The sequence below is a fragment of the Microbispora rosea genome (genome assembly GCF_900156315.1).
In the GTDB taxonomy this organism is placed as follows: domain Bacteria; phylum Actinomycetota; class Actinomycetes; order Streptosporangiales; family Streptosporangiaceae; genus Microbispora; species Microbispora rosea.
The window spans coordinates 400376-514458 of sequence record NZ_FTNI01000002.1 but is presented as its reverse complement, the minus strand read 5'-3'; the positions used below and the strand labels follow the sequence as shown (position 1 = coordinate 514458).

Below are 114083 nucleotides of genomic sequence, written 5' to 3'. Positions count from 1 at the left end.
ATCCGGTACGGCCGGGTCGTCAACAGCCATCGGGCGGCCCTCGGCGTACGGGTCGGCACGGCGGTCGACGCGGAAGGCGACCCGGTCGGCGTGGCCGTCGGCTCGGTGTCCCCCGGCGGCGGCGCGGACAACGCCGGCATCCGCCCCGGCGACGTGATCGTCAAGGTCAACGGCACGCCCACGCCCACGGCCACCGCCCTGTCGCAGGTCCTGGTGACGCTCAAGCCGGGTGACGCGGCCAAGGTCGAGCTGATGCAGCCGGACGGCACCAAGAGGACGGTGACCGTCGTGCTCAGCGAACTGCCGGCCGGAGGGTGACCCCGATCCTGACGAAATGGTGTGAGATAGCGCGGAAACGCTTGGAGGTGGCTCCTCCCTGCTTGTTACGTTCGATCCCGTGATCTCCCCAGAACTCACCCGCTTCATCGCCGGGCTGCCCAAGGCGGAACTGCACGTGCACCACGTCGGTGCGGCGTCCCCGCGGATCGTCGCCGAGCTCGCCGCACGGCACGAAGGACTCACGCCCGTGCCCGCCGACCCCGCGCTGGTCGAGGCGTTCTACGACTTCCGCGACTTCGCCCATTTCCTGCAGGTCTACCTGCAGGTGGTGGACCTGGTGAGGACGCCCGACGACCTGTGGACGCTGATCCACGGCGTGGGCGGCGACATGGCCGCCCAGCAGGTGCGGTACGCCGAGCTCACCATCACGCCGCAGCTCCATCTGGTGCGGGGCTTCGCCCCGCAGGAGTTCTGCGAGGTGATCGAGGACGCCCGTCACAGGGTCGAGGCGGACTACGGCACCATCCTGCGCTGGTGCTTCGACATCCCCGGCGACTTCGGGGTCCCAGCCGCCGATCAGACGCTCTCCCTCGCGCTCGACCAGCGACCGGACGGGCTCGTCAGCCTCGGGCTCGGCGGCGGAGAGCACGGGGTGCCGCGATCGCTGTTCGCCCCGCACTTCGCCGCGGCCCGCGCCGCCGGGCTCCACTCGGTGCCGCACGCCGGCGAGGTGACCGGTGCGCAGTGCGTCTGGGACGCCGTACGCGAGCTCGGCGCGGAGCGGATCGCGCACGGCATCCACAGCGTGGAGGACCCGGCGCTGCTGGAGCACCTGGCCGAGCACAAGATCACGCTTGAGGTCTGCCCCACCTCCAACGTGTGCACGCGGGCCGTGCCCAGCCTGGCCGAGCATCCGCTGCCCGCGCTGGTCGCGGCCGGGGTGCCGGTCACGGTGAACACCGACGACCCGCCGATGTTCGGCACCGACCTCAACCGGGAGTACGCCGTGGCGGCCGGGCTGCTCTCCCTCGACGAGAAGGGCGTCGCCGACCTGGCCCGCGCCGCGGTGGATGCGTCCTTCCTCGGCGCCGAGGGCAAGTCGGCGCTGCTCGCGGAGATCGACGCCTACACCGCTCAGAACTCGTCGGCGCCGCTCACCTGAACGATGTCGAAGACGTGCCGGGAGGCGGCGCAGACCGTCTCCAGCACGTGGATCGGCAGGTCGTCGGCCGAGTAGGCGGCCCGCACGATCTGGACCACCCACTCTCCGGGGTCCAGGCGCAGCGTGGCCGCCTCGTCACCCCGGGGCGGCCGGGCCACCAACTGTTCCTCCGCCCGCCCGAACCGGTGGCCCAGCTCCTCGATGCGCGCCTGCAGGCTCGGGGAGAGGAAGCCCGGCTCGCACAGCGGCGTGTCCGCGAAGAGGTCGAGCCGCAGGAAGCTCGTGGCGACCCGCACCGGCACGTCCCCGGCGAGCAGCAGCTTGCGCCGGGCCAGCACCGGCGTGCCCGGCTCGACCCGCAGCCCGGCGGCCACGTGCTCCGACGCGGGCTCCGGGCCGACGTACAGCATCCGGCGCCCGGCCTGCACGCCCTGCCGCCGCGCCTCGGTCAGGAACAACGAGGCCGATCCCCGTACGGCAGGCTCCGACGGCAACGACCGCCGCACCAGCACTCCCGGCTCCCCCAGGACTTTCGGCTCCCCCACGGCAGATCCCCTCCCACGTACCGGACCCGACAGTACTCGCCATGCCGGGGAGCCGCTTCCCAAGGGCATCCGGTCGCGCCAGGGGCGGAACAGCAGAAGGGCGGGGAGGAAGCGAATGCTTCCTCCCCGCCCTTCTGCGGAGATGTGCCCGCAAATGTCAGGTAAGACGTGTCTCCTCAGTCCCGAGTATCCCAGGTGCCCTCTTCCAAGGGATGAAGACGAACCGACTGGAAGACACTTTCTACGGAGTGTGAGCGTTTACCCTCGGGTTCTCCATTGTCCTGGTGCTCGAAACAGCAGCTAAGAGACCGGGCTGTCAATTCCGAGACCTTGCACCCCATCCAATGAAACCCGCGGCAGGGCGGCCCCACGAGTACGGCGGAAATGCCATCTTTAGCACCCAATGCCCGGCAAGAAACGGGTCGCCGGTATGTCGGTGGACAGGGGTAGTCTTTGCCAAACGCGAAGAACCCGGTGCGCATCACGCGGGGGGACAAGCGCCGGGGTCCGGTCGGTGAGTGTGTTGGGCCACGACCGCGTACAGGTCGGCTGACCTGTCGTTACGGAGCGTGTCACCTGGTACACGCGGGCCCGTGAGATCAGGTCAGAGACGCGATCAAGAGCCGTTGGGGACCGGGCCGGGGCAGCCAAGCGGCGAGCAAGGGTGTCGGCGGTCCGTCGCGGACACTGCCGTCCTGCCAGCCAGGGCTCCCGGCCCGGAACGCTGCGCTCTGGTGGCGGCTGTAGGCTCCCCGCGGTATCCGCGCAACACGCCGGGGGCAACAGATGGCCGACGACTACCAGTTCCCGGACGAGCTGGTCGGAATGCAGCGCGCGTTCTACGCAGCCGAAGCCCACCTGCAGCAGGTCCTCAATGAGCACCCGCGAGGTCCGACATCGCAGAAGGCGGGGCTGCGATCACCCCAGAGCAGCGGGCCGTGTCTGATGCCGCCTGGGAGGAACTCCGACGGCTGGCCGAGCAGCTGATCGACCACGAGTTCTGGGCCACGTCGATGACCCGGTCACCGCCAAGATGGCGCTGCAGGGGAAGGCCCGCAGCACAGGCTGACCGCTCCCGCATCGTCGGCTGTTAGCCCGGCAGCCGGCCGGCGTCGTAGGCCGACACCGACCGCTCCGTTTGACGGAATGTGTCATGGTTCGGGACTGAATTCAGTAAAGTCAGCTGGTATGTCCCAAGAGATGGCGGACGCCGGGACACGCGTTACTAACGCCTGATCGCGGCCCCGCGAGTGGCTCGCCGGTCGATGTCCATGACCATCACGCAAGAGGTCTGACGCGGAAGGCTCTTCGCCTCTCAGCCGCGGATGCCCTCTCCCTGGGGAACGCGCTCTGTGGATTCCTCGCCGTGTCTCTACTCGCCAGGTCAATGATCACCGATCTGGACACAGGAGGCGGGCTCGAGCTTGATCCTCGACTCTTTGGCACCGCTGTCGTTCTGCTCCTCATCGGCGCCATATGCGACCTGTTCGACGGCCTTGTAGCTCGGCGATTCAGGGCATCCGCGATGGGCGCCGAACTGGACCGGATGCACGCCACCAACTATCTCGGCGTGATCGCCGTCATCCGGGCCGCGTCCCGAGTGCTGCGCGCGGACGGCCGCATCATCACGGTGAGTTCCGGACTGGGCTCCCGGGTCGGCGTCCCCGGCCTTGCCGACTATTCGGCGACCAAGTCGGGGATCGAGAGGTACACCATGGGCGTCGCGCGGGACCTCGGGCCCCGGGGCATCACGGCCAATGTCGTGGTGGCCGGACTGATGGAGAGCGGAATGGAACCGCCGGACCCCGCAAGGCCTTGGTCAGCTCGCTGTCCCTGCAGCGCATGGGTCACCCCGACGAAATCGCCCTGGCGATCACCTTCCTGGCGAGCCCCGCCGCGTCGTACGTCACCGGCGCGGTGCTGGACGCCCACGGCGGCTACAACGCCTGAAGCGGAAGCACGCCGAAGCGCCTGACTTGACTCTATGGAAGGCAGCGTCTAGGTTCTAACTACTAAATAGTCTAGTCAGGGAGGATCATGAGGGTATTTCTTGCCGGTGCGTCCGGCGTGATCGGGCAGCGGCTGATTCCCCGGTTGGTTCAGGCAGGGCACGTCGTCGGTGGCATGACGCGCTCGTCCAGCAAGACGGAGTTGCTGGCTCAGCTCGGTGCCGAGCCGATTCTGTGTGATGTCTTCGACAGGGATGCATTGATCCAGGCGGTTCGTGACTTCAATCCGGACGTCGTTCTGAACGAGCTGACCGATCTGCCGGATGACGTGGAGAAGATCGGTGACCACGCGGAGCTGAACGCTCGCATCCGGACCGAGGGTAATCAGAATCTGATCGAGGCGGCGCGGCAGAGCGGATCGCCGAAGATCCTGGCCCAGACCGTCGCCTGGCAGTTGCCTGACGGGCCCGATGCCCTGGCCGTCGCCGAGCTGGAACGTTCCGTTCTCGCCGAGGGCGGCGTCGTACTGAGCTATGGGCAGTTCTATGGGCCTGGCACCTACAACGAACAGCAGATCCCCGCGGAGCCTCGCGTCCAGATCGACCGTGCCGCCGACCGTACGGTGGAACTGCTGGGCGAGCCATCGGGCGTCGTCGTCATCACCGACTAGGCGACCGCGATCCGGCCGTCGAGCCGCGCTGAATTCAGGGACGCAAGAGATCCCGGCTGACGACGGCCCGGCTCGGCGGGGGAGACGTGCGGTGGTTCATCACCGTGATGAGCCCTGCCGCGATCGCATGCGTGTAGTCGGAAACTACTGATTCACATGGTCAGGGGAAGTCATGTCGCTCACGTTTGAAGGTGTTCTGGCCGATCGGAGTACGTGGCGGCTGGAGAACTGCTCGATCGGGAAGTCGATGGATGTCATCGGCACGCGGTCTTCGATGCTGATCCTTCGTGAGGCCTTTTACGGCACGACCCGGTTCGACGACTTCGTCCGGCGGACGAAGATCACCGACGCGATCGTTGCGACGCGGCTCAGGGAATTGACCGATATCGGCTTGTTCGTCAAACAGCCCTATCGGGAGCCGGGCAAGCGGAGCCGCTACGAATACCTCTTGACCGAGAAGGGCAGAGACCTCGTCCCTGCCGTATTCGCGCTCATGCAGTGGGGCAACAAATATCTGCAGGGCGAGGACGGCGGGCCGCTGCGCCTGGTGGCACGAGGCACCGGTGAGCCGGTTGTGATCGGCCCGCGCACCGTGTCCGGGAGGGATCTCGACCTTGAGGACCTCGCGATAGTGGCACACGGCGATTGGGCCGACCCGCAGAGCGGCTGACCATTCATCCGGCGTGGTTCACGCCGGGCACCACCGATTCTTCGACCTCCGCACCCTTGCGCGTGGTCTCTTCAGGGAACTGTTTTGTCCTTACCTCAGCTAACCACCAAGGCGCCCGCGACCCGCCGCCGGCGCACTCTCCCCGCCGGCCTGGCGTTGACGGGCGCGGCGCTCGCGTTCACAAGTCTGTATCTCGCGGCAGGCGCGCTGACACCGTTGCTGGTGGTCTACAAACAGCAGTGGGAGTTCCCGCCGTCGCTTCTCACGCTGGCGTTCGCTGTCTACGCGATCGGCTTCCTCGCCGCCGTCCTCACCCTGGGGTCGCTGTCTGACCATGTCGGCCGGAGACCGGTTCTGATCGGAGCTCTGGTCATCCAGCTCGCGTCGAACGCCCTGTTCCTGGTCGCCCCCGATGTCGGGTGGGCGATCGCCGGTCGCATCGTGCAAGGTGTCGCCAGCGGCGCGGCGACGGCTGCCTTCACCGCGGCGCTCGTCGAACTCGCCCCGCCGAACAAGAAGAGACTGGGCACGATCCTCGGCAGCGTCGGCCTGACAGGTGGTCTGAGTGCCGGCTCCCTGCTGGCCGGCCTCGCGATCCAGCTCACGCCGGCGGCGAATGCCATCAGCTTCACCGTCCTCATGATTCTCACGGTTCTCGGGGCCGTCGTCGTCGTCCTGTCTCCGGAGACCGTGACCAGCACACCCGGTGCGCTCCGCTCGATGGTTCCGCGCGTCGCGATCCCGCCCGCTGCCCGAATGGAGTTCGCCGCCGCGGCGCCCGTGGTCGCCGCGGTCTGGATGCTCGCAGGCCTCTCAGGGGGGCTGGCCCCGAGCATGGTTCGCAGCGTCTTCCATCTGGACAGCGGCCTGCTCAACGGCCTCGCCGGGTTCATCGCGCCGGCAGTATCGACCGTCATCGGACTATCGTTCGCACGCGTCGACCCCCGGCGAGCGATGACCATCGGTATCCACGCGTCCATCGTCGGGGCCATCGGCATCATCGGTGGCGTGTTCGCCGGAAGCCTGGCCATAATGATCATCGGGCAGGCCGTCGCCGGTGTCGGCTTCGGTGCGTCGTTCTCCGCAGCCCTGCGCCTCATCTTCCCGCTCGCGGCAGCGCACCAGCGCGCGGGGATCGTAGCCGGAATCTACGTCGTCTCCTATGTCGCTTTTGGAGTACCCATCGTCATCGAGGGCCAACTCGCCGGCCCGCTCGGCGAGGTGCCGGCAGTCGTCTGCTACACCGCATTGACCGTCCTCCTCGCGCTCATCAGCCTCATCGCCCAGACCCGCATCAAACGCCGAGCCTGAGCTGAGGACGCGGGCAACCGAAGAAGGAATTGTGAAATGAACCAGACGGACCTGGCAGTGTTCGATTTCGATGTGAACGGGACCGGCCCGCTGCTCGTTGCCATCCAGGAGCTCAACGAAGTGACCGCGCCCGTGGAAACCGACGCCGCCTCCTGGCTCGTCGCCCTGGACATCGACGGAACCACGCTCCACGAAGACGGGTCTGTCAGCGACGCGGTGATCGAGCAGATCCGCCGGCTCGACGCGGCCGGTCACCACGTGGTGCTCACCACTGGCCGCTCTTCCGCGACCACTATCCCGGTGCTTGATCACCTCGGCATCGCGCCGCGGTTCCTGGTCTGTTCCAATGGCGCGATCACCCTGCACCGTGACCCGGGTGCGCCAAGCGGCTACCGGCGCGAATGGGTGGAGTCCTTCGACCCGGCCGATGTGCTCCTGTCGATCCGCGCGCACCTGGTGAACGCCCGCTTCGCGGTTGAGGACGAACAGGGTCACTACCGGTGCACCGAACCCTTCCCCGCCGCCACGACCGGTCTCGACAGCGAGCAGGTGAAAGTGGCATTCGAGGAGTTGCTGGACCGGCCGGCCACTCGTGTCGTAGCGATTTCGCCCGGCCATGACATGGACGACTTCCTCGCCGTGGTCGAGAAGATGGGCCTTCGCCAGGTGAGCTACGCCATTGGCTGGACGGCCTGGCTCGACATCGCGGCTGAGGGAGTGAACAAGGCCACAGCGATCGAACGGGTACGCGGCGAGCTCGGCGTCCCGCGGGAACGGGTGATGGCCGTGGGCGACGGCCACAATGACATCGAACTGCTCAGTTGGGCCTCCGAGAGCGGCCGCGGTGTGGCGATGGGTCATTCGCCCGCCGAACTGATCGAAGCCGCCGGCGAACTCACGGGAACCGTCCACGAAGACGGCCTCGCACTGATCTTGGCCACGCTGTAGTGGCCCATCGTTCCTCATGCAAGACCCGTCTGTGCCCCTGGCATCCCATCACCGGGGAACGGCGACCTTGTCCACTGATGAGGCCGGCCTCTTAAGATCGCTGGATGCTTGACACCCGAAAGACAGCGCTCGTCGTGATCGACCTGATGCCCCGGATCGTCGCTCTGGACGCCGCGCCGTATTCCGGCCCAGAGGTCGTACGGCAGAGCCTGCGCCTGGTCGGCGCCTTCCACGGGGCCGGCTCACTCGTCGTACAGGTGCGCGTCGAACGGCCCGGCGTGGCCGAGCAACCGCCGGGCAGCAGCTTCGTCGCCGAGATGGAACCCCAGGACGGCGACCTTGAGATCGTCAAGCGGGCAATCAACGCCTTCCACGAGACCGGCCTGCAGGAGGAACTGCGCGACCGCGGCATCGCGACCCTCGTACTCGCGGGCATAGCGACGAACTGGGGTGTCGAGGGGACCGGGCGGGCGGCGTCCGACTACGACTACGAGCTGCTGTTCGCCGAGGACGCCATGACGTCGTTCACCGAGGAGCAGCACACCTTCGCAGTCACGCAGATCTTCCCCCGTCTGGGCACGGTCACCACCGTCGAGAAGATCCTGGGGTCGCTGGCCTAACGGGGAGGGCGGCCGCCGACGCTGTGCCCGGGCTGTCCGGACACCTAGATCGCAATCCGGTTAACGACCGGCGTCATCGGTGCCCACCACGATCCAATACTGCGGTGAAACGCAGTCAATTCATGGTGGGCCTGATCCTCATCTTCATCATCGTCGCCGGCTTTCTCGGCACGGTAGCCAGCTTCGCCTGGGCATGGGCTGACAGCCTGGACGTGCCTCCGGCCATCGTCATCGGCGCTGCCCTGGCCATCGTGATCGGCGCCTTCATCGCCTGGGCAGTCGCTGACAGCCGGCGGCTCAATCGTCGGGTTCAGCAGGCGGACGAGGACCCGGGCGAACGGCTACGAGAGCGCATCCACAACGTCAATCAGGCGTTCGGCGACGCGGCTGCGCTCATGGACGAACTGCGGCGCGATCTCGAAGCCCAGCAAGCCGCTCGCGAGTCGCTTCTCGAAGAAGCAGAACGTCAGCAGCGACTCCTCAACCTCAACAAAGACGAGGCCGAGAACATTCGGAGAATCCTCGTCGGCGAAACGAAGGCGACGATTCTTGCCGAGCGCCGCCGCGAATGGATGTTCTTCGGCTTGGGCTTCGTCGCGTCCGCCGTGGCGTCCATTCCGATCGGCATCTGGGTCAACCACATCAGCTGACCCGCTCCCGGACACTCCTTATCCCTTGTTAGGGGTCCAACAGAAGAAGAACGACGAAGCGCGCACCCTGATCACTGTCCTGGCAGCCGGGTGAACCGCTGGAATACCGTTTCTCGCTGGTCGGCGGCGATTCCGGCGCCGTCGTCGAGGACTTCGAGTTCCGCGACGCCCGCGGGGAATCTCGCATCGGCGAGCGTGGAGCCGTCCCCACGCCGTACGGTGACCGTGACCGTGGACGACGCGTCGACAACCTGGCTGACGTCATCAGCTTCGGTTTCGCCCCGGCCTTCATAGTGACGGTGTGGGGTGGGTCCGCTGATCGACTCCCGGACTGGGTCGTACTCTCGGCAGCGGCCTCGGTCCTCCTCGCCGGCGTCGTACGGCTGGCGCGCTTCACCGTCGCCAAGACCACCAGCGGCTCCTTCATGGGCCTGCCCATCCCCATGGGAGCCATGACCGTGATCTCGGTTGTGCTGCTCGGCCAGCCTGGATACCTGGCGGTCGGCGGAATCATCGCTGTGGCCTGGCTCATGGTGAGCCGAATCGAATACCACAAGCTGGGAGGGCACGTCGCTGGATACGGACACTCACTCTCCAGCGGTCCTAGGGGGCAGGTAGACCAATGCGGCCGACAAGTCGAACGTCGGCGGCCCGCCGGCATTACTAAGCCGTCTGCCCGCCGGCCTGCTCACCGTCTGCAGTGCTGCCCTCGGGCTGTGATCGGCGAACTGTCCGAAACTAGTACGTCGGGCAGATGTACTTTCGCACCGCCGCCAGGATCTTCGTCGCCTTGGCCTTGCCGAACCCGTCAAGGTGGCCTGGAGCTCGGAACCGCTGGTTCGTAAGGTCTACCAGCTTGGCCTGGTCGTTCGGCCGATCCTTGACCATGCTGCACGAGCTGCGCGCCCAATCCACGGCCATCTCCTTCCCGGTGACAATCTCCCCATCGATGCTGTTAAGCGCCGTGATGAACCGCGCCTGGGTCTCACTGTCTGGCTTGGGCGGGAATCCGGACTCAGCCTCGATTCTCGCGATCGCGTTCGGTGAGAGCGTGCTGGACGTGTCGTCCGTCGAGCCGCACCCGGCCAGAGCAGCGAGCAGTACAGCGGAGGCGATCAGAGCGGGGGGTCTCATGCCCCGCGACGGTACGCGACATCACGTCTAATGCCAGAACAGGGGTCAGGGCCGACGACCGCCGAACTCACCACCTAAGCCCACCGCAAGCTGCGCGTCCGAGAGCAACGGAGCAATGTCTCGGGCTCCGGCGGCTGGCGCGGCATCCCCGGCCCATGGCCATTGCTTGCCGTGCTCCTACGTTGCGGTGGCGCTATCGAAGGAGGTCTGGTGGCGGAGGATTTCGGCATGGTGGTCGGCGGACCAGGCCGCCAGGGCCAGGACGGTGGCGAGTAGCGAGGCGCCGAGTTCGGTGAGGGCGTACTCGACGCGCGGCGGTACTTCGGGGTAGGTGGTGCGCGTCACGATCCCGTTGCGCCGCAGTTGTTTCAGCGTCAGCGTCAGCATGCGCTGAGAGATGCCGGGGATCGCGTCCGCGAGGTCGGAGTAGCGGATGGGACCGCTTTCGAGGGTGCCGATGATCAGCACGCTCCACTTGTCGCCGACGAGGTCGAGGATCTCGCGGATGAAGTCGGCGTCCTGGTCGTTCCAGTGTGCGCATGGGCCCGGAACGGTCCGCACGTTCGCGCGGACGTTGGTCCGCACCGTCCGGACATCGTGTGCGCTCATCCCCGCCACCTCTCCATCGCCGCGCCTTTCACACACATGTATGTACCTTTTGTACGCCTTTCGATTCTAATGCACTATGAGGTCACGAACAGAAAGTAAGAGTTGGAGGAGGCAGCCGCGATGAAGATCGACTTCTGGTCGGACATTGTCTGCCCGTACTGCGGGCTGATGGACCACCGGCTCCGTCTGGCGCTGGACCGGTTCGCGCACGGCGACCAGGTGCAGGTGACCCACCGATCATTCCAACTGCATCCCGACCTGCCGCGCGCGGGCGTCAGCCAGCGGAAGCTGATCGAGATGGCCGGTGCACCGAGGTCGACCCTGGACCGGATCCTGCGGCCGATCGAGCGGGCAGCCGAAGCTGAGGGCCTGACGCCGTATCGCGCGATCGACCGCACGCTTGGTCCGACCGACCTGGCGCACGAATTGCTCGCCTACGCCGCCGATCAGGGCCGGAGCAACGAGATCTGGGCCGCGATGTTCCGCGCACATTTCGGGAAGGCCCGCAAGCTGTGGACCGCTGAGGAGGTCCTCGACTTCGCCGAAGAGGTGGGCCTGGACCGCGACGGGGCCGCCGAGGCCCTGCGCAGCCGCCGCTACCGGGCGCGCGTGGCGGCCGACCAGACCGAGGCCCAGCGCCTCGGCGCCAGCGGCACGCCGTTCCTCGTGCTCGACGACCGTGTCGCCATCCCCGGTGCCATCGGCACCGATGACCTGCTCGCGGTCATCACCGAGGCGTGGGCGGAAAGCCACCCCATGCCCCAGCCGCTGCCGATCGTCGCCGGCGGCGACGGTCTGTGCGCCCCGGACGGCTGCGCGGCGCCCGCCACCACCTGACACCCCTCTCAGGCTCCCGGCCGACGGAGTCCTACCCGAAATAGCTTCCCCCCGAGCAGAGCGCTCGGTGGGAGCAGACGCGAACCCACCCGGGTTCGCCATACCGAATTGGAGTTACAAACCATGTCAAACCTAAAGGCACAGGACAGTGCTCTGATCCTGATCGACCACCAGATCATCTCGATGGGGTTCATCAAGACCCAGCCGCCCGACGTCGCCAAGATGAACAGCATCACGCTGGTGAAGGCGGCGAAGGTCCTCGGCATCCCCAACGTCTGGACCAGCAGCACGGAGGACGACAACCAGGACTGGTGCGCCGGACCCTGCTCATGGCCGGTACCACCAACGACGGCTGCCTGATCTACACCGCCCTCAGCGCCAAGCGGGCCGGGTACGAGGTCTACGCAGTGCTCGACGCCGGAGGGTCCGTGTTCCAGATCTCCGACAACGCGGCGCAACTCCGCATGATGCAGGCCGGCGTCCTCCTGACCACCACCGCCGCGATCCTCGGCGAACTCGCCAAGGACTGGGCCACTCCGCATGGCGCGCAGATTCGCCAGCTACTGGCCGAGAACCTCACGACCGCAATCGGTGGGTTCGGGTTGTCGAAGTAGGCTCAGCACCGCGGCGGGCCCGGTGAGGCATAGATCTGCCTTCACCTCGTCGGCGAACCGGCGCACGTTCATGCCGGGCCGGGGTAGGACTCACTGCCCGGCATGAACGGTGCCCCGGGAAGCGGATGGTGATCAACATGGCGTTTCTCACTGCCTGGGCCATCAACCTCCCGGGCAGTGACATCTTGTCCGCGTGGGCGCGGCCATGCAGATTGCCCTCGTGTCGGCCATCCCGCTTCGAGCGCTGGTGCTCAAGCGCCAGCAACGCAGGCACCAGCGAGGCCTGCGCATCCTCGAGCGGTAGCGGGTTATCTAGGATGGTCATCGTGGCCGGCTACATCGAGGTCGAACCTGTCAGCTCAGCTAGCGCCGCCTTCGCCGAAACCGTGGCCCGCATGGGGGAGAAGGGCTTGGAGGCGAAGCCGGTGGTTGTCGGGCGCCGAGGTACTCCAGAGGCCGCGATCATCCCGTGGGCGCTTTACCAAGCTCTCCTCGATGAGATCGACACTGTGTTGTCCGGCGCTGAAATCCGTGACCGCCTGGACGCCACCGCCGAGGCGGGCGGCCCGACCTACACGTCCCTGGAGGAACTGGCCAACGCGGCCGGCGTCGACGTGAACGAGCTCCCCGACGATCCCGACCCTCGTTGAGGTAACCCCGATGGACCGGGAAGATCGTCAACTGCCTGTGGCGTACAGCCCCGGGGTGATGGACGACTTACGGGCTCTGCCCCTCGATCTCCGTCGCGTGGCCATCTTGATGATCGGCGACCTGGTCACTGGGCGGGAACGGGGTGTAGAGACGGCCGGCGACAGATTCGGGCTGGACCTGCGAGGTTGCCGAAAGGCGTACTTCGGTACGAGCGAGGAGCGCCGCCAACTGGGGCGCGCACCGTGGCGAATCGTGTACCAGGAACTGCTGCACGGGGACAACCGCCAGCCGGTGATTCACATCATCGCCATCAGGCCGAAAAGGGGCATGCTGGCCTACGAAGTCGCCGCACAGCGGCTCGGACGTCATACTGATCCCCAGCTCGCCCAGGCTAACGACCACGTTCAAGCGGCTGGACTGCAGTCGACCACCGGCCCGTCGCAAGGGCCGGCGCCGGCGACGTCAAGCGGGCTCGCCTCCGCGCGCGTACGGCGCCGCTTCACCTGGACGACGCCGTGGGCGCTAGATCCGCTTGGGGGCAGCGTAGATCCGCGTGCCGGCGTGAGCAGTCAGCAATGCCGGTGCTAGGGCATCGCCTCCGGTGCGATCGCCGCGTGACTCGATGGTCGGTGGTTCGGCTTGTTCGGGGCGGTCATGCAACCGGTCAGAGGTCCATCGGGATCACGAAGAGCGGGCAAGCGGCGCGGGCGCGGCGTTCATCGTCCAACAGTTCGAGAGGAATCGCGTGCCCAGAGACGCTTAGATAGCGCGAGTCCCTGTCAGCCACCACCTTGTCCACCATGGACAACTCGTCGTTGCGACGCATGCGGCGCAGACGGCGTTGGGCGGCGCGGATGATGGCTTCTCGTTCGGTGCTGCGATGGATATCAATGGCATGAACCAGCTCGATGGTGGCGTAGATAGTTCGAGGACGGCCACCCTTGCCGTAACGGGTGAGCGGATGAACACCGCCAGGCGGCATGTTCTCGGGCGTGGGAATCTCAGCGTCGAGAAGGAGGGCGCCTTCCTCACGGCGTAGACCAGTGGCCAAGAGGAGCAACCCGAAGGAGTAGTCCCGCTCCGGATAGGCCGGACGGCTTCTGGGATCGGCGGGCGCATCGCCGCGCAGGCCAACGTTCAGGAACAGCCCCAGCTGTGGCTCGGTCAGGAATCTGATCGTTCGGTTGACTGAGCCGCGACCGCTGAAAGTGTTGCGGTTACCCCAGCGTGACACCGGGTCGATCTTCATCCAGCTCATCTGTGTGGCATAGCGGTAAAAGCCACTCAGGCAGCCGGCTTCGGTTTTCCAGGACTGTTTCTGAACGAAGAGGTCCCGACTGGCCTTGTAGGCGTTGAGGTCGGCGCGGGTGGCGTCGGTGAGGTCGAGGCGTGCCTCGCCGTGTTCACCCAGCCAGTCCTCGAGGGGAATGGCAGCGTGCGCAGCCGCCTGAGCGGCGCGGTGCTAGCGGATGAAGCGAAGCAGCCGGGCAAGGTGGTAGACGTAAAAATTGCGCATGCCGCCCAAGTCGAACGCGTTCTGTTCCAGAGCGTCGAGCAGGTACTGATTGAGCATCCGACACCCGGTCATGGTGCCGTCATCATCGAAAACGAAGGGAAACCCATCTGGGACGCTGTGCCGGTCAAGCACCTGTCCGGTCCAAGCTGAGTTGACCGTCGTCGCACCGGGTACGGCTAGATCTCCGCGCATGAGTTTGCGGCGATCTACTACGACGACACGCATCAGAAGCTCCCCGACGCCTGCAGCCGAGGGGAAACGCACAGAGGCCCGCACGGCAGTACTCTCCGAGAGGGAGAGACTACCGTGCGTGCCTCATGTGGGGGTGTAGGAAGAGTCAGAAGACACTTCCTACACCTGACAAGTGGAGGTGGCGGGAATCGAACCCGCGTCCTTCAACACCAAGACAGGGCTTCTCCGGGTGCAGCCTGTTGCGATTTTCTCGGCCCCGGCAATCTCACAGGCGAGTCGCCGACGGGCCCAGTCACTGTTTGGTTTCCCGTACGGCCCCGTGACCGGGCCGGACGGTTGAGCCTTCTAGCGATGTCAGTTCCGGGCCGAAGGCACTCCCGGGCTGACAGAGGTTTCTCGCTGCTTAGGCGGCGAGAGCCAGGGAAGCCTGGCTGACCTCAGTGCTCTTGTTATTGGCACTTATTGTTTTGCGGTCACAGTGTTGACGGGGTTATGTCCGCAGTCCCCGACCCGCTTCCCCTGACTTGCAATGTCGAAGTCGAAACCGGTCACCCCCTGTGCAGTTGTCAATCCAGACCCGAGGACCTGGCTTCACAAGCTTACTCTTCACAACACCGGCGGCGCGACTCGAATTCCGTCCCCCCGGGTAGACCGGCGCACCGGCGGTCCGGTGGGACGCCGAAGCCCCCGGGATCGCGGCCTCTGGCGCGCGCTCCCGGGGGCCGACCGGCAGGGTCGAGCCGGTCGAGACGGGCAGGGCTCCCCCCGAGATGGAGCCCTGTCCTCATCACGGTGACTGGGCCCGCAACCCCCCAAGCGGGTCCCAGTCACCTAGAAAGACGCCGGTCGCCGCCCTGATGGTTGCTCGCCTTCGAGCATTTTTCAGGTCTGGGGCTGGGCGTCCCGGAAGAAGCTCCCGGCCATCGCCGATGCGGCCGCCGTATCGCCGCTCTCCGCCAGCGCGGCGACCGCGACGTCCCCCTGCCAGCCCACGAACCACGAGAGCTTGGTTCGCTCCTTCTTCTCCGTCTGGGTGACCTCGGCGGCCACGCCGTACACGGGGTCGCCGGGGGCGGAGGCGGCGGACGCTGCGCCGGACGTCACGCCGGCCCGCATGAGCGTGCGCAGCTTCGCGATGATCGCGGGATCGAGCGTCACGGGCTTGGCGGTGGCCTGTGGGGCGCCGTCGCCGACCACCGGGTCGGGAGCGGCGGGCGAGGTCACCAGCACCGGCGGCCGCCACGTGCCGGACTTGACGGCCGCGGCGACGAGGGCCATCGCCAGCGGGCTCACGCGGGCGCCCTGCCCCGCCATGATCTTCGCGATGGCGGCGTCGCCGTTGGGGGCCGTCATCGACCCGCTGAACGTCTTGAGCGGCAACCTCCAGTCGCCGCCGATGCCGAACTGGGTCGCGCTGTCCGACAGCCGCTGCCCGCTGATCCGCCGGGCCAGCGACGCCAGGGCGGTCACGCAGCCCTGCGCGAAGTCGGTCTGGAAGGTGGGCGTCGTCACCCCGATGACGCCGGGCTGCTGGAAGCGGGCTCCGCCCACGGTGCGGTCGGCGCTGCACGGCACCTTCTGCTTCGGGTCGAGGCCCGACTGGAGCAGTCCTTCCGCGGCGATGACCGAGAAGGCCGTGCCGGCCGCGAACTTGCCGGCCAGCGCGTCGTTCTCCTGGTGCAACTGGGTCGTGGAGACGGCCAGCACCTCGCCGGTGGAGGCCTGCACCGCGACGAGCGCGGCCGGGCGGGGTCCCGCCACCGCGGCGTCGCCCACGCTCTGCAGGCGGCTGTCGATCGTGGTCTGGACCGACGAGTTCTCCCGCCCCGGCCACGCCTTGAGCTCTTTGACCTGCCGGCCGGTGGCGTCGTCGAGGATGACGACCCGGGTCTCGGTCGAGCCGGTGAGCTGGTCCTGGTAGGCCTTCTGCAGGCCGTCCCGGCCGAGCGTGTCGCCGGCCCGCTGCGGTCCGCCGAGCTTCTGCTCCGCCTCCGGGGTGATGGCCGTGACGACCCCGACGATCTGGGTGGGCGACTTGGGGGCGACCGGCGGGTTGTCGATCTGGAACTCCAGACCTCGGATGGCCTCCAGCTTGGACCTGATCTGGGCGAACTTCGTCCGCCCGAACGTCGCGAGGGGGACGAAGTCCTGCGGGGGCGACGACAGGATGCGGCTCAGCAGGCGGTCCTGGGCGAAGCCGGTGATCTTCGACAGCTGGTCGCAGAGCCGGCCGGGGTCCTTGACCTTGGCCGGGATGACCCCGGCGACGTGCAGCACGGTCTCGTCCTGCAACGGATTGCCGTTCCGGTCGAGGATCGGCTTGCGGCCCTTGGGGACGGTGGCGACCGCGAGCCGCTGCCCGGGGTGCAGGTCGGGGTGGATGACGCTCGGCGACCACCGCACCTTCCACTGGCCGCCGACCAGATGCAGGGGCAGGTTCCCGTCGTACTGCCAGAGGGGGTTGTTCTCACCGAGGTCCACCTCGGCGTGGTAGCCGGCCTGCGCCGCGTCGCCGTCCTGGCTGATCCCCCGCAGGGAGAAGCGGATCGAGGCGGCGTCCAGCTGCAGCCTGGCGTCCTCCAGTGCCTTGCGCACCGCCGCCTGGTCTCCGTCGGCGCGCCGCGCGGCGGCGGCGTAGTCACCCGTCTGCCAGCCGACGAGGAAGTCGCGCACCGCGTCGTGCGGCGACGACTCCTCGAAGCAGCCGGTCAGCAGGGGCGCGGCCAGCCCCAGTGCGAGCGCGGCCCGTACGGCTCTCGCCCGGACGACCCCGAATGATCGGAAGGACACGGCCTAACGGCCCCCCCGGCGGCGGACCGCGTTCGACATGGCCCGCGCCATCTCCCGGTTGGCCTGCTTCTCCATGAGCGTCTGCCGCTTGTCGTAGTCCTTCTTACCCCTGGCGATGCCGATTTCGATCTTCGCCCGGCCGTCCTTGAAGTACATCGACAGCGGGATCAGCGTGAGGCCCTTCTCCTTCAGCGTCGCGTCGAGCTTGCCGATCTCCTTGCGGTTCAGCAACAGCTTGCGCGTCCGCCTGGCGGCATGGTTGGTCCAGGTGCCCTGGCTGTACTCCGGGATGTATACGTTGATCAGCCAGACCTCGCCGCCCTCGACCGAGGCGTAGCCGTCGGTCAGGTTGGCCTTTCCCGCCCGCAGGGACTTGACCTCGGTGCCGGTCAGGACGAGCCCGGCCTCGTAGGTGTCCTCGATGAAGAAGTCGTGCCTGGCACGCTTGTTCTGGGCGATCAGCTTGCGCCCGGTCTCACGTGGCATAAGGGGAGCCTACCGTCGCCCCGAGGGGCGGAAACGAGCTGCGCGACGGTGCGGGATCACACCCGCAGGTAGCGGCGCAGGGTGACGAAAGAGGCGAGCACACAGATGAGCACGCCGATGGCCATGGTGCCGGTGATGACGCCCGCGACCGTGTCCCAGCCGAGGGGCGCGGCCATGTAGGTCTGGATCGACTCGAAGATGAAGACCTTGACGATGATCAGGATCACACCGGACAGGACGCCGCCGATGAGGCCGGCGATCAGACCCTCCAGCACGAACGGCAGCTGGATGTAGATGTTGGAGGCGCCGACCAGCCGCATGATGCCGGTCTCTCTCCGGCGGTTGTACGCCGACAGCCGGACCGTGTTGCCGATCAGCAGGGTCGCCGCGATCACCATGAGGATCGCGATGCCGAGCGCCACGTTGCGCAGCGTGTCCATGAAGCCGAAGACCGACTGGAGCAGGTCGCGCTCGTTGACGACGTTGGAGACGCCGGGCTGCCCCTTGAGGCTGCTCGCGACGGCCGTCGCCTTCTCCGGGTCCTTCAGCTTGACCCGGAACGACTCGGGCATGTCCTCGGGCTTGGTCACAGAAAGCAGCAGCGTGTTGCTCTCGGTGCTCTGGAAGTTCTTGAACGCCTGGGCCTGGTTCTCGAACTGCACCCGCTCGACGTCCGGAAGCCCCTTGATCGTCTGCTCCAGGGTCCCCTTCTCGTCCTGGGTGACGGCGCCCCTGTTCTTACAGGGTTCGAAGGGCGAGCCCTTCGTGCACAGGTAGACCGACAGCTCGACCTTGTCGCTCCAGAATCCGGTCAGCTTCGAGACCTGGGAGTTGATCATCAGTCCGACGCCGAGCAGCGCCATGCCGACCGCCACTGTCACGATCACCGCGATGGTCATCGTGAGGTTGCGCCGAAGGCCGATCCAGACCTCGGAGAAGATGAAGTTGGCCCGCATGGTCCCAGTTACTCCTAATACGCCTGGCCGTACACGCCGCGCGACTGGTCGCGGACGATCTTGCCGTCCTCGAGCTCGACCACGCGCTTGCGCATGGAGTCGACGATCGCGGCGTCGTGTGTCGCCATGAGGACGGTCGTGCCGGTCCTGTTGATTCGGTCGAGCACCTTCATGATGCCGATGCTCGTGGCGGGGTCGATGTTTCCCGTGGGCTCGTCGGCGAGCAGGATCATCGGCCGGTTGACGAACGCGCGGGCCATGGCGACCCGCTGCTGCTCGCCACCGGACAGCTCCTCCGGCATGCGGTGCGCCTTGCCCTCCAGGCCGACGAGCTCGATGACCTCGGGCACGACCTTGCGGATGAAGCGGCGCGGCTTGCCGATGACCTCCAGGGCGAACGCCACGTTCTCGTAGACGTTCTTGTTCGGCAGCAGCCGGAAGTCCTGGAACACGCAGCCGATGCGGCGGCGCAGGTGCGGCACCTTGAAGTTGGACAGCTTCGACAGGTCCTTGCCGGCCACGTGGATGGAGCCGCTGTTGGGCCGCTCCTCCTTCAGCACCAGCCGGAGGAAGGTGGACTTCCCCGACCCTGAGGGACCGACCAGGAACACGAACTCGCCCTTGTCGACGTCCACACTCACGTGGTCGAGGGCGGGCCGGTTTTGGTTCGCGTAGACCTTGGTGACATTATCGAGATGGATCACGGGCGCATCACGGCTAGCCAGTCTAGGGGGTTGGACGGCCGGTCTGGGGGTCGCCGGTCACTTTGCTCTGGATCGACGTTCCGTTTGGCCAGAGGCCAGTCTAGGGGTAACACTGGCATGGAACGTCCATAACGGAAACAAAACGATTAGCCCTTGGGCGATGGGGCGGTAAAGCTGCTATGAGCTGCGAACACTTGATCTGCGCCGCGTGCGCGGGCCCCGTGGTGGAGGGGCGCTGCCCCGTCTGCCGGGAGGGCCGCGCCAAGGTTCACCACCACGGGTTCATGGGGCTGTCGCCCCTGGTCATCGCGCTGATCGTGCTACTGGTCGTGGCGCTCGTCGCGCTCACGCACGTCAGCGGTTACTGACCGTCACCCGCCTCCTGGCGCCGCGACCAGCGGATCTCGCCCTCGATGAACTCGTCGAGGTCGCCGTCCAGCACGGCGGAGGGGTTGCCCGCCTCCACACCCGTACGCAGGTCCTTGACGATCTGGTAGGGGTGCAGCACGTAGTTGCGGATCTGCGTGCCCCACGACGTCGTCGTCTCACCGCGCAGCTCGTTCATCGCCGCGGCCTCCTCCTGGCGCTTGCGCTCCAGCAGCTTGGCGGACAGGACGGCCATCGCCGTCGCCCGGTTCTGCAGCTGCGACCGCTCGTTCTGGCAGGAGACCACGATCCCGGTCGGGAGGTGGGTGATCCGCACGGCCGAGTCGGTCGTGTTCACGCCCTGTCCGCCCGGGCCGGACGACCGGTAGACGTCGATGCGCAGGTCGTCCTCGTTGATGTCGATGTGGTCGGTCTGCTCGACCACGGGCACCACGTCGACGCCCGCGAACGAGGTCTGCCGGCGGCCCTGGTTGTCGAACGGGCTGATCCGCACCAGCCGGTGGGTGCCGTGCTCGCCCCTGAGCGTGCCGTACGCGTAGGGGGCCTTGACCGCGAACGTGGCCGACTTGATGCCGGCCTCCTCGGCGTAGGAGGTCTCGTAGACCTCCGCCGGGTAGCCCTTGCGCTCGGCCCACCGCAGGTACATGCGCAGCAGCATCTGGGCCCAGTCGGCCGCGTCGACGCCGCCCGCCTGCGCGTTGATGGTCACCAGGGCCTCACGGGCGTCGTACTCGCCCGACAGGAGCGTGCGGACCTCGAGCGCGCCGACCTCGGACCTGAGCGCGGAAAGCTCCCTTTCCGCCTCGGCCAGCGCGTCCTCGTCGCCCTCTTCGGACGCCAGCTCGAACAGGATCGGCAGGTCCTCCAGACGGCGGCCCAGACCGTCCACCCGGTTAACCTCGGCCTGCAGATGGGAGAGCCGGCTGGTGACGCGCTGCGCCTGCTCGGGGTCGTTCCACAGATCGGGCGCGGCAGCCTGGTCCTCCAACTCGGCGATCTGCTTGCGCAGGGCGTCGAGGTCGAGCACGTCCTGAATGCCCTTCAGCGTGCCGCTAAGCTCGTTGATTTCTTCGGCTGGATCGATGACTGCCACGTCTGTAAAGGGTACGCGAATCGGAGACCCGGTCAGGCAGCACGCCTCGGTAGCATGTGAATCGATTGCATGGGGAGGCTGGGGTGAACGGGGTCGTTCGAAGTGCGCTGGCCCTTGCCCTCCTCACCTGTACGGTCGCCGCCTGCTCGGGCGGGGAACCGGCCAGGCCGACGGCCAGCCCCGCGGCCGCCACCTCCACCCTGCCGAGCGCCGGCGGCAGCCCGTCGCCGTCGCCCAGTCCCCCGGCGGTGACCCTGGAGGAGGCGTCCGAGGCGCTCGACGCGTTCCTGGACACCGACGACGTGCTGCGGCAGGCCGGGGCCGACCGGTGGGCGCTCCTGCTCACCCAGGACGGCCAGCGGCCCATCACGATCGCCGGCATCCACTCCCGGGAGGGCAAGCCCGCCCACTACACGTGGGATCGCCGTACGGTGCTCGTGCCCCGGCAGAGCGGCCGCTCGACCGTCTGGTTCGCGGCCACCGCCCGGCGGCGCGACGCGTCAGGCGAGGTCCGCACGGGCGTGTTCACGTTCGTACGGCAGGGCAGGGAAGGGCGGTGGCTCAACAGCTTCGCGTCCCTCCTCTACCCCGGGCAGACGCCGCCCACGGTCGCCCTCGACGAGGACGGGTACGCCACGGCGCTGGAGCCGCGCGACACCTCGGTGGCCATCAGCCCCAACCTGATGGGCCCGCTGCACGCGACGGTCGCCGAGGAGGGCCCCAAGGGCTACGCCTCCGGGCTGATCGCCCCCGGTCCGCAGACGACGGGCTTCTACGACGAGATCAGCGAGACCAAGGAGACGGCGAAGGCCGACGACTGCATGAACTACGAGTCGATCTTCGCCTCGGCCCCCAACTATCCGATCTTCGCGCTGCGCACGCGCGACGGCGGCGCGATGATGCTGTACACGCTGGTCCGCACGTCCTCCTGGACCCCCACCCCACAGGGGCTCAAGTGCGGCGAGGGGCGTCCGGTGGCGGTGCCCGCGGAGGCCCGCTGGCTGCTGAGCCCCACCAAGAGCCTGTTCATCCGGCAGAAGCGGCAGATCGTCGAGACCCAGCAGTACGTGAGCGCGGTGCCGCCCAAGGCGTCCACCGCGCCCGCGCACGTCGTCGGCTACGAGGGCATCGTCACCGGCGGCTCCAACCACTGACCACCCGGCACGGTCACGCCTCCGCGTGGGGGAGGTTGCTGGTGGAGACCAGCGTCCGCACCGCCCGCAGCGCCACCGACAGCGTCGCAAGGTCGAAGGTGTCGCTCTCCCAGATCTCCGACAGCGTCTGCCGCGCGCGCGTCACGGCGGCCTCGTTGGCCTCCGTCCAGCTCGCCAGCCGCTCCTCCGGCGACAGGCCCGGCCGGCTGTGGATCAGCACGTCCCTGGTCAGCGTCGCGTGGGCGGCGTACAGGTCGTCGCGCAGCGCCGACCTGGCCATCGAGTTCCACCGGCTGTCGCGCGGCAGCGCGATCACCCGCTCGCGCAGCCGGGCGAGCTGGAGCCGGTCGGCCAGGTCGAAGTAGACCTCGGCCACCTCGCTCACGGGCCGGCCGGTGTACGCCGCGATCTCCACGAGGTCGAACGTGGAGTAGGCCGGCACCATCGCCGCGACCCGCTCGGCCAGCTCCCCGGGCACGCCCCTGGCCGCGAAGGAGTCCCTGCGCTCCTCGTACGCCGACAGGTCGGGGCCGGTCAGCAGCTTGGGCAGGTGGGGCAGCAGCCCGGCGGCGCCCTCGATGAAGTAGCGGGCCGTCGAGGCGAGGTCGAGCGGGGGTCGGCGGTTGCCGAGCAGCCAGCGGGTGCCGCGCTCGGACAGCTTGCGGCCCTCCATCAGCATGGCGAGCTGGGTCGAGGTGTCCACCTCGTTGTCCAGCTCCTCGACCTGGCGCATGAACGACGGCAGGTCGAAGACCTCCCGCGTCACGAGGTAGGCCCGCACGATGTCGGCCGTCGAGGCGCCGGTCTCCTCGCCGAACCGGTAGGCGAAGCTCGTCCCGCCGAAGTTCACCACGTCGTTGACGATCCGGGTGGTGATGATCTCCCGGCGCAGCGGGTGGGAGTCCATGTACGGCCGGAAGCGGTCGCGCAGGGCCGAGGGGAAGTACGACACTAGCCAGGACGCCAGCGACGGGTCGTCGGGGATGTCCGACTGCAGCAGCTCCGCGTCCACCACGAGCTTGGTGTAGGCGAGCAGCACCGCGAACTCGGGGTTGGTGAGCCCGAGCCCGGCCTGGCGCCGCTCGGCGAGCACCTTGTCCGACGGCAGGAACTCCAGCTCCCGGTTGACCAGCCCCTCGCGCTCCAGCCTCCGCAGGTAGCGGGCGTGGATGTGGAGCATCTCCGGCGCCTGCGCCCGGGCCGCCGCGAGCACGACGTTCTGGGCGTAGTTGTCCTCCAGCACCAGCCTGCCCACCTCGTCGGTCATGTCGAGGAAAAGCTGGTTGCGCTGCTTGTCGGTCATGTCGCCGTCGCGGACGACCTGGTCGAGCAGGATCTTGATGTTCACCTCGTGGTCGGAGGTGTCCACACCGGCCGAGTTGTCGATGAAGTCCGTGTTGATCAGCCCGCCGTTCAGCGCGAACTCGATCCGGGCGCGCTGGGTGAAGCCGAGGTTGCCGCCCTCGCCCACGACCTTGCAGCGCAGGTCGGCCGCGTTGATCCGCAGCGCGTCGTTGGCCTTGTCCCCCGCGTCGGCGTGGGTCTCCGACGACGCCTTGACGTACGTGCCGATGCCGCCGTTCCACAGCAGGTCGACGGGGGCCCGCAGGATCGCGCTGATCAGGTCGTTCGGCGCGAGCGCGGTGACGTTGTGCGGCAGGCCGAGCGCGGCGCGCGTCTGGGGCGAGACCGGGATCGACTTCGCGGTGCGCGGCCACACGCCGCCGCCCGCCGAGATGAGCTTCCTGTCGTAGTCGTCCCAGGAGCTTCTGGGCAGCTCGAACAGCCGTCGCCGCTCGGCGAAGCTCCGCGCGGCGTCCGGGTCGGGGTCGACGAAGACGTGCCGGTGGTCGAAGGCCGCCACGAGCCGGATGTGCTCCGACAGGAGCATCCCGTTGCCGAAAACGTCGCCGGACATGTCGCCGACGCCGGCCACGGTGAAGTCGGTGCTCTGCACGTCCACGCCGAGCGTGCGGAAGTGGTACTTGACCGACTCCCAGGCGCCCCTGGCGGTGATGCCCATGGCCTTGTGGTCGTAGCCGACCGACCCGCCGGAGGCGAAGGCGTCGCCGAGCCAGTAGCCGTACTCCTTGGCCACCTCGTTGGCGATGTCGGAAAACGTCGCGGTGCCCTTGTCGGCGGCGACCACGAGGTAGGTGTCGTCGCCGTCGTGCCGCACGACGTCGGGCGGCGGCACGACCTGCCCCGCGACCAGGTTGTCGGTGAGGTCGAGCAGGCCGGAGATGAAGTGGCGGTAGCAGGCCACGCCCTCGGCGAGGAACTCGTCGCGCCCGCCCGCGGGGGGCTGCTTGACGACGAATCCGCCCTTGGAGCCGGTCGGCACGATGACGGTGTTCTTGACCATCTGCGCCTTGACCAGGCCGAGGATCTCCGTGCGGAAGTCCTCCATGCGGTCCGACCAGCGCAGGCCGCCGCGGGCGACCTTGCCGAAGCGCAGGTGCACGCCCTCGACCCGCGGCGAGTACACGAAGATCTCGTACTTCGGCCGGGGCAGCGGCAGCACGCTGATCGCCTGCGGATCGACCTTCAGCGAGATGTACGGCTTGCGCCTGCCGGTGACGAACTGGCTGCCCGCGTCCCCGGCGTCGCGCCCCTCGGCGTCCTTTCCTGAGGGCGCGGCCTGGAAGACGTTGGTGCGCAGCGTCGCCTGGATCATCTCCAGGTAGGCCCGCAGGATGCGGTCCTCGTCGAGCGAGGCCACCTCGTCCAGCGAGGCGAGGATCTCCTCGGTCAGCGCGTCGCAGACCTCCGCCCTGCCGTCGTCCGGCCGCCGCGGGTCGAGCCTGGCCTCGAACAGCCGCACCAGGAGCCGGGCCAGCCGCACGTTGCCGTGCAGCACCTTCTCTATGTACGACTGGCTGAAGGTGGTGCCGGCCTGCCGCAGATACTTGGCGTACGCCCGGAGGATCTCGGCCTGCTCCCACGTGAGCCCGCCGGCCAGCACGAGCGCGTTGAAGCCGTCGTTCTCCACCTCGCCGCGCCACAGCACGGCGAACGCGTCCTGGAACAGCCGCTTGAACTCGTCGCGGTGCACCTCCTCGGAGGGGGTGTACCGCAGGCCGAAGTCGTAGATCCAGGCGTCCCGGGTGTCGGGGTCGTGGTCGCGGTCCACCTCGTACGGCCGCTCGTCCACCACCTCGACGCCCATCCGCTGCAGCAGCGGGAGCACCCGCGACAGCGAGATCGGCGCGCCCAGCCGGTAGAGCTTGAAGCGCCGCTCCCCCTCCGCCGCGCCGTACGGCTCGTAGAGGTTCATGCCAATGGCGTTCGGATCCTCGCCGAGCGCCTCCAGCCGCTTGAGGTCGGCGACGGCCGTACGCGCGGGGAAGTCGGCCTTGTAGCCCTCGGGGAAGGCGGTGCCGTAGCGGCGCAGCAGCCGGGGCGCGTCCTCCTCCGGGCACAGCTCGGCGATCGCGGCGGCGAGGTCGTCCTCCCACGTGCGGGTGGTGGCGGCCAGCCGCGCCTCCAGCTCATCGAGGTCGACCGGCGTCTCGCCGAGCGGCTTGCCGCGCTCGCCGCGGATCACGATGTGCAGCCGGGCCAGCGCCGACTCGCCGATCATCGTGCTGTAGTCGAGCGAGGTGCCGCCGAGCGCCTTCATCAGGATGCGCTGCATGTGCAGGCGGACCTTGGTGGTGTAGCGGTCACGCGGCAGGAAGATCAGGCAGGAGATGTAGCGGCCGTAGTCGTCGCGGCGCAGGAACAGCTTGACCTGCTTGCGCTCGCGCAGCCGCAGCACGCCGAGCGCGATGGGCAGCAGCTCGGCCACGGGCATCTGGAAGAGCTCGGTGCGCGGGTAGGTCTCCAGGATCTCCATCAGATCCTTGCCGTCGTGGCTGTCGGGCGACAGCCCGGCGTGCTCCAGCACCTCGGCGAGCTTGCGCCGCAGGACCGGGATCCGGGAGATCGACTCGTTGTACGCCACGTGGGTGAACAGGCCGAGGAACCGCCGCTCGCCGATCACCTCGCCCTCGGGCGAGAAGACCTTGATCCCGACGTAGTCGAGGTAGTGGGGCTTGTAGACGGTGGCCCGGCTGTTGGCCTTGGTGACGATCAGCAGCTGTTTCTCGCGCGCCTTCGCCCGCACCTTCGGCGGCAGGGCCGCGAAGCTGGCCGATCCGGCCTTGTCGGCCCGCAGGATGCCGAGCCCGGTGCCGGGCAGGCCGCGCAGCGCGGCGCCGCCGTCGGTGTCCTCCAGCCGGTATTCGCGGTAGCCGAGGAACGTGAAGTGCCCGTCGGCCAGCCAGCGCAGCAGCTCCATGCCGTCCTCGACCTGCGCGGGGTCGAGCGGCGGCGGGTTGACCGCCAGGTCCTCGGCGGTCTGCACGGCGAGCGCCCGCATCTTGGCGAAGTCCTCGACCGCGCAGCGCACGTCGAGCAGCACCCGCTGCAGGTCGTTCTCCAGCTCCTTGAGCACGGCGTGATCGGCCTGCCGGTCGACCTCGATGTGCATCCAGGACTCGCGGATGACCTGCCCGGTCATGTCCTCCCTGTCGGGGCCGAGCAGCTCGCCGGTCATGTCCCTGCGCACCCGCATCTGCGGGTGGACGATCAGGTGGGTGCCGATCTCGTGCCGGTCCAGCTCCGTCGTCACCGAGTCGACGAGGAACGGCATGTCGTCGGTGACGATCTGGACCACCGAGCGGCCCGGGTCCCAGCCGAACTCCTCAAGCGTGGGGGTGTAGACGCGGACCAGCGCGCGTCCCTGCGGCCGGTGCTGAGCCAGGTGGCGGTGGGCCATCGCGGGGCCGTACACGTCCACCGGGTCGCGGTCGGCCAGGTCCTCGACCGGGACGTTGCGGTAGTACCGCCTCAGGAAGGCCAGGGGGTCCTCGCCCTCCACCTGCAGCGCTCCCGGCGCGTGCGCGCACCTCTCGGCGGCGATGCGGAGAAGCTCGTCCAGCGCTTCTTCCGATTCCTGCCGACTTAGCGCCATTTCGAGCGGCATGTCGCTACTCACTCCCTTGTGAGGATTCAAAGCCAGGCCCGGAGTTCCCACAGCAGGGGAAAGAAGTGCAAACGCGTTCTTCCCCTCAAGTACGGTGCCCCGGAGGAGCCTCCCGTACCGGATTTCGTTCCGATCTGGCGCTCCACCATCTGCATGTGCCTCATCCGCCAGAGCGCGGTCGTCTCGTCGTGGGTGAGGAGATCTTCGGCCAGGTCCCACAGATCGTCGTACGACCCCCGGTCACGGGCCACGGCCAGCAGGGATTCCATGATCTCCTCGTCGGAGACCGGCAGGCCGCGCTGGGAGAGGGCGGTGACGAAAGCGTCCCACAGCGTCGGCTCGGCGAGCCGCCGCCGGAGCCTGGCGAGTTCCGCCTCGCTCGCGTCCCTGAGCCGGCCGAGGTACGACGGGTCCTTGGCGCCGGAGAGGAACTCCAGCTCGCGGAACTGCACCGACTGGAAGCCGCTCGCGGGGGCGAGGACCGACCGGAACTGCAGGAAGTCCTGCGGCGTCATGGTCTCCAGCACGTGGACCTGGTCGACCAGGACCTTCTCCACCGCGTGGACCCGGCGGAACAGGTGCCTGGCGCGCCAGAGCGCGCCCTCGATCATCGCGTCCCTGATCCGCTCCAGCTCGTGCAGGAGGAGCTTGAACCACAGCTCGTAGACCTGGTGAACGGTGATGAACAGCAGTTCGTCGCTGGCCCCTGACCGCTGCTCCTGCTGGGCGAGCAGCTCGGGGAGGCGGAGATAGCCGCCATAGGACAGGCGCCCGCCCTCCTCGCCGAAGCTGCGCGGCGGGGGCAGGATGTCCCCCGACCCGGCCCGGCCGTACGGCGTCGCAGGCATGCGCCACTCCTCCACGTGGGCGCGTTCCTTCCGGTCCCCATTGACCGAAAGCCCGGCACCACCGCCCCCGATACCACCCCATAACGGCACAAACGTCAACTTAGTCCATACGCCTGTGACCTGGGGGTTGACCTTGTCTCATTTAACCAGCCCCACCCCCGCCGAGGGGTCTGAAGCGCACGGCACCCCCGCGACGCCGCCCCCCGGCCGAAGGTCCCGGTGCCGGTCATCGGGAAATCCTGCTATGCCTGATCACAAAACGGTCTGAACTTCTCGAAGCTGCTTTCGACTCGCGTACGATCCTGCGTCGTGGAAGATCATCGTCCGGAGCGTACGGCCGTCTTCGTGGACCAGAGCGGACGCCGGGCCAAGATCTTGACAGCCACCGCGGTCGGCGGGGCGATCACCGTCCTCGCGCTGACCCTCACCCTGGTGAGCGGAGCGCTGGCCGGCCCCGAACTGCCCCCGATGGGATGGCCCGGCCCCCAGGGACAGCAGCCACAGGGACAACAGGAGATGGAACGCTCCCCCACGGGCTCCCCCACGCCGTCGCGGTCCGGGCGCAGGCCTGTCCCCTTGGACGAGGCGGGGGCGAGCGGCACGCCGCGCGCGACGGCGGCTCCCGCACGGCGGACTCCCTCCGCTCGCCGGCCCGCGGGCAGAGGGCGCTCCGCCGCGCCTGCCGATCGGGGCAGACGCACGCCGAGCACGACGCCCTCCGCGGTCCCGGAGCCGGATGTGCTGATCTCCGCGTCCGGCGAGTCCACGCCCGCGCCGTCGGCGCCCGAGGTCGCGCAGACCACGGCGCCCGCCGAGGAGGCGACGCGGACCCCCGCACCGGAGCCCGGCACCACCCAGACGCCTCCCCGGCAGCCCGGGCCGACGAAGGGGACCTCCCAGTGACGCGCCGATGAGACGACGGCGCAGACCGGCCGGGCGGCGGCCGGCGGAGCCGCGCGGCCACTGGTTCCTCGTCGCGATCGCCGCGCTGCTCATGACCGGAGCGCTGCTGCTCAACGCGTACGCGCACAACGTCGTCGGCGAGACCCAGCCGCCCCCGGCGGACTACGGCGACTCCGCCGAGCTGGAGCGGATCCGCTCGGGCGGCCCTCTGGTCAACGTCTCGGGGGCCCGGCCGCTCAGCGCGCGGCCCAAGCCCCGCCGGGTGGCGCTCACCTTCGACGACGGTCCCGACCCGCGCTGGACGCCCCGGCTGCTCGACCTGCTCCGCGAGCACCACGCGAAGGCGACCTTCTTCGTCCTCGGGGCCCGCGTCGCCGAGCACCCCGAGCTCGCCCGCCGCCTGGTCGCGGAAGGGCACGAGATCGGCAACCACACCTACACCCACGCCGACCTGGCGGCGGTGCCGGCCTGGCGGGTCCGTGTGGAGATGTCCCTGACCCAGAAGGCGCTGGCCGCGGCGGCCGGGATCCACACCCGCCTCGCCCGCATCCCGTACTCCTCGGGCCCGGGAGCGGTCGGGTACGGGCAGCTCACCGCGATGCGGCTGCTCGGCGACGAGGGATATCTCGTGACGTTCGCCGACGTGGACACCCAGGACTGGAGCCGCCCGCCCGTGGACGAGATGGTCCTGGCGTCCCTCGCGCGCACGGCCGAGGGCGAGGGCGCGGTGATCATATTCCACGACTCGGGAGGCGACCGCGCCCGGACGCTGGCCGCCGTCGACCGGCTGCTCACCCGGCTGGAGAGGAACGGATACACCGCCACCACGCTCACCGAGGCCGTCGGGCTTCCCACGGCGCACACCGCCGCCTCCCCGAACGAGCGCGTCCTCGGCACGGTGCTGGGGTTCGCCCAGCGGGCGTCCTTCGCCTTCGTCGAGGCGCTCGGCTGGTTCCTCGCCGCGGCCGGCGTGCTCACCCTGCTCCGGCTGACCCTTTTCGTCGCGCTGGCGTGGGCGCACGCCCGCAGAACGCGCCGGAGATCCACCGGGACGCCCCAATGGACGGCCCCGCCGCCGGTCTCGGTGATCGTCCCCGCCTACAACGAGGCGGCGGGGATCGAGGCGACGGTGCGGTCCCTGGTCGCGACCGACTACCCGGGCCCGGTCGAGGTCGTCGTCGTGGACGACGGCTCGGCCGACGGGACGGGACGGATCGCCGCCTCGCTCGGCCTGCCCGGGGTCCGGGTGATCCGGCAGCCGAACGCCGGGAAACCCGCGGCGCTCACCACCGGCATCGCCCACGCCGCCCACGACGTCCTTGTCATGGTGGACGGCGACACCGTCTTCGAGCCCCCGACCATCCGCAACCTCGTACGGCCGCTCGCCGATCCGGCCGTCGGCGCGGTCAGCGGCAACACCAAGGTCGGCAACCGGCGGGGGATGATCGGCCGCTGGCAGCACATCGAGTATGTCGTCGGGTTCAACCTGGACCGCCGCGCGTTCGACCTGCTCGGCTGCATGGCGACGGTGCCGGGCGCGATCGGCGCGTTCCGCCGCGAGGCGGTGGCCTCGGCCGGCGGCGTCAGCGCGGACACGCTCGCCGAGGACACCGATCTCACCATGGCGATCTGCCGCGGGGGCTGGCGGGTGGTCTACGAGGAGCGGGCCCGCGCGTGGACCGAGGCGCCCGCCTCACTCGGCCAGTTGTGGCGGCAGCGCTACCGGTGGTGCTACGGCACGCTGCAGGCGATCTGGAAGCATCGCGGGGCGGTCGTGGAGCGCCGTCCGTTCGGCCGCCGGTGCCTCGGATATCTCACGCTGTTCCAGGTGATCCTGCCGCTGCTGGCCCCCGTCGTCGACGTCATGGCCCTCTACGGGCTGTTCGTCGGCGACCCCCTGCCCGTGGTCGCGGTGTGGGCCTGCTTCGTCGCGGTGCAGGCGCTCACCGGCTGGTACGCGTTGCGCCTCGACGGCGAACGGGCCTCGGTGCTGTGGGTGCTGCCGCTGCAGCAGTTCGTCTACCGGCAGCTGATGTATCTGGTCGTCATCCAGTCGGTGGCCACCGCGGTCCTGGGGGCCCGGCTGCGCTGGCACACCGTACGCAGGGAGGGCACGTTCACCCTGCCGGCCGCGTCCGTCCCGGAACCGTCCCTCGCGGGCCGCCGGCGCCGGGCGGTCAGGGGTGGGAACGCTCCGAGGAGGAGACGGAGCCGTCCTTGACGGCGTCGAACATGCCGGGCGGTTCCTGGGTCTCCAGCAGCTCCTGGGTCTCCAGCGGTTCCTCTCGGCACGGGCCGGCCGAGGCCTCGGCGGCGTGCGGTGCCCGCGTGGCTGCTGGGCGAGGGGCAGAAGGCCGTGGGGATGTGCCCCGCGCCAGCCCTGCGCACAGGGGCGAAGTGATGGGCTTGTTACCAACCGGACCGGTTCCATGAGCGTCTCAACGAGGTAGATCACCACCTCGGGAGCACGACCATGATCGACAGACGGAGTTTCCTTCGCGTTTCCGCCCTGGCCGGGGCCGCCGCCGTTTCCGGCACGGCGTTCGCCGCCGCGGGTCCCCGTCCCGCCGACTGGTCCGCACTCGGGCGGGGGCTGGACGGCAGGCTGATTCGCCCCGGCGACGCGTCGTACGACAACGCGCGCCGCGTGTTCAACTCGGCCTTCGACTCCGCCCGCCCCGTTGGGGTCGCCTACTGCAAGACGGCGGCGGACGTGTCGGAGTGCCTGGCGTTCGCCCGGCGATACGGCGTGCCGGTGACCTCCCGGTCGGGCGGCCACAGCTACGCGGGCTGGTCCACGGGCAGCGGGCTGGTCGTCGACGTCTCGCCGATGAGCGGCGTCTCGTACGCGGACGGCCACGCCACGGTCGGCGCCGGGGCGCGCCTGGTCGACGTGTACGCCAAGCTGGCCGCGCACGGCGTCAGCATCCCGGCGGGCTCCTGCCCGACGGTCGGGGTGGCCGGGCTCACGCTGGGCGGCGGCATCGGCGTGGTGTCGCGGCAGTACGGCCTGACCTGCGACACGCTGGAGTCCCTGAAGGTCGTCACGGCGGACGGGAAGCTGCTGACCTGCTCGCCGAGCTCGCACCCGGACCTCTACTGGGCCTCCCGGGGAGGCGGCGGCGGCAACTTCGGCGTGGCGACGTCGTTCACGTTCCGGACTCATCGGACGCGTTCTGTGACCCTGTTCTTCCTGCACTGGCCCTGGGCGAAGGCCGCGGCCGTCCTGAAGGCGTGGCAGGCGTGGGGGCCCGCCGCGCCCGACGCGATGTGGTCGAACTGCCATCTCGACCACGACCCCTCGCTCGACGTGATGGTCGGCGGCCTCTACCTCGGCGGCAGGACGGCGTGCGAGAACCTGCTGCAGAAGCTCGTCGACCGCGTCGGATCGAGTCCTTCGAGCCGCTACGTCGCGACCTCCGCCTACGACCACGCGATGATGGTGGAGGCGGGCTGCGCGTCGATGTCCGTGGCCCAGTGCCACCGTCCCGGCACGCTTCCCGGGCAGAACGCGAGCGGCAAGCTCGTCCGCGACTCGTTCTCGGCCAAGTCGCACTTCGCCTACACGCCGCTGTCGTCCGCCGGGATCAAGGCGCTGCTGGCCCAGGTCGCCGCGCCGGGACGGCACACGGTGATGCTCGACGCGCTCGGCGGCGCCGTCGCCCGGGTCCGCCCCGACGCCACCGCCTTCCCGCACCGCAAGGCGCTGTTCAGCGTGCAGTACTACTCCCACTTCTCCGGCGCGGCCGCCTGGGCCCGGGCCGCCCACGCCGCCATGCGACCGCACTTCGGCGACCACGCGTACGTGAACTACATCGATCCCGAGCTCAAGAACTGGCAGCAGCAGTATTACGGCGCCAACGCCGCCCGGCTGGCCCGGGTCAAGGCGGCGTACGACCCCGGCCGCCTGTTCCGCCTCCCCCAGGGCGTCTAGGAAGCGCTCCCGAGCATCGGGCGCGTGGGCGGACCTTGCCTCCTTCTGTACGCCTACCTGCGCTCGCCGTTCCTCGCGATCACGGTCCTGGGCTTCGTGACGGTCGAGGTCGTCCTGGTGTGCGTATGGCGGCTGGTCACGATGGTGCGGCGCGGCACGGTGTTCACCCACGCCGCCTTCCGATGGGTGGACGTCGTGATCGGCGCCTTCGTGGCCGCCGCCATCCTGATCTTCGCGCTCGGGGCCGTCCTGGCGCCGGGCGAAGCCGTCCCCCCTGGCATGGTCCTCCTGGTGGGCGGGGCCGGCATGGCGGCGCTGGGGGTCGCGCTCATCGTGCTCGTGCTGCGGATGCTGCTCGCCCAGGCCGTTGCGCGCGACATCGAGGCGGCGCGGATGCAGGCCGAGCTGGACGAGGTGATCTGATGCCGATCGTCGTCGAGATCGACGTGCTGCTCGCCAAGCGGAAGATGTCCGTGGGCGAGCTCGCGGACCGCGTCGGGATCACGCCTGCCAATCTGGCGGTGCTCAAGAACGGCCGCGCCAAGGCGGTGCGCTTCTCGACGCTCGCGGCGCTCTGCGAGGCGCTCGATTGGCAGCCGGGAGACCTGCTGCGCTGGGAGGCCGGGGACGACGCGGACGCGTGACCTCCGCCGTTGCCGATCGGGCCGGGTTGCGCGAACCTCACGGTATGACCGAGGAGCGGCGGACGATGACCGGCCCCGGCGGCGTCCCGGTGTTCAGTTATCTGGAAGGCGTCCACGACGGCAACCCCTGGGCGTACGCGATCGAGGACGCCGGCCCGGGAGCCGCCGACGCGATCACGGCGCGGATGCCCGGCTGGGCGGTCTCCGCGCCGGTCGAGCTCGGTCAGGCCCTGCTCGACCGGGGCGCGCGGCTGCTGCGGCACATGCACGTGATGCGGTGCGATCTGCCGGTCGCCTGGCCTGTCGCGGGCACCGCTCCGGACGGCTTCCTGATAGTCCCCTGTGATCGGCCGCCCGCCGAGATCCTCCCCGCGTGGTTGGCCGCCTACCCGCCCGGCCATCCCGACCACCGCCCCCGGGATCGCGATAAGGCCCTGAACGAGGAGCTCGTCCCGCTCCTGAGCGGCGAAGAGATCGGCCCCTTGCTTCCCTGCAGCGTCCTCGCCGTACGGGAGGACTCCCCGGGGCCGGGCGAGGTGGTGGGCGGCGTTTTCGCGCACGACTCGGACCGGGGACCGTGGATCGCGGACGTGTTCCGGCATCCGGACCGGTCGCCGCGAGGTCTCGGCGCGCTCATGCTGTCGGCCACCCTCGCCCGGGCCGGTGCGGACGGGCTGACCGGCCTGGGCCTGGTGGTCACCGAGGGCAACCCTGCCCGCCACGTCTACGAGAGGCTCGGTTTCCACGTCGTCGCGACGGTGATGACAGTAGCGATCTGACATCCGAACCGCCGGGTCGTCACACTCTCATTGCCGTGATCGGGAGCCCCAGAAATGTAACCGACGACCCACGAAATGTAACTGCCCTTGGTTACATTTCCCGCATGCCTGCGGACGTGAGCCACCTCGTCGATGAGCTTCGGGCAGCCGGCGGTGACACGACGGCCCTGGAGGTCAAATCGGCCGCCGGAGGACTTCCCGAGTCGCTGACCCCCACTCTGAGTGCGCTCGCGAATCTGCCCGGCGGCGGAACGATAATTCTCGGGTTGGATGAACGGTTCGGGTTCCGCCCGGTTCCACTGCCGAACGCGCAGTCGCTGAAACAGGGCCTCGCGGCGAAAGCACGCTCGTTCACACCGCCTGTCCGCCTGACTTTGGACGACGGCATCGCGTACGGCGCTCCGGTCATAGTGGCGAGGGTGCACGAGTGCGACAAGTCCGCCAAACCATGCCGAGTCACAGCCACAGGCGCCTCCTACCTCCGAGGATATGACGGCGACTTCCGGCTCTCGGATATCGAAGAACAGGCCTTCATCGCGGCACGACGAGCACCTATGTTCGATCGGACCCTGGTCGAGGGAGCCACCTCGGCGGACCTCCACCCCGAGCTGGTGAAGGCGTTCATCGAAGCGGTCCGCGAGCGCGATCAGCAGGGGCTGGGGCGCTTCGTCCGGGAAGACGAACTGCTTTGCCGCGCCGGAGTTACCGCCGCCGATGGCAGGCCCACAGTCGCCGGGCTGCTGGCTCTGGGGACGCATCCGCAGCAGTGGTTCCCCCGATACGCCATCCAGATATCCGCCGATCCGCTGCCTGGAGATCCGCCCGGTTCCCGGGCACGCAACCAGGCCGTCCTGACCGGACCCATTCCCCGAATGCTGGACGCAGCCATGGAGTGGGCCAGACGAACCTTCGATACGGCCATCGTGGCGGGGCCCGACGGCACCGTACGGGACCTGCCTGTCTATCCGCTTGTCGCCTTCCGTGAACTGGTCGCCAACGCGCTGATACACCGCGATCTCGATCATTGGTCAGCGGGAATGGCCGTGGAAATCAGGCTTCGCCGGGATCGTCTCGTGATCGCGAATCCCGGAGGGCTTTATGGCATAACGGTCGATCGTCTGGGCAAAGAAGCGGTCACGTCTGCGCGCAACGCACGGCTTGTCGCCATTTGCCAGAATGTGCGTTCCCCCTTCAGCGGTGGCCGAGTCATCGAGGCGCTCGCCAGCGGCATTCCCACGGTGGGCGCGGCGCTCGAGGAGGCGTGTCTGCCTCCCGCTCATTACATCGACGCGGGCATCCGGTTTGTCGCCATCCTGCACCGGCCCATCGTCCCCACTGCGGCAGCCGACCCGTTGAACGCTACCGAGTCACGCGTCCTTGACGCCCTCGCACAAGGGGCTCTCACCGTCGCACAGCTCGTTGACATGCTCGATCTCACGGCACCGAACATCCGCAAGGCTCTCCGTGGCCTACGCGAGCACGGCTATGTGCGACAGCATGGCGGCCGAGGAAAGTTCACGTACTACGAGCGCGTCTGATGCCAGATCGCGTCGGGTGACCCGCATCGAGCCATAGACCTTCCCGTTACTGATTGTGATAAGTAGATTACCGACAGCAATCATCTCGGGGGGATGTCCATGAACCTTTCTCGATCGCGCGTCTACCTGGCCTGCGGTGTCGGCGCCGCTGCGGGTGTGGCCGGCCTGGCCCTGACGGTCGTCCCGTCGGTCGCCCAGGGCGCGTCCGGCGGCAGCAGCCAGAGCACCAGGCCGGTCGCCGATCCCTCACCGAAGCAGCCGGGCGGCCACACCGTGCTGACGTGCGCGGTGAGCACCGGCGGCCAGCCGATCACCGCCGACCCCGCGGTGAGCAAGGAGGCCCGCGCGGTGACCGCCAAGGGCACCGTGACGCTCACCGGCTGCGCCTCTCCCGACGGGAGCTTCCCCAACATCCGCTCGGGGACGGCCACCTTCAAGGGCACCGGGCAGGCGTCCTGCACAGGCGTCCAGAACGTCGCCGGCACGGGCACCGTCACCTGGAAGGACGCCCAGGGCCAGGCGCTCGGCACCTCCACGGTCCGCCCCAACCTCGACGGGATCGCCTCGTACAACCCGGGCGACATGATGCTGGTCGGCGAGGTCACCGAAGGGAAGCTCAAGGGCAAGCGGATCGCCGGAAAGGCCGCTCCCACCTCGGACATCAGCCAGTGCTCCAGCAAGGGCGTGAGCAGCGCCCAGGGCAGCGGCACGGTCGCCTTCATCGCCGTCGACACACCGAAGTAGCCGACGCGGGGCCGGGTCGGGAAGGGTGCCGAATGCCGTCGGATGATTCCGTGCTGCGGGTGCGGGACGTGCGGAAGAGCTACCGGGGTGGCCCGGTCCTGCGTGGTGTGGATCTCGATCTGCCGCCCGGCCGGGTGGTGGGGATCGTCGGGGAGAACGGCGCGGGCAAGACCACGCTGCTGCGCGTCCTCGCCGGCGACCTGCGGCCGGACGGCGGGTCGGTGCGCCACGGCGGGCGCATCGGACACTGTCCGCAGGAGACGGTGCTGCACGACGCGTTCACCGTCGAGCAGCACCTGCGGTTCTTCCAAGTCGCCTATGGCCTGGAGAGCCTGCGCAGGGCCGAGGAGCTGATGGAGGCGCTGCGGTTCTCCGGCTCCCGCCGGGCCCGCCCCGGCACGCTGAGCGGCGGCACCCGGCAGAAGCTCAACCTTGTCCTGGCCCTGATGCACGACCCGGACGTGCTCCTGCTCGACGAGCCCTACCAGGGCTTCGACTGGGAGACCTACGTACGGTTCTGGGACCTGGCCGAGGAGCTGCGCGGGCGCGGCCGCTCCGTGCTGGTGGTCTCCCACCTCGCCTATGACGCGGCCCGCCTCGACACGCTCCACCGGCTGGAGGGCGGCGTGCTGCGCGAGCAGGAACGCGTGGGCGTCGCCACCGGCGAAGGGGCCGGGGACAGGGCGGGTGCGCCGTGAGACGCCACTGGGACTGCTACGCCACCGCCGTGCGCATGACGTTCGTGGAGCACCTGCGCAACCGGCTGGCATTGGTGATCATCGTGGTCTTCATCCCGGTGTGGGCGATCCTCATCTACGCCCTGTCGCTGGAGATCCCGCTGCCGTTCTACGTGCGGGCCGCCGACAGAACCGTCACGATGCCGGCCGGCGTGCTCAACCAGCTCGGCGGAGCGCTGCAGATCCTGGCGTTGATCACCGGGTTCATGATGTTCGTGACCACGATGAACTCGGCGTCGTTCGACCGCCGCCTGGTGCGATCCGGGTTCCCCCAGCTGTGCCTGATCGCGGCGAAGCTCACCGCCCTGGTGGCGGTCGCGCTCTGCGTCGCGCTCTACGCGACCGGCCTGATCTGCCTGACCCACCCGACCGAGCAGCCCCTGCTGCTCGCCGCCGCCCTCGCCGGTGGGGCGCTCATCTACGGAGGGATCGGCATCGCGCTCGCCGCGGTGCTCACCAGCGACCTGGCCGGTCTGGTCCTCGTCACCGTGATCTGCTCGATCGACCTGGCCCTGCAGAGCCCGCTCGCCACCCCGGCCGCGGCCGGCGTCCTGGTGCGCTACCTGCCCGACTACGGGCCGATGCAGGCGGCGGTCGCGGCCGTGGCCATGGACACGGTGCCCTGGAACGCCGTCGGCCCGGCCGTGTGCTGGGCGCTGGGCACGATCGTCCTCGGCATCTCCGCCTTCGCCGGCCGTACGCGCGCGCAGGGTCCGGTCGGCGCGCCGGTGACAGCGCCGGCGAATCCATGAGTCCCCCGTCAGGAGCATCCGTGACATCTGAGAGCGTTTCTCGTGCCTTCCCCGCCCTGGAGTCCGACCTGGACCGGGTGCGGGAGATCGTCGGCATGGCGGACGTGCCGAGCCGCTCCGAGCTGACCCCGCTGACCAGGCAGCCGGCGGGTCACCGCCACCTGATCCGGCCCACCCTGGCGCTGTTGTCGTACTACGTGCTCGCCGGAACAGAGCGGGCCGCCGACGTCCGCGCCGTCAAGGCGGCGGCGGCCGTCGAACTGCTGCACATGGCGTCGCTCTACCACGACGACGTCATCGACGACGCGCGCCGGCGCAGAGGCAGGCCGAGCGTCAACATCGTGTGGGGCGCGCGCCTGGCGGTCCTGGCCGGCGATCTGCTGTTCACCAGCGCCAGCCGGATCCTCTCCGAGCTGGGCCGGCGCGAGCCCATGATGGTCGCGGAGACCGCGCAGCGCATCTGCTCGGGAATGATCGCCGAGACCGCCGACCGCTTCCTGCTCTCCCGCACCGAGGCCGCCTATCTGGAGGTGACCGGCGCCAAGACGGCCGAGTTGCTGTCCCTGGCCTGCAGGCTGGGCGCCATGCAGGCCGGGCGGGACCCCGAGGCGGAGGAGGACCTGGCGGCGTTCGGCTGGCATCTCGGCATGGCCTATCAGGTGCGCGACGACATCCTCGACCTGACCGCGACGACCGGGGAGCTCGGAAAACCGGCCAACTCCGACATCGTGGAAGGCGTCTACACACTCCCCGTGATCAGGGCCCTGGGCCGCGAACCCTCGCTCGCCCGGCTGCTGCGCCGCGGCCTGACCGCGGCCGACGCCGAGCGCGCGCGGCAACTGGTCCTGTCCTGCGGAGCCGTGGACGAAGCCCGGCAGGTCGCCGGCACCCATGTGGAGACGGCACTGCGGCGGCTCGATCTCCTGCAGCTCCGGGGCCTCGGCGATCCGCGGTCACGCGAGGGGCTGGCCGGCTACGTGCGGTCGATCACGAGCTCGGGCGGAAAGGGTTCCCCTGCACCCGTCACGGTGCCCGCTCCCTCCCCCGCCTCCCCTGCCGTTCCCTCTCTCGCCCCGGCCTCCGCTCGGCCCGGTGTCCTGACCGGGCGGCAGGAGCACGTGCAGGAGCGGTTGGACGCCTGGCTGCTGGACACCGGGCTGGCCGCCACGCCGGAGGAGGCCCGCCACCCACGCTGGAACGCCATGGCCTCGACCGCCGTGCGGTTCTGGCCGGGCGCCGACGCCGAGCAGGCCGAGACGCTGGCCCGGTGGATGCTGGTGATCGCCGTCGTCGACGACCTCTTCGACGAGCCGGGTCTCGCCGACCCCGGCGAGATCGCCCGGCTGCGGCACCGGCTCGCCCTCCTCGTCCGCGGGCTCGACGACACCCCGGCGACCGGTGGAGCGGTCGCCACGGCCATGGCCCAGGCGTGGGAGCGGGTCCGCCTGATCCAGCCGCCCTCGTGGCGGACGCGCGCCCTCGGTCACTTCGAGGAATGGCTGGAGGCGGCCGAGCGCGAGGCATGCCACCGGCTCAGCGGGTTCATCCCCAGCCTGCGGGACCAGTTCACACTGCGCCTGGGGAGTTCCGGGGCGCCCGTCTTCCTGGACACCTTCGAGATCACGTACGGCGGGGAGCTCGAGCCGGCGGTGCGCGACCATCCGCTCGTCCGGCGGCTGCTGGACGTCGCCGCGGCCGCGGCGCTCGCCGAGAACGACCTGCGGACCCTGGACGAGGACGAGGCCGTGGGCGCTCCCTACAACCTGGTCAGGGTGCTCCGCCACGAGACCGGCTGCACCAGGCAGGAGGCGATCGACGAGGTGACCCGCCAGGTCGAGGACGGCTTCGCCCAGGTGGACGCCATACTCACCGCCGCCCCCGCCATCCTGCGGCCCGCCGACGGCAGCGCCGCCTCCGTGACCGGGACGGGTCTCCTGCGCCTTGCCCGAGAGCGACTGCCGAGCTGGCGCACCCTGCACAGCATCGACCGCTACAGCCGCTCGTCCGCCGGCAGCGAGACGTACCTGGCCCGGCTGCGCCGGGAACTCCTGGTCGAGTACGCCGAGACCGGCGCGGCCCGCTGACCCCGGTCCCCTGCGTACCGAAACCTCAGCGCGCCGAGACCTCAGCCGGGTCCGTCCGCGGCGAGGCGGTCGAGCCATTCGCCGAGCACGTGGCGTTCGCCGTCGGTGAGAGCAGTGGCGTCGGGCAGCGCGGCGCGCAGCGCCATCGCCGCCGTGGCCGGTCCGGGAGTCTCGACCACGGCGGCGTCGGCGGTGATGGCGGCGATCGACGCGTCGCGGGCCACCTCCGACAGGCGGGGGTCACGCCGCTCCACCGGCAGGGCGAGCAGCGTGAAGACGGTGCCGCAGCCCGCGGCGTGCACGAGGTCCGCCGCCAGGCGCTCACCGACCTTCAGCCGGCCGGCGGCGGCGATGGCGCGGATGCGCTCCCCCAGCATGCGGAAGGCGGCGACGGCGGCGGGCGACTGCCGTCCCGGCGTGGGGTCGCCGTACATGAGCGAGAACAGGGCGGGGTTGGCCAGCCCGAAGCCGACGTGCAGGTCCCATCCGGCGCGCAACGCTTCGACCGGGTCGTCGACCGGCGGGCTCGCCTTCTTGTCCGCCAGATAAGAGCTGAAGCCATACTCGGCGACCGCGTCGAGCAGGCCCTCCTTGTCGCCGAACAGGCGGTAGATCGTCGGCGCCTGCGTCCCCGCCGCGGCGGCCACCGCTCTGGTCGAGACGGCCTCGCGCCCGCCGCTCGCGAGCAGCCCGGCCGCGACCGACACGATGTGCGCCCGCGTCCTGTCTCGGCCGCTCGCCGTCTCGCTCTCGGAATCGCTCACGCTTCCAACGATAGCAGTATGTTGCTATCGATGAATTTCCAGTGTTAGCGTTCTGGCGATATCAGCGATAGCAAGGAGTGAATCGTGATCATCATCACCGGGGCGACCGGTCAGCTCGGCAGCGGCGTCGTCGAGCACCTGCTCGCGCGAATCCCCGCCGACCGGATCGGCGTCAGCGTCCGCGACATTGCGAAAGCCGGCGACCTCGCGCAGCGCGGCGTCCGCGTGCGGCAGGGCGACTTCGACGACCCCGCGAGCCTGACGTACGCGTTCGAGGGCGCGTCACAGGTGCTCGTCGTCTCCGGGCCGGCCGACGCGCGCCCGCACCGTACGGCGATCGAGGCCGCCACGGCCGCGGGCGCCGAGCGGATCCTCTACACCAGCCACATGGGCGCGAATCCGGCCTCCCCCTTCGTCCCGATGCCGTCCCACGCCGAGACCGAGCAGGACCTGCGCGCGTCGGGGGTCGCGTTCACCGCGCTGCGCAACGGCTTCTACGCGACCACCGCGGTCCGGTTCGTGAGTCAGGCTCTCGAGACCGGCACGCTCGTCGCGCCCGAGGACGGCCCGGTCTCCTGGACGGCTCACGCCGACCTCGCCGAGATCGCCGCCGTCGCCCTGAGCGAGGAGGGCCGGCTCGACGGCATCACCGCGCCGCTGACCGGTCCCGAGGCGCTCGACCTCGCGGACGTCGCCGCGATCGCCTCCGAGCTGACGGGACGCGAGATCACCCGCGTCACCGTCCCGGACGAGGAGTGGGTGGCGGGCATGGTGTCACACGGCGTCCCCGAGCAGCAGGCCCGCTTCCTGCTGGGCATGTTCGAGGCCAGCCGTCGGGGCGAGTTCGCCGAGGTCGGCCTCACCCTCGGGGAGCTGCTCGGCCGCAAGCCGACCGCGTTGCGCGAACTGCTCGCGGACACGCTCACGAGCTGACGCCCCTTCCGGTCGATTTCCCCTTTTCGGGATATCCGGCGGCTCCGTCAAGGCCAGATATACAGTGTCATTGGATCTTGTAAGGGGGCCGGGAATGCTCGAATGGGTGGCGGCGGCGGTTGCGGCCGGCGGGACCGCGGTGGTGCAGGCCGCGGGCACCGACGCGTGGTCGCTCGTACGGCAGCGGGTGGCGCGAGTGCTCAGCCGCGACGATCCCGAACGCGAGCGGACGGAACTGATGCGGCTGGATCAGACCGCGACGGATCTCGCCTCGCTCGCCCCGGGGGAAGCCGCGCTCATACGGGCCAGGCAGGAGGCGGCCTGGGCGGCCCGGTTCGAAATGCTGCTGGAGAGTCTCGGCGAGGCCGAACGCGAACGGGTCGCCCGCGAACTGAACGACATCGCCGACCAGGCCCGCCAGGCATCGGTGGGAGGAGTGTCGGGGAACGTCTTCCGCGGACCGGCCGCGTTCCAGATCGGCGACCACAACCGTCAGGACAACCACTTCGGGCCAGGCGCATGACGCGCGACTCCGAATCAGGAAAAGACGGCTTAACAGGAAAAGACGGGTTAACGGGCAACGTCTTCCACGGCCCGGCCCCTTTCCAACTCGGGGATCGCAACGTCCAGATCAACCACATCCACCAGGCGGCGCCGCGGCGCCGCCCGCTGGTCCTCACAGGTACGGCGGTTACGACCCGGGAAGAACTGGCCGCCGTCATCCGCGGCGACTGGACCGCCGCGAGACGTCAGTTCTTCGAGGGCGCGGCCGCGACCGGCGCGCCCTCCGACGGCTGGCTCGGCCTTCTCACCTGGCTGCGCGAGCTCGATGGTCTCACTGCCGAGGACCTGACCGCCCAGATCGAACTCATCGACCATCGGCTCCGGGACGAAAGGCTCCCGGCCGATCTGAAACTGCTTCACCTGCTGGGCTGGCTCGATCCGGCGGGAGAAGCCGTCTGGCGAGGGACGCCGGTGACGGTGGAGTCGCTTTCCGAGGCACTCAGGATCGGTCGTCTGGGCGAAAGCGGCCCCGAATGGGAGCTCTATCGCGACCTCTGCGAGGGCGGCCTGCTGGACGCCCTCTCCAGGTTCACGGCGCTGAGCGCGCTGCGCGGAACGCAACGGGCCTGGGACGAGGCCTGGGATTCGTGGCGGCGACTGGCCGCCGAGGTTCCCGGACTGCCGCCCGAGGCCCAGGAATGGGCCGAGAGCGGGGCGCGCGGGCTGCTGCTGGCGGCCCTTCTGCCCTACCCGGAGAGCACGACGTGGTTGCGCGCCGCCCGCGAGCACGTGGCGCCACCCCCCACCGGTGAGATCGAGTGGTACGACTGGCTGCGCGCGCGAGACGGTGGCTCGGATACGCCTATCGGGTGGCTCATGGCCACGGACTTCACTGCTTACGCCGCCGCGCAGGCGGAACAGCGGCGTCGGCAGGCGGCAGTCGACCGGCAGAACCAGCGAATGACGACCGTGCTGGATCACGCCTCCGCGCTGCGGGACCGCCAGTGGGCCGACTACGAGCGCCGGCGGCTCACGCCCACGGCCCGATTGGGAGCGGTCGTCCGCGCGACGCTGTGGCTCGGTGCCTGGGGCGCCACCACGATCCCGGTGGCCTGGATCATGTGGGGCTGGGCTCAGCCGGACATCGCCCTGACGCTGTCCTGGTATCTCGTCGCGCTGACCCTGGCGGCGTACGCGGGCGGGCTGCCAAGAGTCATACGGCTCGGCGCGGCGTACCAGCCTCCGCTGCGGCGCGTGCGGGAGTGGGCCGACGGAGCCAGGGCCGACCCTGGACGCGTCCGGAGGGGCCTGATCAGAGCCGGCGTCGTGGTCGGAGCCGTCCTGATCCTCGGGGTGCTCCTTCACGACGTCGGCGTCATCGCGACAACGGTTCTCGTCGTGCCTTTGCTCGCCGCGGTGTTCCATTTCGCCCGCATCGGGGCGCTTCACGACTGGGCGGACGAGCATCAGGAGCGGCTGCGGGACTACCGGTCCAGGCGTGCCGATTCCGGCGGCATCCCTCAGAACATCGTCCGGGATGTGCGATCGCCGTCGGCCAGGATCCGGGCCGACGCCTACCAGGCGTTCGTACGGCAGTTCATCGGCCTCGACCACGGCGGGCAGGACGAGGACCGGGACAACGGCCGCCGCGACCGCTGATTGGACCGGAGTCGTACACGACTCCGACCGGGAGCCGGCACATCTACGACGTGACGGCGTCCGCGTTCTGCGTGCGATAGCGCGATCACCGGGCGTCGCCCACTCTCGCGTCAGGCCCTGGAGGGACGCTGTCTCTGGGAGCCGTCGGCCGCGATCGGGACGTCGCGCAGCGACAGAGCGCTCGGCGGAGGCAAAGGCCGGTGAGCCGCCTCGGCGCGGAACGACTGCAGCAGGTACGCCACCAGGCGCCGCGACGCGGCACCGTCGTGCGGCAGCGCGGTGACCAGACCGCAGTGGGACAACAGGGCCACGACGAGGTCGGAAGGGTGGAAGTCGGCCCGCAGCGCGCCCGCCGCCTGGGCTCTGCGGACCAGGGTCATGAGGTCCCGTTCGGTCCGTTCCCGAGCCTGCGCGTGTTCCGCCGTGCTGTCCGGAAAGGCCGCGACGAACGCGGCGGGGAAGCCGCGTTCCTCCCGCTGGAGTTCGCAGACCGTCTCGAACAGCCGCTGGAAGCCCCGCCAGGGGTCGGGATCGGCCAGCGCGTCGGTGAGCGCCCGTGCACAGGTCTCCATCTGGTGCGCGAACGCGGCCCGCACCAGTGCGTCGCGGGTCGGGAAACGCCGGTACAGCGTCGCCACGCCGACCCCGGCCCGCCGGGCCACGGTCGCCATGGGCGCGTCGATGCCGTGCTCGGCGAAGACCGCACGGGCGGCGACGAGGATGCGCCCCCGGTTACGCCGGGCGTCGGCCCGCATCCCCGGTCCGGCGATCCGAGAGGGATCCTCCACCACTGTTTCTCACTTCCGATTTAAACGGACGATCCCGTCCACTTAGGAGCCTACGCTCGGGGCCAGATTCCCGCACGGCCACTGGTGGCGAAGGTGAGAACGATGGACGACGACACGATGAGAGCAGTGCTTTTCGACCGATACGGCGGCCCCGAGGTGCTGTATGTGAGCCGGGTGCCCCGCCCGGAGCCGGCGCCCGGCGAGGTGCTCGTGCGGGTCCGCGCCTTCAGCGTCAACGGCGGAGAGACGGCCGCCCGTTCCGGCAGGCTCCGTCTCCTCACCGGACGGAAGTTCCCGAAACGCGTCGGGTTGGACTTCACCGGCGAGGTCGCCGCGCTCGGCGCCGGCGTGACGGGCATCGTGATCGGCGACCGGGTGTGGGGCGTCATGGGCCGTACCGGATTCGGCAGCGCCGCCGAGTATGTGACGCTCCGGGCTGAGCGGCTCGGCCGGGTCCCGGACGGACTCGATCTGGTGGAGGCCGCCGCGCTGCCGGTGGCGACCACGGCCATCACGGCGCTGCGTGACAAGGCCCGGCTGCGCCCCGGCGAACGACTGCTCGTACGCGGCGCCGCGGGCGGCGTCGGCAACGCCGCCGTCCAGCTCGGACGGGCCTACGGCGCCGAGGTCACGGCCCTGGCCCGCGCCGCCAACCTCGACTTCGTCCGTACGCTCGGCGCCCACCACGCCATCGACCACCGGGCCGTCTCGCCGAGCGAACTGGGCCTGTTCGACGTGGTCCTCGACACGGTGGGCACCGACCTGCGGGCCTTCCGGCGCCTGCTGTCGCCCGGCGGCCGCACGGTGACCATCGCCTTCGACCTGACCCGGCTTGCCGCCTCACTCGGTTACATCGCCGCCAGCGCCGTACACGGACGCGGCCGGGTGCGCTTCTTCAGCGGCAACCCCACGCGGGCGCTCTTCGACGACCTCGCCCGCGAGGTGTCGGAGGGGAGACTGCGCCCTGCGGTGGACACCTGCTTCCCGCTGGAGGAGACGGCGGCGGCCCACCGCGCGCTGGAGGCGGGCGGAGTGCGGGGCAAATACGTCGTCAAGGTCGACTGACGGCTCCCAGGGAGGTCCGGGGGAGGCCGACTCCGCTTGGTTCCTCTTCGCGGTTTCCCCGTGCCGGAAGGTGTCCGGTCATGGCCGCGCCCAGCGGTGGTCAATAAGATCCGTAATGACCTGACCTTCCGGACATCCCAGCGGGGGCGATGTGAACGGCGGCAGCGAGGCGGGGGGCTTACGCGGTTTCGGTGAGGAGCACGAGCCCGGCCTGCGGGCGGGCGACCCGGCGCAGGTGGGGCCTTACCGGCTGGTGCGCAGGCTGGGCGAGGGCGGCATGGGCACCGTCTACCTGGGCGAGGCGCCGGACGGCACCCGCGTGGCGGTCAAGCTGCTCCACCACACCGTCGCCGCCGACCCCGACTTCCGCCGCCGCTTCCGTCGCGAGGTCGAAGCCGCCAAACGCGTCGCCCGCTTCTGCACCGCCGCCGTCCTGGACGCCGAAATGGACGGCGAAACCGCCTACCTGGTCACCGAATACGTCCCCGGCCCGACCCTCCGCCAGGCCGTAGAACAGGACGGACCCCTGCGCGGCTCCAGCCTGGACGGACTCGCCGTCAGCATCGCGACCGCCCTGCGCGCCATCCACGCCGCCGGCATCATCCACCGCGACCTCAAACCCGGCAACGTCCTGCTCTCCCCCATCGGCCCCAAAGTCATCGATTTCGGCGTCGCCCACCTGTCCGACACCGCCACGCACAGCAGCGCGGTGGTCGGCACCCCCTCGTTCATGTCCCCGGAACAGTTCGACGGCGGCCCCCTCACCCCCGCCTCCGACGTCTTCGCCTGGGCGGGCACGGTCGCGTACGCGGGCACCGGCCACGCCCCCTTCGGCAACGGCCCGCTGCCGGTCGTCATCAACCGGGTCATCAACGGGGAGCCCGACCTCACCGGCCTCGACGGACCGCTGGGCACGCTGGTCACCCGCGCCCTGGCCAAGAACCCGGCGCAACGGCCGACCGTACGGGACATCCTGGACACCCTCACCGGCTCGTCCGGGCTTGATGAGCCGTGGGCAACGACGCTGCCGGGGGGCGGCAGAAGCCGCCGCGGGCTGCTCGCCGGGGCCGCGGCCGGCGTCGCCGGGCTGGCGATGATCGCGACTGCGGTCGCCGTATGGCCCTCCGACCACGACACGCATGCCGCGGCGTCCGCGACCTCCTCCGTCACCACCACGCGCCCGGCCGTGGTGGTCCCCGGGGGTCCTACGCCTGCCACTCCGGCCGCGTCGAAGGCTCCGGCGGACAGTGGCGGCAACCCGCTGCGCGAGCCCGGCGTACGGTTCGCGTACCTGCCGGATCCCGAGGCACAGCGCCAGGCGGGCGTCTGGAGCGCGCAAGGCAAGAAGGCCGACGCCGCGCTGATGCGCGCCCTGGCCGCGGTGCCGCATCCCGTGAACCTGAACATGCCGGCCGCCGAGGCCGGGCGTACGGTCGCGTCCACCGTGCGGGTGGCCTCCGCCCGTCACGCGGTTCCCGTGTTCGTGACCGATCACGTGCCGATGAAGGACTGCTCCCAGTGGGGAGAGCCGGACGAGCGGTCCTACCGTGACTGGATCGACCGGGTGGCGAAGGGAATCGGCACGGCGCGGGCGGTGGTCGTGCTGGAGCCGAACAGCCTGACCAGGCTCCCCGGCTCGAACAGTTGCTCACAGGGGACCAAGGCGGGCGCGGCCGAGCGCTACCGCGAGCTGTCGTACGCGGTGAACCGCCTGGGGAAGCTCCCGCACACGGCGGTGTATCTCGACGGCGGCATCAAGGGCTGGCCCAGCCTCGTCGAGATCGCCGACCGGCTTGTGAAGACCGGGGTGAAGCGCGCCGACGGCTTCTATCTGAACGTCGCGGACTTCCAGCAGACCGAGGAACTGCTCAGGTATGGGGAAAGCCTCTCCCGCTGCCTCTACCTGAAGGAGGGCGACGGAGCGAGCACCTGCACCGGCGCCGAGCTCGACGCGGTGCCGGCCGGGACGCCGCTGACCCACTTCGTCATCGACACCAGCCGCAACGGCAAGGGCGTGTGGCAACCGCCGGAGGGCAAGTATGCCGACCCGCAGATCTGGTGCAACCCACCGGGCCGGGGCGTCGGCCGCCGCCCGACGACCGACACGGGCAGCGAACTGGCCGACGCGTTCCTTTGGCTCCGCTCCCCCGAGCAGTCCAACGGCCAGTGCACGCGAGGCGGCAAGGGTCCCCAGGACCCCGTCTACCACCAGGTCGACCCCATTGGCGGCACCTGGTGGGCCGCCCTGGCCCTCGACCGCGCCCGCAACGCCGTCCCCCCGCTGCGCTGACTCACTTCTACTTGTAAGCGCAGACCTGAATTGGACGCGACAACCCAGGAGGATTCTGTCTGATGGCGACCTACGTGTTGATCCACGCTGCGGCGGTCGATTCTTGGTATTGGGGGCCTCTCTCGGCCGCCCTGCGAGACCGGGGGCACGACGTGGTGGCACCGGACCTGCCGTGCGACGACGAATCGGCCGGGCTTGCGGAGTACGCGGACACGGTGGTCGAGGCGATCGGCGGGCGCACCGGTCTGGTCGTCGTCGCCCACTCGTTCGGTGGGTTCACCGGCCCACTGGTGTGTGACCGGGTGCCTGCCGACCTGCTCGTGATGCTCCAGGCTCAGATCCCGGCCCCCGGCGAGTCGCCGGGCGAATGGTGGGGCAACACCGGCTACTGGGCGGCCCGGGAGGAAGCCGACCGGCGCCGAGGCGTCCCGGGCGGCATGGAGGAGGACGCGTCCTCCCTCGTGCTGCACGACACTCCGGCCGACCTGGCCGCCGAGTTCGTAGCCGCGCACCAGCGGCACCAGGCGCCCACGCCCTTCGGAAGGCCGTGGCCGCTGGCCTCCTGGCCGGACGTGCCGACCAGGTTCCTGCTGGCCGCAGACGACCGCTTCTTCCCTGCCGAGTTCATGCGCGGGGTCGTCACCGATCGTCTCGGTTTCCAACCGGACGAAATGCCTGGTGATCACTGTCCGATGCTCGGTCACCCGAAGGAACTGGCCGACCGCCTTGAGGCGTACCGCGCGGGGTTCTGAACAGTGCCGGCTCGTCAATCGCCGTTGGCCTTGCGGAGGCGGGCGCGGACCGTACGGCGAACCAGCGGGCCCATGTCCTCCAGGACGGCTACCAGGCCGGCGAGCTGCTCCAGGCTGTCGAAGGCGCGCTCCGCGCCGTCCTTGTCGACGCCCTCGTACAGTTCGAGGCCGACGAAGGCGGCCGCCGTGGCGCGGGCGAGCCCGGCGACGTCCACGAACTCCGCGAGCGGGCTGCCGGCCAGCACGCGGCCGAGGACCTCCTCGATCTCGGTCACCCACATGCCGAGACCGTCAGCGGTGGCGGGGGCGAGTTTGCCGTCCATCTGGCTGCCCGCGAGCATCTGGGCGAGCACGGCGAGGTTCCCCGCCTCGCGCTCGTCGGCGTGCAGCGCACGGCCGAGGTCGAGCAGTTCCTTGAGGCTGTTCACGGCCGCGAACCGGGCCCGATAGACGGCCACCCGCTGCTCGGAGCCGTACCGCAGGGCCGCGGCGAGGAGCTCGTCGACCGTGCCGAAGTGGTAGAAGACGAGCGCCTGGTTCACCCCGGCCGCGGTGGCGATCACCCGTGCCGAGGCCCCCGCGATGCCCTGGGTCCGCAACGTCTCCAGAGCACCTTCGAGCAGCCGCGTACGGGTGTCGCCCATCGTCTCCCCTTCGTTCCTCTTCGCGGCTTCACCGTAGTGGCAGGTGTTCGGCGATGGCCCGGCCCGGCGGTACTCAATAAGATCCGAAGTGACCTGACCTTCCGGACATCCCAGCGGGGGCGATGTGAACGGCGGCAGCGAGGCGGGGGGCTTACCCGGGCAGCATGAGTCCGGCCTGCGTGCCGGTGACCCGCACCAGGTGGGGCCTTACCGGCTGCTGCGCAGGCTGGGCGAGGGCGGGATGGGCACCGTCTACCTGGGCGAGACGCCGGACGGCACCCGCGTGGCGGTCAAACTGCTCCACCACACCATCGCCGCCGACCCCGACTTCCGCCGCCGGTTCCGCCGCGAGGTCGAGGCGGCCAAACGGGTCGCCCGCTTCTGCACCGCCGCCGTCCTGGACGCCGAAGTAGACGGCGAGACCGTCTACCTCGTCACCGAGTACGTCCCCGGGCCGACCCTCAGGGAGGCCGTCGAACGCGACGGACCGCTGCGCGGCTCCAGCCTGGACGGACTCGCCGTCAGCATGGCGACCGCCCTGCGCGCCATCCACGCCGCCGGCATCATTCACCGCGACCTCAAACCCGGCAACGTCCTGCTCTCCCCTATCGGCCCCAAAGTCATCGACTTCGGCGTCGCCCACCTGAACGACATGGCCGGACACATGAGCAGCGCGGTCGTCGGGACACCCTCGTTCATGTCGCCCGAGCAGTTCGACGGCGGCCCCCTCACGCCCGCCTCGGACGTCTTCGCCTGGGCGAGCACGATCACCTACGCGGGCACCGGCCACGCCCCCTTCGGCCACGGATCGCTCCCCGTGGTCCTCAACCGAGTCGTCAACGGGGCGCCCGACCTGACCGGCCTCGACGGACCGCTGGGCACACTGGTCTCCCGCGCCCTGGCCAAGAACCCCGCCCAACGGCCGACCGTGCAGGACATTCTCGACACGCTCACCGGTTCCACGGCACGGTCCGTCGCCACTCTGCCCGGGGATGGTGGGAGACGCCGCCGCAGTCTGATGATCGGGACCGGAGCGGGCGCGCTGGCCGTGGTCGCGGCGGTGGCCGCCACCTGGCTCGGCACCTCGTCGGGCTCGCCCTCGTCCGGCCCGTCCGCCACCTCGTCCGCCACGTCTGCTGCCTCCGTGGCCGCCGTGCTGCCGTCCGCTTCCGCCTCCGGTGGCAATCCGCTGCGCGAGCACGGCGTACGGTTCGCGTACAAGCAGGAGCCCGACCCGCAGCGCCAGGCGGACGCCTGGGATGCGCAGGGCAGGAAGGCCGACGCCGCGCTGATGCGCGCCCTCGCCGCGGTGCCGCACTCGGTGAACCTGAGCCGACCGGCCACCGAGGCCGAGGACACGGTCAGGTCCACGATGCGCCTCGCCGCGGCCCACGACGCCGTGCCGGTGTTCCTCACCGATTACATCCCCCTGACGGACTGCTCCGATCGTGGGGCGTCGAACGAGCAGACGTACCGAGACTGGATCGACCAGGTCGCGGCCGGCATCGGCGCGGGCCGGGCGGTGGTCGTGCTCGAACCGAACAGCCTGACCAAAGTGCCCGGCACCGACAACTGCGAGGCAGGCGGCACGGCGGGGACCGCCGAGCGCTACCGCGAGCTCGGCTACGCCGTGGACCGCCTGGGGGCGCTGCCGCACACGGCCGTGTATCTCGACGGCGGCATCCAGGGCTGGCCCGAGTCCGTCGCCGACATCGCCGGTCGGCTCGTCAAGGCCGCGGTAGGACGGGCCGATGGCTTCTACCTGAACAGCTCGGACTTCCAGCACACCGACAGCCTCCTCCGGTATGGGGAGAGGCTCTCTCGCTGCGTCTATCTCGTCGCCGCCAAGGGCGGCAGTGCATGTGCGGGCGCCGACATCGACGCCGTGCCGGCTGACGCACCGCTGACGCACTTCGTCATCGACACCAGCCGCAACGGCAAGGGCGTGTGGAAGGCTCCCGAGGGCAAGTACGCCGACCCCCAGTTGTGGTGCAACCCCCCGGGCCGCGGCGTCGGTCCCCGCCCGACCACCGACACCGGCAGCGAGCTGGCCGACGCCTTCCTGTGGATCCGGGATCCCGGCCAGTCCAGCGGCCGGTGCCTCCGCGGCGGCTCCGGGCCGGAGGATCCGGTGCATCACCAGGTAGACCCGGTCGGCGGCACCTGGTGGCCCGCCCTCGCTCTCGACCGCGCTCGCAACGCCGTCCCCCCGCTGCGCTGAGCTCACAGGCGTGCCTCTTCGCGTAGCGGCTTAATGGTGACGGGTACGCCGTGCTCGGTGACGTCGACATAGCGGGCCTTGAACGCGCCCCGATAGCCGAACATCGGCCCAAGCCGGTGGTGGGACACCGTGACCCCGACGCGGAACTCCCCCGCCTCGTCGTCGTACGACTCCCTCACGACGGCGGTGCCGGTCATGAGCCTGGGGAGGCGGCAGGAGAGCCGGCCCTCGTGCAGGCGGAACCCACTGGAGCGGATGACGAGGCCCCCGCGCTCGTCCACCTGGAAGTCCAGGTCCACGGCCAGATGCTGGTGCGAGCCCAGGTAGTCGACGATGCCTTTGACGGGGTCGTACACCATCTGGGCGTCGAACCTTCTGCGGCGGCCAGGCAGATCGAAAATGCGGACGAAGCTGACCGTCTCACGTCCATACGAGTCGACGTACGGGTAGTTCTCGATGGTGAACGGCACCTGCCGGCCCTGCTCGGGGACGAGGATGTTGCGGGTCCCGCCGAGTGTGAGGAACGGCCGGGTGAAGCCCGCGTGCCAGATGTGCTCCATCACCCCCGTGCCGACGCAGGCCTGCCCGCCGTCAATGCTCACGCCGAAGCGGCGGCGCAGTTGCGGATGCAGGCGGGCGAAATCGGCGCCGAGGGCACGTTCGAAGATCGAGGTCATGGGGTCTCCATCAGGGTGCGCGGGGCTGTTGCCGTCTGCCGGTCGGGCGGACGGCGCAGGCATCGGCGGGCCGCCGGGGTCGAGGGAAGCGGCGGCAGGAGTACGGCCGCCGCTGCCACCAGGCATGCGACGGCGGCCGGGGTGGTGGTGATGGCGATGGCGGTCGTGAGGGTGCGCAGGCAGACTTCGGCGAGGGCCTGCCACAGGGAACGCTCCGGCGTTTGGCCGGTCTCCAGCCAGAGACGGAGCCGGTCGAAGGACCAGGCCGTCGCCCAGCCGATGAGCGGACGGAAAACGAGGTCAACGGCTTCGCCCCAGCCGGGGCGATAGCCGTACCGGGTAATGAACCGGACGCCGTCGTTGGTGGGGACGTAACGCCAGTAGCCGGAGCCGGAGCGGATCAGCGAGAGCGGATGGCCGGAGGAAAAGCGCAGCGCCGACGTCCTTTGCTCGGGATCGCACCGGTCTCCGGCCGTGACTCCGCTGCCATCGATGACAAGCCCGGGCAGGAGCCGGAAGGCGTACCGGAACCGCTGCGGCTCACCGTCGGCGCGCGGCAGGTAGTCGATCTCCGTGAAGCGCAAATCCCACCGTCGATGCAGCTCAGGCCGCTGCGTGAACTCCCAGACGGCATCCATGTCAGCCCGGACCAAGCACTCCACGTACACGAACCGCGCCACACACGCCTCCCAGTCGTTGAGCGATCGCTCAAAACAGAGGGTAAGCCGATTTAAGCGATCGCTCAAGTTGCGACGGACGCGGCCAATAGGCCCTCAGCGGGAAGGCAGGCACCGCAGAGCCTTCCGCGATCACGCTGACCAACCCGTGAAAGGCCAGGTGAAGCGCGCCGACGGCTTCTATCTGAACGTCGCGGACTTCCAGCAGACCGAGGAACTCCTCAGGTATGAGGAAAGCCTCTCCCGCTGCCTCTACCTGAAGACGAGCGACAGAGCGAGCACCTGCACCGGCGCCGAGCTCGACGCGGTGCCGACCGGGACGCCCCTGACCCACTTCGTCATCGACACCAGCCGCAACGGCAAGGGCGTGTGGCAGCCACCGGAAGGCAAGTACGCCGACCCGCAAATCTGGTGCAAGCCACCGGGCCCGGGCGTCGGCCGCCGCCCGACCACCGACACCAGCAACGAGCTGGCCGACGCGTTCCTATGGCTCCGCCCCCGAGCCTAGGCTCACCCGGCTATGGCAGCCCTCCGGAATAGGTCGGCGGGCATCTCCTCATCCAGCCTCCACGTGATGGCCATAGGACGCTCGCCTCGATGTTCGACGTATCGAGCCGTGCCATGGAAAACGAAAGATTCGGGGTGACCGCTGTCGTTTTCCTTCCGCTCTCGGGTGAACAAAAGAACGTGGCTACCCTCGGTCTCATGGTTCTGGTAGCGCAGGCCAGTAGTCGAGTGGGAACTTGTCCGGTTCTGCGACTCCCAGTGAAATAGATTTGGGGTAAGCGCATAATCCCGGTACATCGTCTGCGGCGAGAACTCCTTTTCGTTCTTGTGCAGGGTGACGAACAGAGCATCGCACTGAGTGACGGGGCTCCACGCAACGCCCTCACGCATCGTGGACGGCACTAGCCCTCCAAGGACTGCCCATCCGATCGCGGCGAGCACTTCCTCCGTGGAGTAACGGGCGTTGACCGCGAGCGGCACCGAATCAAAATTTTGACCGAGCGGTCGAGCCACGTGTCGTGGACGGTCAATACCGTAGGCCAGAACCTCGCGGATCTCCTCACACAGAGCATGCTCGCCTCGCAGCCGTTCCAGCGCCTGATCATAGGAGGAGAAGTCTCCACCGTCGCGCCAAAAGGAGAAAAATAGCATCCGCGCAAACGCCTGATCCGCAGGTGAGCATCCTGCATAGTGCGGGCCATCGGCGCTGAGCAGCCGGACATAGGCTTCAGCACGGCGGCGGTCGTCCACATGCAACAGCGCCCGGACCCGCCGGCCAAGCAGTTCCTCTAGCGGTGAGCCGGAATCGGGCATAAGGCCGGCTCGACGAAGGAGCGATGTCCAGTACCGTCGGTTGCGGTACAGGTCGCCGATCTCGCGCCCGCTCTCCGCGAGGTAACCGATAAGCGACCTTTCCGCACAAGATCTAATCTCCTGCGTCAGCGTATTCACTGTCGCACCGAGATGAAGCTTGAGCTCAGCCAGCAGCCGGTCCTTAGTCACTCGGTCCAGCACAACCTGACTGCCCGGCGGCAGCAGCGGGAAGTCGTCTTTGACCTGCCTGTCCAGCCGCCCCCGGCTGAATCCAGTCAATGCCTGGAACCGATTAGCGAAGCGATACTCTTTGCGGTGCTGGCCGACAAAATCTAACACCGTCAGCACCTCTTTTTCTGGGGTGCGGCGGAGCCCTCGTCCGAGTTGCTGCAGGAAGACGGTGGCGCTTTCAGTCGGCCGTAGAAGCAGCAGAGTGTCCACGTCGGGCACGTCCAAACCCTCATTGAACAGATCAACTGCAAACAGGAATCGGACTTCGCCATCCCGCAGCGCCCGCAGTGCCGCCTTTCGGGAAGCATCATCGGTCGAGCCGTCTACCGCGAGAGAGGGCAAACCTAACCCAGTGAAGAAGTCGGCCATGAAGTGCGCATGCCGTACTGAAACGCAGAAGCCAAGGCCACGGACAGCCGCCAGGTCACTCACCTTGTCGTTCAGAGCGTTGAACACAAGACGAGCACGAGCCTCGTCTCCAGTGAATAAGTCGTCGAGGGCGGTGCTGTCGTAGGACCCACGTGACCATTTCACGCTGGTGAGATCGGTTTCATCATTGATGCCGAAGTAGTGAAACGGGCAGAGCAGGTCCGCGTCCAGCGCATCCCACAGGCGCAACTCGGAGGCGATACGGCCATCAAAGAATTCTTCCTGAACCCAGGTGCCGTCGGCGCGCTCCGGGGTGGCAGTGAGTCCCAGCAGTTCCTTTGGCTTGAGATGATCGATGATTCGTCGATAGGTACGAGCAGCGGCATGGTGAAACTCGTCGATCACCACCACGTCGAAGTGCTCGGGATCAAATGATTCGATTCCCATAGCGGTGAGCGACTGCACGCTGGCGAACACATGCCGCCAGTCTCGCGAGCGATCCTCGCCCACATGCAACTCACCGAAGTCTGGCACGGCCAGCACCTGCCGATATGTGCGTAATGCCTGAGCCAGAATTTCGCGCCGATGCGCGACAAACAGCAGTGACGGCCGACGGCCTAGCCGTTGCTGGAGGTTCCGGTAGTCAAAAGCGGCTACAACCGTCTTACCGGTGCCAGTTGCAGCGACGAGTAGGTTGCGATGCCGACCATGCACGGTGCGCTCGACATCCAGGTCCTCCAACATCTCGCGCTGGTGAGGAAAGGGATGCGGCACCAAGGCAGGAATGTCGAAAAGCTGCTTGCCCACCTTGGACCTGGACAATGCCTCATCTAACCGATCGCCGTCAACCGTAGGGTCGTAAGGTTCAAATTCGGGACGGTTCCAATAGGAATCGAAGGTCGCCTCGAACTTGTCCAGCAGCCGAGCGGTGGTCACGGACGAGAGACGCACGTTCCATTCCAGTCCATCCAACAGCGCCGCCCGAGAAAGGTTGGAACTGCCGACGTAAGCGGTGTCGAAGCCCGTGTTGCGGCGCAGCAGCCATGCCTTGGCGTGCAGGCGAGTGGAGTTCTGCTCGTAACTGACACGCACCTCGGCGCCGAAGTCCCGTACTAGCCGGTCCAGAGCACGTCGCTCTGTCGCGCCCATGTAGGTCGTGGTGATCACTCTCAGCGGGACGCGCCGACGCTGCAGATCAGCGAGTTGGCGTTCCAGGATGCGCAGTCCCGACCACTTGACGAAGGCGCACAGGAGGTCCACCCGGTCGGCGCTGATTAACTCGGCCGCCAACTCATGCGCCAGGTTGGGGTCCTCGCGAGCGTTGGTCAGCAAGGCCGCCTCAGACAGCGATGTCAACGGCCTTACTGGGGCACTCGCACCCGGACTGTGCCTCACGATCGACAGCAGCCTGTTCGGCCCATCTGCCACAGTTGCGGGCTCCGTCAGCTGACTCAGCAACCGATTGACCAACTCAACCTGCTCTTGGGGCTCTTTGAGCATGGCCAACGCCTGCGCTGCCGTTTCGCCGACAAAACGACCCAGTAGGTGGGCGACTTCTTCTTTTTCGACTTCCGACACCTCCACGAGGTGTCCCGTCTGCCGCCACTCAGCGACGCTCTTGGCGAGCTTGTCAGTGAGCAGCGAATCGTACAGACCAGTGATCGGGGCGTCGTCCACTACATGTCCTCGTGACTAGGCCTGCGCTACAGGCGCACTGCAGACGATCATCGTAATTGGAACGCGCCAAAAGTTTCACAACAACATGATCACAAAAGTCTTCGCTCATTCCGATACACCAACTCGCTGATGTCATCCGGCAGGTGCCTCCGGCCAGATGTCGCGGCCGGCTGACCACAGTTCGGTGATGTGGTACGCGAAGCGGTCGTAGAGGCCGTCGTCTTGGTGGCGCTTCAGGTGCAGGAGCGGCGAGTCGTGGCCGACCAGCTTGGCCAGGTGTGGGGTGACGAGCATTTCGTCGTCGAACTGGAATGCCGACAGGGCGATGTGCTCGTCACCGAACCGCGCCTCGATTCCGGGCACGTCCTTGAGTTGGTCGAGTTCGGCCAGCGTGATGCGGATCCGGGTGGACACCGTGAGCGGAACGCCTTCGGTTTCCTCACGTCGGCGGGTTACCTCGCTGTCGGGGTCGCCGATCAGGAAGCGGACGCGGCAACCTTGCTCAGTTTTGCGCTTGAGTACCTTCGCCAGGTTGGGGTGCTCCAACCAAAGGAAGTAGTTCGTGTATCCCGCCAGCGTGATTGTCGCCTTCGCCTCGGTGATGAGCGCCCGCCACACGCTCTTCGGGCAGGCGGATCGGTAGGGGTAAACCGACACCACTTCTCGATCGGGGCCGATCTTGACCGTGTTCCGAATCGCCTCGGGCCATAACACGGACTCATCCACTCCCAACGCTTCGGCAGCGGCCCACCGATGACGCGGGTGCGGCACGCGTGCCTCGTCAGCCAGCCAGCGGGACACCGTCTTGACGTCCACCTCGCATCGCAACGCGAGGTCCCTTTCGGTCAGTCTCGCACTGGACATGGCTTGGCGTAGAGAGTCATTAGCCACTGGCGACCTCGAATCGGGAGGACGTTGAGGACGTCTCCCGACGGTAACGCGAAACGTCCCGCACGTCCCGCGAACGCGGTGTGAATGTGCCAGCACCGTAAGTGACTCTGTCGCCATGTCCCCGACGACGACCTTTCAAGATCTACAGGCCGCGTTCCCCCACTGGACGATCTGGCGGAGCTCAGCCGATCGCCTGTGGGCGACGCGCAATCAGCGGCTCACCGACGCGCAGTTGAGTCACGGGCTGAGCCACACCATCGACGCTGATGACGCCGACCAACTCGTTGCGCAACTCCGTAACCAGGAGAAGCTCGCCACAGGGTTGCTGCCCCAGTGAACGCTCTCCGAGGGTCCGCTGTCCGAGCGCTTGATGCTCTGGATCAAGCCGCCTCCACCTGCCCCGCGCTGCATGTGGCGTCAGAGCAGCCGGAGCGGGTCGCGGTCCGGTGGATGCCTGAGACCAGGCGCGCCGTCCGGGGCCGGGTTGTGGCCCACACCTGCGACTACTGCTCGCCGCTCGCGTACGAACTGTGCGCGTCCGGCGGGCTGCTGTTCGTCCGCCGTACGGACCGGAGCGGCGGCCAGCCGGAGATACGCGAGACCGAACGCCTGCCCGACGTGCGGGCGCGCCGGATGTGGCTGGACCTGCTGCTCGGCCGGGCTCGATAAGCCCCATAAGACGCCCGTCCGGCGATCCCGTCCGAGGCGGTGTCGGATTCACGGCGTGGACATGCTGTGGGGCGCTGGACCACCGGCTGTCACACCCGCGCCTGAGACCAGGCCCACACATCCTCACCGAAGTGCGTGGGCCTGGTCTCCCCGGCACTCAGCGGGTCACGGGTGCTTGCGAAAGGTCTCCGTCAGCGCCCGGCCCTGGGCCTGTGCCGGGGCGGGCATGCCGAGCAGCGCGGAAATGGTCGGCGCGATTCCACCAGCCGCGGGTTGTCCGGGCGGGCGTTCGGCCGGATGTCCTTGCCCGCGATGAGGAACCCGGGGTGGACCACGTCCAGATCATGCCGTGGTATCCGCGGGCGTGGCCGGGTCTCCCACTTGGAACGACCAGCCGGTCTCCGGCTCGGCGACCAGATCGCCGAGCCCGTCACCGCCGTGCAGCGTGGCCAGCTCGGCGCTGTCGTACACGTGAGTCACGTGCGGGACGCCGGCGAGGACGGAGCGGACCTTCTCCACGTCGGCCGGGGTCTGCCGGGCGCCCAGCAGATAGACGTTGGCGACACCCCCGACGACCATGACCAGGTCCGTTCCCGCCGCCGGGGCCTGTCCCCGAGTGCGTCGAGGTCGTCACAGTACAGGGCCAGCACGTCCGGCATCGTGTCGACGGTCACGGTCGTACCGCCGGAGTTCACCGGCCTGTGGGCGATCAGATCCAGCGCGGCGTTGGTCCGGGTATCGCATTTACCTCCCGGCTGCACGTACACAGGTGCTTCGGGTCGCCGTAGACGGTGCCGTGGTTCTGCACCGCGTAGAACTGCACCGCCGCGAACGTGCCGCCCGCCTGGGCGACCGATTCGGCGATGCTCTGCACGTTCATCACCCGCGTCTGGCCGAAGGCGGTGTTCGTCGTGCGGTCGAGGCCGTACGCGACGTTGCCGTGCACCTCGGGCCAGGCGCCGATGGCGACCGTCGTCCAACTGGGGTTGGAGAGGGTCGGAAAGGTTCCGGTCGCCTCGGTCAGCCTGCCCTTCTTGGTCAGGGCCGACAGGTTCGGCGTCTCGGTGGTGGACAGGTATAGGCCACGTCACAGTGCGAGGACGTCGCGGATCGCCTGCGCCACTGCCTCGGGGCGGCGGAACGGCAGCGTGACGTGCCCCGCGTCCTCCACGATGCGGTTCTCACCGCGCGGGACGGAGGCGGCGAACTCGTTGTAGAGGCGCGTTTTGCCGTCGTTTTCCGCCTGGAGCAGACCCTCGGAAGTGCCCGCCGACACTGCCTGCTTGAACGGGTCGATGGCTGGCGCGGTTAGGATGATCATCGGTACGTCGGGCAGCGGGCCCGCGGCGCGGATTTCGTCGTGAACGGCTTGGATGTTCGCGGCCTCCCGGATGCCGGTGAGCAGCCATTCACGGCTCACGTGGCTGTCGACGAGTGGCTCGCGCAGGCCGGCCGGCCAATGGGCCATCTCCTGTTCGAACAGGACGCGGTAGAACTCCAGGATCTCTCTGGGCAGCTCGTCGGAAAGTCCGTTGGCGGGGTCCCATGCGTCCCATCGTTCGACCAGCTCGCGAGGCATGTAGGCGCGGTAGTCCTCGTGGGCCGGTTCCATCAGGACAAGCCCGGCGACCTCGTCGGGGAAGCGGGTCGCGTAGTGGCGGGCGTACAGGCCGCCCAGCGAGTGTCCGGCGAGCACGTAGGGCCCGGGGATTTTCGCGCTGTGCAGGAGCGCGCGGAGTTCGTCGGTGACCTCGCTGGACGCGCGGGGGAGGTCGATGCTCTCGCTCCAGCCAGTCCCCGCCCGGTCGTAGAGGACGCTCGTGGTGAAGGCGGCGGCTTGCCGCTGAGCGTCCCAGTAGTCCATGGCGACCGCACCGGCTCCGGGGATGAACACGACGGCGGGGGCGCCGCTCCCCTCTCGATGCAGCAGCAACTTGCGGCCGTTCACGTCGTAGTACTCGCCTAAGGGTGGCTTCATGATCTTCCTTTTCTCTAATCCCAATTTTGGGAATGGTACCAAATGTGGAATCGTAGCGGTATGGACACGGTGACCCTGCTCTTGCATCCAGTGCGCCTGCGAATCGTGCACGCCATGTCGGGCGGTCGCGCTCGTACGGTCGGTGACCTGTGCGAAGACCTGGCCGACGTGCCGAGGACCACCGTGTACCGGCATGTCGGGCTGCTGGCCGAGGCGGGCGTGCTCGAAGTGGTCGGCGAGCAACGGGTGCACGGCGCGGTCGAGCGCACCTACCGGCTGCAACGAGCCCGGCCGCTGATCGACCGCGAGATGGCCGCGTCGATGTCACTGGAGGACCATCGCAAAGCGTTCACGACGGCGCTGGGGGTGTTGCTCAGCGAGTTCAACGCCTACCTCGACCGGGAGGAAGCAGACCCGTTCGCCGACTCGGTGGGCTACACCCAGTCCACGTACTGGCTGACACCCGACGAGCTTGCGGGCCTGATCAAGCAAGTGCAGGCTGCGATGCTGGCCTACCGGGGCAACGGGCCGGCGGAGGGCCGCCGGCCGTACTTGCTGAGCCCGATCCTGTTCCCCACCGGCGGCCCCACCACCGAAGGCCACGCATGAGCCTCGCGGGAGGTAGGACGCAGCGCTGTCATAGCAGTGACACGGAAACGGGCTGCGGGCGGAGCACGCCGTACCGGAGGGCACCCTTCGGATCAGCTCCCCCGGGTGCCCACGGTCTCGCCTGAGGTGATCGCCGCGTTCTTGATCTGCTGTGCATCGCCGTGGCTAGCCTGGCCGCCATGAGAGCTATTGGCTTCATCGAGTTCGGCGGCCCGGACACGTTACACGTCGTCGACGTCCCCGAGCCCCACGCCGGTCCAGGCGAAGTGCGCATCCGCGTCCACGCGGCGGCGGTGAACCCCAGCGACATCGCGCTGCGGGCAGGCCATTTCGGGCCGCCCAGGGATCAAGCGCCCTACATACCGGGAATGGACGCCGCCGGGGAGATCAGCGAAGTCGGCGAGGGCGCGCCCTGGCAGGTCGGGGACAAGGTGATGGCCCTCGTGGTCCCCACGGGACCGAACGGCGGCGCCTACGCCGACCAGATCGTCGTACCGGCCGAGTCTGTGGTCCGAATGCCGGAGGGGGCGGACTTCTTCGCCGCCTCAACGCTGCCGATGAACGGGCTCACCGCCAAACTGACGCTCGACCATCTCGACCTCTCGCCAGGCCAGACGATCGCGGTGACCGGCGCGGCCGGCGTCTACGGCGGCTACGTCGTCCAGCTCGCGAAAGCCGCCGGGCTGCGCGTCCTCGCCGACGCCTCGGCGGCCGACGAGCAAATGGTGCGCGACCTGGGCGCCGACGTGGTCGTGCGCCGCGGTGACGACGTCGCCGACCGCATTCGTGAGCTGTGCCCCGAAGGCGTCGACGGTGTCGCCGATGGAGCACTCCTCAACGAGCGCATTGCTCCCGCGGTCCGTGACGGTGGCGGCATGGTCGTGCTCCGAGGCTGGGACGGCGACCCCGGACGCGGCATCACGGTGCACAAGGTGCTGGTGGTCCTTTCGGTCAAGGACACCGCCTCGCTGGATTGGCTGCGGCAGCAGGCCGAGGCGAGGGCCGTCACGCCGCGGGTCGCCCGGGTGCTACCGGCTGAGCAGGCCGCCGAGGCGCACCGGCTGCTTGAAGCCGGCGGTATCCGTGGGCGCCTGGTGCTTGGCTTCAGCTCCTGACCGCGCAATATCTCCGCCGAATGATTGCTGCCCTCTCCTGTCATCAGAAGAGGGCAGCAAGGTGATTTCAAATTCCGGGCGAGACCGACGCCTTCGCCCTGCGTGACAGTAAGAACCCGGATGCCGGGACTCTCCGCTTCACCGGTGCCGAGCTTCGCGCGGCCGGCCTGACCACACTGTAGGAGCACGGTGGCCCCTGCCCGGTGATAGCAGGCAGGGGCCACCCCCACTGTACGGAGCGTCATGCACCTGCACTGCTACGTGTGGAGCGGCATCGGGGAAGAGCTGCGCAGCGAGGCCGAGCGGCGGCCGCCGCTGCCGCCCGCCGACCCCGGTCAGTTCACGAGCTCCCCGCTGCCGCCGATGCGTACGTGCGACTGGCTGCTGAAGCCGGCCCGCCGGATCGACGCCTCCCCGGCCACTCCCGACGACGCGCTCGCGTGGCTGACGGAGCGCTACCGGTCGATGAAGAGTTCCTTCCTCCGCCCGCCGGACGAGGCCCGGATCGGGCTCGACGTCCGGCTGCACAACGCCCGCGAGGCACTCGCCAACGGCGTCGACGTGCAGTGGGGCATCTGGCTGACCGGCGGCCGGTTCCTCACCTGCGGCGTGGTGTGCTGCTCCCCCAACCGCCACGCCGCCTACCGCTGCCCCGCCTCCTGACTCTTCTCATTCAGTCCAGGACGAGGAACTGCTTGCCGTCGATCAGCTCACGCACCGCGTCGAGATGGCCGGCGTGGGTCGCCGTCTCGACGAGGACGTGGAGGATCGCCGCACGTAGGTCGCGCGGCGGCCGGTCGTCGCGGTAGTCCGGCCACCAGCGCGGCGTCTGGTCCAGGCCACTCAAGGCGATCACCTCGCCGGCGCGGGCCGTCTCCTCACGGTAGAGGTCGAACACCTCCGAGGCGGGCCGGTCGCCGGGCACCTGCCATGCGTCCGTCGGGGTGGCGAACGAGGCCACCGCTTCGGGGTCGGCGCCGAAGACCGCACGGAACCAGAAGCGCTCGACGTCGAGGGCGAGATGGTTGACGAGGCCGACGGGGGTCCAGCCCGACGGAAGGACGGGGCGCCGGAGGTCGGCTTCGTCCAGGCCGCCGAGGATGTCGAGGACGTGCTGCCGTTTCCAGTTCAGGTAGCCGAGGAGGGATTCAACCTCACTCGACGCCGGTGACGAGCTCACGTGCGATCTCCCTTTCGGTCACTCGGTCGCGAGGGCGTCGAGCAGCCGCTGGAGGGCCGCGCCGTCGCCTGTGGTCTCCAGCCGCTCCCCGATCCGGCCGGGCGGGGTCCCGTCGATCACCAGGGCCTTGAGACCGGCCGGATCGGTCCGCAGGGCCGCGTCCCACCGATCCGGCTCGCCCCTGCGGATCGTGAGTTCGCCGCCGGACACGCGGAGGGTGAAGACGTCCTCGCCCACGTCGACCAGGAACGTGGCGTCGAGGTCGCCCAGCCGGGCGGGGTCGAGGTGGCTCTTCAGCGCGAGCATCAGCGAGTCGATCCCGAGGGACGCCGTCGTCTCCTTCAGCGGGGACCGCCGGCCCCATCGACCCAGGTGCACGAGGATCGGCTCCAGGTCGTGGCCCCACTCGGTGAGCTCGTAGACCCATGCGCGCGCCGGCGGGCCCAGCTTGCGCCGCCGGATCACCCCGCCCTCCTCCAGATCGCGCAGCCGCTGCGAGAGCACGGTCGGACTGGCGTTGGGCAGGCCGCTCTGCAGGTCGCTGTAGCGCTTCGGGCCGAAGAGCAGGTCCCGGACGATCATCAGCGCCCAGCGCTCGCCGACCAGGTCGAGAGCGCGCGCCGCGGCACAGGGGTCGCCGTACGTGCGTGCCGTGGTCACGCGCTCATCCTACTCAACCCGGAGCAGGTGCTTGCTTTCCCGTAGTGCGGCCATGAAGCGTCAGCCGGGCGTCCCGGCCGGGGAGCTGTGATACGCCTCGACGAGCCATTCGCCGTCGCGCCGCACGAGCGTCCAGGTCGCCAGCTCCCACCGGTCGGCCGGCGGCTCCGCCTCCCCCGCGAACACGGTGACGCTCCGCGTGATCACGACGGCCACGTCCGGAGTGGGAAACCGGACGCTCTCCGTCGTGTGGACGCGCCTGGAGTCTTTCAGCGGCCCCGCGAAGGCGGCCCCCATCGCGGAATGGATGCCCTCCCTGCCCCGCAGGTGGACCCCGGGCAGGATCACGGTGGCGTCCCGCGCGTACCGGCCCGCGAACGCGCCGCCGTCGCCGTCCGACCACGCGGCCGACGTCGCCTCGAACAGGGCCCGTACGGCGTGCTCCTCGGCCGGCTCGATGGCCACCTCGTGAAGTTCCGAACTCATACCATCCTCCAGTGATTGCGGCCGTCGTGGGGCGGCCGAAAAGCGGTCTAGAGCACCAAAAGCGGCTTGCCGCCGTGACCGGGCGCCTCGGCCAGGTGGACAGCCTCCAACGCGCGCTCCACGGGGATCGCCTGCCCCTCGGGGACGGTCATCGCCGATTTCTCGACCAGCGCGATCACCTCGCCCAGCTCGCGGCGCGCGACCTGTGGAGGCGTGGTGGCGAACCAGCGCGACAGGAAGAACCCGCGCACGCTCCTGCCACCGAAGATGATCGCGTCGGCGGGCACGGGAATGCCGAGCATGGCCGGGTCGGTCTGGCGGTGCGTGGACAACGCTCCGTAGACCACGAGTTCCCCGCCGGGGGCCAGCGCCCGGAGGACGTCGGCCCCGACCCGCCCGGCCACGCAGTCGATCGCCTTGGACATCGGGTGGGCGGCGGTGAGCTGGGCCAGCCGTTCCGGCAGGTCCTCGTCTTCGGTGCAGACGACCTCCGTGCCGCCGAGAGCCCGGATCCGGTCCACCGCGGCCCGGCGGCGCACGACGTTCACTGTGCGGAAGCCCAGTTGGCGTGACAGGTCGAGGACGAGCTGCCCGACCGTGGAATTGGCGGCCGTCTGCACGAGCCAATCGCCGGGCCCGAGGTCGAACCCGGTGACCAGCAGCCACGCGGTGAGCGGAGAGACGATCAGCTGGGCCGCGGTGGAGACGCTCAGCGAATCGGGCACCGGAAGGACCTGCGCGGCGTCCGCGACCACGAACTCCTGCCAGGTCCCGGTCACACCGACCGTGGTCACCCGCTGCCCGAGCCGCAGCCCGTCCTCACCGTCCTCACCGGCCCCGGCGCCCGGCCCGAGCGCGGCGACGGTGCCGGCGCACTCGAGTCCGGGCACGGCCGGGAACGGCGGCGCATAGCCGTACCGGCCTCGGATGACGTGTAGGTCGCCGGCGTGCACCGGCGCCGCGTCCACGCGCACGAGGACCTGTCCCGGTCCGGGCTCGGGCACCGGCACGCGGCGAACCGTGAGGACGTCGCCCGGCTCGCCGACCTCCTGTGCGACCACGGCCCGCATCGTCACCACCGCCCGTCGCCACCCGCCTGACCGAGGAACGCCGCCGCGTGGCCGCGGGCGAACTCGGCGAAGGTCGTGGGCCGCACTCCGAAGGTCCGGTGGGTCTCCAGCCGCACCTCGGACTCGGGACGCCGCCCGCGCTCGGCGAACAGCTCACGCAGGATCCGGATGGACGGTTCGGGCATCCCCGCCTCCTCGCACTCGCGCAGCTTGTCCTCCAAAGGCAGCTCCACATGGCGGAAGGCGGTTCCCGTCGCCGCCGAGATGTGCTCGACGACCTCCTTCATCGTCAGCGCCTCCGGGCCGGTCATGTCGTACGCCCTGCCCTCGTGGCCGTCGGAGTTGAGCAGCGCGACCGCGACCTTCGCGACGTCCCCGATGGCGACGGGCGCCAGCCTGCTGTCGCCGATGGACATGCGCAGCTCCCGCCGGTGCGGATCCACCCCGGTGAGGGTGCCGGGCAGGTAGAACTCCATGAACTGACTCGGGCGCAGATGGGTCCAGGCCAGGCCGGACGCCTCGAGGTGGCGCTCGATCTGCAGGTGCTCATGCGTCCCGATGAAGCTGTCGGGATCGAACCCGACGCCCGACTCCTTGCCGGAGTACTTCACGATGTGCGGCACGCCCGCGGCCTTCGCCGCGTCGATGAACGTGCACTGCGTCTCCACCATCCGCTCCCTCGGGGAGGAGATCATGAGGACGCGCTCCACGCCGCGCAGGGCGGCCGTCAGGGTCTCGGGACGCAGCATGTCGCCCTCCACCACTTCCACGCCCGGCAGCCCATGGAGCTTCCTGGCCTTGTCCGGGTTCCTGACCAGCGCTCGGACGGGCGCGTTCTGCCGGGCGAACTCCTGGACCACGATCGATCCACTGAGCCCCGTCGCTCCGGTGACAAGAATCATGACTACGACGCTAGTAGCTTCTACTACGGAAAAACAAGTAACTTTTCGGAGTGGTCAGGCCCCGCCGGTCACTTTGATCGCCTGTCCGGTGATGCCGGTGTTGGCGGCCGAGCCCAGGTAGACGACGGCGCCCGCGACCTCGGCGGCGTCGAGCAGACGGCCGATCGGAGCCCGCGCGCTGTAGTGCCCGCCCCACTGCTCGGCCATCGCGACGTTGGTCTCGGTCCTGGTGAACCCGGGCATGACGACGTTGGACAGGATGTCGCCGTCCTTCCCCAGCCCGAACGCGGCGGACCTGCTGAAACCGTGCAGTGCCGCCTTGGCCGCCCCGTAGTACTCCCCCCCGGGCATGCCGTCGACCGCGATGCTCGACGAGATGTGCACCATGCGGCCCCATCCGCGCTCTCGCATCGACGGGACGACCGCCCGGCTGAGCCGCAGCGCCCCCTCGACGTTGGCCCGGATCACCTTCTGCCACCTCTCGTCGGGCACGGCGTCGAAGGAGAGGCCGGCGTCCGGCTCGGCGGCGCCCCAGTGCACGGCGTTGTTGACCAGCACGTCGATCCGGCCGGACCAGGCGAGCACGCTCTCGACCAGGCCGCGGGCCGCTTCGTCGTCGTCCAGCTCGTACGGGGCGACGAGCGAGCGTCCGCCGACCTCCTTGGCAAGCCGCTCCGCGCCCGCCTGCGAGTGGTGATAGGCGAGCACCACGTCGGCCCCTTCGGCGGCGAACCCGCGGGCGATCTCGCGCCCGATGCCGCCGGAGGCCCCCGTCACGACGACCGTACGGCCGGTGAGTCCCAGATCCATTTCAGTGCTCCTCACGAAACGACAGTGGAAAACCTTGAGCAGCGCCAAGGATCCGGTGACAGGGACCGCCGGAGGGAGGCCGGGCCGAGACTGGCCCCCGCAGGGCCACGATCGGAGACGAGACCAGTCGGTAGCCTGCGAATCGTGAGCGACAACACTCTGGGCGAGTTCCTGCGGGCCCGCCGCGAGGCCGTCACCCCCGCCGAGGTCGGGCTGCCCGGCGGCGGCCGCCGCCGCACTCCCGGCCTTCGCCGTTCCGAACTGGCCACGCTCGCCGGGATCAGCGTCGAATACCTCACCCGGCTTGAGCAGGGACGTGATCGTCACCCGTCGGTGCCCGTGCTCGCCGCCCTCGCTGACGCGTTGCGCCTGTCCGCCGGCGACCGCCTCCATCTGCTCCACCATTTCAAGGCGGCCGATGGCGCCGGCCGGCTCGTCGGCCCGTGCCAGGGGCCGCCCGCGCAGTCGGTCCGTCCCACCGTCCGGGCACTGCTCGACCGGCTCGAACCCGCCCCGGCAGTGGTCGTCAACCGGCTCGGTGACGTGCTCGCCCACACGTACGGCTACGAGCGGCTCGCCGGGCCCATCGGATTGCCGGACCGCCGGCCGCCCAACCTGGTGCGGTACGTCTTCGCCGACCCCCGGGCCAGAGCCGCGTATCCCGAGTGGGACCGGGTCGCCGATGAGCGGCTCGCCGGGCTGAAACCAGGGGTCTCCCGGAAGGACCCGCACGTCGAGCACCTCGTCAACGAGCTGACCCTCGCCGTCGGCGCGCCCTTCACCGGCCGGTTGGCGACTGCGTCCGGCCCGTCCAGGCGCACCGGCCTCGAACGGCTGGCGCACCCGGAGGCGGGCGAACTGCGGCTGGCCTACGAGACCCTCGGCCTGTCCGACGACGACAGCCAGCTCCTGATCGCCTACCTCCCCGCGGACGACGCCACCGCCGCCAGGCTCGACCGCCTCACCGGCCGCCACCCCGGCGCCCTTCGCGCCGTCACGGGCTGATGATCTCGGGGCTAGTGTCGAAGAGCATCGAGGGGAGGCGGCACAGTGAGCGCGCTAGAGGTACGGCTGCGGCCGGTGCAGGAGGACGATCTCGACATCTTCCGGCGGTTCGTCACCGAGCCGGGGCTGATCGGCCTCGACTGGGCGGGATTTCGCGACGCTCAGGCCCCGGCGCGGCGCTACGCCAAGGACGGATACCTGGGCGAGGACGACAGCAGGCTCATCGTCGAGGCCGACGGCACGGCCGCGGGCCTGGTGAGCTGGTCGGCGCGGGGGGTCGGGCTCTCCCGATTCTGGGAGATAGGGATCGCCCTGCTTCCTGACCGGCGGGGGCGCGGCGTCGGCTGGCGCGCTCAGGCGATGCTGTGCGACTACCTGTTCACCCACACCCCGGTCGAGCGCATCCAGGCGTTCACCCATCCGGAGAACATCGCGGAGCAGAAGTCGCTGGAGAAGGCCGGATTCACCTTCGAGGGCGTCCTACGCGCGGTGGAGTTCCTCCGCGGTCAGTGGCGCGACGGCTGGATGTACAGCAGGCTGCGAAGCGATCCGTACCCGGCGAATCTCTAACAGATCGTCACTCTGTCGAGCCACTCGCCGATGAGCGCGGCCAGCAGCCCGGTCTGCTCGTGCGGCAGTGCGTGGCCGGCCCGGTCCAGGACGGCGTACGTGGCATGCGGATATCGCTCCACCAGCTCCCACGCACCGGCGTACCCCACCGTGGCGTCCTGGCGGCCGGTGAGGATCAGGGTCGGGCCCGGGTACGCGGAGGTGTCGCTCAGCCGCCATTGTTCGAAGACCCGCCCAAGGCCGTCCCGGTCGACCAGCGGTAGGGCCGGAGCCACGTGCTCACGGAACCGTTCGAGAGTGGCAGGCGTCTGCACCACGAAGTAGTCGCGGAACTGGGCCTGCTCGGCCGGGCTCAGCGCGTCGGCCACGTCGGCCGAGGCGTGCTGCACCTCGTGTGCGGGCACGTCACGCGCGTCCTCGCCGAGGGGGCAGATCAGCGCCAGCCCCGCGACCTGGGCCGGGCGCCGGGCGGCGACCCCCCTGGCCAGATATCCGCCGAACGAGTGGCCGACGACCGCGAACCGCTGATCGCCGGCAACGGCGTCGACCAGACCGAGCACGAGATCGAGGACGTCGTCGGAGCCGCGGAGCCGGTCGGCCACCGGAGTGCGCCCCATGCCCGGCAGGTCCGGATAGACGCGCCGATAACCGGGCCGGTCGCGGAAGACGGGTTCCAAGGCGCCGACCATCTCGCGATGGTCCACCCCCGCTCCGTGCAACGCCAGAACGGGCATCCCGTCGCCGTGCTCGGCGAAATGCACCGGTACGCCGCTGATCTCCACTTCCATTCCGTCAACCTAACCGGATCAGGCGGTGGCCGATCGGGAAACGAGCCACTGCTCCCGGGTGATCGCGTACTCGACCTCACCGAGCTCGCTGCCGGGGAGCGGCTCTTCCCAGTCCATGGGGAACGTACGGACGTACCGCATGCCGATCGCGGTCATCGTCGCGCGGGAGGCGGCGTTGACCGCCATGGTCTCGGCGAAGACACGGTTCAGTCGAAGATCTTCGAATCCGTAGCGAAGGAGCTCACGGGCCCCCTCGCTGCCCAGGCCCTGGCGCCAGCAGCGCCGCAGGAGCCGGTATCCGAGTTCGGCCTGTCCTTCGGCCGGGCCCTGGTCGGCACGCGCGGGCGGCTCAAGAAGCCACCAGCCGACGAACCGGCCGTCCACGAACCCCACCCAGAAGCCGAGCCCGGCGGCGTCGTGCGCGGCGGCGAGCCGCTGCCGATGGAGGACCTCCACTTCCTCACGGCTACGCGCGCGGCCGGTGAGATAGCGCATGACCTCGGGATCGGCGTCGAGTTCGATCTCGTGCTCGAGGTGTTCGTCGGACAGCGGGACAAGCGTGATGCGGTCGGTCTGCAATATCGGCTGGGACACGCGGGCGATTCTCGCGCGTGACCCGCTTTCCGGTCATTCCATTTTCCCGGGGGACGTCGGCGACCGGAGTGCGGCCGTCGTCCGCTCCGGCGGTACTCCGAATGACCCGATCCCGGCTCGATCACAGCATCATCCCGGGTGAGATACGCGCGCGGCCGGGCTCGGAGCTCTGCTGCATGATGACTCGTCGGCCTATTTCGAGGAGTCATCGTGTATCCCGCACCACCGCTCACACCTCTGCGTCCGATACGGGGCCTGGGGACGGCGGCCGTCGTGATGCTGGTCGTCGACGCCGCGGTGCGCGTGCTCGCCTTCGCCGTCGACGTGCAGCGCATCGTGCTCATCGACAGGTTCCTGGCCGACATGAATTCCGTTCCCCTCAGCGATCTCGAAACCAACGACAGGTTCTATGCGATGTCCGGGCCGGTGGAGACCGTCGCCTACTACGCCACCGCCGTCATGTTCCTGATCTGGCTGTTCCGGGCCAGGGCGAATGCCGAGACGCTGAGCCCGTGGCCGCACCGGCGCGCCAGACCCTGGCTGATCTTCGGGTGGTTCGCGCCGATCGTCAGTCTCTGGTTCCCGAAACAGATCGTCGACGACATCTGGACGTCTTCCAGGCCGGGCGCCATCCAGGAGACCGGAAGCCTCGCGGCCGCCCGCCGTTCCGGTCTTGTCTGGGCCTGGTGGCTGGCATGGTGGGTCACCTCGTTCGTGACGAGGGGGCTGAGCGTGTTGTTCGCCAATTCCAAGGAGTTGCCGGCCATTCGGGATGCCGCCCTTTTCGGCATCGCCGGCAACGTCCTGACCATCGGGGCCGCCGCCCTGGCCATCGCGGTCGTCCTGACGATCACTCGTTTCCAGGACGACCACCGCCGGGTCGCCTTCTGGCCGTCCTCGTACGCGATGTGAGGCGTTAGAGCCAGCCGTGCTCGTCGGCTATCAGGGCGGCCTCGGCGCGGGTGCCGGCGCCGGTTTTGCCGATCGCCGCCGACAGGTGGTTGCGTACGGTCCCTGCCGACAGGTGCAGGCTCCGGGCTATCTCCGCCACGGTCCCGCCCTGCCGGGCCGCGCGCAGGACGTCGCGCTCCCGCGCGGTCAGCGGGCTCGACCCGCTGGCGAGCGATTCCGCGGCCAGGGCGGGATCGACCACGCGCAGGCCCGCGTGGACCCGGCGCACCGTGTCGACCAGGTGCTCGGGCGGCGCGTCCTTCACGACGAAGCCCGAGGCGCCGTTCTCCATCGCCCGGGCGAAGTAGCCGGGCCGCCCGAAGGTCGTGCAGATCACCACCCGGCAGGACGGGAGCGCGGCACGCAGGTCGGCCGTGACCTCCAGGCCGTCCCTGCCCGGCATCTGCACGTCGAGCAAGGCCACGTCCGGCCGGCTGCGCCGCGCCGCCTCGACGACCTCCTCGCCCGAGCCGACCTGGGCCACCACCTCGATGTCGGGCTCCAGCGCGAGCATCGCCGCCAGCGCTCCGCGTACGAGCGCCTGGTCGTCGGCGAGCAGCAGCCTGATCATGCGCGGCTCGCCCGCAGCCGGAAGCCGCCCGCGGGCAGCGGGCCGGCCTCGACCCGCCCGCCGACCGCACGCAACCGCTCGGCCAGGCCGGACAGGCCGTTGCCCGGCTTCGCCGGGTGCCGCCCGGGGCCGTCGTCGCGCACCTCCAGCCAGTCGTCTCCGAGCCGCACCTCGCACCGGGTGGCGCCGCTGTGCCGGATCACGTTGGTGACCCCCTCTCTCAGGACGTACGCGAAGGGCTCGGCCAGCTCGGCCGGTACGTGGTCCGCGGACGGCGGGAGGATCGGGCTGATCCCGGCGGCCCGCAGCGCGGCGCGGGCCCCCGCCAGCTCGGCGGCGAGGGACGGCCGGCGGCGGCCCGACACGGTCAGGCGCACCTCGCCGTGCGCCTCCCGGGACAGCCGCTCGACGTCGCGCAGCTCGGCCAGCGCGCGTTCGACGTCGCCGCCGCTCTCCAGTACCCGGCGGGCCAGGCCGGTCTTCACCGTGATCGTGGTCAGGCTGTGCCCGAGCACGTCGTGGAGGTCCCTGGCCAGCCGGTCGCGCTCCGCCGCCGCGGCCAGCGCCGCGATCTCCTCGCGGGCCTGGCCGAGCTGGACGACGAGCCGGATCAGCAGCACCACGGCCACCGGGATCACGACGGCCGGGAAGAGGCCGCCCATGAGATTCCAGTGGATCGGCCCGGGCGTCGCCCACTGCACGAGTGCCTGGGCCGTCCCGATCCCCAGGCCGAGGAGCACGGCCCACAGCGCCGGGAACAGCCACGCCGCCGCCGCGAGCACGAAGCTGAAGAGGCCGGCGTGGCCGAGGTAGAGCGGGCCGCCACGCAGCAGCGCCGCCACGACCGCCAGCGCGAACAGCGTCCCGACGAGCAGGATCCGCCGCCGGGGCGGCAGGCGGGGCCCGGCGGTCATGGCGACGAGCCACCCCGCGCCGTACAGGGGGAGGACGGCCCCGAGCGCCGCATCCGGCCCGCCGGCCTCCGGGCGCAGGATCTCCCAGAGCGGCCACAGGAGGAAAAGCGACAACACGACGACACCGCGTACGCGAGCCGAGCGGGCCCCCGGCCGGGCCGGGTTCCACGCCGGCCAGGCGGAACGCCCCCATACGCCCTGCTCGCCCACGTCAATCACCCTAGGCCCGAGCGGTGTCGCGGCGATACCGGACGGCCACGGCGACGCCCAGCACGAGCGTGTACAGCGCCAGGACCAGCGCGGCCTGCCCGCTGCCCTCCCCGCCGCCAACCCCACCGGCACCGTCCAGTGCGGCGGCGTGCCCGACCTGGGCGAGCCAGTAGCTCGGCAGCACCTTGGCCACCGTCGCGAGCGCGTCGGGGAACGTGCTCACCGGGATGAACAGCCCGCCGACGAAGCTGAGCACCAGCACCACCGCCCCCTGGTACGCCTGCAGGCTCTGGGCGCCGACGAACTGGCCGATCAGCAGGCCGAGCAGGGCGAACGGCACCGTGCCCGCCCACACGCCGAGCACGGCCAGTGCCCATCCGCCGGCAGACAGGTGCACCCCACCGACGAGAGCGGCGACCAGCGACACCCCGGCCACCGGCGGCAGCGCCACGACCATCGCCACCGACGCCTTGGCCAGCAGATAGCCGCCGCCGCTGAGCGGGGTGAGCCGCAACTGGCGCTGCCAGCCGATGCCGCGCTCCACCGCCGTGCGGGCGCCGACGTCGAGCGCCGCCTTCATCGACCCGAACGCCGCGACGCCGCCCATCACGTACGACGCGGGAGCCCCCTGGTCGGCGAAGCGGTCGGCCATCAGCAGATACAGGCCCACCGGCAGCGCGACCGCGAACAGCAGGAACTTGGCGTCCCGCAGGGTCCGCCTGATCTCGAACGCGAGATATCCGGTCATCGCACGGCCTCCGATGCTCCGGTCAGGCGCAGGAACGCGTCCTCCAGACCCAGCGCGGCCACCTCGACGTCCCGGGCCTCGGGATAGCGCGCCAGCAGTTCCCGTACGACGAGGTCGGAGTCGGTGCAGCGCAGTTCTGCCCGGCCGTCGCGGACGTGCGCCGCCGTCACACCCGGCAGCGCGCCCAGGTCCTCGGTGCGGGCGCCGGGCACGGTCGCGGTCACCGTACGGCCGGACACCTCGGCCATGACCGCATGCACGGGGCCGTCGGCCACGATGCGGCCCGCGTGCATCAGCACGACCCGATCGGCGTACGCCTCGGCCTCCTCCAGGTAGTGCGTGGAGAACAGCACGGTGCGGCCGGTCTCGGCGAAGGCGTGCATCGACTGCCAGAACTCCCGCCGCGCCGTCACGTCCATGGCCGCCGTCGGCTCGTCGAGCACCAGCAGGTCGGGGCCGGGCACCAGCGCCATGGCGAACCGCACCCGCTGCTTCTGTCCGCCGGACAGCAGCGCGGCCCGGCGGCCGGCGAGGTCGGCCACCCCGGCGCGGCGCAGCGCCTCCTCCGCCGGCAGCGGCGTCCGGTGCAGTGACGCGATCAGCGCCACCGTCTCCCGGACGGTCACGTCGTCGAGCAGCGCGCCCTCCTGCGGCATCACGCCCACCATGCCGCGCCGCACCGCCTCATGGGGAGACGCGCCGAACACGGCGATCTCCCCGGCGTCCGGACGGCTCAGCCCGACGACCATGTCGATGGTGGTGGATTTGCCCGCGCCGTTGGGGCCGAGGAGTGCCACCACCTCCGCCCGGTCCACCACCAGGTCGATCCCGTCGACCGCACGGGTCTCGCCGTACGTCTTGCGCAGCCCCGCGACGGAGAGGGCGGGTGCGCCGTCATGAATGTTCATACGGCAAGCCTCCGCCGCCGTCCCGAGGCGGACCTGCGCCATCTGTCACGACCTGCCCACGACAGATGTCACGGTTCCTTGCACGGTTCCTGAGACCACGGCGCGTACGAACGAGGTCTTGTCGGATCGCAAGGTTGCGGTGAAACTCCGAAAGATTCGGCGCCTCAGGAGGAGGGACGGACGCTGTGGAAGTCCTCAAGGTCATGGCACAACCCGTGATCCGCCGCATGCTCGTCCTCGGCGCCGTGGCAGCGCTGGCGACGGGCCTGGCGGTGGGTCTCGCGGTGGCCGAGATCCCCGGAGCGAACGCCACCGCCGGCACGCCCGGCACCACATCCGGCACCACGTTGAGCGGTGCGGCGGCGCGCAGCGGACGCTACTTCGGCACGGCCGTCACCGCGAGCAAGCTCGGCGACCCGGCGTACACCACGATCGCGAACCGCGAGTTCGACATGGTGACGCCCGAGAACGAGATGAAGCTCGACGCCACCGAGCCGCGGCAGGGGCAGTTCGTCTTCACCAACGCCGACCGGATCTTCAACTGGGCCGTGGAGAACGGCAAACGGGTCCGCGGCCACACCCTGCTCTGGCACGCCGCGCAGCCGGGCTGGTTGCAGTCCCTCAGCGGCAGCGCGCTGCGCCAGGCGATGATCGATCACATCGACGGCGTGATGACCCACTACAAAGGCAGGATCTACGCCTGGGACGTGGTCAACGAGGCCTTCGCCGACGGCACCGGCGCCCGGCGCAACTCGAACTTCCAGCACACCGGCGACGACTGGATCGAGGTCGCCTTCCGCACCGCGCGGGCCGCCGACCCGGCCGCGAAGCTCTGCTACAACGACTACAACATCGAGAACTGGACCTGGGCCAAGACCCAGAGCGTCTACGCCATGGTCAAGGACTTCACGGACCGCGGCGTGCCGATCGACTGCGTCGGCTTCCAGGCCCACTTCGGCAGCGGCAACCCCTACGACGGCGACTTCCGCACCACGCTCCGGAACTTCGCCGCCCTCGGCGTCGACGTCCAGATCACCGAGCTGGACGTCCAGGGCGCCCCGGCCGCCACGTACGCCGCCGTGGTCGCCGACTGCCTGGCCGTTCCCCGCTGCGCCGGCATCACGGTGTGGGGCGTGCGCGATCCCGACTCCTGGCGCAGCAGCGACACCCCGCTGCTGTTCGACGGGAACGGCGAGAAGAAGGCGGCCTACACCGCCGTGCTCGACGCCCTCAACGCCGCCGTTCCCGGCGCCTCGCCCAGCCCGGCGCGGTCCCCCGGGCGGCACTGCACGCGACCCTCTCCGCGGGCGCGAAACGGCACCCCCTGGGGGGCGACGATCAGGCATCACGGCCACTGCGGGCACCGCTAGATCGGATCTAGCGGCGCCTGCCCCGGATCTGGCGCCTCTTCCGTGAACGGCTAGACGGAACGGAGACGACATATCATGCGGGACCTGGCGATAGAGACATCGGGCCTGGTCAAGACATTCGGCGACAACCGCGCGGTGGACGGGCTCGATCTCACGGTGCCGGCAGGCACGGTGTACGGCGTGCTCGGCCCCAACGGGGCGGGGAAGACCACGGCGGTCAAGATGCTGGCGACCCTGCTGCGCCCGGACGGCGGCGAGGCCAGGGTCTTCGGCCACGACGTGCTGCGCGAGCCCGACGCCGTACGCAGCCGGGTGAGCCTGACGGGCCAGTACGCCTCGGTGGACGAAGAGATGACCGGGTTGGAGAACCTGGTGCTGCTCGGCAGGCTGCTGGGCCACAGGAGGGCCGCCGCCAGAGACAGGGCCATGCGGCTGCTTGAGGCGTTCGGGCTGACCGAGGCCGCCGGCCGGCAGGTCAAGACCTACTCAGGCGGCATGCGCAGAAGGCTGGACATCGCGGCCAGCATCCTCAACACGCCCGACCTGTTGTTCCTGGACGAGCCCACGACCGGCCTCGACCCGCGCAGCCGCAACCAGGTCTGGGACATCGTCAGGATCGTGGTCGCCCACGGCACGACCGTGCTGCTCACCACGCAGTATCTGGACGAGGCCGACCGGCTGGCGGGGCGCATCGCGGTCGTCGACCACGGCAAGGTCATCGCCGAGGGCACGCCGGGCGAGCTCAAGTCGTCGGTCGGCTCGGGGTCGGTGCACGTGCGGCTGCGGGACGCCGTGCAGCGGCCGGAGGCCGAGCGGGTGCTGGCCAAAGAGCTGAACACCCAGGTCCAGTTGGAGGCCGATCCCGTGGCCCTGACCGCCCGCATCGCCGGGGATGACGCCGACGCGGGCGCGGAGCGCGCCTCGCGCGCCCTCGCGGCGCTCGCGGCGTCCGGCATCGTCGTGGACGACTTCTCCCTCGGCCAGCCCAGCCTGGATGAGGCCTTCCTCGCGCTGACAGGCGCGCCTCCTGGGGAACACAGCCTGGCACTTACGGATCACCCGGCCACCGACAAGAACGCTCAGGAGGAGGCGGCATGAGTGCCACGACCACCGAGACCGGCACGTCCTTCGTCCCCGCCGCCGACACGCTGGGCGCGGTCCTGGCCCCCGGGGCACGCCCGCCGCGCCCCAGCGCCCTGTCGGCCTCTCTGACGTTCGGCTGGCGGGCGATGCTGAAGATCAAGCACGTGCCCGAGCAGCTGTTCGACGTCACCGCGTTTCCGATCATGATGACGTTGATGTTCACCTACCTGTTCGGCGGTGCGCTGGCGGGCTCGCCGACGGAGTATCTGCAGTTCCTGCTGCCGGGCATCATGGTGACGAGCGTCGTGATGATCACGATGTACACCGGTGTCGAGGTCAACAAGGACATCGAGAAGGGCGTCTTCGACCGCTTCCGTACGCTGCCGATCTGGCGGCCGTCCACCATGGTCGGCTACCTGCTCGGCGACGCCCTCCGCTACACGATGGCCTCGACGGTCATCCTCGTGGTCGGCCTGGTGCTGGGCTTCCGCCCGCCGGGCGGGGTCGCCGGCGTGCTGGCCGCGATCGCGCTGCTGGTGGCCTTCTCGTTCGCGTTTTCGTGGATCTGGACGATGTTCGGGCTGCTGCTGCGCAGCGAGAAGTCGGTGATGGGCGTCAGCATGCTGGTGCTGTTCCCGCTCACCTTCCTCAGCAACGTCTACGTGGACCCGCAGACCATGCCGGGCTGGCTGCAGGCGTTCGTCGGGGTCAACCCCATCTCCCACCTGGTCACCGCGGCGCGTTCCCTGATGGCGGGCAGCCCGGACACCGGGGAGATCACCTGGGTGCTGGTCTGCGGCGCGCTGTCAATCTTGGTCTTCGGCGCGCTGACCATGCGCCTCTACAACCGCAAATAGGTCACAGGCGCCAGGCGATCTCGTGGCCGGGTTGATAGCGGCAGGTGGCGCCGGTGGAGACGGCCGCGCGCAGATGCGCGGCCATCGCGGGATGAAGGCGGTCGAGCTTGCGCAGCACGTCACGGATACGGGCGGTGACGGCCTTGCGGGCGCGCTCCGCCTCGTCGCCGAGACGGCGGTCACGCCCGCCGAGCCCGGAGGCGGAACGCAGCTCGTCCAGCAGGGCCGCCCGCTCCCTGTCGAACTCCGCCGCCCGGCCGTCGTCTCCCCGCTCGGCCGCCCGGTCGATCTCCTCGTCGAGCAACGCGAGCCGGCGCCGGTATCGCGCCTTGGCCTCCTCGTCGAGGACCGCGTCGCCGCCCATCCCCCGGGCGGCGACGACCAGCTCCCCGCCCTCCGGGGCGAGCAGCCGTACGGCGGGCAGGTCGGCCCCGGGATGGCTCAGCAGGAAGTGCAGGTCGCGCAGGCCCTTGGCGTCGGGCAGGCGAACGGTGTGGCCGCCGAACTCCAGGGTCCAGACCGCGCCGTCCCACCGGAACCCGGCTCCGGCGACGGGCGTACGGCTCCTGCGGACGCGCTCCAGGATGTGCCGCATGCCGAGCCGGCCCGCCTCGCCCTCCACGTCGTCCAGCAGCTTCGCGGCCTCCTCGGCGTCGCCCGGGCGGCCCCGCCGCAGCAACGCCTCGCCGAGATGCGCCCGCGCCTCGACGGACCACGGGCGGGCGAGGAGCAGTTCGGCGGAGTGCCAGGCGGCGGTGAACCCGTCGATCGCCTCGTCCCAGCGTTCCTGCGCCGCGTCGACGAGAGCACGCAGGAGGACCACCGGGCCGCCGATATCCCAGCCGTACAGCGACACCGCCCAGGTGCCGAGGTAAGGATCGAGCTCGGCCCTCGCCTTCTCGCACAGCTCCGGGTCGCGCGACCAGGCGGCCACCATGGCCTGGAACCGCAGCCACAGGGGTTGGACCGAACGTCTCGGCTCGCCTCTGGCCATGGTGTCGCGCAGGTGGCGCAGTGCGGTCGCGCCGTCACCCCTGCGCAGCGCGGTCATCGCCTCCAGCAGGCCCGGGCAGGGGTGCCGGCTCCTGCGCAGCGCACGGTGGACCTCGTCCAGGCCGTCGTCGCGGCCCTGGAGCATACGAACGGCCCAGCGGTGATGGTCCAGCATGTACGCGAAGTGGTCGTGCCCGTGCTCGAACCGGGCGAGCTCGTCGAGCAGGGTCTCCGCCTGGCCGAAGTCGCCCGTGAGCGCGGCGATGATGCTGCGGTCGCTGGCCGTGGCCATATCGATGCGCGGCAGGTCGGCGCGGCCGCCGAGCGTGACGAACTCGCGGAACTGGTCGAAGTAGGAGGGGTCTCCCTGCTCGAGCAGAGCCACCCAGCGCAACGCGGCGGCGATGCTCTCCATCTCCACGTCGCCCGTGCGGCGGGCCAGAGTCAGCAGCTCTCCAGTCAGCGCCGCCCTCTCCGGTGCGGTGCCCAGGCCCCAGATGGCGTCGTGGGAGGCCCACAGGCTGAAGGCCAGCGCCTCGTCGTCCTCGCCGCGCCGGGCGAGCAGAGCCACATGGATGGCCAGCTCTCGTGCGAGGTGGTCGAGGGAGGGCTCCTCGCCGGGGGGCCGGCCGTCCCGGACCAGCTCGCCGTGCGCCTCCCGCAGCAGGTCGGCGGCCAGCGGACCGCCGTCGCCGCCACCGGCCGCGTAGACGGACAGCGCCACCCTGGCGACCAGCTCGGGCTCGCCGGCCTCCCGCGCGACGGCGGCCGCCTCCTCGAACGCGCGCCGGCCGCCGTCGCGGTCGTCCCCGTGATAGACCTCGCGGCCGAATTCGAGTGCGATCACGACGCGCCGGCGCGGCTCGCCGGCGACGGCGGCCAGTTCGAGCGCCCTGCGATAGTGCCCGAGCGCCTCCTCGGTGGCCAGGCGCGCGGCGGCGTCACGGGCGGCGGCGAGCAGCCGGTCCGCCGCGTGGGCCGGCTCCACCTGGTCACCGGCGAGGTAGGCGTGCCGTGCAACGTCGGCGGGGAGCACATGCTCGGCGAGGGTGGGCGACCGGTCCACGGCGTGGACGACCGCGGCATGCCGCCGCGTTGCCGCCTTCTCGTCGAGAGACTCGTAGAGCGTCTGGCGGACCAGGTCGTGGGCGAACGCGAAGGTCTCCCCGCCACTCGCCGCCCCGCCGCTCGCCACCACGAGCCGTGCGGCCACCGCCTGGTCGAGCAGCCGTTCCACCTGGAGAACCGGAGCGGCGGCGACGGCGGCCAGCACCTGGCGATGGAACTGACGCCCGAGCACCGCGGCGGTGACGAGAAGGTCCACGACCTGCGCGGGGAGCAGGGACAGCCGGCGCAGGAGGGTGTCGCGGACGCCGGGAGCGATCGTGGCGACCGAACCGCCGCTGCGCCACAGCCGCGCCGTCTGCTCGACGAAGAAGGGGTTGCCGCCGGTGCGCCGGTGCACCTCGGCGACGAGGTCGGTGGACGGATCCCGGCCGGCGGCACGGGTCATCAACGCGCCGACCTCCTCGCGTTCGAGCCCGGTCAAGGTGACCGTGGTCGCCCGCGCCACGAGCGGCAGCACGAGGGGCCGCAGCGGATGGTCCGCCGACTCCACCTCCACGTCGCGGTAGGTGCCCACCAGCAGCACCCGCTCGAACCAGGTGTGCTGGGCCGCGAACTCCAGCAGCCTGAGCGACGCGACGTCCGCCCAGTGGAGGTCTTCGAGCACGACCACCAGGGGGCGGCTCTGGGACACCGCCACCAGGGCGCTCGTCACCGCGTCGTACAGCCGGAAGCCCTCGGCCGCGTCGGCGCTCGGCGATTCGCCCAGCAGCGCGGCCAGTCCGGCGCCCGCGGCGTCCTCGGCCGCCGCCCACTCCTCGGGCGCGGCGCACCGCCGCATGCCCCGCAGCACCTGCACCCACGGCCAGTAGCCGGGGGCGTTGTCGGACTCCCAGCAGGCTCCGCCGAGGACCAGCGCGCCCAGGCGCCTGGCCTCCTCGGCCGCGCTGGCGACAAGCGTGGTCTTGCCGATGCCGGCCTCACCGGCGACCAGCGTCAGGCCGCCGTGACTGCCGACCGCCCGCGCGATCTCGGCACGCAGCATCGCGGCAGGATGCTCCCTGCCGATGAGCTGAGGGGTCGCGCCGTCGATTCGCATGCCGCTCCGACGGTATCCGCCCGCTCCGACAATTTCCCAGCCTCGGATCCGGGCAGACCGCGTCAGCCGAGGAACTTCGCGAGGAGCTGCGCCAGCGCCGCCGGCCGCTGCAACACTCCGTGGTCCTCTCCGGGCATCACCTGCAGTTCGGCGCCGGGCACGGCCGCCGCGACGGCCTTCGTCCCCTCCGCCAGGTTCGGCGCGGTCTGGTCGCCGTAGACCGCCAGCACCGGCACGCCGACGGCGGCGAGCCGATCGAACGGCATCACCTGCCAGGGCGCGCTGACCAGCACGTCGTACGGCAGGCTGGGCGCCTTGTCGGCCAGGAACGCCCACCCCTCCCCGGCCTTCATCCCGGCGATCGCCTCGGCCGGGACCCCGACCGCCTCGTGGAGGAACAGCTCCACCGCGCCGTCGCGGTCACCGGCGGCCACCAGGGCCGTGAGCCGGTCGTAGATGTCGGCCGCCGGCCTCGGCTGGTTCTCGTCCGCGCAGTACGGCGGCTCGTAGACGGCCACCCGGTCGATCGGCAGCCCGCGCATGGCCCCCTCCAGCACGAGGACCGCGCCCGAGGAGTGGCCGAACGCCGAGGCCCGGCCGCCCACGTGCTCGATGACGGCCGCCAGGTCGTCGACCTCGTTGGCGACCCGGTAGTCGTCGCTCTTGTCGTCGCTGGCCACCCGGCCGCGCCGGTCGTAGGTCACGACGGTGAACGCCGGCGCGAGTTCGGCGCCGAGCCCGGCCACGGTGGAGCGGTCGTTGAACGCGCCGCCGACGAGGATCACCGGCGCGCCCTGGCCGATCGTGTCGACGGCGAGGGTCGTGCCGTCCTTCGAAGTGATGTTCTCGGTCATGTCCGTCAGCCTTTCAGGGTCTACCGTCGCGTGAAGGTCATGTGGGTGATGCCGCTCGGGGTGGTCACGGACTCGATCCCGAAGCGCTCCTCGAGCCCTTCGAGCCCGTCCCACAGGCGTTCGCCGCGGCCCAGGACGATCGGGACGACGGCGACGTGCATGTGGTCGACCAGGTCCGCGGCCAGGAACTGGCGGACGGTGCTCGGCCCGCCGCCGATCCGCACGTCGAGATCGCCCGCGGCCTCGCGCGCCTGCCGCAGCGCCTCCTCGGGACCGCCGTCGACGAAGTGGAACGTGGTGCCCCCCTCCATCTCGATCGAGGGCCGGGGGTGATGGGTCAGGACGAAGACCGGCGTGTGGAACGGCGGGTTCGGACCCCACCATCCGGTCCACTCGTGGTCCTCCCACGGGCCCCGCTGCGGCCCGAACTTGTTGCGGCCCATGATCTCCGCGCCGACGCCCTCGTTCCAGGTGCGGGCCACGGCGTCGTCGACCCCGGCGCTGCCACCGGTCTTCCCCTGCATGGCGAGGAAGACCCGGGTGTCGAAGAACCACTCGTGGAGCCGCCCACCGGCGTGGCCGAACGGCTCGTCGAGGCTCTGCCCCTCGCCCGTGGCGAAGCCGTCCAGAGAGACGGCGAAGTTGTGGACTCTGACGCGAGACATTGCTGGTCTCCTGGCTTCGGTAGCGATTGCGGATTGCAACTACTAGAAATAACCGTAGACTAGGTGGTGGCAAAACGCAATCAGTTGGAGGTCGGTCATGCGACACGAGCCGCGGTCGGGGTGCGCGATCAATGCGGCGGTGGAGGCCCTCGGCGACAGGTGGAGCCTCATCGTCCTGCGCGATGTGATCTTCGGCGGGCGGCGGCACTTCCGTGACCTGCTCGCCAACTCCGACGAGGCGATCGCGTCGAACATCCTCAGCAGCCGCCTCAAGGCGCTCGTCGCCGGTGGCCTGCTGACCCACGAGGACGCGGGGCGGGGACGGCGAGGAACCTACAGCCTCACCGAGGCGGGCATCCAGACGGTTCCGATCATGGTCGCACTCGGCTCGTGGGGCCTGCGGCACCGTCCGACGACACCGGAGCTGACCATCCGCGCGCAGCTGCTGGAGGAGGGCGGCCCACCACTGTGGGAGAACCTGATGGACGAGCTGCGCGAGGCGCACCTCGGCATCCCCCGCCCCGACCCCGGCCGCCCGCGCGCGTCCCAGTTGCTGCAGGAGGCGTACGAACACGTCCTGGCGACGTCCACCACATGAAGTGATTCAACCCCGGGCGTACGTCCTCGTCCCCTGACCGCCTCACCCGTACGCGATGTTCGCGGCCCCCAGGAACGGCAGCAGGCGTTCGGCCTCCTCCGCCACCGCGTCCCTTTCGGCCGCCCGCAACGGCCGGAACGGGACGAGCCGCAGCGTGCCGTCCTTGACCGACCAGCTGCCGTGGACGAACCCGTCCACGAGGAAGGTCGGCAGCACCATCGCCGCGCCCGGCATCACCCGCTTGCGGTCGGCGTCACTGATCACGCGGGTCCGGTCGGCGTGGCCGAGCAGCAGGTTGTCGAAGGCGGGCAGGAACCGCACGGGAACAGGTGTGCCGGGGTCGGGCGGCTCCGGCGCGGTCTCCAGGTCGAACAGCTCCCTGCCTTCGGGGTCGCGACAGCAGCGCAGCTCGCCGCGCATGGTCTGGATCACCTCGCGCAGCCGCGTCAGCCCCGACCACGCCTGCACGTCCATCACGCCGGCCGGGCCGTAGGCCGCCAGATAGCGGCGGACGAGTTCCTGGACCGGGGCCGGTGTCATGGGCGCGCCGAGCCAGTCCTCGGCGCGGGTGACCGAGACGGCGTTCCGGGTGCCCCAGCGGCCCCACGTCGCGGTCTCGGGGGTGTGGACCAGCGGGCTTCTCAGCTCCACCTCCCCGGCCAGGATCTTCCCCTCCCGGCCGGGGTGGCGCAGCGCCAGCAGCCGGGCCAGCTCCCGCCGGGGCAGCGTCCGGCCCGCCAGGATCCGCGCTCCGGCCGCCGTGAGCGCGCCGGTGTCGAGTCCCCCGCTCACCCGCCTGAAGTACGGCGTGCTCGCCGTACGGTCGAGGACCGGTTGCAGCACGGGCCGGAACCGGCGGAAGTCGCCGGACACGGCCAGGTGCTGGGTGCTGCGCAGCAGCGCCGAGCGGACCACCGTCCGCTCCTCCAGCAGGACGCTCAGCTGGGCCTGGGTGAAGCCGTCGACGCGGCTCCACAGCCCGACGTAGGGCCAGTTCGGCTCCTGGGCCTGCATGGCGACCAGGTGTCCGAGCACCTGCAGCGCGGTGCGGCGGGTGCGCTCCATCAGGAACTGCCGGTGCAACAGCGCCCGGTTGAGCGCACGCAGGGAAAGCACGCTCACGCCAGCCGCACCGCGACGTTGCCCCGATAGGAGCCCTTGAGCAGGGACAGGAACGCCTCCGGCACCTGCTCGATGCCGCCCTCGACGACCGTCTGCGGAAAGACGAAACGGCCTTCCGCCAGCCAGCGGGTGAAGTACTCGCGCCAGGCCGCGACCTGTTCCGGCGTGTGGTGACAGGAGAACGGCAGCAGCTCGATGCCCCGGGCCCCGGCCGCCGCGCGGTCCGGCTCGGGGAAGCGGTCGGCATCGCCGCCGAGCTGGTGGGACAGGGAGCCGCACAGCGCGAAGCGGGCGCCGGGACGCGCCGCCCGGACCGCCGCGTCGTACTGCTCCCCGCCCACGACGTCGAAGAAGACCGTGATGCCCTCGGGCGCGAGCTCTCGCAGCCGGTCGGCCACCGGACCGTCGTGGTAGTCGAAGGCGGCGTCATAGCCGAGCTCGTCGACCAGATAGGCGGCCTTCGCCGGGCTGCCCGCGCTGCCGATCACCCTGGCCGCGCCCCGGCACTTGGCGATCTGCCCGGCCAGCGAGCCGACCCCGCCGGCCGCGCCCGAGACGAACACCACATCCCCCTCCCCTACGGCGGCGACGTCGGCCATCCCGTAGTAGGCCGTCACGCCCTGGCCCAGGTGATAGGAGGGGTCGGGGAAGAGCCCCCGGTCGAGCTTGACGTACTGCGCGGCCGGGCCCGCGGAGTATTCGCTCCAGCCGGTCATCGACTGCACCAGATCGCCGACGGCGAGATCCGGGCTGCCGGACCGGACGACGGTCCCCACGACGGCGGCTCCCACGCGGTCACCGGGCTGCCAGGCGGGCACCGGGATCCGGCAGTCGGCCCGCATCAGCTCCAGGTAGGTCGCGGCCAGGCCGACGTAGTCGGTCCTGACGGTCACCTCGCCGTCCACCTCGGTCTCGGCGACGGTGAAGTGGCCGGGGCCCGGCTCGCCGGCGACGGGCGCGGCCAGCCGGATCTCACGAGTGATCATTCCTGTTCCTCCTGATCAGAGCTTCGAGATCCACGCTAGGGAGGCTTCCGGCCACTTTCCGACCGGAAGTCCGGACAGACTGGAACCATGGCGAACACGAGCTCACGCACCCTCCGGCTGCTGTCCCTCCTGCAGACCCACCGCCGCTGGGCTGGCCGACCGGCTCGGCGTCTCCGAGCGGACGCTGCGTCGTGACGTCGACCGACTGCGGGAGCTGGGATACCCGGTGCACACCTCGCGCGGGACCGACGGCGGCTACCAGCTCGCGCCCGGCGCCGTACTGCCGCCGCTGCTGCTCGACGAGGAGGAGGCGGTCGCGCTCGCCGTCGGCATGGGCGAGGCCGCGCGGAGCGCGATCACGGGCATGGAGGCGTCCGCGATCCGCGCCCTCACCAAGGTCGTCCAGGTCATGCCGCCCCGGCTGCGCCGCCGCGTGGACGTCCTGAGCAAGGCGATGGTCTCCGCGACCTCGGCGCAACCGGTCGTCGCCGTGGACGTGCTGACCGTCGTCGCCCAGGCCTGCCGTGACGAGGAGCGGCTGCGCTTCTCCTACGCCGCGCGGGGCCGCGAGCCCTCCTCGCGGGAGGTCGAGCCCTACCGGCTGGTCACCGTCGGCCGCCGCTGGTATCTGGTCGCCTACGACCTGGCGAGGCAGGACTGGCGCAGCTTCCGGCTCGACCGCCTGACAGAGGCGCGGCCGGCGGGATCCCGCTTCCGCCCGCGCGACCTGCCCGCCCGGGACGCGGCGGCGTTCGTCAGAGCGGCCGGCGGCGTGCCCGAGCCGTACGCGGTCGAGGCCCTCGTGCACGCGCCCGCCGCACGGGTGCGTACGGCGGTCGGGCAGTGGGGGACGGTCGAAGAGGCCGGCGAGCGTAGGTGCCTGCTCACGATGACCTCGACCTCACTGGACTGGCCGATTCAGGCGCTGGGCAACGTGGGCGCGGAGTTCGAGGTGCTGGGTCCGCCGGAGTTCGTCGCGTACGTCCGCGAATGGGGCGAACGCTTCGTCCGGGCCACAGCACCCGGACCGGCATCACGCTGACTCGTACAGCATGGGCAGGTCGACCAGGAGGATCCGGGGATCGCGAGCTGCGGCGTCGGTGAGCGCGGCGTCGAAGCCGGCGCCGCTGTAAAGGGCGAGCACGGTGTCGCGGGTGTCGAGCCCGCGCGTGTGCAGTTGGTCTCTGGCCTGTTCCAGGCGCTTCAGGTGACCCACGTGCATGACCTCTGACCACTTCGCCTCGCCGACGGACAGGAGCCGGCGCGTGTGGTTGTCCTGAGGCGCGAGGGCGATCACGTCGACCTCGATGTTCTGCCCCCTGCCGCCCCCGGGCGCGATCCCCGCAGCGACCTCGGCGGCGAACTCGCCGTTCCAGCCGTGGGCGAGTGCGAACTCCCGGCACACATGCTCGAAGTGCGGGCCCACCACCTGGGACGTGAACCTCGGCCTGGCCGACTGCCACACCCGGTCGGCCCATCCCCTTTCCAGCAGGCTCCAGGCCGGCCGCATGATCGCCTCGTAGAACGTGACCAGCGGCTCCGCGACACGGTAGAGCGAGCGCTTGCGTACCGGGTCGATCTCCTTGCGGATGAGCTGACAGTCCTCCAAAACGGCGAGCGGATGCGCGATGTCCGTCGCCTTGCGCTCCATGTGTCCCGCGATGCCGCCCCGCGTGTTGTTCCCGGCCGCGATGGCGCCGAGGACGGCGTGGTAGAGCGCCTCGTCCCGGATCTCCATCTCGTTGGTCAGCAGGTATCGGGCCTCGCGGAAGAGCGGCGTCGCGGAACTGAGCACGCGCCGGACGACCCAGTCGTCGAGATCGTCGCCCGGGCTCTCGTGGTCGACGAAGCCGGTTCTGTACGCCGGTGTCCCGCCCACGATGGCATTCAGCTGGAGCGCGAGCCGCGGATCCTCAATGCCCCAGAACCGCCTCGCCACACGGTGGTCGAACGGCTGTACCACCAGGTCGAGTGACGCCCGCCCGCGTAGCGGCGCCTGTCCGGCGAGGAGTTTCCCCATGACCGACATGGCGGATCCGGCGAGCACCAGACGCACCCGGCTGCCGGTGCCGCGATGCGCGAGCCGGGCGTCGATCTCCCGCTGCAGGATCGAGGGGATCGAGGGATCGGCCTTCATGAGATACGGGAACTCGTCGAGAACGATCAACCGGTCACTGCAGTGGTCCAGGAGATGGGTGATCGCCTCGTCCCAGTTCGCGAACGCCAGCGTGCCCGGCACCCCCAGGTATGCCGCCACGGCCGTACCGAACTGCCGGAGTGCGTCCACCGACGTGGATTCGACGGCCACGAAATAGAAGCCGCCGCACACGTCGGCGAGCGCCTGCAGGAGGAACGTCTTGCCCTGGCGGCGCCGACCACTCACCACCGCCAGCCTCATCTCCGCGGCCGGTGCCTCGGCGAAATCCTTGAGGGCGGCCCACTCGCGATCGCGGTCGAAGACGTGAGCAGGCTTCATGAGACCCCCATATAAGTGCACTTCTAAGAAGCCGACTTCTTAGAAGTGTACTTATAAAGTTCTCGTCCTACTACTGCGGCGCGAAGTGGGTGAGGACCTCGGGGTTGGCCATGGCGTCGGGGTTGGCGGCCTTCTCGACCGGGGTGCCGAGCAGGATCTTCCGTACGGGGACCTCCAGCTTCTTGCCCGACAGCGTGCGCGGGATGCCGGGGACCACGTGGATCTCGTCGGGCACGTGCCGGGGCGACAGCTCGGTGCGCAGGGCCGTACGCAGGCGAGACGTCAGCTCGTCGGACAGGGACGCGCCGTCGGCCAGGGTGACGAACAGCAGCAGCCTGCCCTCCTGGCCGAGCTGCCCGGTGTCGATGACGAGGCTGTCGGCGATCTCCTCGAAGCGCTCCACGACGCGGTAGAACTCGCTGGTGCCCATCCGTACGCCGCCGCGGTTCAGGGTGGAGTCGGAGCGGCCGTAGATGACGCAGCCGCCGTCGGGCAGGATCTTGATCCAGTCGCCGTGCCGCCAGACACCCGGGTAGTCGGCGAAGTACGACTCCCGATAGCGGTCGCCCGAGGGGTCGTTCCAGAACATGACCGGCATGGACGGCATGGGCCGGGTGATGACGAGCTCCCCCACCTCGCCCACCATCGAGGCGCCCGCGGGGTCGAAGGACTCGACGGACGCGCCGAGGCAGCGGCACGGGATCACGCCGGCCCGGATCGGCAGCAGCGGCACCGCACCCACGAACCCGGTGCACACGTCGGTGCCGCCGGAGAACGAGCCGAGCTGCACGTCGGGCCGCACATCCGAGTAGACCCAGGCGAACCCCTCGGGCGGCAGCGGCGAGCCGGTCGAGCCGATCCCCCGCAGCCGGTCGAGCCCCCGCGGCTTCACGCCGGCCTTCATCGACGCCATGATGTACGGCGCGCCGGTACCGAAGTACGTCACGCCCTCCTCGGCGGCGAGCCGCCACAGGGCACCGGTGTCGGGGTGGGCCGCGCTGCCGTCGTACAGCAGGACGGTGGACCCCACGAGAAGGCCGCCGATGAGGTAGTTCCACATCATCCAGCCCGTGGTGGTGTACCAGAAGAACACATCGCCCTCGCCGAGGTCCTGGTGGAAGGACAACGACTTGAGGTGCTCCAGCACGATGCCGCCGTGGCCGTGCACGATGGGCTTGGGCAGGCCGGTGGTGCCGGACGAGTACAGCACCCACAGGGGATGGCCGAAGGGCACCCGCTCGAACTCCAGCGGCGCGGTCTCGGCACGCAGGTCGTCCCAGCTCAACGCGGTATCGGGGGCGTCATCGGGCGCGCCCTCGCGGAGCGCTGGAATCCATACGGTGGCCTCCAGCGTCGGCAGCTTCCCGGCGATCTCGCGCACCACCGCCGACCGGTCGTACGCCTTGCCGCCGTAGCGGTAGCCGTCCACCGCGACCAGCACCTTCGGCTCGATCTGGGCGAACCGGTCGGTCACGCTGGGCGCGCCGAAGTCGGGCGAGCAGGAGGACCAGATCGCCCCAAGCGAGGCGGTGGCCAGGAAGGCGATGAGGGCCTCGGGGATGTTCGGCACATAGGCGGCGACCCGGTCACCACGCCCGACACCCAGCCGCACGAGGCCCGCCCGGACCCGGGCGACCTCCTCGCGGAGCTCACCGAGCGAGTACTGCCAGCGGCTGCCCGATTCGTTGCGGAAAATCACCGCCGACCGGCCAGGGTGGCCGCGCAGCGCGTTCTCGGCGTAATTCAGGGCCGATCCCGCGAACCATTCGGCGTCCGGCATCGTTCCCTGGATGACGGGCCCGTCGCCACGCGTACCTACCACGCCGAAGTAGTCCCATATGGAGGTCCAGAAGTCGGCCGGAGACTCGACCGACCACTTCCAGACGTCCTCGTAGTCCCCCGTACGGCCCAGTCGTTCCATGTAACGGGTGATCCGGGCCGCACGTACGACGTCGGGCGTGGGTTCCCAGAGCAGAGCGCCTTCCTCGACCATGTCCCCATCTTTGCCACGCTTGCGCCGCATGTCACCCTCCCCGCCCACATAGAAAGGGCCTGTCATATGTGGGTTCTGAGCTGGTCGATCGCCATCCGGGCGGCGGCTCCGATCGCGGCGTCGGCCCGCGGCTGATTCTGCGCGGTGCCGAACGACCGGGTGAACACGGCCACGGCGTAGCGCCCGCCGTCGGGATACTCGACCACCCCGACCTCGTTGCGCAGCGTGGGCAGCGTGCCCGTCTTGCCGCTCACCGCGACGTCGTCGAACGGGAAGCCCGAGGCCAGCCGGTGCGGCCACACCTGCAGCGCCATGAGGCGGCGGATCGCCGCGCAGGAGGCCGCTCCCGCCGCCTCGTCCCGCCAGATCATGGCCAGCAGCCGGGTCATCTCGCGTGGCGTGCTCCGGTTGCCCACCGCCGGGTCGAGCGCGCTCAGCCGCGCCACCACCTCGGGGTCGGTGCACGCCTGGGTCACGGCCGACTGATCCGCCACGCCCGCGTCCACCCACAGGCTGGTGAGCATCTCGCGGCAGTTCTGCACCACCCGCGTCGCCGTCAGCCCGAGGCCGTCGAGCAGCGCGTTGACCGCCTCCCTGCCCACCCGGGCGAGCAGCACGTCGGCCGCGGTGTTGTCGCTCACCGCCATCATCAGGTAGGCCAGGTCGCGCAGTGACAGCGTGGCGTCGTCCAGCATCGCCGCCAGTCCGGTGCCCCCACCCGTACGGTCCCCGGCCGGCACGCCGACACGTTCGGTGAGGTCGAACAGCCCGCGCTCGGCCTGGCGCTGCAGTTCCAGCAGCAGGGGCACCTTGAAGACCGACGCGAGCACCACCGGCTCGTCGGCCCGCAGGCCCACCTCGCGCCCGTCGTCGATGTCGACCGCGTGCAGCCACCCCGTGACGCCGGCGGACCGGAAGACGCGCTCCACGGGATTAATGCCGGGGTTAATGCCGGGTTTCATGCGAGGAACCCGGTCGCCGGGCGCGGCGTCACCCGCGGCGCGGGCGGCACGCCTTCGTCCACCATGCCGGCGCTCTCTTTCAGCACCTGTACGGCCACGGTCGTGAAGTCTCGCACGTACGGCCCCGGCTCGGTCCGCCAGGCAGGGGAGCAGCGCCAGGCCAGGGGCGCGCCCGCCAGGGGTCGCCACACGACGCCCGGCACCTCGGCGGGGGCGCCGAACGCGACGGCCGTTCCGGACAGGACCAGGCCGAGGGCGAACTCCAGGCGGTCGGTGCAGACGATCTCAGTGGGGACGAAGCCGCCCCGGCGGCACGAGGCCAGCGTGTCGTCGTACAGGCCGGGCTCGGCGTCCCGGGGAAACAGCACCAGGTCCCGCCCGGCCAGGTCGCCGAGGTGCACGGTCGCCCAGGCGGTCAGCTCGTCGTCCTCCGCCAGCAGGACACCCGGATGCCGGACGAGCACCGGCCCGTACGCGAGCCCGTTCGCGGCGACCGGATGCCGCAGCAGCCCGACGTCGAGCCTGCCCTCCAGCAACGCGCCGACCTGCGCGGCCGTGCCCATCTCGGTCAGCGACAGCCGTACGTCGGGGCGGCGGTCGCGAAACCCCGCGATGAGCGCGGCGAGCACGGCCGCGCCCAGGTCGGCGGGGACGCCCGCCCGCACGACCGCCGCGTCGCCGCGCGCGAGGTCGGACATGAGGTCGCGCATCCGCTCGACCCTGGCGACGATCTCACGGGCCTCGGGCACCAGCAGCCGTCCCGCCTCCGTGAGCGCCACCCGCCGGCTCGACCGCTCGAACAGGCGCACGCCCAGCTCCTCCTCCAGCCGCCTGATGCGCTGGCTCAGCGGCGGCTGCGCCATCCCCAGTCGCGCGGCCGCGTTCCCGAAATGCAGCTCTTCCGTCACAACCAGGAAGTAGCCGAGATGCCGGACCAAGTCCACGAGCTGGGAGCATATCCGAACCGCACATGAAGCACGTTGATATCCATATTGGACATTCTTCCGGCCGATCTGCTGCTCTTGGCGTGCACTCGACTCGAAGGGGGACGCATGCGAGAGCGAAGGCGCTGGCCGTACGTCACGGCGGCGGTGCTCGTGCCGGTGGTGGCCGCGGGGGTCACGGTGTGGGCGCTGCGGACGAAGGGATCACCGGAGGAGACCGCGCGGGACTTCCTCGCGGCCTGGTCACGTTCGGACTACGCGGCGATGCGCACGCTCGCCGCCGACCCGCCGGCCGGCTTCGAAAGCACCTATCGACGCTTCCACGACGACCTGAAGCTCACGGGGCAGCGATTCCAGGTCACGAACGTCCAGGACGACACGGTGCGGTTCCGGGCGCGGCTGACCGGCCCGCTGCCCATCGCGTACGACGGGAGGCTCCGCCTGGTCGAGCGCGACCGCGCCTGGAAGGTGGCATGGACCTCGACGGCCATCCACCCACGGATGGGCGACGGTGTCCGGGCCAAGCTCACCACCGTGCCCGCCGAGCGCGCGCCCATCACCGACGCCGACGGCACCCGTATCGACACGCCGGACGCCCCCGGCTCCGTGCAGCAGATCGTCGAGGGGCTGCGCGAGCAGTACGCCTCCCGCCTGGCCGGCACCGCGTCCGCCCGGGCCGACCTGGTCGACACCCGTACGAACACGAAGGTCGCCACGCTGGCCGAGGGCGGGTCGAAGCCCGGCAAGCCGCTGCGGACCACCCTCGACCTGCGGGTGCACCAGGCGGGAGCGCAGGCCCTGGAGGGCGTGGACAAACCCGCCTCGCTCGTCGCGCTGCGCCCGTCCACGGGCGAGGTCCTCGCGGTGGTCAACAAGCCGGGCGGCTACAACCGCGCCCTGCTCGGCACGTATCCGCCCGGCTCGACTTTCAAGATCGTGACGGCCTCGGCGCTGGTCGCCGGCGGCGTCACGCCCGGCCAGACCGTCGAGTGCCCGGCCGAGAAGACGATCGGCGGCTTCCCGTTCCACAACGCCGAATTCCACGACTACGGCACGCTGCGCTTCGTCGACGCCTTCGCCCACTCGTGCAACACGACGTTCGGCGACATGGCGGTCCGCCGCCTCGGCGCCGATCGCCTGTCCAAGGTGGCCGCCGACTTCGGTTTCGGCGCCAGCATCAAGATCGGGGTGCCCGCCGTGGACGCCGCCTTCCCCGCGCCGCATGACGACACCGACCTCGCGTCCGCGGCCATCGGCCAGGGGCGCGTCCTGGCCAGCCCGCTGAACATGGCCGCCGTCGCCGGCGCCATCGCCGCCGGCACCTGGCGGCAACCCCGGCTGGTCCCGGCCTCACTCGTCCCCGACGGCGGCACGCCGCCGCGCGCGCTGGAGCCCGCGGTCGTGTCCGCGCTGCGCCGCCTCATGCCCGCCGTCGTCAGCGAGGGCACCGCGAGCGGCGTCTCCTTCCCCGCCGGCACGGCCGGCAAGACCGGCACGGCCGAGTACGGCTCGGCCGATGACGGCCAGAACCCTCCGACGCACTCGTGGTTCATCGGCTACAAGGGCGACCTGGCCTTCGCCGTCGTGGTCGAGGGCGGCGGCACCGGAGCGCAGGTGGCGGCCCCCGTCGCGGCCCGCTTCCTCAACGCGCTGTGACAACAAGGCACTGTGACATTAAGGCGCTGTGACGACGCTCAGTACGGCCAGCCGGGGACGTTCAGCCGCACGCGGTAGAGACCGAAGTTGCCGCTGTTCCCGCCGCGGGAGGGCGTTCCCGAGGTGATGTACAGCGTCCGGCCGTCGGGGCCCCCGAAGGCGACGTTGGTGGTGTCGAGCCCGGCGGAGATGGTGCCGAGCTGAACGCCGGACGGCGCGTACACGTGGACCTTGCCGTCGTTGAAGGACGCCTGGTAGAGGTTGCCGGCACAGTCGATGGTCGCGCCGTCCGAGCCGTTCAGGGACGCGAAGTCGGCGCGGGCGCCGACGCTGCCGTCGGGGTTGACGGGCCACTTGTAGATCCGGCCGGTGCCGTTGCCGCCGACGTAGAGCGTCTTGCCGTCGGGAGAGAGCACGACGCCGTTCGGCTCCCGGATGGTGTCGTCGATCAGCGAGACGACGCCGTTCTTGACCCGGAACACGCCGGTGCGGCCGGACATCTGGTCGGGCCGGTTGGCGCGCTGGAAGTCGGGGTCGGTGAAGTAGACGGTGCCGTCGGCGCCGACGGTGAGGTCATTGGGTGAGTTGAAGGCGCGGCCTTGATAGGACGAGGCGACCACGCCGCGGGTCCGGTCGGGCAGGCGGAAGGAGGAGACGCTGCGCTGGTCGTGTGTCGCGGCCAGCAGCGTGCCGCCGTCCCGGCTGAGGGCCAGGCCGTTGCTGCCGGAGCCGGAGATGAAGGTCTCGAAGGTGTTCGGCTCGGTGAACCGCAGTACGTCCGCGGGCTGGACGCCTTCCGATCCCGTGCCGTCGCGCATGAGCGACAGCAGCAGGGTCTGGGTGGTGGCGTCCCAGACCGGGCCTTCGAGGAAGTTGAACCCGTCCCGGATCTTGGTGGCGGTCACCGACGACGACGGCAGCGGGTTGGGGTAGGTCGCGCCCGGCGTACACGGTCCGACGCCGGGGCGCGGCGTGCCCGGCGTGGGCGTGACGGTCGGAGTCGGGCTCGGCGTGGGACTCGGGCTCGGCGTTGGAGTGGGGCTCGGCGAGGGACTCGGGCTCGGCGAGGGACTCGGGCTGGGCGAGGGGCTGAGGGTTGCGGGTCCGCTGCACATGAAGCCGTTGAGCCAGAAGGTGGCAGGCACGGGGTTGGCGCCGGTGAGGCTCGCGGTGAATCCCATGCCACTGACCGTGGCGTTGGTGGCGATGGAGCCGTTGTAGGACACGCTGGTCGCGGTCACGTGCGTGCCGGACTGCGTCCAGGTGGCGTTCCAGCCGGACGCGATCTTCTGACCGGAGTCCGGGAAGTCGAACTCCAGCTTCCAGCCGCCGACAGGGTCGCCGAGATTGGTGATGGCCACGTCGCCCTGGAAGCCGCCGCCCCATTGGTTCACGATCGTGTAGGTCACCTTGCACCCGGCGGCGGCCGTGGCCGGAGTCGTCGTCATCGCGGATCCACCGGCGACCAGCGCGGCGGCCAGTCCGGCGGCCGCGACGGTTGCGAGACTTCGTCTCATCAGGAGTCCTTTCGGAGACAGGAGCCAACCGGCACGCCACGCGGCGCACAGCCGGCCGCGCGTTCCGAAATTAAGCGACCGAGCAGGCGGTAGTGATCGGTCCCCCGGTACGACGATCGCCGGGTAGGACGCGGCCGACGGTGCGGTGAACGATCGCGCGCCGCGCCTACGGCCGCCCCGGCCTGGGCGAACGCGGCCGCCCGCCCGACCGGCGAGCCGATCGGCGGCCGAAAGGAACCACGCCCCGGCGCTGAAACGTTCAGCCCGCGCCCCCGGTGCTCCCCCGAGTCCGGGGTCAGTGGGCCGTACGGTCGGCCGGGGTGGTCAGGCGGGCGACGGCCGCGACGACTTCGGAGGGGTTGGACAGGTCGGAGAGCACGATGTCCGCCCCCGCCTCGCGCAACTCGGCGGCCGTGGACCGGCCCGACGCGACACCGATCATGGCGGCGCCGCCGATCGTCGCCGCCTGGACATCACGCGTGGAGTCGCCGATGAGGACCGTGTTGCCGGCGGTGAAGACGGCGCCGTGCCTGGCCTTGGCCCGCCCCTGCGCGACCTGCAGCAGGGTGGCCTTCGGGTAGACCTCCTCGCCGTAGCCGCCCACCTCGACGTCGATCCACTTGTCCAGCCCGAACGCCTTGAGCTTGTGCACGGCGTTGCTCTTGATGGTGCCGGTGAGCACCGACTGGACGACGCCGTCGAGACGCGACACGGCCTTGAGCGCGTCCTTGGCGCCGGGCAGCGCACGGCCCTCCTTGGCCAGCCGCCCGCGCCGCTCCGCGAAGCAGACGGCCAGCGCGTCGAGGAATCTCGGCAGATGGTGGTCCTCGACGGCGATGCCGTTGACGGCCAGGGTCTCGAAGACGATCTCCGAGTCGGGACGGCCCAGCGCCGGTGCGAGCTTCACCAGCGGTCGCCCTGTCACCATCCGGAACGCGTCCGCGTAGGCGTCGCGGGTGACGATGGCGACGTCGACGAGCGTCAGGTCGATGTTCCAGAGAACGAGGCGGTTGATCGCGGCCTCCGTGGGGGTGCGGTGTGGATCGTGCTCAGCGTACGGCCCACGCGGAGTGCCCGCTGTATCCACAACCGTCTTATAACCCCTCACAGGCGGGACTGCTTGCGAGGTACCGGCCGAAATGCGCCCGGGCGCTCTTCCCGGCGCCCGTTACCCCGAGAGCCGCCGTGGCCGGAACCCGGCCCATGCGGCATGCGGAGAGTCCGCAAATCCGCCGCGGATACAGCCCGAACCCGCTTTCCCTCGCACCCGAGGCGCGGAGATCGTAATCGTCCACCACCTCGCAAACAAGATATTGACAAGACATGTCACCGAAGGTTCTCTTAATGATCAGTAAACGTTTTTTGCACTTTCCGCGCGGTTCTTAGCTCTCGTCCCACCCTGTCCAGAATGAGGCGGACGTCGTGTACCGAAAGCTGGGTTCTACAGTGCTGGCCGCGGTCCTCGCGATCGGCCTGACCGTAACCGCCGAGGGCGAGAGCGCGGCGTACGCCGCTCCCCGCGCCGCTCAGGCCGATCCAGTAGCGCCGGGAGAAGGAGCGCCGGAGGAAGGTGCGCCGACCGACGAGGCCGCCGGGCAGGCCGCCCGCGAGACCGGCCGCCCGGTCGAGGTGCTGGCCAAGCGCGGCGAGGACCGGGAGACCTACGCCAACCCCGACGGCACGTTCACCACGGTCGAGCATCTGCGCCCCGTGCGGGTGCGCGAGGGCGACTCCTGGGTCGCGCCCGACACGACGCTGGTCCGGCGGCCGGACGGCTCGATCGGGCCGCGCGCGAGCACCGTCGGGCTGTCGCTGTCGAGCGGCGGCGACGCACCGCTGGCCCGCGTCGCCAGGGCCGGCCGCGAAATGTCGCTGAAGTGGCCCGGAGGGCTGCCGGAACCCGAACTGCAGGGCGACTCGGCCGTCTACCACGACGTCATGAAGGACGTGGACCTCGTCGTACGGGCCGATGTGGACGGCTTCTCCCACACCCTCGTCGTCAAGACCAGGGAGGCCGCCGCGAACGGCGCGCTGACCCGGCTCACGCTCGGCCTCGGCGGCCCGGGGCTGGGTGTGCGGACGAAGGACGGCGGCGCCGTCGAGGCGGTCGACGCCGCGGGCGGCGGAGCGCTCTTCGAGGCGCCCGCGGCGGTCATGTGGGACTCCGGCGCCCCGGCCCCCGCGCTGAAGGCGGCGACCTCGGCCCCGCTGGAGCGCGGCCCCTCCGACACCTCGAAGGTCGCCGGCCTGAGCGCGGCCGTGGAGGGCGGGAGCCTCACCCTCACCCCCGACCGGGCGCTGCTCGACGCGCCCGACACCCGCTATCCCGTCTACATCGACCCGGTGTGGAAGACGGTCAAGGCGTCGGCCTGGGCCTACGTGTCGCGTACCTACCCCAGCCAGTCGTACTACAAGTTCGGCGGCAAGGCCGACTCGGGCATGGGCCTGTGCTCGGGCGACTCCAAGTGCGCGCCGTCCGACGTCAAGCGCATCTTCTACCGCATGCCGACCAGCGCGTACGCCGGCAAATACATCATCTCGGCCGACTTCGTGGCCAAGGAGACCTGGTCGTACTCGTGCGACGGCCGCACCGTGCAGTTGTGGCGCACCAAGGGGTTCATCGAGAGCTCGACATGGAACTCCACCTCGGACAACTGGCTGGAGCACCTCGACACCCGTGACGTGGCCAAGGGCTGGTCGTCCAGCTGCCCCGCGGGCGACGTCGAGTTCGACGCGACCAAGGCCGTCAAGGACGCCTCGGCGGGCAAGTGGTCGACCACGACGTTCGGCCTGCGCGCGGGCTACGAGACCGACCCCGGGGGCTGGAAGCGCTTCGCCGACGACGCCTACCTGCGGGTCAACTACAACACCCCGCCGCCGCAGCCGAAGATGTCGAACCTGTCGATGAACCCCGGCGGCACCTGCGTCTACTCCCCCGCCCCCGCCGTACGCGTGCCCCCCACCATCTCGGCGGTCCTGCTCGACGCCGACTCCGCGGACGCCAAGAAGGTGTACGCCGAGTTCGGCGCGACCTGGGACGGCGCGCAGAAGTGGTCGTCGGGCAAGATCGGCCCGAAGACCACCGGCTCGACCTTCCAGGTCACGCTGCCGGCGTCGATACCCGAGAAGAAGACGATCAACTGGTACGTCCGCACCTGGGACGGCTACCAGTACAGCCCGTGGAGCTACGCGGGCGACGCCACCGCGTGCTACTTCACCTACGACAAGGGCGTGCCGGCCGCTCCCACGCTGTCGTCCAGTGCCTATCCGCAGTCGGACCCGGAGAACGAGGCCGATCCCTGGTATGACGGCGTCGGCCGCTACGGCCGTTTCACCGCGGCCTCGTCCTCGTCCGACGTGGTCAAGTACTGGTTCGGCGTCAACTCCAACCCGACCTCCGCCAACGAGCGCAAGCCGTCCAGCGCGGGCGGGGCGGTGACCATCGACATCGCACCCGATCACGCCGGGCCGAACTACCTCACCGTGAAGGCGTTCGACGCGGCCGGCAACTCCAGCGAGATCGGGCGCTACGTGTTCCGCGTGAAGACGGGCTCCCCGGCCAAGGCTCAGTGGGCCCTGGACGAGCCGATCGACTCCACCCAGGTGGCCGACGTCTCGGGCGCGTACCCGGCGACCGTGTACGGCGGGGTGACGCTCGGGGTGGACGGCATGTCGAAGACCGCCATGCAGACCAACGGCACCGACGGCTACGCCAGGACCGCCGGGCCGGTGCTCGACACGCGCAACGGCTACGCGGTGTCGGCCTGGGCGCGGCTGCCCGCCACCAAGCCCACGCACGCCGGGATCATCGCCACGCAGATCGGCGCCCAGCGCAGCGGGTTCGAGCTGTACTACTCCTCCGGCTACGACCGGTGGATCTTCAACCGCTACAACAACGACACGACCGACGGCACGATCACCCGGGCGATCGGCACCGCCTCGCCCCAGGGCAGCGAATGGACCCACCTCGTCGGCGTGTACGACCCGGTGGCCAAGAACATCAAGCTGTACGTCAACGGGCAGCTCCAGGCCACGACGGCCTACACGACCCCGTGGAACGCCACCGGCCCGGTGCAGATCGGCGCGGGCTGGTACGGCAAGCTCGACGCCTTCTTCCCCGGCGAGATCGACGACGTGCGGCTGTTCGACCGCATCGTCACGCCCGAGGAGGTCGGCAACCTGTTCACCCAGCATCCCGTGGTGGCCTCGCGCTGGAAGCTGAACGACTCCGCCTCCGCCGTACGGGCCGCCACCGCCTACTGGAAGATGGACGAGGCGGCCGGGGCCCCGCGCGCGGAGGAGTCGGGCGGCGCCTACCCGGCCGGTCCGCAGGGCGGCGTCACGTTCGGCGCGGCGGGGCGGTTCGGCAAGGCCGTGCACCTCGACGGCACGACCGGCTATCTCAAGACCGGCGGCCCGGTCCTGCCCGACACCACCAAGAGCTTCTCGGTGTCGGCCTGGGCCAAGCTCCCGGCGGCCAAACCGACCCACGCCGCGATCATCGCGACACAGGCCGGCTCCCGGCGCAGCGGGTTCGAGCTGTACTACTCCTCCAGCTACGACCGGTGGATCTTCAACCGCTACAACAACGACAACGACGACGACGTGATCACCCGGGCCCAGTCCACGGCCGTGCCCGAGGGCGGCGTCTGGACCCACCTCGCCGGTGTGTACGACGCGGCGAACAAGCAGATCAGGCTCTACGTCAACGGCAAGCTCAACTCCACGACGGCCTTCACCACGCCGTGGAAGGCCACCGGCCCGGTGCAGATCGGGGCCGGCTGGTACGGCACGCTGAAGTCCTACTTCCCCGGCGACATCGACGACGTGCGGCTGTACGACCAGATCATCAGCGACTCGGAGATCGCGACACTGGCCTCCGGCGCCTCGCTGACCATCGCCGCCGACGACGGCCCGTCCGGGCGCCACGTCACGCTGAACGGCAACGCCAGGATCGACCAGGGAGCTGGCTGGGTCGGCACCCCGCCGGGCGGCCTGGTGCTGGACGGCGACGGCGACTACGCCGCCACCTCCGTCCCGGCCGTCCGCACCGACGAGAGCTTCACGATCGCGGGCTGGGTGACGACCGCGGGACGGCCGTCCAGGGCCGCGGCGGTCTTCAGCCAGGAGGGCTCGGTCAACAGCGCGTTCACCCTGCGCTACCGGCCCGACCCGGCCGACCCGGCGAACGCGGGCGGCTACCAGATCGAGATGCCGGACAAGGACGCGACCGGCGCGGCCCGGCCGACCGCCGAGCATTCGGCCTTCCAGTCCGGCTTCGACTGGGATCACGTGGCGATCGTGTACGACGCCTTCCAGGACGAGATGCGGCTCTACGTGAACGGCGAGCTGGAACAGGTCGAGGACACGGTGTCCTGGCGCCACAACGTGATCGGCTTCAACGCGGGCAAGGGGCTCCAGCTCGGCCGTACCAAGGCGGACGGCGCATGGGCCGAGTACTGGCCCGGCGTGATCGACGACGTGTGGGCCATCCAGGGGATCGCGACCGAGGAACAGATCCAGATGCTGGCCGGCGGCACCGAGCTGGCCACGGACACCGGCCTGTAAGCGAACTCGAAGCAGCCCCGGCCGCCGCGCGGCGGCCGGGCGGGAGGTTGCGCATGAACGGGTTCCCCCACCCGAAGAGGTTCAGGCAGCGGTTCAGACAGCGGTTCAAACGCAGGGTCGCCGCGGTCACGGCGCTGGTGACCGTCGCGGCGTCCCTGGTCGCCCAGCCCGCGCAGGCTGCGGCCCCGGACGCGGGACGCCCGGAGGTGAGCAGCTCCGAGCGAGTGGTCCGCGGTGAGACGCCGGGCGTCAAGCCCCGCCGCCCCGACCCGGCGGGCGCCCCCGCAGGCGCCTCCACCACGCGGCGGCCCGCGTCCGGCGAGGTGAAGGTCACCTCCCCTGCCGCCGTGCGGATGCTGGACGGCGCCGCCGCAGCGCGCGTCGGCGCCGACGCCGCCCTGTTCACGGTCAAGGCCGCCGGAGACAGGGCGTCGAGTGTCACCGTCGACTACTCGGCCCTCGCCGGTGAATTCGGCGGCTCGTACGGCAGCCGGCTGCGGCTGGTCCGGCTGCCCGCCTGCGCATTGACGACCCCCGACCAGCCCTCCTGCCGTACGGAGACGCCGGTCCGCGCGCGCAACGACGCGGCGAGCCGCACGCTCACCGCCACGGTCCCGGCGGACGCGACGGTGCTGGCGGCCGTTTCCGGCGACTCCAGCGACAAGGGCGACTACAAGGCCACCAAGCTGTCGCCGTCGGCCACCTGGACCGTGGCCGAGCAGTCGGGCGACTTCTCCTGGTCCTATCCCCTGCGGGTGCCGCCCGTCCCCGGTGAGCTGACGCCCAAGGTGGAGATCGGCTACTCCTCCGGCGCGGTGGACGGCCGCACCTCCAACACCAACAACCAGCCGTCCTGGGTGGGCGAGGGCTTCGACTACTGGCCCGGCTACATCAAGCGCGCCTACAAGCCCTGCGCGGACGACGGGGCGCCGAAAGACCAGTGGGGCACCCCGCCCGGCGACCAGTGCTGGGCGTACGACAACGCCGTGATCAGCTGGAACGGACGCGGCGGCGAGCTGATCCAGGCATCCGACGGCACGTGGCGGATGAAGAACGACGACGGCACCCGCGTCGAACGCCTGAAGGACACGGCCAAGGCCAACGGCGACGACGACGGGGAGTACTGGAAGCTCACCACCCCCGACGGCGTGCAGTTCTTCTTCGGGCTCAACCGGCTGCCCGGGTGGAGCAGCGGCAAGCCGGAGACGAAGTCGGCCTGGACGCACCCCGTGTTCGGCGACGACGCGGACGAGCCGTGTCACGCCTCCACCTTCGCCGCCTCGTGGTGCCAGCAGGCCTACCAGTGGAACCTCGACTACGTCGTGGACCCGCGCGGCAACGCCATCACGTACTACTACCAGCAGGAGGGCAACCACTACGGCCGCAACCTCAAGCCCGAGGACGAGACGCCGTACGTGCGCGGGGGCTGGCTCGACCGCATCGAATACGGACAGCGCTCCGACACGCTGTTCACGGCCAAGGCCCCGGCACGCGTGGTGTTCGGCGTCTCCGAGCGGTGCCTGAAGACCGACGCCTTCGACTGCGACCCTAGCAAGATCGGCTCGAACCCCACCAAGTGGCCGGACGTGCCGTACGACCTGAACTGCGACACCGGCACGGAGTGCAAGGCGACCCATGGAACGCTCGCGCCCACGTTCTGGTCGCGCAAGCGGCTCACCGGCGTGACCACGCAGGTGATCAAGGCCGACGGCACCTACCGCGACGTGGACAACTGGGCCGTCGACCACCTGTGGGGCGACGCGGACATCGACCAGGCCCTGCTGGTGAAGTCGATCACGCACACCGGTCGCGCGGCCGGCAGCCCGGTGGCGCTGCCCTCGGTGACCTTCAACCACGTGCAACTGCCCAACCGGGTGGACAAGCAGGGCGACGACATCCCCCCGTTCGTCAAGTATCGCCTCGGGGCGATCTACGACGAGTCGGGCGGGCAGATCGACGTCAACTACTCCGACGCCGACTGCACGCTCGGCTCGCTGCCCACCCCGGAGACCAACACCCGGCGCTGCTTTCCCGTCAAGTGGACGCCCGCCGGGTACGAGGACCCGATCACCGACTGGTTCCACAAGTACGTCGTCACCCAGGTCGTGCAGACCGACCGCACCGGCGGCTCCCCCGACGCGCTGACGACGTACGAGTACCTCGACGGCGCCGCCTGGCACTATGACGACGACGACGGCATGACCAAGGAGAAGTACAAGACCTGGTCGCAGTGGCGCGGCTACGGCCGCGTACGGGTGCGGACCGGCGGCTGGAACGACCTGCGCTCCCTGGTCGAGACGCGCTACCTGCGCGGCATGAACGGCGACCGGGCCGGCCCGAGCGGCGGGACGAAGAAGGTCACGGTCTCCGACGGCGAGGGCGGCAGCGTCGTCGACGAGGACCCGCTGCAGGGGTTCGAGCTCAAGCGGACCGAATACGAGGGCGTGGACGGCGCCGTCGCGGTCAAGACCGTCAACACGCCCTGGTATCAGGAGACGGCCAAGCGCACCCGGAGCTGGGGCACCGTCACCGCGAACATCGTCAACGTCGCCAAGACGCACACGTGGACCGCGATGGACGGCGGCGGCTGGCGGGAGACCGAGAGCGGGACGAAGTACGAGCCCGTCGCCGGCCTCACCACCGAGGTGGACGACAAGGGCGACCTGTCCACCGCCGCCGACGACCGGTGCACCCGCACCACCTACGCCCAGAACACCAAGGCCTGGATGCTGAGATATCCGGTCAGGGTGGAGACGGTCGCGGTGGCGTGCTCGGCCACCCCCGACCGGTCCAAGCAGGTCGTCGAGGACGACCGCACCTACTACGACAACGGCGCCTTCGGGACCGCGCCCACCAGGGGCGACATCACCCGTGTCGAGACGATCGCCGCGCACGACGGCACCACCGCGACGTACGTCGCCAAGGAGGTCTCGACGTACGACGCCTACGGCCGCGAGCTGACCACGAAGAACGCGGCCGGCCACGTCACGACCACGGCCTACACCGACACCGGGGGGCTGAACACGGGCGTGAAGGTCACCGGGCCGCCGGTGGTCCCCGGCGACGCCTCGACGGCCCACGTCACCAGCCAGGAGAAGGACCCGGCGTACGGGTTCGAGACCGTCAAGATCGACGCCAACGGCAAGCGCACCGACCTGGAGTACGACGCGCTCGGCCGCCTGCTGAAGGTGTGGATGCCCGACCGGTCGAAGGCGGCGGGCCAGACGCCGAACCTGGAGTTCAGCTACCGCATCGTGGACGGCGAGATCGTCGCCATCGGCACGAAGAAGCTGGACGCCGAGGGCGGCCAGACCCCGCCGACGTACGAGCTGTACGACGGGCGGCTGCGGCTGCGCCAGACCCAGGAGCCGGGGCCGGACGGCGGCCGCCTGGTCAGCGACAAGTTCTACGACTCCCGGGGCAACGTGGCCCGCGAGTACGGCCAGTACTACTCGACCACGGCCCCCTCCACCAAGCTGTTCGGCGCGTACGAGGGCGACGTCGAGTCGCAGAAGGTGTTCGACTACGACGGCCGCAACCGGGTCACACTCGAACGGTTCCTCGTCGGCAACGGCGAGACCAAGGAGAAGTGGCGCACGGTCACCAGCTACGGCGGCGGCAGGGTCACCGTCGACCCGCCGACCGGGGACACGCCGGTGACCACGCTGACCGACGCCCGCGACCAGATCGTCGAGCTGCGCCAGTACAAGGGCGACTCCCCCACCGGCGACTACGACAAGACGACCTACACCTACACGCCCGCCGGCAAGCTCTCGACCGTCAAGGACCCCGCGGGCAACGTCTGGACGCACTTCTACGACCTGCGCGGGCGGGAGACCGAGGTGCGCGACCCCGACAAGGGGACGACGAAGACGACGTACGACGACCTCGACCACGTGCTGACCACCACCGACGCGCGCGGCAAGACGATCTTCAACGTCTACGACTCCATGGGCCGTAAGACGGAGACCCGTGAGGGCTCGGCGACCGGCCCGCTGATGGCGTCGTGGGCCTACGACACCGTGCGCAAGGGACAGGCGTCCAGCGCCACGAGGTACGCGAACGGCCAGGCGTACACGACCACGTTCAACGCCTACGACAACCTCTACCGGGCCATCCGCACGACCGTGACGATCCCGTCCGCCGAGGGCGCGCTGGCGGGCAGCTACGTGTTCGACACGCGCTACAAACTGGACGGCACCGTCCAGTCGGCCACCTACCCCGAGGCGGGCGGCCTCCCGGCCGAGACCGTCGTCTACTCCTACGACGACCTGCGCAGGCCCACCACCATGTCGGGCCTGTCGCCGTACGTCACCGACTCGATCCACAGCCTCACCGGCAAGCCCGAGCAGTACGAGCTGTCGACCGGAGGCAAGAAGACCTGGTTCACCTATTCCTACGAGTACGGCACCCAGCGCCTGCGGTCGTCGCGGGTGGACCGCGAGAACGTGCCGGGCGTGGACCGCGACGCCACCTACACCTACGACGCCGTGGGCAACGTCGTCTCGATCTCCGACGTGTCCCGCAGCGGCACCGACACCCAGTGTTTCGCCTACGACTATCTGCGCCGCCTCACCGAGGCCTGGACGCAGGGCACCCAGTCGTGCGCGGGCGCGCCGAGCGCGAGCGTCATCGGCGGCGTCGCGCCCTACTGGCAGTCGTTCGGGTACGACGTGACCGGCAACCGCACGAAGGAGGTCGAGCACGGCGTCGGCGGCGCGGCCGACACGACCCGGACCTACGGCTACCCGGCCCCCGGCTCGCCGCACCCGCACGCCCTGTCCGGGGTGACCCAGACCGGCGGCGCGGGCGCCCGCACGGAGTCCTACGCCTACGACGAGACCGGCAACACCACCGGCCGCACGATCGGCGCCACGGCCCAGACGCTGGAGTGGGACGTCGAGGGTCGCCTGGCCAAGGTGACCGAGGGCACGAAGGTCACCTCCTACGTGTACGACGCCGACGGCAACCGGCTCATCCGGCGCGACCCCGGCGGCACCACGCTCTACCTCCCCGGGTTGGAGCTGCGCCTGGACAAGGCCGCGGCCGATTCCACGGCCAAGGTCCAGGCGACCAGGTACTACACGCACGACACCGTGACGGTCGCGGTGCGCACCACCGCGGGCGTGAAGTTCCTGGCCGCAGACCAGAACGGCACGGCGGAGCTGGCGATCGACGCGGCGAACCAGTCGCTGACCCAGCGCCGGTTCAAGCCCTTCGGCCAGCAGCGGGGAGCGCCGCCGGGCTCCTGGCCGGGCGAGAAGGGCTTCGTCGGCGGCACCGTGGACGAGTCGACCGGGCTCACCCACCTCGGGGCCCGCGAGTACGACCCCGCCACCGGCAGGTTCATCAGCGTCGACCCGATCATCGACCCGCACGACCCGCAGCAGATGAACGGCTACGCCTACGCCGGCAACAACCCCGTCACCTTCACCGACCCCGACGGCAAGTTCTGGGGCAGCTGGCTGGCGATCCTGCTGGCGCTCATGCGGGCCCTGCTGGCCGTCCTCAACCACGGAGGGGGAGGAGGTAACCACGGCGGCGGCGGTGGCCACGGTGGCGGTGGCGGCTCCACCGGCGGTGGCGGCGGCGCGCCGCACCGCTCCGGCCCGAGCTTCGGCTCCACGGTCAAGAGCAACACCCTGGCCAGCGTCGATCCACGCAAGTTCACCGCCCTGGGCTGGCTGGCGTACGGACTGGGCGGCCCCGCGGACATGCTCAACACCTGGGGTGAGAACTTCAAGGAGAGCCGCCGGGTCATGGCCGGCCTCTACAAGCTCAAGTCGGTCAGCTATCCGGAGGGCAACTGGCTGACCAAGTGGCTGTGGAAGGGGCTCGGCAAGTGGTACGACGCCAAGGCCAACCGGATCGAGGCGCGCGGCATCAAGTGGGGCGGCAGGCTCGGCAAGGCGGGCAAGTTCGTCGGCAGGTTCGGGGTCGTCGCCACCTTCGCCGACGGCGCCCTCACCCAATGGGGCAGCGACTCGGACAAGGACATCAACACCGGTGAGAAGGTCGCGCGGGCGACCATCCGCGGGGCGGCGGTCGCGGGCGGCTCCTACGCGGGGGCCACGATCGGCGCGGCGGCGTGCAGCCCGGGCGTCGTGCTCGCCGCGGTCTGCGGCGCCGCGGGCGCGTACGTCGGCGGAATGGTCGGCGGCGTCGTCGGCGACACCGCGATCGCCGCGTACGACCACCTGCGTAAACCGGTGGCGAACACCGTCAAGTCGATCGGGTCGGGTATCAAGAAGGGATGGAAGAGTGTCTTTGGGTAGTGCCGTGACCGACACGGTCGAGGCCGTGGGCTACCCGCACGCGCCGGTATGGGCGGTGCTCGCCGCCGCCCTGCTCGCGGTCCTCGGCATCGTCAACCACGTCAGGTTCGTCCGGGGCGGGCCCGGCAGCACCTGGGCGGCGCGGTACTTCGACGCCGACACCCCGAAGGAGCTGCGCAACCTGGCGTTCGCGCAGCTCCCCGGGGCCGTGATGTTCGCGATGTGGGCCGTGATGCTCGCCTACACCCGGGTCTCCGGCCAGGAGACCTGGGACGCGATCATGGGCCTGTTCCTGTTCGCATCGTTCGTCGTCGGAGGTGTGGCGGTCAAGCGGCTCTACCGGCCGCCGCGCAGGGCCAAACCCCGATGGCTGCTGGAGGAGGAACGCCAGGCCAGCTGATCAGACGAGGTCGAGGGCGTCGGCCAGCGAGTCCACCACCGGGACCCCGACGCCCTCCAGCTCCGACCGCCTGGTCATGCCGCCGGTGTAGAGGATGGCGCGGGCGCCGACGTGCAGGGCCGCGTGGGCGTCGTCCACGCTGTCACCGATGACGACGACCTTGGCCGAGTCGAGGCCGAGCGCACTCAGGTGCTCCACCATGTGCTCGGCCTTGTGGCCGCCGGTCGCCGAGCGCGAGCCGTCGATCCGGGTGAAGTGGCCGTCGATGCCGAACTCGCCGGTCTTGCGGACCAGCCGTTCGTGGCCCCACATGGACAGCAGCGACTGCGTGCGGCCCGACTCCCCCCAGGCGCGCAGACTCGACACCGCCCCCTCCGCGAGGCTGCACGCCTCCATCAGCCGGTGGTAGTGCTCGTGGAAGCCCGCGTCGAGCAGTTCCCATTCGCCCTCCCTGAGCGGCCGGCCGAGCATCCGCTCGTACGCCACCCAGATGGGGCGGGTGTACACCTCGCGGAAGCCGTCCGCGTCGTACGGCCCCAGGCCGTACGGCAGGAAGAGCTCGTTGGTCGCGCCGACGACGGCGTCGATGTCGTGGAAGAGCGTCCCGTTCCAGTCCCAAACAATGTGTGTCATCTTGCTCCCAGCTTAGACGCCAGGTGTGACATATCCATGAACGCCGTGCGTCAGCTGAGCAGATCGGGGATCTCCTGGGTGGCGTACCACAGCAGTTCGTGGTCCTCCGCGCCGTCCACGACGAACTGCGCGTCGTCGTCCCCGCCGTCGGCCGCGGACAGCGCCGCGATGGCCGCCTCCACATCGGGCAGGGCGTCGGCGTCGTCCACGTGGACCGCGGCGACCAGCCGCATCGGGATCGGCTCCAGCACCCGCACCCGGGCGCGCTCCTCCAGCTCGGCCCCGGTCTTCACGGTCTCGTCGGGCACCTCGGCCGCGATCACCACCCGCCGGGCGGCCGCCTGGACGCCGTCCGCGCGGTCGGCGGCCAGCATGCGCAGGGAGCCCCTGGCGGCCTCGGTCAGCGCGACGTACTCCAGCTCCTCGGTGTCACCCGAGGCGTACCACTCGATCAACGCGGGGGTGACCGCGAAGCCGGTCAGCGGGGCCGGGCCCAGCTCCCCCGCGGCGACGACGCGCGCCAGCGCGGGAATCGTGGACGGCAGATAGACGCGCATGCGTTCCTCGACTCGGTCTGTGGTTGAAGCCATTGCGGCTACGGACGGGCGGCGGCGCCGGGCTCGCGGAAGGGCAGGCCGAACAGGCGCTCCATCTCGGCGATGGTCTCCGAGGGGTCGCTGTGGTGGACACCGACCAGGCCGATCGCGCGGGCCGCCACGATGTTCGCCTCGATGTCGTCGACGAACACGCACTGCCCCGCGTCGAGCCCCAGCAGGCCGAGCGCGTGCCGGAAGATCCGCTCCTCGGGCTTGCGCATGCCGACCTCTCCCGAGATGACGACCGCGTCGAAGAGGACCTCCCAGTCCTCACGCGAATAGTGGTCGCCCCAGGAGTTGGACACCAGGCAGGTGCCGAGCCCGGCCGCCCGGGCCTGGCGGAGCATCTCGTTCATCTCCTCGACCGGCCGGAACCCGGCGAACATCCGGGTGAGCAGGCCGTCGGCCTCCGGCGGTCCGCCGTCGAGGGTCACCAGCCGGGCCGCCAGAGCGCGCTCGAACTCCAGGACCGGAATCTCGCCGCGTTCGAGCGCGTGGATCGGGTTCTCCGCGCCCGGCCCGACGCCGGCCCGGTACGCCTGGGTGACCAGCGCGCGCATCACGTCCCGGTAGTGCCGGGGGTCGATCCGGTCCGCCTCGATCCACTCCGCGATCGACTCGGCCAGGCTCGTGGTCAGAACCCCGCCCCAGTCGATCAGCACACCCTTGAGCACCGCGCCTCCCACCCGACGTGCCTACAAATATAGGGAGTGGTCAGTCGGGCCGCTCGAACGGCTTGAGCAACCCGCCGAACCACTCGTCGACGGCGTCCGGGCCGAACGACTCGCCGGGTGCCAGCTCCCGCAGCGCGTCACTCACCATCTGACGGCTCTGCCGTTCCGCGTCCTGCTGCGCCCGGTGCACGGCCAGCAGGACCTCTTCGGCCAGCGTCCGGCTGGGCAGGCGCATGGCGCGGGGCTCGATGTCGACCTCCCGAACCTGGCCGTACGCCGTCGTGACGGCCTGGATCCGGCCGTCCGCCGCCCGGCCGTGGCCGGTGACGGCCTCGATCTCGCGCTGCCCGTCCTCCAGCCACGCCTCGATCCGCGCGGCCCGCTCCGCGTCCTGGTCCAGGTCACCTGAGTGTTGGCCGGCGGAGTGTCGGCCGGCGGAGCGTGGGCCGGAGGCGTCCGCCCCCGCGTCCAGCTCCTGGGCGAGCTGGTCGAACCGATAACGCACGAACGTCTCGTCGAGCGGGGCGGCCAGCCCGGTCGCCCTGGTCTGGGCGGCGGCGACGAGCTCGTCCGTCCTCTCCTTCGCGGCGTCCTGGGCGATCCTGATCGCCCTCGTCACCTCCGCGCTCAAGGCGGCCGCGTCGAGCCGCATGACCCGCGCATCCAGGGTGATCGCGGTCACCTGCCCCCGGCCGTCGGCCCTGGCCCGCACCAGGCCGTCGGCGCCCTCACCTTCACCGGTGACCTGCCGGATCTGGGCCTGGACGTCCGCGAGGCCGCGCATGACGTCCTCGGCCTGGCGAATCATCTGCTCCAGCAGCTCCTGATCGCTGCCCCCCGGAAACGACAAGGACAAGTATTCCTCCACAAAAAGAACAAAAGGCTTTTACTGTGCAATTCACCCGTCCGCAATTCGCGGGTCATGCTAACGTGCCGCGCATGCACGGGGAACTTGGCATCGAGCACAGCGGGGTGGACCGGGCCTCCCTTCGCCTGACGGAGCACGGCGACGAGTTCGTGACCGCTCTGGCTCATCTGCGCGAGCGGGCGGGCTCCGCCTCGTGGGGCGACGACGGCCTGTTCGGCGCCTTCGTCGCCGCCTACAACCGCTGCGCCCTGACCGCCGTCGAAGCGTACGCGCACCTCGGAGGGACGGTGGGCGGCACGGGAGACGCGCTCGCGGTCGCGCGCCGGCGGGTGTCCGACGCCGAGGGCGACGCGGGGCGCCAGATCGCGGGGGCCCACGACGAGACGGGCCGCGCATGGGCTTGATGCCGCCCGACTGGGCGCAGCCGATCGCGAGCCTGGTCAACTTCCCCAAGATCGACGAGGCCGACATCCGCACGGAGATCCGCCCGTGGCAGGTCGTGCAGGCCGGCGCCGCCTCCGGTGGGACCGGCGCGGAGGACGAGGTCCGGCGACTGCCGGGGGTCTATCAGGGCGTGTCCGCCGAGGCGATGCGCACCAACTGGAACAAGACCGGCACCACGGAACACCTCCGTACGGCCGTCGGGGCCGCCGCGTACGCGCCCGCCGTGCTCGAAGGCACCGCCACCGCGGTGACCGCCACGAAGGTGGCCATCATCAGTCAGGCCGTCGCGGGCGCGACCAGGCTGGCCTCGGTCCTCGTCGCGGGCGGCCCGTTCGCCGCGGCCTCGGCCACGGCCGGGCTCCTCGCCACCCGGTACGCCATGCGGAAGATCCTCAGGGAGGCCGAGGAGGGCGGCGCCCGGGTTCTGGCCCCGGCCGTCACGCGGCACATCACCGAACCGCTGGAACGCATTCTCAAGAACACCCGCGGCCCCTTCGGCGGCGGTCCGTCCCTCGCGGGAGCGGGCGGCCCCCACGTGCCCCTCAGGGGAGCGCCGGTGCGGACGGCGGGCGAGGCGGGGCCCCGCGGCGGCCTCAAGCTGGACATGGGCAGGAGCCGCAAGCCCTATTCGAGGCAGAGCGGCCCCGAGCTGTCCGCGACGGAGCAGGCCGCGCTGGACGCGAAGAAGGCCGGTCAGCCGTACGACAGGAAGGCCGCCAGAGCGGCGGAGCAGAAGGTGAAGACGGGTGAGAAGCTCGACGGTGAGCGCAACGCGCAGAAGCGCGGCACCCAGTCTGACCAGTCCGGCCAGAGCAACCAGCAGCAGAACCAGCAGAGCCAGCAGAACCAGAGCAATCAGGGCAAGAAGAAGCGCCGGTGGGGATCTTCGTGACGAAACCGATCACCAATCAGATGCACCACTTCACCCAGAACAATCCGGAAGGGATCGGCCAGGACAGCGTGCCCGCGCTGCTCCGCCGGGTCGCGACCACGATCGAGGAGCTGGGCGCGATCGAGGTGTACGACCTGATCATGCACAACGAGATCACCGACGACGGAACCGACTGGCCGTCGATCACCGTGTACTTCGACTACACTCACGCCGACGAGCCGGCGGAGGACGCGCCCGGAGAGGACGCGCCCGCCGTCACCTGACGGCGGCGAAGACGCGGTCCGCGACCTTGCGGTGCGCGGCGGACTTCAGCGCGCCGGGGTCGGTGCGGATCGGGCCGAAGACGCCGCGCTTCTCCTTCAGCCGCAGGATCCGCAGCACCGACTCGTCGATCCTGCGCTCGGAGATCCGGCCCGACTTCACCGCGTCGAGGACGGCGTCGTACGCCTTGGGCAGGTTCGGCGGCATGAGGAGTATGTCGGCCCCGGCGAGCACGGCCCGCACGGCGACCTCGGCGTCGCCGTACTTCTTCCGCACCCCGGCCATGTCGAGCGCGTCGGTGCTGATCACGCCGTCGAAGCCGAGTTCCTCGCGAAGCAGGCCGGTGAGGATGCGGTGGGACAGCGTGGAGGGGTCGCCCGAGGGGTCGAGCTTCGGCATCACCACGTGCGCCGACATGATCGCGTCCACTCCGTGCGTGATCGCCTCGCGGAACGGCGGCGCGTCCAGCTTCCGCCACTGCGTCTTCGAGTGCGTGATGACCGGCAGGCCCGTGTGGCTGTCGACCGAGGTGTCCCCGTGGCCGGGGAAGTGCTTGGCGACGGCGGCCACGCCCGCCGCGTGGAAGCCGTCGACGGCGGCCCCGACCATCGCGGCCACCTTCCCCGGGTCGGAGCCGTACGCGCGGGGGCCGATCACGGGATTGCGCGGGTTGATGTTGACGTCGGCGACCGGCGCGAAGTCGAGCGAGATGCCGAGGTCGAGCAGCTCCTCACCGGTCGCCCTGGCGACGTCGCGCGCGTTCGCCGTCCTGCCGGTCTTCCCGATCTCCGACGCACCGGGGAACGTGGTGACGATGGACTTGAGCCGGGAGACCAGACCGTTCTCCTGATCCACGCCGATCATGAGCGGCGCCTCGCCCGACCTGGCCGCCGCCTCGCGCAGGCCGGTGGTCAGCGCGGCCACCTGGCTCGCGCCGGAAACGTTGCCCGCCCAGTCGAACAGGATCACCCCGCCGGGGCGGAACTTCTCCACCACCTGCGCCGGCGTCGCCACGCCGTACCGCGCCTGGTTCTCCTTGCTCGCCGCCCCGGCCTTCTGACCCCACACCACGACGGTGAAGAGCTGGGCCACCTTGTCCCGCAGGCTCATCTCCGCGAGCGTCCGCTCGGCCCGGCTTCCCGAGGGCTGGTCGGCCGACGACGAGGGGGGCGGCGGGGACGACGGCAGGGACGACGATGGGACCACGGACACCGGCGCGGACGCGCGCGGCGAGGGCGCCGAGCTGGCGGCGCCGATGCCGGACCCGCATCCGGTCACGAGGAGGGCGGCGAGCATGCCGATACCGTGTCTGATTCGTGGCACGTTCTTTACCGTAGCCGCGTCCGGCCGTGACCGGGCCGTGAACCCGGTCACGGCCCGGTCAGAGCGCGAGCGCGTCCAGCCCCGGCAGCTCGGCGCGCGCGGCGGCCTTGGCGGCCTGCGCCGAGGCGACCGATCGCGCCGCCGCGGCGGCGGCGCGGCACTGCGCGAGCGTGTGCCGCGACAGGGCGGCACGCACCCAGGGCAGCGCGGGGGAGCCCATGGACAGCGAGGTGACCCCCATGCCGACGAGCACGCAGGCGAGCACAGGATCGGCCGCGGCCTCGCCGCAGACCCCGCAGCCCTTGCCCGCCGCGGAGGCGGCGGAGGCCGCCGTCGCGATCAGGTCGAGCACGGCCGGATGCCACGGGTCCTGCAGCCCGGCGACCGCGCTGACCTGGCGGTCGGCGGCGAGCGCATACTGCGTGAGGTCGTTGGTCCCGATGGAGAAGAAGTCGACGGCCCGGATGAGGTCCGCCGCCCGCAGCGCCGCCGACGGCACCTCGATCATGATGCCCGCGCCGGCGAGCCCCGCCGTACGGCAGGCCTCGGCGAACCACTCGGCCTCCTCGGCGGTGGCCACCATCGGCGCCATGACCTGGACCTTGGCCGAGACGCCCGCGGCGGCCCGGGCCAGCGCGCCCAGCTGGGCGGTCATGATCTCCGGATAGCGGCGGAACATGCGCAGGCCGCGCTCCCCGAGCGCCGGGTTCGGCTCCTCCTCCGGCGGCGGCAGGAACGCCAGCGGCTTGTCGGCGCCCGAGTCGAGCGTGCGCACCACCACGCGGCCCTCGGGAAACGCCTCGAACACCGCCCGGTAGGCCTCCTCCTGCTCGCTTCCCGACGGCGCGGTCTCACGGTCGAGGAAGAGGAACTCGGTGCGATAGAGGCCGACGCCCTCGGCGCCGTTCGCCAGAGCGCTCTCCAGGTCGCGGGGGCCGCCGATGTTGGCGAGCAGGGGAACGGGGTGCCCGTCGGCGGTCGCGCCGGGGCCGGTGGCGGCCGTCAGCACCGCCCGCCGCGCCTCCTCGGCGGCGCGCGCCTCGGTGACGCGGGCCGGGTCCGGGGTCAGCAACACCTGCCCGGACGCGCCGTCGACCAGCACGGGGGTGCCGGGGGCGATCGCGGTCGCGCCGGCGCAGCCCACGACGGCGGGCACGCCCATCGAGCGGGCGAGGATCGCCGTGTGGCTGGTCGGCCCGCCCTGCTCGGTGACGAACGCGGCCACCACGTCCTTGGACAGCAGGGCGGTGTCGGCGGGGGCGAGGTCCTTGGCGATGAGCACGAACGGCTCGGCCGCACTGGCCGGCACGCCGGGCATGGGCAGACCGGTGAGCACGGCGATCACCCGGTCGCGGATGTCGTCGAGGTCCGTCACGCGCTCGGCCAGATAGCCGCCGGCCGCCGCGAGCAGGTCCCGATACTTGCCGAAGGCGTCGAAGACGGCGCGCGGGGCGGCCACGCCACGCTCGATGAGCTCGCCGACCTCGATGGCCAGGCTCGGGTCGCGGGCCATCAACGCCTGCGCGCCGAGCACCTCCTGGGCCTCACCGCCCGCCCGGTCGCCGCGCGCCTCCAGATCGGCGGCCACCTCCTCGACGGCCCGCTCCGCGCGGGCCCGCTCGGCGGCGGCGTCACCGTCGTGGCGCGATTCCTTGTCGGGCTCGGGGATCTCACCCGCGAGCACATGGGCCGGGCCGTACCCGGCGCCGGGGCTGACCCCGGTACCGGCAAGCACAGTGCCGGCAAGCACAGTGCCGGTCAGCGACCGCACGGCGCTTTCGTCCCCCGTCGTCATCCCCGTCTTCCGCTGCCCGTCCACCGGCGTCAGGAGGCCGAGGCGATCTGGGCGA

The 114083-nt window shown here is 70.2% G+C and carries 108 protein-coding genes, 1 other RNA gene and 2 pseudogenes (2 of these 111 running past the window's edge); 58 read left to right on the top strand and 53 right to left on the bottom strand.

Annotated features, from left to right (window positions below):
- Both BXA11_RS05055 and BXA11_RS05050 read left to right on the top strand, forming a co-directional pair.
- Nucleotides 1-318 carry the end of a S1C family serine protease gene (locus tag BXA11_RS05055; protein ID WP_076433060.1) on the top strand. It extends 765 nt beyond the left edge of the window, so the window shows 318 of its 1083 coding nt (coding positions 766-1083); the start codon falls outside the window, past its left edge; the stop codon is at nt 316-318.
- A gap of 79 nt (nt 319-397) precedes the next feature.
- Nucleotides 398-1441, top strand: coding sequence for an adenosine deaminase (locus tag BXA11_RS05050; RefSeq protein WP_239104722.1), 1044 nt, complete (start codon nt 398-400; stop codon nt 1439-1441).
- On the opposite strand, the gene BXA11_RS05045 is transcribed toward BXA11_RS05050, so the two are convergent.
- Nucleotides 1414-1986 carry a UTRA domain-containing protein gene (locus tag BXA11_RS05045; protein WP_239104723.1) on the bottom strand — a complete coding sequence of 191 codons (573 nt, stop codon included), beginning with the start codon at nt 1984-1986 and terminating at the stop codon, nt 1414-1416. The genes BXA11_RS05050 and BXA11_RS05045 overlap by 28 nt on opposite strands.
- 1366 nt (nt 1987-3352) lie before the next feature.
- On the opposite strand from BXA11_RS05045, the pseudogene BXA11_RS45715 reads away from it, so the two are divergent.
- From BXA11_RS45715 to BXA11_RS05010, 8 genes and pseudogenes are all read left to right on the top strand, one after another.
- Nucleotides 3353-3721 (top strand): annotated as a pseudogene (locus BXA11_RS45715) (SDR family NAD(P)-dependent oxidoreductase); the annotation flags it as partial.
- An 80-nt stretch (nt 3722-3801) separates the two neighbouring features.
- Nucleotides 3802-3936: an SDR family oxidoreductase gene (locus BXA11_RS45710; protein WP_373320527.1), complete on the top strand. Its 135-nt coding sequence runs from the start codon at nt 3802-3804 to the stop codon at nt 3934-3936.
- A gap of 87 nt (nt 3937-4023) precedes the next feature.
- Nucleotides 4024-4605 (top strand): NAD-dependent epimerase/dehydratase family protein, encoded by a 582-nt coding sequence (locus BXA11_RS05035; RefSeq protein WP_076433058.1) that lies wholly within the window; start codon nt 4024-4026, stop codon nt 4603-4605.
- A gap of 172 nt (nt 4606-4777) precedes the next feature.
- The gene (locus BXA11_RS05030; protein ID WP_076433056.1) at nt 4778-5275 is read left to right on the top strand and encodes a winged helix-turn-helix transcriptional regulator; all 498 of its coding nucleotides are present in this window, start codon (nt 4778-4780) and stop codon (nt 5273-5275) included.
- 84 nt (nt 5276-5359) lie between these two features.
- Nucleotides 5360-6586: an MFS transporter gene (locus tag BXA11_RS05025; RefSeq protein WP_204053438.1), complete on the top strand. Its 1227-nt coding sequence runs from the start codon at nt 5360-5362 to the stop codon at nt 6584-6586.
- Nucleotides 6587-6622: 36 nt separating this feature from the next.
- A complete protein-coding gene (locus tag BXA11_RS05020; RefSeq protein ID WP_083743954.1) occupies nt 6623-7534 on the top strand; it encodes an HAD family hydrolase in 912 nt (303 codons plus the stop codon).
- Between the two features lie 104 nt (nt 7535-7638).
- A complete protein-coding gene (locus BXA11_RS05015) occupies nt 7639-8154 on the top strand; it encodes an isochorismatase family protein (RefSeq protein ID WP_076433054.1) in 516 nt (171 codons plus the stop codon).
- A gap of 104 nt (nt 8155-8258) precedes the next feature.
- Nucleotides 8259-8804 (top strand): hypothetical protein, encoded by a 546-nt coding sequence (locus BXA11_RS05010; protein ID WP_143734080.1) that lies wholly within the window; start codon nt 8259-8261, stop codon nt 8802-8804.
- Nucleotides 8805-8875: 71 nt separating this feature from the next.
- On the opposite strand, the gene BXA11_RS43005 is transcribed toward BXA11_RS05010, so the two are convergent.
- The 3 genes from BXA11_RS43005 to BXA11_RS04995 form a co-directional block, all read right to left on the bottom strand.
- Nucleotides 8876-9391: an ATP-binding protein gene (locus tag BXA11_RS43005; RefSeq protein WP_159454733.1), complete on the bottom strand. Its 516-nt coding sequence runs from the start codon at nt 9389-9391 to the stop codon at nt 8876-8878.
- Between the two features lie 151 nt (nt 9392-9542).
- The gene (locus BXA11_RS05000) at nt 9543-9938 is read right to left on the bottom strand and encodes a hypothetical protein (protein WP_076433050.1); all 396 of its coding nucleotides are present in this window, start codon (nt 9936-9938) and stop codon (nt 9543-9545) included.
- Between the two features lie 177 nt (nt 9939-10115).
- Nucleotides 10116-10547, bottom strand: coding sequence for a winged helix-turn-helix transcriptional regulator (locus tag BXA11_RS04995; RefSeq protein ID WP_083743953.1), 432 nt, complete (start codon nt 10545-10547; stop codon nt 10116-10118).
- A gap of 120 nt (nt 10548-10667) precedes the next feature.
- On the opposite strand from BXA11_RS04995, the gene BXA11_RS04990 reads away from it, so the two are divergent.
- From BXA11_RS04990 to BXA11_RS04970, 5 genes are all read left to right on the top strand, one after another.
- Nucleotides 10668-11384 (top strand): DsbA family oxidoreductase, encoded by a 717-nt coding sequence (locus BXA11_RS04990; protein ID WP_076433048.1) that lies wholly within the window; start codon nt 10668-10670, stop codon nt 11382-11384.
- Between the two features lie 123 nt (nt 11385-11507).
- Nucleotides 11508-11744, top strand: coding sequence for a cysteine hydrolase family protein (locus BXA11_RS04985; protein WP_076433046.1), 237 nt, complete (start codon nt 11508-11510; stop codon nt 11742-11744).
- Nucleotides 11714-11998: a cysteine hydrolase family protein gene (locus BXA11_RS04980; RefSeq protein WP_076433044.1), complete on the top strand. Its 285-nt coding sequence runs from the start codon at nt 11714-11716 to the stop codon at nt 11996-11998. Before BXA11_RS04985 ends, BXA11_RS04980 begins: the two co-directional genes overlap by 31 nt.
- 326 nt (nt 11999-12324) lie before the next feature.
- Nucleotides 12325-12648 carry a type II toxin-antitoxin system Phd/YefM family antitoxin gene (locus BXA11_RS04975; protein ID WP_143734079.1) on the top strand — a complete coding sequence of 108 codons (324 nt, stop codon included), beginning with the start codon at nt 12325-12327 and terminating at the stop codon, nt 12646-12648.
- A 10-nt stretch (nt 12649-12658) separates the two neighbouring features.
- Entirely contained in the window at nt 12659-13237 is a 579-nt protein-coding gene (locus BXA11_RS04970) for a hypothetical protein (protein WP_076433040.1), read from the top strand.
- Between the two features lie 76 nt (nt 13238-13313).
- Here BXA11_RS04970 and BXA11_RS04965 read toward each other — a convergent pair whose 3' ends face one another.
- Nucleotides 13314-13907 (bottom strand): hypothetical protein, encoded by a 594-nt coding sequence (locus BXA11_RS04965; protein ID WP_076433038.1) that lies wholly within the window; start codon nt 13905-13907, stop codon nt 13314-13316.
- 177 nt (nt 13908-14084) lie between these two features.
- On the opposite strand from BXA11_RS04965, the gene BXA11_RS41910 reads away from it, so the two are divergent.
- On the top strand, nt 14085-14315 hold the full coding sequence (locus BXA11_RS41910) for a hypothetical protein (RefSeq protein ID WP_143734078.1): 231 nt from the start codon (nt 14085-14087) through the stop codon (nt 14313-14315).
- Nucleotides 14316-14527: 212 nt separating this feature from the next.
- On the opposite strand, the gene ssrA is transcribed toward BXA11_RS41910, so the two are convergent.
- The 5 genes from ssrA to ftsE form a co-directional block, all read right to left on the bottom strand.
- Nucleotides 14528-14913: a transfer-messenger RNA gene (gene ssrA / locus BXA11_RS04955) on the bottom strand.
- Nucleotides 14914-15239: 326 nt separating this feature from the next.
- Nucleotides 15240-17147 carry a penicillin-binding transpeptidase domain-containing protein gene (locus BXA11_RS04950; protein WP_076433034.1) on the bottom strand — a complete coding sequence of 636 codons (1908 nt, stop codon included), beginning with the start codon at nt 17145-17147 and terminating at the stop codon, nt 15240-15242.
- A 3-nt stretch (nt 17148-17150) separates the two neighbouring features.
- Nucleotides 17151-17633 carry an SsrA-binding protein SmpB gene (gene smpB, locus BXA11_RS04945; RefSeq protein ID WP_030509250.1) on the bottom strand — a complete coding sequence of 161 codons (483 nt, stop codon included), beginning with the start codon at nt 17631-17633 and terminating at the stop codon, nt 17151-17153.
- Between the two features lie 56 nt (nt 17634-17689).
- Nucleotides 17690-18589 (bottom strand): permease-like cell division protein FtsX, encoded by a 900-nt coding sequence (ftsX, locus tag BXA11_RS04940; RefSeq protein ID WP_076433032.1) that lies wholly within the window; start codon nt 18587-18589, stop codon nt 17690-17692.
- A 14-nt stretch (nt 18590-18603) separates the two neighbouring features.
- Nucleotides 18604-19293, bottom strand: coding sequence for a cell division ATP-binding protein FtsE (gene ftsE, locus BXA11_RS04935; RefSeq protein ID WP_030509252.1), 690 nt, complete (start codon nt 19291-19293; stop codon nt 18604-18606).
- Nucleotides 19294-19472: 179 nt separating this feature from the next.
- Here ftsE and BXA11_RS04930 point away from each other — a divergent pair, with 179 nt between their 5' ends.
- On the top strand, nt 19473-19661 hold the full coding sequence (locus BXA11_RS04930; protein WP_030509253.1) for a hypothetical protein: 189 nt from the start codon (nt 19473-19475) through the stop codon (nt 19659-19661).
- On the opposite strand, the gene prfB is transcribed toward BXA11_RS04930, so the two are convergent.
- Complete coding sequence (gene prfB, locus BXA11_RS04925; protein WP_076433030.1) at nt 19655-20773, bottom strand: peptide chain release factor 2; 1119 nt, start codon at nt 20771-20773, stop codon at nt 19655-19657. The genes BXA11_RS04930 and prfB overlap by 7 nt on opposite strands.
- 83 nt (nt 20774-20856) lie before the next feature.
- On the opposite strand from prfB, the gene BXA11_RS04920 reads away from it, so the two are divergent.
- Complete coding sequence (locus BXA11_RS04920; protein WP_076433028.1) at nt 20857-21927, top strand: DUF8094 domain-containing protein; 1071 nt, start codon at nt 20857-20859, stop codon at nt 21925-21927.
- 13 nt (nt 21928-21940) lie between these two features.
- Here the strand turns inward: BXA11_RS04920 and BXA11_RS04915 are convergent, their stop codons facing one another.
- Together BXA11_RS04915 and BXA11_RS04910 are read right to left on the bottom strand one after the other, a co-directional pair.
- Nucleotides 21941-26896 (bottom strand): NAD-glutamate dehydrogenase, encoded by a 4956-nt coding sequence (locus tag BXA11_RS04915; protein WP_076433026.1) that lies wholly within the window; start codon nt 26894-26896, stop codon nt 21941-21943.
- A 26-nt stretch (nt 26897-26922) separates the two neighbouring features.
- Nucleotides 26923-27744, bottom strand: coding sequence for a tryptophan 2,3-dioxygenase (locus BXA11_RS04910; RefSeq protein WP_076433190.1), 822 nt, complete (start codon nt 27742-27744; stop codon nt 26923-26925).
- A gap of 309 nt (nt 27745-28053) precedes the next feature.
- Here BXA11_RS04910 and BXA11_RS41905 point away from each other — a divergent pair, with 309 nt between their 5' ends.
- The 11 genes from BXA11_RS41905 (at nt 28054) to BXA11_RS41900 (ending at nt 39859) form a co-directional block, all read left to right on the top strand.
- Nucleotides 28054-28647 (top strand): hypothetical protein, encoded by a 594-nt coding sequence (locus tag BXA11_RS41905; RefSeq protein WP_143734077.1) that lies wholly within the window; start codon nt 28054-28056, stop codon nt 28645-28647.
- Between the two features lie 7 nt (nt 28648-28654).
- Nucleotides 28655-30868, top strand: coding sequence for a bifunctional polysaccharide deacetylase/glycosyltransferase family 2 protein (locus BXA11_RS04905; RefSeq protein ID WP_076433024.1), 2214 nt, complete (start codon nt 28655-28657; stop codon nt 30866-30868).
- 252 nt (nt 30869-31120) lie between these two features.
- Nucleotides 31121-32581 (top strand): FAD-binding oxidoreductase, encoded by a 1461-nt coding sequence (locus BXA11_RS04900; RefSeq protein WP_076433022.1) that lies wholly within the window; start codon nt 31121-31123, stop codon nt 32579-32581.
- Nucleotides 32582-32605: 24 nt separating this feature from the next.
- Nucleotides 32606-33004 (top strand): DUF2975 domain-containing protein, encoded by a 399-nt coding sequence (locus BXA11_RS04895; RefSeq protein WP_204053439.1) that lies wholly within the window; start codon nt 32606-32608, stop codon nt 33002-33004.
- The gene (locus BXA11_RS04890; RefSeq protein WP_076433020.1) at nt 33004-33225 is read left to right on the top strand and encodes a helix-turn-helix domain-containing protein; all 222 of its coding nucleotides are present in this window, start codon (nt 33004-33006) and stop codon (nt 33223-33225) included. The genes BXA11_RS04895 and BXA11_RS04890 overlap by 1 nt, the downstream gene beginning before the upstream one ends.
- 44 nt (nt 33226-33269) lie before the next feature.
- Entirely contained in the window at nt 33270-34004 is a 735-nt protein-coding gene (locus tag BXA11_RS04885) for a GNAT family N-acetyltransferase (protein ID WP_076433019.1), read from the top strand.
- Between the two features lie 104 nt (nt 34005-34108).
- Nucleotides 34109-35542: an ATP-binding protein gene (locus tag BXA11_RS04880; protein ID WP_143734076.1), complete on the top strand. Its 1434-nt coding sequence runs from the start codon at nt 34109-34111 to the stop codon at nt 35540-35542.
- A 99-nt stretch (nt 35543-35641) separates the two neighbouring features.
- Nucleotides 35642-36286 carry a hypothetical protein gene (locus tag BXA11_RS04875; RefSeq protein WP_076433017.1) on the top strand — a complete coding sequence of 215 codons (645 nt, stop codon included), beginning with the start codon at nt 35642-35644 and terminating at the stop codon, nt 36284-36286.
- Between the two features lie 32 nt (nt 36287-36318).
- Entirely contained in the window at nt 36319-36984 is a 666-nt protein-coding gene (locus tag BXA11_RS04870) for an ABC transporter ATP-binding protein (protein ID WP_204053440.1), read from the top strand.
- Complete coding sequence (locus BXA11_RS04865) at nt 36981-37775, top strand: hypothetical protein (RefSeq protein WP_083743951.1); 795 nt, start codon at nt 36981-36983, stop codon at nt 37773-37775. The genes BXA11_RS04870 and BXA11_RS04865 overlap by 4 nt, the downstream gene beginning before the upstream one ends.
- A 20-nt stretch (nt 37776-37795) precedes the next feature.
- Entirely contained in the window at nt 37796-39859 is a 2064-nt protein-coding gene (locus BXA11_RS41900; protein ID WP_159454732.1) for a polyprenyl synthetase family protein, read from the top strand.
- Nucleotides 39860-39900: 41 nt separating this feature from the next.
- Here the strand turns inward: BXA11_RS41900 and BXA11_RS04855 are convergent, their stop codons facing one another.
- The gene (locus BXA11_RS04855; protein ID WP_076433015.1) at nt 39901-40623 is read right to left on the bottom strand and encodes a TetR/AcrR family transcriptional regulator; all 723 of its coding nucleotides are present in this window, start codon (nt 40621-40623) and stop codon (nt 39901-39903) included.
- Between the two features lie 84 nt (nt 40624-40707).
- Between BXA11_RS04855 and BXA11_RS04850 the strand changes: the two genes are divergently transcribed.
- The 3 genes from BXA11_RS04850 to BXA11_RS04840 all read left to right on the top strand — a co-directional run bounded on the left by BXA11_RS04850 (nt 40708) and on the right by BXA11_RS04840 (nt 43719).
- Entirely contained in the window at nt 40708-41556 is an 849-nt protein-coding gene (locus BXA11_RS04850; protein ID WP_076433013.1) for an SDR family oxidoreductase, read from the top strand.
- Nucleotides 41557-41650: 94 nt separating this feature from the next.
- Nucleotides 41651-42079: a hypothetical protein gene (locus BXA11_RS04845; protein ID WP_076433011.1), complete on the top strand. Its 429-nt coding sequence runs from the start codon at nt 41651-41653 to the stop codon at nt 42077-42079.
- Nucleotides 42076-43719 carry a hypothetical protein gene (locus BXA11_RS04840; protein WP_076433009.1) on the top strand — a complete coding sequence of 548 codons (1644 nt, stop codon included), beginning with the start codon at nt 42076-42078 and terminating at the stop codon, nt 43717-43719. Before BXA11_RS04845 ends, BXA11_RS04840 begins: the two co-directional genes overlap by 4 nt.
- A gap of 110 nt (nt 43720-43829) precedes the next feature.
- On the opposite strand, the gene BXA11_RS04835 is transcribed toward BXA11_RS04840, so the two are convergent.
- A complete protein-coding gene (locus BXA11_RS04835) occupies nt 43830-44507 on the bottom strand; it encodes a TetR/AcrR family transcriptional regulator (protein WP_076433007.1) in 678 nt (225 codons plus the stop codon).
- A 102-nt stretch (nt 44508-44609) separates the two neighbouring features.
- Here BXA11_RS04835 and BXA11_RS04830 point away from each other — a divergent pair, with 102 nt between their 5' ends.
- The 3 genes from BXA11_RS04830 to BXA11_RS04820 all read left to right on the top strand — a co-directional run bounded on the left by BXA11_RS04830 (nt 44610) and on the right by BXA11_RS04820 (nt 48614).
- Nucleotides 44610-45572: an NAD(P)-dependent alcohol dehydrogenase gene (locus tag BXA11_RS04830; protein WP_076433005.1), complete on the top strand. Its 963-nt coding sequence runs from the start codon at nt 44610-44612 to the stop codon at nt 45570-45572.
- A gap of 151 nt (nt 45573-45723) precedes the next feature.
- On the top strand, nt 45724-47862 hold the full coding sequence (locus BXA11_RS04825) for a glycoside hydrolase family 6 protein (RefSeq protein WP_076433003.1): 2139 nt from the start codon (nt 45724-45726) through the stop codon (nt 47860-47862).
- A 62-nt stretch (nt 47863-47924) separates the two neighbouring features.
- On the top strand, nt 47925-48614 hold the full coding sequence (locus BXA11_RS04820; RefSeq protein WP_076433001.1) for an alpha/beta fold hydrolase: 690 nt from the start codon (nt 47925-47927) through the stop codon (nt 48612-48614).
- 14 nt (nt 48615-48628) lie between these two features.
- On the opposite strand, the gene BXA11_RS04815 is transcribed toward BXA11_RS04820, so the two are convergent.
- The gene (locus BXA11_RS04815) at nt 48629-49258 is read right to left on the bottom strand and encodes a TetR/AcrR family transcriptional regulator (protein WP_076432999.1); all 630 of its coding nucleotides are present in this window, start codon (nt 49256-49258) and stop codon (nt 48629-48631) included.
- 124 nt (nt 49259-49382) lie between these two features.
- On the opposite strand from BXA11_RS04815, the gene BXA11_RS04810 reads away from it, so the two are divergent.
- Nucleotides 49383-51479 carry a glycoside hydrolase family 6 protein gene (locus BXA11_RS04810; protein ID WP_143734074.1) on the top strand — a complete coding sequence of 699 codons (2097 nt, stop codon included), beginning with the start codon at nt 49383-49385 and terminating at the stop codon, nt 51477-51479.
- A gap of 2 nt (nt 51480-51481) precedes the next feature.
- Here the strand turns inward: BXA11_RS04810 and BXA11_RS04805 are convergent, their stop codons facing one another.
- Nucleotides 51482-52156, bottom strand: a complete 675-nt coding sequence (locus BXA11_RS04805) for a DUF4166 domain-containing protein (RefSeq protein WP_076432995.1) — start codon at nt 52154-52156, stop codon at nt 51482-51484.
- Nucleotides 52153-52836: a hypothetical protein gene (locus BXA11_RS04800; protein WP_239104724.1), complete on the bottom strand. Its 684-nt coding sequence runs from the start codon at nt 52834-52836 to the stop codon at nt 52153-52155. The genes BXA11_RS04805 and BXA11_RS04800 overlap by 4 nt, the downstream gene beginning before the upstream one ends.
- A gap of 145 nt (nt 52837-52981) precedes the next feature.
- On the opposite strand from BXA11_RS04800, the gene BXA11_RS04795 reads away from it, so the two are divergent.
- Complete coding sequence (locus BXA11_RS04795) at nt 52982-53341, top strand: glycoside hydrolase family 6 protein (protein ID WP_076432991.1); 360 nt, start codon at nt 52982-52984, stop codon at nt 53339-53341.
- A 2-nt stretch (nt 53342-53343) separates the two neighbouring features.
- Here BXA11_RS04795 and BXA11_RS04790 read toward each other — a convergent pair whose 3' ends face one another.
- Together BXA11_RS04790 and BXA11_RS04785 are read right to left on the bottom strand one after the other, a co-directional pair.
- Nucleotides 53344-56430, bottom strand: a complete 3087-nt coding sequence (locus tag BXA11_RS04790) for a DEAD/DEAH box helicase (protein ID WP_076432989.1) — start codon at nt 56428-56430, stop codon at nt 53344-53346.
- A 132-nt stretch (nt 56431-56562) separates the two neighbouring features.
- Entirely contained in the window at nt 56563-57246 is a 684-nt protein-coding gene (locus BXA11_RS04785) for a DUF5919 domain-containing protein (protein WP_239104725.1), read from the bottom strand.
- A gap of 190 nt (nt 57247-57436) precedes the next feature.
- Between BXA11_RS04785 and BXA11_RS04780 the strand changes: the two genes are divergently transcribed.
- A complete protein-coding gene (locus BXA11_RS04780; protein ID WP_076432985.1) occupies nt 57437-57658 on the top strand; it encodes a hypothetical protein in 222 nt (73 codons plus the stop codon).
- Nucleotides 57659-57771: 113 nt separating this feature from the next.
- Nucleotides 57772-57990, top strand: coding sequence for a hypothetical protein (locus BXA11_RS04775; RefSeq protein ID WP_204053441.1), 219 nt, complete (start codon nt 57772-57774; stop codon nt 57988-57990).
- A 342-nt stretch (nt 57991-58332) separates the two neighbouring features.
- Here BXA11_RS04775 and BXA11_RS04770 read toward each other — a convergent pair whose 3' ends face one another.
- The 3 genes from BXA11_RS04770 to BXA11_RS04760 all read right to left on the bottom strand — a co-directional run bounded on the left by BXA11_RS04770 (nt 58333) and on the right by BXA11_RS04760 (nt 59968).
- Nucleotides 58333-58569: a hypothetical protein gene (locus BXA11_RS04770; protein ID WP_076432983.1), complete on the bottom strand. Its 237-nt coding sequence runs from the start codon at nt 58567-58569 to the stop codon at nt 58333-58335.
- Nucleotides 58570-58699: 130 nt separating this feature from the next.
- Nucleotides 58700-59065 carry an alkaline phosphatase family protein gene (locus tag BXA11_RS41895; protein ID WP_143734073.1) on the bottom strand — a complete coding sequence of 122 codons (366 nt, stop codon included), beginning with the start codon at nt 59063-59065 and terminating at the stop codon, nt 58700-58702.
- Between the two features lie 12 nt (nt 59066-59077).
- Nucleotides 59078-59968: an alpha/beta fold hydrolase gene (locus tag BXA11_RS04760; protein WP_076432979.1), complete on the bottom strand. Its 891-nt coding sequence runs from the start codon at nt 59966-59968 to the stop codon at nt 59078-59080.
- A 60-nt stretch (nt 59969-60028) separates the two neighbouring features.
- On the opposite strand from BXA11_RS04760, the gene BXA11_RS04755 reads away from it, so the two are divergent.
- From BXA11_RS04755 to BXA11_RS04740, 4 genes are all read left to right on the top strand, one after another.
- A complete protein-coding gene (locus BXA11_RS04755; protein WP_076432977.1) occupies nt 60029-60577 on the top strand; it encodes a helix-turn-helix domain-containing protein in 549 nt (182 codons plus the stop codon).
- 179 nt (nt 60578-60756) lie between these two features.
- The gene (locus tag BXA11_RS04750) at nt 60757-61692 is read left to right on the top strand and encodes a quinone oxidoreductase family protein (RefSeq protein WP_076432975.1); all 936 of its coding nucleotides are present in this window, start codon (nt 60757-60759) and stop codon (nt 61690-61692) included.
- 71 nt (nt 61693-61763) lie between these two features.
- Nucleotides 61764-61874, top strand: coding sequence for a DUF397 domain-containing protein (locus BXA11_RS45705; protein WP_076433178.1), 111 nt, complete (start codon nt 61764-61766; stop codon nt 61872-61874).
- Nucleotides 61875-61935: 61 nt separating this feature from the next.
- Complete coding sequence (locus tag BXA11_RS04740; RefSeq protein ID WP_076432973.1) at nt 61936-62355, top strand: hypothetical protein; 420 nt, start codon at nt 61936-61938, stop codon at nt 62353-62355.
- Between the two features lie 10 nt (nt 62356-62365).
- Here the strand turns inward: BXA11_RS04740 and BXA11_RS04735 are convergent, their stop codons facing one another.
- The 6 genes from BXA11_RS04735 to BXA11_RS04710 are packed head-to-tail and all read right to left on the bottom strand — an operon-like array spanning nt 62366 to nt 66800.
- Nucleotides 62366-62872 (bottom strand): DinB family protein, encoded by a 507-nt coding sequence (locus tag BXA11_RS04735; RefSeq protein ID WP_076432971.1) that lies wholly within the window; start codon nt 62870-62872, stop codon nt 62366-62368.
- A gap of 18 nt (nt 62873-62890) precedes the next feature.
- Nucleotides 62891-63532 carry a winged helix-turn-helix transcriptional regulator gene (locus BXA11_RS04730; protein ID WP_076432969.1) on the bottom strand — a complete coding sequence of 214 codons (642 nt, stop codon included), beginning with the start codon at nt 63530-63532 and terminating at the stop codon, nt 62891-62893.
- A gap of 60 nt (nt 63533-63592) precedes the next feature.
- Nucleotides 63593-64018, bottom strand: a complete 426-nt coding sequence (locus BXA11_RS04725) for an SgcJ/EcaC family oxidoreductase (protein ID WP_076432967.1) — start codon at nt 64016-64018, stop codon at nt 63593-63595.
- A 47-nt stretch (nt 64019-64065) separates the two neighbouring features.
- Nucleotides 64066-65079 carry a zinc-dependent alcohol dehydrogenase family protein gene (locus tag BXA11_RS04720; protein WP_204053442.1) on the bottom strand — a complete coding sequence of 338 codons (1014 nt, stop codon included), beginning with the start codon at nt 65077-65079 and terminating at the stop codon, nt 64066-64068.
- Nucleotides 65080-65090: 11 nt separating this feature from the next.
- Complete coding sequence (locus tag BXA11_RS04715) at nt 65091-65990, bottom strand: SDR family oxidoreductase (protein WP_076432965.1); 900 nt, start codon at nt 65988-65990, stop codon at nt 65091-65093.
- A 54-nt stretch (nt 65991-66044) separates the two neighbouring features.
- Nucleotides 66045-66800 carry an SDR family NAD(P)-dependent oxidoreductase gene (locus BXA11_RS04710; protein ID WP_076432963.1) on the bottom strand — a complete coding sequence of 252 codons (756 nt, stop codon included), beginning with the start codon at nt 66798-66800 and terminating at the stop codon, nt 66045-66047.
- Between the two features lie 144 nt (nt 66801-66944).
- Between BXA11_RS04710 and BXA11_RS04705 the strand changes: the two genes are divergently transcribed.
- Entirely contained in the window at nt 66945-67805 is an 861-nt protein-coding gene (locus BXA11_RS04705) for a helix-turn-helix domain-containing protein (protein WP_076432961.1), read from the top strand.
- Between the two features lie 45 nt (nt 67806-67850).
- Entirely contained in the window at nt 67851-68375 is a 525-nt protein-coding gene (locus BXA11_RS04700) for a GNAT family N-acetyltransferase (RefSeq protein ID WP_076432959.1), read from the top strand.
- On the opposite strand, the gene BXA11_RS04695 is transcribed toward BXA11_RS04700, so the two are convergent.
- Nucleotides 68372-69163: an alpha/beta fold hydrolase gene (locus BXA11_RS04695; RefSeq protein ID WP_076432957.1), complete on the bottom strand. Its 792-nt coding sequence runs from the start codon at nt 69161-69163 to the stop codon at nt 68372-68374. The genes BXA11_RS04700 and BXA11_RS04695 overlap by 4 nt on opposite strands.
- An 18-nt stretch (nt 69164-69181) precedes the next feature.
- Nucleotides 69182-69757 carry a GNAT family N-acetyltransferase gene (locus BXA11_RS04690; RefSeq protein WP_076432955.1) on the bottom strand — a complete coding sequence of 192 codons (576 nt, stop codon included), beginning with the start codon at nt 69755-69757 and terminating at the stop codon, nt 69182-69184.
- Nucleotides 69758-69967: 210 nt separating this feature from the next.
- On the opposite strand from BXA11_RS04690, the gene BXA11_RS04685 reads away from it, so the two are divergent.
- A complete protein-coding gene (locus BXA11_RS04685) occupies nt 69968-70669 on the top strand; it encodes a DUF4328 domain-containing protein (RefSeq protein WP_076432953.1) in 702 nt (233 codons plus the stop codon).
- Nucleotides 70670-70673: 4 nt separating this feature from the next.
- Here the strand turns inward: BXA11_RS04685 and BXA11_RS04680 are convergent, their stop codons facing one another.
- The 4 genes from BXA11_RS04680 to BXA11_RS04665 are packed head-to-tail and all read right to left on the bottom strand — an operon-like array spanning nt 70674 to nt 74059.
- Complete coding sequence (locus BXA11_RS04680) at nt 70674-71279, bottom strand: response regulator transcription factor (protein WP_076432951.1); 606 nt, start codon at nt 71277-71279, stop codon at nt 70674-70676.
- Entirely contained in the window at nt 71276-72403 is a 1128-nt protein-coding gene (locus BXA11_RS04675) for a sensor histidine kinase (protein WP_076432949.1), read from the bottom strand. The genes BXA11_RS04680 and BXA11_RS04675 overlap by 4 nt, the downstream gene beginning before the upstream one ends.
- Nucleotides 72404-72413: 10 nt before the next feature.
- Nucleotides 72414-73151: an ABC transporter permease gene (locus tag BXA11_RS04670; protein ID WP_076432948.1), complete on the bottom strand. Its 738-nt coding sequence runs from the start codon at nt 73149-73151 to the stop codon at nt 72414-72416.
- Nucleotides 73148-74059 carry an ABC transporter ATP-binding protein gene (locus BXA11_RS04665; protein WP_076432946.1) on the bottom strand — a complete coding sequence of 304 codons (912 nt, stop codon included), beginning with the start codon at nt 74057-74059 and terminating at the stop codon, nt 73148-73150. The genes BXA11_RS04670 and BXA11_RS04665 overlap by 4 nt, the downstream gene beginning before the upstream one ends.
- Nucleotides 74060-74244: 185 nt before the next feature.
- Here BXA11_RS04665 and BXA11_RS04660 point away from each other — a divergent pair, with 185 nt between their 5' ends.
- The 3 genes from BXA11_RS04660 (at nt 74245) to BXA11_RS04650 (ending at nt 77369) form a co-directional block, all read left to right on the top strand.
- On the top strand, nt 74245-75429 hold the full coding sequence (locus BXA11_RS04660) for a glycoside hydrolase family 10 protein (RefSeq protein WP_204053443.1): 1185 nt from the start codon (nt 74245-74247) through the stop codon (nt 75427-75429).
- 75 nt (nt 75430-75504) lie between these two features.
- On the top strand, nt 75505-76527 hold the full coding sequence (locus BXA11_RS04655; RefSeq protein WP_076432944.1) for an ATP-binding cassette domain-containing protein: 1023 nt from the start codon (nt 75505-75507) through the stop codon (nt 76525-76527).
- Nucleotides 76524-77369 (top strand): ABC transporter permease, encoded by an 846-nt coding sequence (locus BXA11_RS04650; RefSeq protein WP_076432942.1) that lies wholly within the window; start codon nt 76524-76526, stop codon nt 77367-77369. The genes BXA11_RS04655 and BXA11_RS04650 overlap by 4 nt, the downstream gene beginning before the upstream one ends.
- A gap of 1 nt (nt 77370) precedes the next feature.
- Here BXA11_RS04650 and BXA11_RS04645 read toward each other — a convergent pair whose 3' ends face one another.
- The 3 genes from BXA11_RS04645 to BXA11_RS04635 form a co-directional block, all read right to left on the bottom strand.
- Complete coding sequence (locus BXA11_RS04645; RefSeq protein WP_076432940.1) at nt 77371-80526, bottom strand: ATP-binding protein; 3156 nt, start codon at nt 80524-80526, stop codon at nt 77371-77373.
- Between the two features lie 62 nt (nt 80527-80588).
- Nucleotides 80589-81380: an alpha/beta fold hydrolase gene (locus tag BXA11_RS04640; RefSeq protein WP_076432938.1), complete on the bottom strand. Its 792-nt coding sequence runs from the start codon at nt 81378-81380 to the stop codon at nt 80589-80591.
- A 20-nt stretch (nt 81381-81400) separates the two neighbouring features.
- On the bottom strand, nt 81401-82045 hold the full coding sequence (locus tag BXA11_RS04635; RefSeq protein ID WP_030509305.1) for a dihydrofolate reductase family protein: 645 nt from the start codon (nt 82043-82045) through the stop codon (nt 81401-81403).
- A 97-nt stretch (nt 82046-82142) separates the two neighbouring features.
- Here BXA11_RS04635 and BXA11_RS04630 point away from each other — a divergent pair, with 97 nt between their 5' ends.
- Entirely contained in the window at nt 82143-82643 is a 501-nt protein-coding gene (locus tag BXA11_RS04630; protein WP_076432935.1) for a winged helix-turn-helix transcriptional regulator, read from the top strand.
- 42 nt (nt 82644-82685) lie between these two features.
- On the opposite strand, the gene BXA11_RS04625 is transcribed toward BXA11_RS04630, so the two are convergent.
- Together BXA11_RS04625 and BXA11_RS04620 are read right to left on the bottom strand one after the other, a co-directional pair.
- Nucleotides 82686-83765, bottom strand: a complete 1080-nt coding sequence (locus tag BXA11_RS04625) for a winged helix DNA-binding domain-containing protein (protein WP_076432933.1) — start codon at nt 83763-83765, stop codon at nt 82686-82688.
- Nucleotides 83762-84751: an MDR family NADP-dependent oxidoreductase gene (locus BXA11_RS04620; RefSeq protein WP_076432931.1), complete on the bottom strand. Its 990-nt coding sequence runs from the start codon at nt 84749-84751 to the stop codon at nt 83762-83764. The genes BXA11_RS04625 and BXA11_RS04620 overlap by 4 nt, the downstream gene beginning before the upstream one ends.
- Before the next feature lie 87 nt (nt 84752-84838).
- On the opposite strand from BXA11_RS04620, the pseudogene BXA11_RS04615 reads away from it, so the two are divergent.
- Nucleotides 84839-85793 (top strand): annotated as a pseudogene (locus BXA11_RS04615) (helix-turn-helix transcriptional regulator).
- Here BXA11_RS04615 and BXA11_RS04610 read toward each other — a convergent pair.
- From BXA11_RS04610 to BXA11_RS04595, 4 genes are all read right to left on the bottom strand, one after another.
- Entirely contained in the window at nt 85785-87227 is a 1443-nt protein-coding gene (locus BXA11_RS04610; RefSeq protein ID WP_076432929.1) for an AAA family ATPase, read from the bottom strand. The pseudogene BXA11_RS04615 and the gene BXA11_RS04610 sit on opposite strands and share 9 nt — an antisense overlap.
- 70 nt (nt 87228-87297) lie before the next feature.
- Entirely contained in the window at nt 87298-89220 is a 1923-nt protein-coding gene (locus tag BXA11_RS04605) for an acetoacetate--CoA ligase (RefSeq protein WP_076432927.1), read from the bottom strand.
- Nucleotides 89221-89282: 62 nt separating this feature from the next.
- Entirely contained in the window at nt 89283-90182 is a 900-nt protein-coding gene (locus BXA11_RS04600) for a serine hydrolase (protein WP_076432925.1), read from the bottom strand.
- A complete protein-coding gene (locus BXA11_RS04595; protein WP_030509313.1) occupies nt 90179-91126 on the bottom strand; it encodes a LysR family transcriptional regulator in 948 nt (315 codons plus the stop codon). Before BXA11_RS04595 ends, BXA11_RS04600 begins: the two co-directional genes overlap by 4 nt.
- A 108-nt stretch (nt 91127-91234) precedes the next feature.
- Here BXA11_RS04595 and BXA11_RS04590 point away from each other — a divergent pair, with 108 nt between their 5' ends.
- On the top strand, nt 91235-92782 hold the full coding sequence (locus BXA11_RS04590) for a penicillin-binding transpeptidase domain-containing protein (RefSeq protein ID WP_076432923.1): 1548 nt from the start codon (nt 91235-91237) through the stop codon (nt 92780-92782).
- Nucleotides 92783-92820: 38 nt separating this feature from the next.
- Here BXA11_RS04590 and BXA11_RS04585 read toward each other — a convergent pair whose 3' ends face one another.
- Both BXA11_RS04585 and BXA11_RS04580 read right to left on the bottom strand, forming a co-directional pair.
- Nucleotides 92821-94299 carry an SMP-30/gluconolactonase/LRE family protein gene (locus BXA11_RS04585; RefSeq protein ID WP_076432921.1) on the bottom strand — a complete coding sequence of 493 codons (1479 nt, stop codon included), beginning with the start codon at nt 94297-94299 and terminating at the stop codon, nt 92821-92823.
- Nucleotides 94300-94594: 295 nt separating this feature from the next.
- The gene (locus tag BXA11_RS04580) at nt 94595-95314 is read right to left on the bottom strand and encodes an HAD family hydrolase (protein WP_076433174.1); all 720 of its coding nucleotides are present in this window, start codon (nt 95312-95314) and stop codon (nt 94595-94597) included.
- A gap of 431 nt (nt 95315-95745) precedes the next feature.
- Between BXA11_RS04580 and BXA11_RS04575 the strand changes: the two genes are divergently transcribed.
- Genes BXA11_RS04575 through BXA11_RS04565 form a run of 3 tightly spaced genes read left to right on the top strand, consistent with a single transcriptional unit; the run spans nt 95746 to nt 106542 of the window.
- Complete coding sequence (locus BXA11_RS04575) at nt 95746-99867, top strand: LamG-like jellyroll fold domain-containing protein (protein WP_083743945.1); 4122 nt, start codon at nt 95746-95748, stop codon at nt 99865-99867.
- Between the two features lie 53 nt (nt 99868-99920).
- A complete protein-coding gene (locus tag BXA11_RS04570; protein WP_076432917.1) occupies nt 99921-106142 on the top strand; it encodes an RHS repeat-associated core domain-containing protein in 6222 nt (2073 codons plus the stop codon).
- 4 nt (nt 106143-106146) lie between these two features.
- Nucleotides 106147-106542 (top strand): hypothetical protein, encoded by a 396-nt coding sequence (locus BXA11_RS04565; protein WP_076432915.1) that lies wholly within the window; start codon nt 106147-106149, stop codon nt 106540-106542.
- Here BXA11_RS04565 and BXA11_RS04560 read toward each other — a convergent pair whose 3' ends face one another.
- The 4 genes from BXA11_RS04560 to BXA11_RS04545 are packed head-to-tail and all read right to left on the bottom strand — an operon-like array spanning nt 106543 to nt 109295.
- Nucleotides 106543-107175: an HAD family hydrolase gene (locus BXA11_RS04560; RefSeq protein WP_030509320.1), complete on the bottom strand. Its 633-nt coding sequence runs from the start codon at nt 107173-107175 to the stop codon at nt 106543-106545.
- Between the two features lie 50 nt (nt 107176-107225).
- Complete coding sequence (locus BXA11_RS04555) at nt 107226-107732, bottom strand: DUF6912 family protein (RefSeq protein ID WP_076432913.1); 507 nt, start codon at nt 107730-107732, stop codon at nt 107226-107228.
- Nucleotides 107733-107770: 38 nt separating this feature from the next.
- Complete coding sequence (locus BXA11_RS04550; protein ID WP_076433172.1) at nt 107771-108445, bottom strand: HAD family hydrolase; 675 nt, start codon at nt 108443-108445, stop codon at nt 107771-107773.
- A 40-nt stretch (nt 108446-108485) separates the two neighbouring features.
- Nucleotides 108486-109295 carry a YbaB/EbfC family nucleoid-associated protein gene (locus tag BXA11_RS04545; RefSeq protein ID WP_076432911.1) on the bottom strand — a complete coding sequence of 270 codons (810 nt, stop codon included), beginning with the start codon at nt 109293-109295 and terminating at the stop codon, nt 108486-108488.
- Nucleotides 109296-109384: 89 nt separating this feature from the next.
- On the opposite strand from BXA11_RS04545, the gene BXA11_RS04540 reads away from it, so the two are divergent.
- The 3 genes from BXA11_RS04540 to BXA11_RS04530 are packed head-to-tail and all read left to right on the top strand — an operon-like array spanning nt 109385 to nt 110912.
- Complete coding sequence (locus BXA11_RS04540) at nt 109385-109717, top strand: hypothetical protein (protein WP_030509324.1); 333 nt, start codon at nt 109385-109387, stop codon at nt 109715-109717.
- Entirely contained in the window at nt 109708-110649 is a 942-nt protein-coding gene (locus BXA11_RS04535; RefSeq protein ID WP_143734072.1) for a hypothetical protein, read from the top strand. Before BXA11_RS04540 ends, BXA11_RS04535 begins: the two co-directional genes overlap by 10 nt.
- The gene (locus tag BXA11_RS04530; RefSeq protein ID WP_159454731.1) at nt 110646-110912 is read left to right on the top strand and encodes a hypothetical protein; all 267 of its coding nucleotides are present in this window, start codon (nt 110646-110648) and stop codon (nt 110910-110912) included. The genes BXA11_RS04535 and BXA11_RS04530 overlap by 4 nt, the downstream gene beginning before the upstream one ends.
- On the opposite strand, the gene BXA11_RS04525 is transcribed toward BXA11_RS04530, so the two are convergent.
- The 3 genes in view from BXA11_RS04525 to BXA11_RS04515 are tightly spaced (at most 58 nt apart) and all read right to left on the bottom strand, a layout consistent with a single transcriptional unit that may run on beyond the window.
- The gene (locus BXA11_RS04525; RefSeq protein ID WP_239104726.1) at nt 110905-112233 is read right to left on the bottom strand and encodes a glycoside hydrolase family 3 protein; all 1329 of its coding nucleotides are present in this window, start codon (nt 112231-112233) and stop codon (nt 110905-110907) included. The two genes, BXA11_RS04530 and BXA11_RS04525, sit on opposite strands and share 8 nt — an antisense overlap.
- Nucleotides 112234-112291: 58 nt before the next feature.
- Nucleotides 112292-114028, bottom strand: a complete 1737-nt coding sequence (ptsP, locus tag BXA11_RS04520; RefSeq protein ID WP_076433168.1) for a phosphoenolpyruvate--protein phosphotransferase — start codon at nt 114026-114028, stop codon at nt 112292-112294.
- A gap of 29 nt (nt 114029-114057) precedes the next feature.
- On the bottom strand, nt 114058-114083 hold the end of the coding sequence (locus tag BXA11_RS04515) for an HPr family phosphocarrier protein (protein ID WP_076432905.1). The gene runs 232 nt beyond the window's last position; the window shows 26 of its 258 coding nt (coding positions 233-258); the start codon falls outside the window, past its right edge; the stop codon is at nt 114058-114060.

Excerpts from the sequence above, each read along its gene's own strand:
- BXA11_RS05035 (WP_076433058.1), top strand. The coding sequence starts at position 4,024 with ATGAGGGTATTTCTTGCCGGTGCGTCCGGCGTGATCGGGCAGCGGCTG.
- BXA11_RS05030 (WP_076433056.1), top strand. The coding sequence starts at position 4,778 with ATGTCGCTCACGTTTGAAGGTGTTCTGGCCGATCGGAGTACGTGGCGG.
- BXA11_RS05020 (WP_083743954.1), top strand. The coding sequence starts at position 6,623 with ATGAACCAGACGGACCTGGCAGTGTTCGATTTCGATGTGAACGGGACC.
- BXA11_RS05015 (WP_076433054.1), top strand. The coding sequence starts at position 7,639 with ATGCTTGACACCCGAAAGACAGCGCTCGTCGTGATCGACCTGATGCCC.
- BXA11_RS05000 (WP_076433050.1), bottom strand. The coding sequence starts at position 9,938 with ATGAGACCCCCCGCTCTGATCGCCTCCGCTGTACTGCTCGCTGCTCTG.
- BXA11_RS04995 (WP_083743953.1), bottom strand. The coding sequence starts at position 10,547 with ATGAGCGCACACGATGTCCGGACGGTGCGGACCAACGTCCGCGCGAAC.
- BXA11_RS04990 (WP_076433048.1), top strand. The coding sequence starts at position 10,668 with ATGAAGATCGACTTCTGGTCGGACATTGTCTGCCCGTACTGCGGGCTG.
- BXA11_RS04985 (WP_076433046.1), top strand. The coding sequence starts at position 11,508 with ATGTCAAACCTAAAGGCACAGGACAGTGCTCTGATCCTGATCGACCAC.
- BXA11_RS04980 (WP_076433044.1), top strand. The coding sequence starts at position 11,714 with ATGGCCGGTACCACCAACGACGGCTGCCTGATCTACACCGCCCTCAGC.
- BXA11_RS04970 (WP_076433040.1), top strand. The coding sequence starts at position 12,659 with ATGGACCGGGAAGATCGTCAACTGCCTGTGGCGTACAGCCCCGGGGTG.
- BXA11_RS04965 (WP_076433038.1), bottom strand. The coding sequence starts at position 13,907 with ATGAGCTGGATGAAGATCGACCCGGTGTCACGCTGGGGTAACCGCAAC.
- smpB (WP_030509250.1), bottom strand. The coding sequence starts at position 17,633 with ATGCCACGTGAGACCGGGCGCAAGCTGATCGCCCAGAACAAGCGTGCC.
- ftsX (WP_076433032.1), bottom strand. The coding sequence starts at position 18,589 with ATGCGGGCCAACTTCATCTTCTCCGAGGTCTGGATCGGCCTTCGGCGC.
- BXA11_RS04930 (WP_030509253.1), top strand. The coding sequence starts at position 19,473 with ATGAGCTGCGAACACTTGATCTGCGCCGCGTGCGCGGGCCCCGTGGTG.
- BXA11_RS04915 (WP_076433026.1), bottom strand. The coding sequence starts at position 26,896 with ATGCCGCTCGAAATGGCGCTAAGTCGGCAGGAATCGGAAGAAGCGCTG.
- BXA11_RS04910 (WP_076433190.1), bottom strand. The coding sequence starts at position 27,744 with ATGCCTGCGACGCCGTACGGCCGGGCCGGGTCGGGGGACATCCTGCCC.
- BXA11_RS04905 (WP_076433024.1), top strand. The coding sequence starts at position 28,655 with ATGAGACGACGGCGCAGACCGGCCGGGCGGCGGCCGGCGGAGCCGCGC.
- BXA11_RS04900 (WP_076433022.1), top strand. The coding sequence starts at position 31,121 with ATGATCGACAGACGGAGTTTCCTTCGCGTTTCCGCCCTGGCCGGGGCC.
- BXA11_RS04890 (WP_076433020.1), top strand. The coding sequence starts at position 33,004 with ATGCCGATCGTCGTCGAGATCGACGTGCTGCTCGCCAAGCGGAAGATG.
- BXA11_RS04885 (WP_076433019.1), top strand. The coding sequence starts at position 33,270 with ATGACCGAGGAGCGGCGGACGATGACCGGCCCCGGCGGCGTCCCGGTG.
- BXA11_RS04880 (WP_143734076.1), top strand. The coding sequence starts at position 34,109 with ATGCCTGCGGACGTGAGCCACCTCGTCGATGAGCTTCGGGCAGCCGGC.
- BXA11_RS04875 (WP_076433017.1), top strand. The coding sequence starts at position 35,642 with ATGAACCTTTCTCGATCGCGCGTCTACCTGGCCTGCGGTGTCGGCGCC.
- BXA11_RS04870 (WP_204053440.1), top strand. The coding sequence starts at position 36,319 with ATGCCGTCGGATGATTCCGTGCTGCGGGTGCGGGACGTGCGGAAGAGC.
- BXA11_RS04845 (WP_076433011.1), top strand. The coding sequence starts at position 41,651 with ATGCTCGAATGGGTGGCGGCGGCGGTTGCGGCCGGCGGGACCGCGGTG.
- BXA11_RS04840 (WP_076433009.1), top strand. The coding sequence starts at position 42,076 with ATGACGCGCGACTCCGAATCAGGAAAAGACGGCTTAACAGGAAAAGAC.
- BXA11_RS04830 (WP_076433005.1), top strand. The coding sequence starts at position 44,610 with ATGGACGACGACACGATGAGAGCAGTGCTTTTCGACCGATACGGCGGC.
- BXA11_RS04820 (WP_076433001.1), top strand. The coding sequence starts at position 47,925 with ATGGCGACCTACGTGTTGATCCACGCTGCGGCGGTCGATTCTTGGTAT.
- BXA11_RS04815 (WP_076432999.1), bottom strand. The coding sequence starts at position 49,258 with ATGGGCGACACCCGTACGCGGCTGCTCGAAGGTGCTCTGGAGACGTTG.
- BXA11_RS04805 (WP_076432995.1), bottom strand. The coding sequence starts at position 52,156 with ATGACCTCGATCTTCGAACGTGCCCTCGGCGCCGATTTCGCCCGCCTG.
- BXA11_RS04780 (WP_076432985.1), top strand. The coding sequence starts at position 57,437 with ATGTCCCCGACGACGACCTTTCAAGATCTACAGGCCGCGTTCCCCCAC.
- BXA11_RS04775 (WP_204053441.1), top strand. The coding sequence starts at position 57,772 with ATGCCTGAGACCAGGCGCGCCGTCCGGGGCCGGGTTGTGGCCCACACC.
- BXA11_RS04770 (WP_076432983.1), bottom strand. The coding sequence starts at position 58,569 with ATGGTCGTCGGGGGTGTCGCCAACGTCTATCTGCTGGGCGCCCGGCAG.
- BXA11_RS04760 (WP_076432979.1), bottom strand. The coding sequence starts at position 59,968 with ATGAAGCCACCCTTAGGCGAGTACTACGACGTGAACGGCCGCAAGTTG.
- BXA11_RS04755 (WP_076432977.1), top strand. The coding sequence starts at position 60,029 with ATGGACACGGTGACCCTGCTCTTGCATCCAGTGCGCCTGCGAATCGTG.
- BXA11_RS04750 (WP_076432975.1), top strand. The coding sequence starts at position 60,757 with ATGAGAGCTATTGGCTTCATCGAGTTCGGCGGCCCGGACACGTTACAC.
- BXA11_RS04740 (WP_076432973.1), top strand. The coding sequence starts at position 61,936 with ATGCACCTGCACTGCTACGTGTGGAGCGGCATCGGGGAAGAGCTGCGC.
- BXA11_RS04725 (WP_076432967.1), bottom strand. The coding sequence starts at position 64,018 with ATGAGTTCGGAACTTCACGAGGTGGCCATCGAGCCGGCCGAGGAGCAC.
- BXA11_RS04715 (WP_076432965.1), bottom strand. The coding sequence starts at position 65,990 with ATGATTCTTGTCACCGGAGCGACGGGGCTCAGTGGATCGATCGTGGTC.
- BXA11_RS04710 (WP_076432963.1), bottom strand. The coding sequence starts at position 66,800 with ATGGATCTGGGACTCACCGGCCGTACGGTCGTCGTGACGGGGGCCTCC.
- BXA11_RS04695 (WP_076432957.1), bottom strand. The coding sequence starts at position 69,163 with ATGGAAGTGGAGATCAGCGGCGTACCGGTGCATTTCGCCGAGCACGGC.
- BXA11_RS04680 (WP_076432951.1), bottom strand. The coding sequence starts at position 71,279 with ATGATCAGGCTGCTGCTCGCCGACGACCAGGCGCTCGTACGCGGAGCG.
- BXA11_RS04670 (WP_076432948.1), bottom strand. The coding sequence starts at position 73,151 with ATGACCGGATATCTCGCGTTCGAGATCAGGCGGACCCTGCGGGACGCC.
- BXA11_RS04665 (WP_076432946.1), bottom strand. The coding sequence starts at position 74,059 with ATGAACATTCATGACGGCGCACCCGCCCTCTCCGTCGCGGGGCTGCGC.
- BXA11_RS04655 (WP_076432944.1), top strand. The coding sequence starts at position 75,505 with ATGCGGGACCTGGCGATAGAGACATCGGGCCTGGTCAAGACATTCGGC.
- BXA11_RS04650 (WP_076432942.1), top strand. The coding sequence starts at position 76,524 with ATGAGTGCCACGACCACCGAGACCGGCACGTCCTTCGTCCCCGCCGCC.
- BXA11_RS04645 (WP_076432940.1), bottom strand. The coding sequence starts at position 80,526 with ATGCGAATCGACGGCGCGACCCCTCAGCTCATCGGCAGGGAGCATCCT.
- BXA11_RS04640 (WP_076432938.1), bottom strand. The coding sequence starts at position 81,380 with ATGACCGAGAACATCACTTCGAAGGACGGCACGACCCTCGCCGTCGAC.
- BXA11_RS04635 (WP_030509305.1), bottom strand. The coding sequence starts at position 82,045 with ATGTCTCGCGTCAGAGTCCACAACTTCGCCGTCTCTCTGGACGGCTTC.
- BXA11_RS04630 (WP_076432935.1), top strand. The coding sequence starts at position 82,143 with ATGCGACACGAGCCGCGGTCGGGGTGCGCGATCAATGCGGCGGTGGAG.
- BXA11_RS04620 (WP_076432931.1), bottom strand. The coding sequence starts at position 84,751 with ATGATCACTCGTGAGATCCGGCTGGCCGCGCCCGTCGCCGGCGAGCCG.
- BXA11_RS04610 (WP_076432929.1), bottom strand. The coding sequence starts at position 87,227 with ATGAAGCCTGCTCACGTCTTCGACCGCGATCGCGAGTGGGCCGCCCTC.
- BXA11_RS04605 (WP_076432927.1), bottom strand. The coding sequence starts at position 89,220 with ATGGTCGAGGAAGGCGCTCTGCTCTGGGAACCCACGCCCGACGTCGTA.
- BXA11_RS04600 (WP_076432925.1), bottom strand. The coding sequence starts at position 90,182 with ATGAAACCCGGCATTAACCCCGGCATTAATCCCGTGGAGCGCGTCTTC.
- BXA11_RS04590 (WP_076432923.1), top strand. The coding sequence starts at position 91,235 with ATGCGAGAGCGAAGGCGCTGGCCGTACGTCACGGCGGCGGTGCTCGTG.
- BXA11_RS04585 (WP_076432921.1), bottom strand. The coding sequence starts at position 94,299 with ATGAGACGAAGTCTCGCAACCGTCGCGGCCGCCGGACTGGCCGCCGCG.
- BXA11_RS04570 (WP_076432917.1), top strand. The coding sequence starts at position 99,921 with ATGAACGGGTTCCCCCACCCGAAGAGGTTCAGGCAGCGGTTCAGACAG.
- BXA11_RS04560 (WP_030509320.1), bottom strand. The coding sequence starts at position 107,175 with ATGACACACATTGTTTGGGACTGGAACGGGACGCTCTTCCACGACATC.
- BXA11_RS04555 (WP_076432913.1), bottom strand. The coding sequence starts at position 107,732 with ATGCGCGTCTATCTGCCGTCCACGATTCCCGCGCTGGCGCGCGTCGTC.
- BXA11_RS04540 (WP_030509324.1), top strand. The coding sequence starts at position 109,385 with ATGCACGGGGAACTTGGCATCGAGCACAGCGGGGTGGACCGGGCCTCC.
- BXA11_RS04535 (WP_143734072.1), top strand. The coding sequence starts at position 109,708 with ATGGGCTTGATGCCGCCCGACTGGGCGCAGCCGATCGCGAGCCTGGTC.
- ptsP (WP_076433168.1), bottom strand. The coding sequence starts at position 114,028 with ATGACGACGGGGGACGAAAGCGCCGTGCGGTCGCTGACCGGCACTGTG.